87 protein-coding genes, 4 tRNA genes and 13 pseudogenes (1 of these 104 cut by a window edge) are annotated in these 114,406 nt (G+C 67.1%); 40 read left to right on the top strand and 64 right to left on the bottom strand.

The features are described from left to right. The 8 genes and pseudogenes from C7T91_RS09585 to C7T91_RS09545 all read left to right on the top strand — a co-directional run. Positions 1 to 1,454 carry the 3' portion of a peptide ABC transporter substrate-binding protein gene (locus tag C7T91_RS09585; protein ID WP_108259036.1) on the top strand. It extends 169 nt beyond the left edge of the window, so the window shows 1,454 of its 1,623 coding nt (coding positions 170-1,623); its start codon lies beyond the left edge, outside the window; it ends in the stop codon at positions 1,452 to 1,454. A gap of 48 nt (positions 1,455 to 1,502) precedes the next feature. Continuing rightward, entirely contained in the window at positions 1,503 to 2,426 is a 924-nt protein-coding gene (oppB, locus tag C7T91_RS09580) for an oligopeptide ABC transporter permease OppB (RefSeq protein ID WP_108259035.1), read from the top strand. Positions 2,427 to 2,436: 10 nt separating this feature from the next. Further along, positions 2,437 to 3,403, top strand: a pseudogene (locus tag C7T91_RS09575) (ABC transporter permease subunit). Between the two features lie 26 nt (positions 3,404 to 3,429). Next, positions 3,430 to 4,389 carry an oligopeptide/dipeptide ABC transporter ATP-binding protein gene (locus tag C7T91_RS09570; protein ID WP_108259034.1) on the top strand — a complete coding sequence of 320 codons (960 nt, stop codon included), beginning with the start codon at positions 3,430 to 3,432 and terminating at the stop codon, positions 4,387 to 4,389. Then, positions 4,386 to 5,309: pseudogene (locus C7T91_RS09565) on the top strand (ABC transporter ATP-binding protein); the annotation flags it as partial. The gene C7T91_RS09570 and the pseudogene C7T91_RS09565, both read left to right, overlap by 4 nt. A 703-nt stretch (positions 5,310 to 6,012) precedes the next feature. Beyond that, complete coding sequence (locus C7T91_RS09560; protein ID WP_108259032.1) at positions 6,013 to 7,014, top strand: ABC transporter substrate-binding protein; 1,002 nt, start codon at positions 6,013 to 6,015, stop codon at positions 7,012 to 7,014. Between the two features lie 104 nt (positions 7,015 to 7,118). Next, a pseudogene (locus C7T91_RS09555) lies at positions 7,119 to 8,030 on the top strand (fumarylacetoacetate hydrolase family protein); the annotation flags it as partial. 348 nt (positions 8,031 to 8,378) lie between these two features. Beyond that, entirely contained in the window at positions 8,379 to 8,972 is a 594-nt protein-coding gene (locus C7T91_RS09545; protein ID WP_108259031.1) for a TetR/AcrR family transcriptional regulator, read from the top strand. Between the two features lie 63 nt (positions 8,973 to 9,035). Here C7T91_RS09545 and C7T91_RS09540 read toward each other — a convergent pair. The 4 genes from C7T91_RS09540 to C7T91_RS09525 all read right to left on the bottom strand — a co-directional run bounded on the left by C7T91_RS09540 (position 9,036) and on the right by C7T91_RS09525 (position 9,685). Next, a tRNA-Gly gene (locus tag C7T91_RS09540) sits at positions 9,036 to 9,110 on the bottom strand. A gap of 20 nt (positions 9,111 to 9,130) precedes the next feature. Next, a tRNA-Gly gene (locus C7T91_RS09535) sits at positions 9,131 to 9,205 on the bottom strand. Positions 9,206 to 9,225: 20 nt separating this feature from the next. Beyond that, a tRNA-Gly gene (locus C7T91_RS09530) sits at positions 9,226 to 9,300 on the bottom strand. 121 nt (positions 9,301 to 9,421) lie between these two features. Then, complete coding sequence (locus tag C7T91_RS09525; protein ID WP_201742051.1) at positions 9,422 to 9,685, bottom strand: hypothetical protein; 264 nt, start codon at positions 9,683 to 9,685, stop codon at positions 9,422 to 9,424. Positions 9,686 to 9,693: 8 nt separating this feature from the next. On the opposite strand from C7T91_RS09525, the pseudogene C7T91_RS40370 reads away from it, so the two are divergent. Beyond that, a pseudogene (locus tag C7T91_RS40370) lies at positions 9,694 to 10,245 on the top strand (glycine-rich domain-containing protein); the annotation flags it as partial. Between the two features lie 9 nt (positions 10,246 to 10,254). Here C7T91_RS40370 and C7T91_RS09520 read toward each other — a convergent pair. The 3 genes from C7T91_RS09520 to C7T91_RS09510 form a co-directional block, all read right to left on the bottom strand. Further along, positions 10,255 to 11,391, bottom strand: a complete 1,137-nt coding sequence (locus C7T91_RS09520; protein WP_108259030.1) for a polysaccharide biosynthesis/export family protein — start codon at positions 11,389 to 11,391, stop codon at positions 10,255 to 10,257. A gap of 97 nt (positions 11,392 to 11,488) precedes the next feature. Next, entirely contained in the window at positions 11,489 to 12,163 is a 675-nt protein-coding gene (locus tag C7T91_RS09515; RefSeq protein WP_108259029.1) for an MmgE/PrpD family protein, read from the bottom strand. A 181-nt stretch (positions 12,164 to 12,344) separates the two neighbouring features. After that, positions 12,345 to 13,892, bottom strand: a complete 1,548-nt coding sequence (locus C7T91_RS09510; RefSeq protein ID WP_108259028.1) for an FAD-binding oxidoreductase — start codon at positions 13,890 to 13,892, stop codon at positions 12,345 to 12,347. A 30-nt stretch (positions 13,893 to 13,922) separates the two neighbouring features. Between C7T91_RS09510 and C7T91_RS09505 the strand changes: the two genes are divergently transcribed. Both C7T91_RS09505 and acs read left to right on the top strand, forming a co-directional pair. Beyond that, positions 13,923 to 14,639: a transcription antitermination factor NusB gene (locus C7T91_RS09505; protein ID WP_161555829.1), complete on the top strand. Its 717-nt coding sequence runs from the start codon at positions 13,923 to 13,925 to the stop codon at positions 14,637 to 14,639. Between the two features lie 386 nt (positions 14,640 to 15,025). Beyond that, entirely contained in the window at positions 15,026 to 16,978 is a 1,953-nt protein-coding gene (acs, locus tag C7T91_RS09500) for an acetate--CoA ligase (protein WP_108259027.1), read from the top strand. Between the two features lie 809 nt (positions 16,979 to 17,787). Here acs and C7T91_RS09495 read toward each other — a convergent pair. From C7T91_RS09495 to C7T91_RS09485, 3 genes and pseudogenes are all read right to left on the bottom strand, one after another. Next, positions 17,788 to 18,376, bottom strand: a pseudogene (locus C7T91_RS09495) (transposase); the annotation flags it as partial. 150 nt (positions 18,377 to 18,526) lie between these two features. Beyond that, on the bottom strand, positions 18,527 to 18,715 hold the full coding sequence (locus C7T91_RS39305; protein WP_108259026.1) for an IS3 family transposase: 189 nt from the start codon (positions 18,713 to 18,715) through the stop codon (positions 18,527 to 18,529). A gap of 1,203 nt (positions 18,716 to 19,918) precedes the next feature. Continuing rightward, positions 19,919 to 21,003: pseudogene (locus C7T91_RS09485) on the bottom strand (IS630 family transposase). A 399-nt stretch (positions 21,004 to 21,402) separates the two neighbouring features. On the opposite strand from C7T91_RS09485, the gene C7T91_RS09480 reads away from it, so the two are divergent. From C7T91_RS09480 to infB, 6 genes are all read left to right on the top strand, one after another. Continuing rightward, positions 21,403 to 22,596: a serine hydrolase domain-containing protein gene (locus tag C7T91_RS09480; protein ID WP_108259025.1), complete on the top strand. Its 1,194-nt coding sequence runs from the start codon at positions 21,403 to 21,405 to the stop codon at positions 22,594 to 22,596. Positions 22,597 to 22,675: 79 nt separating this feature from the next. Next, the gene (locus C7T91_RS09475; RefSeq protein ID WP_108259024.1) at positions 22,676 to 23,560 is read left to right on the top strand and encodes a helix-turn-helix domain-containing protein; all 885 of its coding nucleotides are present in this window, start codon (positions 22,676 to 22,678) and stop codon (positions 23,558 to 23,560) included. A gap of 449 nt (positions 23,561 to 24,009) precedes the next feature. Further along, on the top strand, positions 24,010 to 24,621 hold the full coding sequence (rimP, locus tag C7T91_RS09470) for a ribosome maturation factor RimP (RefSeq protein WP_108259023.1): 612 nt from the start codon (positions 24,010 to 24,012) through the stop codon (positions 24,619 to 24,621). Positions 24,622 to 24,626: 5 nt separating this feature from the next. Then, positions 24,627 to 26,264: a transcription termination factor NusA gene (gene nusA, locus C7T91_RS09465; RefSeq protein WP_108259022.1), complete on the top strand. Its 1,638-nt coding sequence runs from the start codon at positions 24,627 to 24,629 to the stop codon at positions 26,262 to 26,264. A gap of 23 nt (positions 26,265 to 26,287) precedes the next feature. Beyond that, on the top strand, positions 26,288 to 26,911 hold the full coding sequence (locus C7T91_RS09460) for an RNA-binding protein (RefSeq protein ID WP_108259021.1): 624 nt from the start codon (positions 26,288 to 26,290) through the stop codon (positions 26,909 to 26,911). Between the two features lie 8 nt (positions 26,912 to 26,919). Further along, positions 26,920 to 29,451, top strand: coding sequence for a translation initiation factor IF-2 (infB, locus tag C7T91_RS09455; RefSeq protein ID WP_108259020.1), 2,532 nt, complete (start codon positions 26,920 to 26,922; stop codon positions 29,449 to 29,451). Positions 29,452 to 29,626: 175 nt separating this feature from the next. Here infB and C7T91_RS37825 read toward each other — a convergent pair whose 3' ends face one another. The 4 genes from C7T91_RS37825 to C7T91_RS09440 all read right to left on the bottom strand — a co-directional run bounded on the left by C7T91_RS37825 (position 29,627) and on the right by C7T91_RS09440 (position 32,586). Further along, the gene (locus C7T91_RS37825; protein ID WP_255471568.1) at positions 29,627 to 29,749 is read right to left on the bottom strand and encodes a hypothetical protein; all 123 of its coding nucleotides are present in this window, start codon (positions 29,747 to 29,749) and stop codon (positions 29,627 to 29,629) included. Positions 29,750 to 29,997: 248 nt separating this feature from the next. Further along, on the bottom strand, positions 29,998 to 30,396 hold the full coding sequence (locus C7T91_RS09450; protein WP_108259019.1) for a (deoxy)nucleoside triphosphate pyrophosphohydrolase: 399 nt from the start codon (positions 30,394 to 30,396) through the stop codon (positions 29,998 to 30,000). After that, positions 30,393 to 31,709, bottom strand: a complete 1,317-nt coding sequence (argJ, locus tag C7T91_RS09445) for a bifunctional glutamate N-acetyltransferase/amino-acid acetyltransferase ArgJ (protein ID WP_201742050.1) — start codon at positions 31,707 to 31,709, stop codon at positions 30,393 to 30,395. The genes C7T91_RS09450 and argJ overlap by 4 nt, the downstream gene beginning before the upstream one ends. Positions 31,710 to 31,722: 13 nt before the next feature. After that, entirely contained in the window at positions 31,723 to 32,586 is an 864-nt protein-coding gene (locus C7T91_RS09440; protein WP_108259018.1) for a peptidylprolyl isomerase, read from the bottom strand. Between the two features lie 182 nt (positions 32,587 to 32,768). Here C7T91_RS09440 and secA point away from each other — a divergent pair, with 182 nt between their 5' ends. Both secA and C7T91_RS09430 read left to right on the top strand, forming a co-directional pair. Beyond that, entirely contained in the window at positions 32,769 to 35,471 is a 2,703-nt protein-coding gene (gene secA / locus C7T91_RS09435) for a preprotein translocase subunit SecA (RefSeq protein ID WP_108259017.1), read from the top strand. Continuing rightward, positions 35,450 to 36,046 carry a hypothetical protein gene (locus tag C7T91_RS09430; protein WP_108259016.1) on the top strand — a complete coding sequence of 199 codons (597 nt, stop codon included), beginning with the start codon at positions 35,450 to 35,452 and terminating at the stop codon, positions 36,044 to 36,046. Before secA ends, C7T91_RS09430 begins: the two co-directional genes overlap by 22 nt. A 195-nt stretch (positions 36,047 to 36,241) precedes the next feature. Here C7T91_RS09430 and C7T91_RS09425 read toward each other — a convergent pair whose 3' ends face one another. Then, positions 36,242 to 36,751, bottom strand: a complete 510-nt coding sequence (locus C7T91_RS09425; RefSeq protein ID WP_145962828.1) for a hypothetical protein — start codon at positions 36,749 to 36,751, stop codon at positions 36,242 to 36,244. Positions 36,752 to 37,031: 280 nt separating this feature from the next. Here C7T91_RS09425 and deoD point away from each other — a divergent pair, with 280 nt between their 5' ends. Continuing rightward, positions 37,032 to 37,736, top strand: a complete 705-nt coding sequence (deoD, locus tag C7T91_RS09420) for a purine-nucleoside phosphorylase (RefSeq protein WP_108259014.1) — start codon at positions 37,032 to 37,034, stop codon at positions 37,734 to 37,736. A 13-nt stretch (positions 37,737 to 37,749) separates the two neighbouring features. Then, positions 37,750 to 38,733, top strand: a complete 984-nt coding sequence (locus C7T91_RS09415) for an aldo/keto reductase (protein WP_108259013.1) — start codon at positions 37,750 to 37,752, stop codon at positions 38,731 to 38,733. Between the two features lie 57 nt (positions 38,734 to 38,790). Here C7T91_RS09415 and C7T91_RS09410 read toward each other — a convergent pair whose 3' ends face one another. Together C7T91_RS09410 and C7T91_RS32420 are read right to left on the bottom strand one after the other, a co-directional pair. Further along, on the bottom strand, positions 38,791 to 39,621 hold the full coding sequence (locus C7T91_RS09410; RefSeq protein WP_108259012.1) for an urea carboxylase-associated family protein: 831 nt from the start codon (positions 39,619 to 39,621) through the stop codon (positions 38,791 to 38,793). Between the two features lie 82 nt (positions 39,622 to 39,703). Then, positions 39,704 to 39,853: a hypothetical protein gene (locus tag C7T91_RS32420; protein ID WP_161555828.1), complete on the bottom strand. Its 150-nt coding sequence runs from the start codon at positions 39,851 to 39,853 to the stop codon at positions 39,704 to 39,706. Between the two features lie 312 nt (positions 39,854 to 40,165). Between C7T91_RS32420 and C7T91_RS09405 the strand changes: the two genes are divergently transcribed. Further along, the gene (locus tag C7T91_RS09405) at positions 40,166 to 40,672 is read left to right on the top strand and encodes a hypothetical protein (RefSeq protein ID WP_108259011.1); all 507 of its coding nucleotides are present in this window, start codon (positions 40,166 to 40,168) and stop codon (positions 40,670 to 40,672) included. 214 nt (positions 40,673 to 40,886) lie between these two features. Here the strand turns inward: C7T91_RS09405 and ccmI are convergent, their stop codons facing one another. Beyond that, positions 40,887 to 41,729, bottom strand: coding sequence for a c-type cytochrome biogenesis protein CcmI (gene ccmI / locus C7T91_RS09400; RefSeq protein ID WP_161555827.1), 843 nt, complete (start codon positions 41,727 to 41,729; stop codon positions 40,887 to 40,889). A 456-nt stretch (positions 41,730 to 42,185) separates the two neighbouring features. Here ccmI and C7T91_RS32415 point away from each other — a divergent pair, with 456 nt between their 5' ends. The 3 genes from C7T91_RS32415 to C7T91_RS09385 all read left to right on the top strand — a co-directional run bounded on the left by C7T91_RS32415 (position 42,186) and on the right by C7T91_RS09385 (position 44,434). After that, positions 42,186 to 42,341: a hypothetical protein gene (locus tag C7T91_RS32415; RefSeq protein ID WP_161555826.1), complete on the top strand. Its 156-nt coding sequence runs from the start codon at positions 42,186 to 42,188 to the stop codon at positions 42,339 to 42,341. 36 nt (positions 42,342 to 42,377) lie between these two features. Beyond that, positions 42,378 to 43,025 carry an FAD-dependent oxidoreductase gene (locus C7T91_RS38430; RefSeq protein ID WP_330848835.1) on the top strand — a complete coding sequence of 216 codons (648 nt, stop codon included), beginning with the start codon at positions 42,378 to 42,380 and terminating at the stop codon, positions 43,023 to 43,025. A gap of 1,133 nt (positions 43,026 to 44,158) precedes the next feature. Then, positions 44,159 to 44,434 carry a hypothetical protein gene (locus tag C7T91_RS09385; protein ID WP_108259008.1) on the top strand — a complete coding sequence of 92 codons (276 nt, stop codon included), beginning with the start codon at positions 44,159 to 44,161 and terminating at the stop codon, positions 44,432 to 44,434. 2,203 nt (positions 44,435 to 46,637) lie between these two features. On the opposite strand, the gene C7T91_RS09380 is transcribed toward C7T91_RS09385, so the two are convergent. The 3 genes and pseudogenes from C7T91_RS09380 to C7T91_RS40365 form a co-directional block, all read right to left on the bottom strand. After that, positions 46,638 to 48,527, bottom strand: a complete 1,890-nt coding sequence (locus C7T91_RS09380) for a TRAP transporter large permease (RefSeq protein ID WP_108259377.1) — start codon at positions 48,525 to 48,527, stop codon at positions 46,638 to 46,640. After that, the gene (locus C7T91_RS09375) at positions 48,520 to 48,996 is read right to left on the bottom strand and encodes a TRAP transporter small permease subunit (RefSeq protein WP_108259007.1); all 477 of its coding nucleotides are present in this window, start codon (positions 48,994 to 48,996) and stop codon (positions 48,520 to 48,522) included. Before C7T91_RS09375 ends, C7T91_RS09380 begins: the two co-directional genes overlap by 8 nt. Positions 48,997 to 49,087: 91 nt before the next feature. After that, positions 49,088 to 49,461: pseudogene (locus C7T91_RS40365) on the bottom strand (cytochrome-c peroxidase); the annotation flags it as partial. Here C7T91_RS40365 and C7T91_RS09365 point away from each other — a divergent pair. Further along, entirely contained in the window at positions 49,366 to 49,626 is a 261-nt protein-coding gene (locus tag C7T91_RS09365) for a hypothetical protein (RefSeq protein ID WP_145962827.1), read from the top strand. The pseudogene C7T91_RS40365 and the gene C7T91_RS09365 sit on opposite strands and share 96 nt — an antisense overlap. Before the next feature lie 531 nt (positions 49,627 to 50,157). Here the strand turns inward: C7T91_RS09365 and C7T91_RS09360 are convergent. From C7T91_RS09360 to C7T91_RS09345, 4 genes and pseudogenes are all read right to left on the bottom strand, one after another. Further along, entirely contained in the window at positions 50,158 to 51,369 is a 1,212-nt protein-coding gene (locus C7T91_RS09360) for an MFS transporter (protein WP_108259004.1), read from the bottom strand. Positions 51,370 to 51,516: 147 nt separating this feature from the next. Beyond that, on the bottom strand, positions 51,517 to 52,410 hold the full coding sequence (locus tag C7T91_RS09355) for a LysR family transcriptional regulator (protein WP_108259376.1): 894 nt from the start codon (positions 52,408 to 52,410) through the stop codon (positions 51,517 to 51,519). A gap of 315 nt (positions 52,411 to 52,725) precedes the next feature. Then, a pseudogene (locus C7T91_RS09350) lies at positions 52,726 to 54,081 on the bottom strand (acetyl-CoA carboxylase biotin carboxylase subunit); the annotation flags it as partial. 12 nt (positions 54,082 to 54,093) lie between these two features. Continuing rightward, positions 54,094 to 55,398: pseudogene (locus C7T91_RS09345) on the bottom strand (carboxyl transferase domain-containing protein); the annotation flags it as partial. Between C7T91_RS09345 and C7T91_RS40360 the strand changes: the two are divergent. Beyond that, positions 55,283 to 55,729: pseudogene (locus C7T91_RS40360) on the top strand (hypothetical protein); the annotation flags it as partial. The pseudogenes C7T91_RS09345 and C7T91_RS40360 sit on opposite strands and share 116 nt — an antisense overlap. On the opposite strand, the gene C7T91_RS09340 reads toward C7T91_RS40360, so the two are convergent. The 4 genes from C7T91_RS09340 to C7T91_RS09325 all read right to left on the bottom strand — a co-directional run bounded on the left by C7T91_RS09340 (position 55,713) and on the right by C7T91_RS09325 (position 73,789). After that, positions 55,713 to 56,129, bottom strand: a complete 417-nt coding sequence (locus C7T91_RS09340) for a hypothetical protein (RefSeq protein ID WP_108259003.1) — start codon at positions 56,127 to 56,129, stop codon at positions 55,713 to 55,715. The pseudogene C7T91_RS40360 and the gene C7T91_RS09340 overlap by 17 nt on opposite strands. Before the next feature lie 26 nt (positions 56,130 to 56,155). Next, positions 56,156 to 56,482 carry a DUF3467 domain-containing protein gene (locus C7T91_RS09335; protein ID WP_108259002.1) on the bottom strand — a complete coding sequence of 109 codons (327 nt, stop codon included), beginning with the start codon at positions 56,480 to 56,482 and terminating at the stop codon, positions 56,156 to 56,158. Between the two features lie 214 nt (positions 56,483 to 56,696). Beyond that, positions 56,697 to 71,657 carry a matrixin family metalloprotease gene (locus C7T91_RS09330; RefSeq protein ID WP_145962826.1) on the bottom strand — a complete coding sequence of 4,987 codons (14,961 nt, stop codon included), beginning with the start codon at positions 71,655 to 71,657 and terminating at the stop codon, positions 56,697 to 56,699. After that, positions 71,603 to 73,789 (bottom strand): LEPR-XLL domain-containing protein, encoded by a 2,187-nt coding sequence (locus C7T91_RS09325; protein ID WP_161555825.1) that lies wholly within the window; start codon positions 73,787 to 73,789, stop codon positions 71,603 to 71,605. Before C7T91_RS09325 ends, C7T91_RS09330 begins: the two co-directional genes overlap by 55 nt. A gap of 1,229 nt (positions 73,790 to 75,018) precedes the next feature. Here C7T91_RS09325 and C7T91_RS31515 point away from each other — a divergent pair. After that, entirely contained in the window at positions 75,019 to 75,327 is a 309-nt protein-coding gene (locus tag C7T91_RS31515) for a hypothetical protein (protein WP_145962825.1), read from the top strand. Here the strand turns inward: C7T91_RS31515 and C7T91_RS09320 are convergent. The 3 genes from C7T91_RS09320 to C7T91_RS09310 form a co-directional block, all read right to left on the bottom strand. Beyond that, positions 75,292 to 76,410, bottom strand: coding sequence for a GTP-binding protein (locus C7T91_RS09320; protein WP_108259375.1), 1,119 nt, complete (start codon positions 76,408 to 76,410; stop codon positions 75,292 to 75,294). The two genes, C7T91_RS31515 and C7T91_RS09320, sit on opposite strands and share 36 nt — an antisense overlap. 662 nt (positions 76,411 to 77,072) lie before the next feature. Beyond that, entirely contained in the window at positions 77,073 to 77,528 is a 456-nt protein-coding gene (locus C7T91_RS09315; protein ID WP_108258999.1) for an Lrp/AsnC family transcriptional regulator, read from the bottom strand. Beyond that, positions 77,525 to 77,983, bottom strand: a complete 459-nt coding sequence (locus C7T91_RS09310; protein ID WP_108258998.1) for an Lrp/AsnC family transcriptional regulator — start codon at positions 77,981 to 77,983, stop codon at positions 77,525 to 77,527. The genes C7T91_RS09315 and C7T91_RS09310 overlap by 4 nt, the downstream gene beginning before the upstream one ends. A gap of 136 nt (positions 77,984 to 78,119) precedes the next feature. Between C7T91_RS09310 and ilvC the strand changes: the two genes are divergently transcribed. Then, positions 78,120 to 79,142, top strand: a complete 1,023-nt coding sequence (gene ilvC, locus C7T91_RS09305; RefSeq protein WP_108258997.1) for a ketol-acid reductoisomerase — start codon at positions 78,120 to 78,122, stop codon at positions 79,140 to 79,142. A 178-nt stretch (positions 79,143 to 79,320) separates the two neighbouring features. Here ilvC and C7T91_RS09300 read toward each other — a convergent pair whose 3' ends face one another. The 4 genes and pseudogenes from C7T91_RS09300 to C7T91_RS09285 all read right to left on the bottom strand — a co-directional run. Continuing rightward, entirely contained in the window at positions 79,321 to 79,851 is a 531-nt protein-coding gene (locus C7T91_RS09300; protein ID WP_108258996.1) for a VPLPA-CTERM sorting domain-containing protein, read from the bottom strand. Positions 79,852 to 80,120: 269 nt separating this feature from the next. Beyond that, on the bottom strand, positions 80,121 to 80,531 hold the full coding sequence (locus C7T91_RS09295; protein WP_108258995.1) for a hypothetical protein: 411 nt from the start codon (positions 80,529 to 80,531) through the stop codon (positions 80,121 to 80,123). Between the two features lie 155 nt (positions 80,532 to 80,686). Beyond that, positions 80,687 to 81,889, bottom strand: coding sequence for a CaiB/BaiF CoA transferase family protein (locus C7T91_RS09290; protein ID WP_108258994.1), 1,203 nt, complete (start codon positions 81,887 to 81,889; stop codon positions 80,687 to 80,689). Continuing rightward, positions 81,873 to 82,460, bottom strand: a pseudogene (locus tag C7T91_RS09285) (thiamine pyrophosphate-dependent enzyme); the annotation flags it as partial. The gene C7T91_RS09290 and the pseudogene C7T91_RS09285, both read right to left, overlap by 17 nt. 616 nt (positions 82,461 to 83,076) lie before the next feature. Between C7T91_RS09285 and C7T91_RS09275 the strand changes: the two are divergent. Further along, positions 83,077 to 83,160: transfer RNA gene (locus C7T91_RS09275), tRNA-Leu, on the top strand. A gap of 92 nt (positions 83,161 to 83,252) precedes the next feature. Here the strand turns inward: C7T91_RS09275 and C7T91_RS09270 are convergent. The 13 genes from C7T91_RS09270 to C7T91_RS09215 form a co-directional block, all read right to left on the bottom strand. Further along, positions 83,253 to 84,320, bottom strand: a complete 1,068-nt coding sequence (locus C7T91_RS09270; RefSeq protein WP_108258992.1) for a hypothetical protein — start codon at positions 84,318 to 84,320, stop codon at positions 83,253 to 83,255. 1 nt (position 84,321) lies between these two features. After that, positions 84,322 to 84,537 (bottom strand): hypothetical protein, encoded by a 216-nt coding sequence (locus C7T91_RS09265; protein WP_236638136.1) that lies wholly within the window; start codon positions 84,535 to 84,537, stop codon positions 84,322 to 84,324. After that, positions 84,534 to 84,737, bottom strand: a complete 204-nt coding sequence (locus C7T91_RS09260) for a hypothetical protein (protein WP_108258991.1) — start codon at positions 84,735 to 84,737, stop codon at positions 84,534 to 84,536. Before C7T91_RS09260 ends, C7T91_RS09265 begins: the two co-directional genes overlap by 4 nt. After that, positions 84,737 to 85,090: a hypothetical protein gene (locus tag C7T91_RS09255; protein WP_145962824.1), complete on the bottom strand. Its 354-nt coding sequence runs from the start codon at positions 85,088 to 85,090 to the stop codon at positions 84,737 to 84,739. The genes C7T91_RS09260 and C7T91_RS09255 overlap by 1 nt, the downstream gene beginning before the upstream one ends. An 8-nt stretch (positions 85,091 to 85,098) precedes the next feature. Further along, positions 85,099 to 85,296, bottom strand: a complete 198-nt coding sequence (locus C7T91_RS09250; protein ID WP_108258989.1) for a hypothetical protein — start codon at positions 85,294 to 85,296, stop codon at positions 85,099 to 85,101. Next, entirely contained in the window at positions 85,293 to 85,928 is a 636-nt protein-coding gene (locus C7T91_RS09245; RefSeq protein WP_108258988.1) for an HNH endonuclease, read from the bottom strand. Before C7T91_RS09245 ends, C7T91_RS09250 begins: the two co-directional genes overlap by 4 nt. Further along, positions 85,925 to 86,182 (bottom strand): hypothetical protein, encoded by a 258-nt coding sequence (locus C7T91_RS09240; RefSeq protein ID WP_108258987.1) that lies wholly within the window; start codon positions 86,180 to 86,182, stop codon positions 85,925 to 85,927. Before C7T91_RS09240 ends, C7T91_RS09245 begins: the two co-directional genes overlap by 4 nt. A 210-nt stretch (positions 86,183 to 86,392) precedes the next feature. Continuing rightward, the gene (locus tag C7T91_RS09235; protein WP_108258986.1) at positions 86,393 to 87,370 is read right to left on the bottom strand and encodes a DUF2303 family protein; all 978 of its coding nucleotides are present in this window, start codon (positions 87,368 to 87,370) and stop codon (positions 86,393 to 86,395) included. A 12-nt stretch (positions 87,371 to 87,382) separates the two neighbouring features. Further along, the gene (locus tag C7T91_RS09230; RefSeq protein ID WP_108258985.1) at positions 87,383 to 87,640 is read right to left on the bottom strand and encodes an Acb2/Tad1 domain-containing protein; all 258 of its coding nucleotides are present in this window, start codon (positions 87,638 to 87,640) and stop codon (positions 87,383 to 87,385) included. Positions 87,641 to 87,656: 16 nt separating this feature from the next. After that, positions 87,657 to 88,085, bottom strand: coding sequence for a hypothetical protein (locus C7T91_RS09225; RefSeq protein WP_108258984.1), 429 nt, complete (start codon positions 88,083 to 88,085; stop codon positions 87,657 to 87,659). A 428-nt stretch (positions 88,086 to 88,513) separates the two neighbouring features. Further along, positions 88,514 to 88,819, bottom strand: a complete 306-nt coding sequence (locus C7T91_RS09220; RefSeq protein ID WP_108258983.1) for a hypothetical protein — start codon at positions 88,817 to 88,819, stop codon at positions 88,514 to 88,516. A 3-nt stretch (positions 88,820 to 88,822) separates the two neighbouring features. After that, complete coding sequence (locus tag C7T91_RS31510) at positions 88,823 to 89,068, bottom strand: hypothetical protein (protein WP_145962823.1); 246 nt, start codon at positions 89,066 to 89,068, stop codon at positions 88,823 to 88,825. Between the two features lie 138 nt (positions 89,069 to 89,206). Then, on the bottom strand, positions 89,207 to 89,542 hold the full coding sequence (locus tag C7T91_RS09215) for a helix-turn-helix domain-containing protein (protein ID WP_236638135.1): 336 nt from the start codon (positions 89,540 to 89,542) through the stop codon (positions 89,207 to 89,209). An 84-nt stretch (positions 89,543 to 89,626) separates the two neighbouring features. On the opposite strand from C7T91_RS09215, the gene C7T91_RS35260 reads away from it, so the two are divergent. Further along, positions 89,627 to 89,845: a hypothetical protein gene (locus C7T91_RS35260; protein WP_236638134.1), complete on the top strand. Its 219-nt coding sequence runs from the start codon at positions 89,627 to 89,629 to the stop codon at positions 89,843 to 89,845. Between the two features lie 380 nt (positions 89,846 to 90,225). On the opposite strand, the gene C7T91_RS09210 is transcribed toward C7T91_RS35260, so the two are convergent. Beyond that, positions 90,226 to 91,092, bottom strand: coding sequence for an exonuclease domain-containing protein (locus tag C7T91_RS09210; RefSeq protein ID WP_108258981.1), 867 nt, complete (start codon positions 91,090 to 91,092; stop codon positions 90,226 to 90,228). Positions 91,093 to 91,174: 82 nt separating this feature from the next. On the opposite strand from C7T91_RS09210, the gene C7T91_RS09205 reads away from it, so the two are divergent. Genes C7T91_RS09205 through C7T91_RS09195 form a run of 3 tightly spaced genes read left to right on the top strand, consistent with a single transcriptional unit; the run spans position 91,175 to position 92,189 of the window. Beyond that, on the top strand, positions 91,175 to 91,354 hold the full coding sequence (locus C7T91_RS09205; protein WP_108258980.1) for a hypothetical protein: 180 nt from the start codon (positions 91,175 to 91,177) through the stop codon (positions 91,352 to 91,354). Beyond that, on the top strand, positions 91,354 to 91,575 hold the full coding sequence (locus C7T91_RS09200; RefSeq protein WP_108258979.1) for a hypothetical protein: 222 nt from the start codon (positions 91,354 to 91,356) through the stop codon (positions 91,573 to 91,575). Before C7T91_RS09205 ends, C7T91_RS09200 begins: the two co-directional genes overlap by 1 nt. Beyond that, positions 91,572 to 92,189: a hypothetical protein gene (locus tag C7T91_RS09195; RefSeq protein WP_108258978.1), complete on the top strand. Its 618-nt coding sequence runs from the start codon at positions 91,572 to 91,574 to the stop codon at positions 92,187 to 92,189. The genes C7T91_RS09200 and C7T91_RS09195 overlap by 4 nt, the downstream gene beginning before the upstream one ends. 410 nt (positions 92,190 to 92,599) lie before the next feature. On the opposite strand, the gene C7T91_RS09190 is transcribed toward C7T91_RS09195, so the two are convergent. The 7 genes from C7T91_RS09190 to C7T91_RS09160 all read right to left on the bottom strand — a co-directional run bounded on the left by C7T91_RS09190 (position 92,600) and on the right by C7T91_RS09160 (position 101,196). Next, complete coding sequence (locus C7T91_RS09190) at positions 92,600 to 94,099, bottom strand: hypothetical protein (RefSeq protein ID WP_108258977.1); 1,500 nt, start codon at positions 94,097 to 94,099, stop codon at positions 92,600 to 92,602. 102 nt (positions 94,100 to 94,201) lie between these two features. Further along, positions 94,202 to 96,100: a biosynthetic arginine decarboxylase gene (speA, locus tag C7T91_RS09185; RefSeq protein ID WP_108258976.1), complete on the bottom strand. Its 1,899-nt coding sequence runs from the start codon at positions 96,098 to 96,100 to the stop codon at positions 94,202 to 94,204. 780 nt (positions 96,101 to 96,880) lie between these two features. Further along, positions 96,881 to 97,144, bottom strand: coding sequence for a hypothetical protein (locus tag C7T91_RS09180; protein ID WP_161555823.1), 264 nt, complete (start codon positions 97,142 to 97,144; stop codon positions 96,881 to 96,883). Positions 97,145 to 97,663: 519 nt separating this feature from the next. Next, the gene (locus tag C7T91_RS09175) at positions 97,664 to 98,341 is read right to left on the bottom strand and encodes an RraA family protein (RefSeq protein ID WP_108258974.1); all 678 of its coding nucleotides are present in this window, start codon (positions 98,339 to 98,341) and stop codon (positions 97,664 to 97,666) included. Between the two features lie 14 nt (positions 98,342 to 98,355). Beyond that, positions 98,356 to 99,645: a TRAP transporter large permease gene (locus C7T91_RS09170; RefSeq protein ID WP_108258973.1), complete on the bottom strand. Its 1,290-nt coding sequence runs from the start codon at positions 99,643 to 99,645 to the stop codon at positions 98,356 to 98,358. A 1-nt stretch (position 99,646) separates the two neighbouring features. Then, complete coding sequence (locus tag C7T91_RS09165) at positions 99,647 to 100,147, bottom strand: TRAP transporter small permease (RefSeq protein ID WP_236638133.1); 501 nt, start codon at positions 100,145 to 100,147, stop codon at positions 99,647 to 99,649. Positions 100,148 to 100,209: 62 nt separating this feature from the next. Continuing rightward, complete coding sequence (locus tag C7T91_RS09160) at positions 100,210 to 101,196, bottom strand: TRAP transporter substrate-binding protein (RefSeq protein ID WP_108258972.1); 987 nt, start codon at positions 101,194 to 101,196, stop codon at positions 100,210 to 100,212. A gap of 1,418 nt (positions 101,197 to 102,614) precedes the next feature. Between C7T91_RS09160 and C7T91_RS35255 the strand changes: the two are divergent. After that, a pseudogene (locus tag C7T91_RS35255) lies at positions 102,615 to 102,979 on the top strand (IS5/IS1182 family transposase); the annotation flags it as partial. A 187-nt stretch (positions 102,980 to 103,166) separates the two neighbouring features. On the opposite strand, the gene C7T91_RS09140 reads toward C7T91_RS35255, so the two are convergent. From C7T91_RS09140 to C7T91_RS09130, 4 genes are all read right to left on the bottom strand, one after another. After that, positions 103,167 to 103,976, bottom strand: coding sequence for a creatininase family protein (locus C7T91_RS09140; protein WP_108258968.1), 810 nt, complete (start codon positions 103,974 to 103,976; stop codon positions 103,167 to 103,169). A gap of 122 nt (positions 103,977 to 104,098) precedes the next feature. After that, the gene (locus tag C7T91_RS33450) at positions 104,099 to 104,275 is read right to left on the bottom strand and encodes a hypothetical protein (protein ID WP_201742049.1); all 177 of its coding nucleotides are present in this window, start codon (positions 104,273 to 104,275) and stop codon (positions 104,099 to 104,101) included. A gap of 5 nt (positions 104,276 to 104,280) precedes the next feature. Then, the gene (lhgO, locus tag C7T91_RS09135) at positions 104,281 to 105,294 is read right to left on the bottom strand and encodes an L-2-hydroxyglutarate oxidase (RefSeq protein WP_201742048.1); all 1,014 of its coding nucleotides are present in this window, start codon (positions 105,292 to 105,294) and stop codon (positions 104,281 to 104,283) included. Between the two features lie 241 nt (positions 105,295 to 105,535). Beyond that, positions 105,536 to 106,219 carry an integrase core domain-containing protein gene (locus tag C7T91_RS09130; protein WP_108258967.1) on the bottom strand — a complete coding sequence of 228 codons (684 nt, stop codon included), beginning with the start codon at positions 106,217 to 106,219 and terminating at the stop codon, positions 105,536 to 105,538. A gap of 178 nt (positions 106,220 to 106,397) precedes the next feature. Here C7T91_RS09130 and C7T91_RS09125 point away from each other — a divergent pair. The 5 genes and pseudogenes from C7T91_RS09125 to C7T91_RS09105 all read left to right on the top strand — a co-directional run. Further along, positions 106,398 to 106,583, top strand: a pseudogene (locus C7T91_RS09125) (ketopantoate reductase C-terminal domain-containing protein); the annotation flags it as partial. 13 nt (positions 106,584 to 106,596) lie between these two features. After that, a complete protein-coding gene (locus C7T91_RS09120; protein ID WP_108258965.1) occupies positions 106,597 to 107,352 on the top strand; it encodes a class II aldolase/adducin family protein in 756 nt (251 codons plus the stop codon). Positions 107,353 to 107,540: 188 nt separating this feature from the next. Beyond that, positions 107,541 to 108,554: a TRAP transporter substrate-binding protein gene (locus C7T91_RS09115; RefSeq protein ID WP_108258964.1), complete on the top strand. Its 1,014-nt coding sequence runs from the start codon at positions 107,541 to 107,543 to the stop codon at positions 108,552 to 108,554. Further along, entirely contained in the window at positions 108,551 to 109,087 is a 537-nt protein-coding gene (locus C7T91_RS09110; RefSeq protein ID WP_236638131.1) for a TRAP transporter small permease, read from the top strand. Before C7T91_RS09115 ends, C7T91_RS09110 begins: the two co-directional genes overlap by 4 nt. Before the next feature lie 3 nt (positions 109,088 to 109,090). Beyond that, positions 109,091 to 110,389 carry a TRAP transporter large permease gene (locus tag C7T91_RS09105; protein ID WP_108258963.1) on the top strand — a complete coding sequence of 433 codons (1,299 nt, stop codon included), beginning with the start codon at positions 109,091 to 109,093 and terminating at the stop codon, positions 110,387 to 110,389. Between the two features lie 330 nt (positions 110,390 to 110,719). Here the strand turns inward: C7T91_RS09105 and C7T91_RS09100 are convergent, their stop codons facing one another. The 3 genes from C7T91_RS09100 to C7T91_RS09090 all read right to left on the bottom strand — a co-directional run bounded on the left by C7T91_RS09100 (position 110,720) and on the right by C7T91_RS09090 (position 113,628). Then, the gene (locus C7T91_RS09100) at positions 110,720 to 111,163 is read right to left on the bottom strand and encodes a response regulator (protein WP_108258962.1); all 444 of its coding nucleotides are present in this window, start codon (positions 111,161 to 111,163) and stop codon (positions 110,720 to 110,722) included. A 172-nt stretch (positions 111,164 to 111,335) separates the two neighbouring features. Beyond that, on the bottom strand, positions 111,336 to 111,677 hold the full coding sequence (locus C7T91_RS09095) for a response regulator (RefSeq protein WP_161555822.1): 342 nt from the start codon (positions 111,675 to 111,677) through the stop codon (positions 111,336 to 111,338). Between the two features lie 10 nt (positions 111,678 to 111,687). Next, positions 111,688 to 113,628, bottom strand: a complete 1,941-nt coding sequence (locus tag C7T91_RS09090; RefSeq protein ID WP_108258960.1) for a PAS domain-containing protein — start codon at positions 113,626 to 113,628, stop codon at positions 111,688 to 111,690. Positions 113,629 to 114,406: the final 778 nt, after the last annotated feature.

The raw sequence follows: 114,406 nt of genomic DNA, 5'->3' as shown, positions 1-114,406 counted from the left end.
TCTCTGGCTCGAACGTGCAGCGCGACCTGTTCGAGGGGCTGATGAACCAGGATGCCGAAGGCAATCTGGTGCCGGGCGTGGCCACCGGCTACACCACCGCAGACGGCAACCGCACCTATGTCTTCACGCTGCGCGACGACGCGAAATGGTCGAACGGCGATCCGGTGACGGCGGGCGATTTCGTCTATGCCTGGCGCCGCGCGATCGATCCGGCGACCGCCTCGCCCTATGCGTGGTTCGTCGAGATGACGACGATGGCGAATGCCTCGAAGATCCTTGCCGGCGAGCTGCCGCCCGAGGAGCTGGGCGTCGAGGCGGTGGACGACCAGACGCTCAAGGTCACGCTGGAGGAGTCGATCCCGTATTTCGCGGCGATGACCACGACCTCGACGCTGTTCCCGGCGCATCGCGCGACCATCGAGGAATTCGGGTCCGAATGGACGCGGCCGGGCAACATGGTGTCGAACGGCGCCTATGTGCTGAGCGAGCACGTGCCGAACGAATACCACACGCGGACGAAGAACCCGGAATACTGGGATGCGGAGAATGTCCATATCACCGAGGTGACCGGCCTCGTCATCAACGACGTGAACCAGGCGCTGACCCGCTATCTCGCGGGCGAGCTCGACATGATCGAGCCGCTGCCCGCGGGCCAGTTCCCGGAGCTGAAGGAGAGGTATCCGGACCAGGCGACCTCGGTGCCGCGGCTGTGCACCTACTATTACAGCTTCAACATGACCGACAGCGCCAACCCCGCGCTGCAGGACGTGCGGGTGCGCCGGGCGATGAGCTATGCCATCGACCGCGACGTGATCGTCAACGCGGTTCTCAAGGGCGGGCAGTCCCCGGCCTATATCTTCACGCCGCCCTTCACCGCCAGTTTCGAGCCCCCCGCGACCGCTTATGAGGACATGACCCAGAAGGAGCGCGACGCCGAGGCGGTGCGGCTTATGGAGGAGGCGGGCTACGGCAAGGACAGCCCGCTGACGCTGCGGCTGATCTACAATACCTCCGAGAACCACCAGAAGATCGCCACCGTCATGGCGCAGATGTGGAAGCAGAAGCTCGGGGTCTCGGTCGAAATGCAGAACTTCGAGTGGAAGACCTTCCTCGAGATCCGCAAGAACCAGGAGTTCGACGTCGCCCGCGGCGCCTGGTGCGGCGACTACAACGAGGCCTCGACCTTCCTGCAGCTGATGGTGTCGGACAATTCCCAGAATGACGGCCGCTTCGCCAATGACGAGGTGGATGCGCTGATGCTGGAAACCAAGACGATGGACGATCCGAACCCGAACTACGCGCAGGTCGAGGCGATCCTCGAGCAGGAGGTGCCGGTCATTCCGGTCTACCACTATGCCAACGTCTTCATGCTGAACCCGGCGATCAAGGGCTGGCCCTACGGAAACGTGGAGAACAACTGGTACTCCAAGGATTTCTACAAGCTCGCCGAATAACCGCCACGGGCCCCGCCCGGCGCGGGGCCCCAGCTTCCGGAACGCGTGATGATTTCCTACATTCTCCGGCGGCTCCTGGTCGCCATTCCGACGATCCTGGTGCTGATCGTGCTGTCCTTCCTGATGATGCATTACGCGCCGGGCGGTCCCTGGAGCTCGGAACGCGCCTTCCCGCAGGCGGTGATCGACGCGCTGAATGCCAAATACGGGCTGGACGAGCCGCTGTGGAGGCAGATCGCCAGCTACACCTGGAATATCGTCGCGCATTTCGATTTCGGCCCGTCGCTCTACTACAAGGACCGCTCCGTCTCGGACCTGATCGCGCAGGGCTTCCCGGTGACGCTGACCTACGGCTTCTGGTCCTTCGCGGTCGCCGTGGCGGTCGGCGGGTCGCTCGGGATCGCGGCCGCCGTCTGGCACAACAGCTGGCTCGACTATCTGGCGGTCGGCATCTCGATCGGCGCGCAGGTGCTGCCGAATTTCGTGATGGCGCCGATCTTGGTGCTGGTCTTCACGCTCTGGCTCGGCTGGCTGCCGGGCGGCGGCTGGCAGGGCGGGGCGTTTCCCTATGTCGTCATGCCGGTGATCGCGCTGTCGACCAGCTTCATGGCCTCGATCGCGCGGATCACCCGCAGCTCGATGCTCGAGGTGCTGAACGCAGGCTTCATCCGCACCGCACGCGCCAAAGGGCTGCCGATGCGGCGGATCGTGCTGCGCCATGCGCTGAAGCCCGCGCTCCTGCCCGTCATCTCCTATCTCGGCCCGGCCTTCGTCGGCATGATCACCGGCTCGGTGGTGATCGACATCTATTTTTCCACCGGCGGGATCGGCCAGTATTTCGTCAATTCGGCGCTCAACCGGGACTATTTCGTCATCATGGGCGTGACGATCCTGACCGGCGCGCTGACCGTCCTGTTCAACCTCGTGGTCGACATCCTCTATGCGTGGATCGACCCGAAGATCCGCTATTGAGGGGGCAGTCATGGCCGTTCTGATCGGACGCGCACGGGCTCGCGCCATGTCGGCGGGCCGCTCGCTCTGGAGCGATGCGCGCCACCGCTTCTTCCGCAACCGCGCGGCGGTGGCGAGTCTCGTGGTGCTGGCGCTGGTGGCCTGCTTCGCCGCTTTCGGCGGGCTCTTCGCAGAGTGGTCGAACGAGGATATCGACTGGGCGGTGCTGGGCGATGTCGCCACGATGGGCCGTCCCTCGCTGTCCTCGGGGCACTGGTTCGGCACCGACGAACTCGGCCGCGATCTTTTCGCGCGCGTGGTGCAGGGCACGCAGGTCAGCCTGATGGTCGGCATCGTTGGCGCGCTGATTTCGGTGGTCGTCGGCACGGTCTACGGCGCCGTCGCCGGCTATTTCGGCGGGCGGCTCGACAGCGTGATGATGCGCATCGTCGATATCCTGATGTCGATCCCCTACATGTTCGTGCTGATCCTGCTCCTGGTGATCTTCGGCCGCTCGGTCTTCACGCTCTTCGTCGGCATCGGGCTGATCAGCTGGCTCGACATGGCGCGGATCGCCCGTGGCCAGACCCTGACCATCAAGCACCGCGAATACGTGGAGGCGGCGCTGGCCATTGGCGTCGGGCCCTTCACCATCATCCGCCGCCACATCATCCCGAACCTGCTGGGCGTCGTCATCGTCTATGCGACGCTCCTGGTGCCGAACATGATCATCTACGAAAGCTTCATCAGCTTCCTCGGCCTCGGCGTGCAGGAACCGCTGACCAGCTGGGGCGCACTGATCTCGGACGGGGCGGCGACCATGCAATACGGCACGCTCTGGCAGCTTGCCTTCCCGCTCTTATTCTTNGGCGGCGACCATGCAATACGGCACGCTCTGGCAGCCTGCCTTCCCGCCCCTCTTCCCCGTCGCGACGCTCTTCGCCTTCTTCTTCATCGGCGACGGGCTGCGCGACGCACTCGATCCGAAGGATCGGTAACCATGGCATTTCCGAAGGACCGCTGAATGCTGCTTTCCGTCAAGGACCTGCGGGTGCGCTTCGACACCCGGGACGGCGCGGTCTCGGCCGTCAACGGGGTCAGCTTCGATCTCCGCGCCGGGGAGACGCTGGCCATCGTCGGCGAGAGCGGCTCGGGCAAGAGCCAGACCGCCTTCGCCTGTCTCGGGCTTCTGGCGCGCAACGGCCGCGCCTCGGGGTCGGTGACATGGGAGGGGCGCGAGATCCTGAACATCCCCGAGCGCGAGCTGAACCGCATCCGTGCCAGCGAGATCGCGGTGATCTTCCAGGACCCGATGACCTCGCTCAATCCCTACATGACGGTCGGCGACCAGATGGCCGAGGTGCTGCAATTGCACCAGGGCGCCTCGAAGCGCGCGGCGCTGGCCGAGGCGGCGCGGATGCTCGGCGCGGTACGCATCCCCGAGGCGCGGGCGCGGCTGCGCCAGTACCCGCACGAGATGTCGGGCGGCATGCGGCAGCGGGTGATGATCGCCATGGCGCTGCTGTGCCGTCCGCGGCTGCTGATCGCGGACGAGCCGACCACGGCGCTCGACGTCACCGTGCAGGCGCAGATCATGGCGCTGCTCGCGGACATCCGCGCCGAATTCGGCACCGCGCTGATCCTGATCACCCATGACCTCGGCATCGTCGCGGGCGCCACCGAGCGGATGCTGGTCATGTATGGCGGGCAGGTGATGGAGCAGGGCACGACCGAAGCTGTTTTCGCCCGGCCGCTGCATCCCTATACTGAAGGATTGCTCGCCGCCGTGCCGCGGCTCGACCGGGTCGAGGCAGAGCTGCGCGCCATCCCGGGCGATCCGCCGAACATGGCCGATCTCGGGACGGGCTGCCCCTTCGCGCCGCGCTGCGACCGGGTCATGGATGTTTGCCGCGCCTCTATGCCGCCGCTCGAAGGGCGGGACCGGCTGCGCGCCTGCCATCTGCCGCAGGAGGTCTTCGCATGACCGGGGCCCTTCTGCGCGTCCGCGACCTGTCGGTCAGCTTCCCGGTCAAGGGCGGCGGGTTGTTCCCATGGCGCAACCGGCGGCTCCTGCGCGCGGTGCAGGGGGCAGGGTTCGACCTTGCCGCCGGAAAGACGCTGGGCATCGTCGGCGAAAGCGGCTCGGGCAAGTCGACGCTCGCGCGCGCGATCCTCGGGCTGGTGCCGCGCGCGGGCGGCGAGGTGCTCTGGGACGGCAAGCCCTTGGGCGAGGATCAGCGCCCCGAGGTCCAGATGATCTTCCAGGACCCGCTGGCGGCACTGAACCCGCGCATGACCGTGGGCGAGATCATCGCCGAACCGCTGGTCACGCACCGTCCCGAGATGCGCAAGGCCGAGCGCACCGACAGGATCGTCGCGCTGATGGAGCGGGTCGGGCTGCGCGCCGAGCTGCGCAACCGCTATCCGCACGAATTCTCCGGCGGCCAGTGCCAGCGGATCGGCATCGCCCGCGCGCTGATCTCGGGGCCGCGGCTGGTGGTCTGCGACGAACCGGTCTCGGCGCTCGACGTGTCGGTGCAGGCGCAGGTGGTGAACCTGCTGCGCGAATTGCAGGCCGAGATGGGGCTGTCGCTGATCTTCATCGCCCATGACCTGAGCGTCGTGCGGCACATCTCGGACGAGATCATGGTGATGTATCTCGGCCGGGTGATGGAGCACGCGCCTGCCGCCCGGCTGGTCGAGCGCCCGATGCATCCCTATACCCGTGCGCTGATCGCCTCGGCGCCGATCCCCGATCCGGTGGTTGAGAAGGCGCGTCCGCGCGCGGTGCTGGAGGGCGAGCTGCCCTCGCCGATCTCGCCGCCCTCGGGCTGCGTGTTCCGCACCCGCTGTCCGCTGGCGCAGGCCAGATGCGCGGGCGAGGTACCGGGGCTGGAGCGCATCGGGCCGAAATCTGCAGGGCATCAATGCAATCGGACTTGTTCAGGACGAACTGGGGCAGCGCAGCGGATGACTCGGCAGCCGCGGCCCCGGCCTGCAGCGCATCGTTCCGCCGGCACCCCGCCCCGCAAAGAACCGGTCTGCCGGGGACAGCCATGCTCCGGCCGGACCCATGAAGATTGCCGGAAAAGACCGGAGCGCCCCGTGCGGGCGCCGCTGCGGCAACCGTCCGGCGGCCCCGCGTCACGTCTCCGCTGTGCCGGAACCGCCGCAATGGCGGGCCCCCTAGCGCCCCAGGTCGCTGCGGTAGGCGCCCGGCGCCCGGCCGGTCCAGCGGCGGAACGCATTGGTGAAGCTGCTCTGCTCGGCATATCCGGCTCAGCGTCCGGTCCGACAGCATAAGCTGGGCCTTGCGGCGGCGCACCTCCTCGACCAGTTCGCGGTAGCCCAGCCCCTCCTCGGCCAACCGCCGGGTCAGGGTGCGCGCGCTCACGCCCAGCTCCTCTGCGATCGCAGCCACCGGCGGCGGGCCGCCCTCGGGCAGCCGCTGCAGCACCGCGCAGGGCCGCCACCGGGCATTGCGGCGCGCCTGGCCCTGCACCGGGTCCCGGCGCGCGCGCGATTGCCCGACAAACACGCTGACCGGGCAGGGATCCGGCAGCGCGCCCCGGCCGCACGGCCGGACCCATGCAAAGGAGGAGACACCATGCAGACCATCCTGAAACTGGCAGCCACGCTCTGGCTGGCCTGCGGCGCCACATTGGCCGGCGCCCAGGACACCTTGCGCATCGCGCATTCGACAGAAAGCTTCGCCTTCATCCCGCTGTTCACCGCGATCCAGGCGGGCGCCTTCGCCGAGGAAGGGCTCGAGACGGAAATCATCCGCACCGGCTCTGGATCCAAGACCGTGGCGGCGCTTGTCGGCCGCAGCGCCGACGTGGCGATCGGTTCGACCCCCGGCATCCTCTACGCGCGCAAGGAAGGGCTCGACCTGCAGATGGTCGCCGGGCTGGTCACCCAGTACAGCAGCTCCATCGCCTATTCGAAGGCCTGGGCCGAAAGCCGCCGCGTGACCGCCCGGAGCAGCCACGAAGAAATGCTGGCCGCGCTCAAGGGCGCGCGCATCGCCACATCCGGCCCGGGCGGCGGCGAGTCGATCATCCGCTACTTCGCGCAGGAGGCGGGCATCGACCCGGACCGCGACATGACCATCGTCTATCTCGGCCGCGACATCGGCGTCTACCAGGCGGCGCTGGAGGAAGGCCGGATCGACGGCCTCTCGCTTTCCGCCCCGGCCCCGCATATCGCCGTCCGCGAACGCGGCGCGGTCTTTGCCTTCAATACCGGCGCGGGCGAGGTCGAAAGCCTCGACGGCTTCCTCTACATCGTGGCGACGGCGCGGGCCGGCTGGATCCGGGAGAACCCGGAAAAGACCGCCGGGCTCGTCTCGGCGCTCCAGCGCGCGACCGACATCATCCGCGATCCCGAAACCACGTCCGAAGCGCGCGATGCGGTCCACGCGGCCTATTACGCGGATGTCGACAAGGGACTGTTCGACGGCATCTGGGCCGAGTTCGCCAGCGGCGCGCCGGAAAGCGTGCAGATCACCCGGGCCGAGGTCGAGCGCGTCGTCGCCTTCACCAACGAGTTCGAGAAGGACAACAAGATCGATCCGTCGGTTGTCGAGGGCTCCTATCTCGAGCAGTAGCGCCGCCGCACCGGACGGTCCGGGAGGGCCGCCGCATCCCGCGGCGGCCCTGTACCCTGGCCACCGCCCCGGCGCGCGCGTCCCGCCGCGTCTCGGGCGCGGCCGGGGCGGACGGGCTGCGGCTGCTGGCGCCCTGCGATCTCCAGGCGGTCAAGGCCTGCGGCGTGACCTTCGCCGAGTCGATGGTCGAACGCGTGATCGAGGAACAGGCGGCCGGCAATGCCGACCGCGCGCAGGAGATCCGCGCCAAGGTCGGCGCGGTGATCGGCGACAGCCTGTCGGGGATCGAGCCGGGCTCGCCCGCCGCCATGGAGGTCAAGCGCGTGCTGCAGGCCGAGGGGCTCTGGTCGCAGTATCTCGAGGTCGGCATCGGCCCCGACGCCGAGGTCTTCTCCAAGGCGCAGCCGATGAGCGCGGTGGGCTGGGGCGCCGATGTCGGGCTGCATCCGGTTTCCACCTGGAACAACCCCGAGCCCGAGATCGTGCTGGCGGTGTCGAGCCGCGGCCGCGTCCTCGGCGCGACGCTCGGCAATGACGTGAACCTGCGCGATGTCGAAGGCCGCTCGGCGCTGCTCCTCGGCAAGGCCAAGGACAACAACGCCTCCTGTTCGATCGGCCCGTTCCTGCGGCTCTTCGACGAGGGCTTTTCGATGGCCGATGTCGAGACTGCCGAGCTGGAGCTGAAGGTCGAGGGCGAGGACGGCTTCGTGCTCGACGGACGGTCCTCGATGTCGAAGATCAGCCGGAAGCCCGCCGATCTGGTGGCACAGACCATCGGGCGCCACCACCAGTATCCCGACGGGTTCTTCCTGTTTCTCGGCACGCTCTTCGCGCCGGTGCAGGACCGCGACGCGCCGGGCCAGGGCTTCACCCACAAGACCGGCGATGTTGTGACGATCACCGAGCCGAAGCTCGGCGCGCTCAGGAACACCGTGCGGCTCTCGACCGAGTGCCCGGAATGGAGCTTCGGCACGGCGGCGCTGATGCGCAACCTCGCCGGGCGGGGGCTGCTGTGAGCGCGGCGAATCTGGCGGGCCGCTCGGTCCTGGTCTCGGGCGGCGCTTCGGGAATCGGCGGGGCGATCGTGCGAGCGTTCGCGGCAGCGGGCGCCCGGACCGGCTTCCCGCCGCCACCGCGCCGAGCGACAGCGCGGCGACGGCGCAGGTTCCGGCGAGCCTGCCGAGACGGCGCAGCTGGGAGGGGCGGTCGGGGGTCGGGTCCATCGTCACGGTCTCCGGCTGCCGCGTCCCGCTTTACCGGTCCGCGATTCCATGTTAGAGCCACTTACATGATGTTAGATACCCTAACATCAATCTGAACGAAACAGTTTACTTTGTTTCGTCGCAAAAAAGCGGGACGGCGGCATGGCAGAGCGCAAATCCTATCACCACGGCGACCTGAAGCGGGTGCTCGTCGAGGCTTCGCGGGCGTTGGTGGCGGAGAAGGGTGCGGCGCAGTTCTCGGTCGCGCAGGCGGCGCGCCAGGCCGGGGTGTCCTCGGCGGCGCCCTACCGGCATTTCAAGGACCGAGAGGAAATGCTCGATGCCGTGGCGCGCGACGGGCTGGAGCGGCTCGGCGAGCGGTTCCGGATGGTCACGGATGGGCTGGAGCTGGGCTCCGCCGAGGCGATTCTGCGGATCGGCCTCGCCTATATCGACTTCGCGGTCGAGGATCCGGCGGTGTTCCGGCTTATGTTTGCTGAATTGCAGCAGAAATCCGACGGCACCTGCGAGGCGGGCGAGGCCTGCCACATGCATCTGCTATGCCATGTGGCAGCGCGGATGGGCCGCGCGGAGGTGGATGACGAGGTTTTCGCCGCTGGGCTTCCGCTCTGGACCATGGTCCACGGAATCGCGTTCCTGAAGCTCGACGGAAAATTCACCGAAGACTGCATGCCGGTCGCGCTGGAGCCGGTCCTGCGCAATGCCGTTCTGCGGTTGCTGCCTGGCAGTTCCTGAGGCGGCGGCGGGACAGCGCGCTGCGCTGTCTTCGTCATTTTCGTCTTGGGGGAAGATTGTCGCTGGAGCGGGCGAAGGGATTCGAACCCTCGACCCCAACCTTGGCAAGGTTGTGCTCTACCCCTGAGCTACACCCGCATCCGGCAACATCGCTTCTTTGGAGCGGGCGAAGGGATTCGAACCCTCGACCCCAACCTTGGCAAGGTTGTGCTCTACCCCTGAGCTACACCCGCATCCGGCAACATCGCTTCTTTGGAGCGGGCGAAGGGATTCGAACCCTCGACCCCAACCTTGGCAAGGTTGTGCTCTACCCCTGAGCTACACCCGCGTCCTAAGAAGTGAGGGGCTTCTAGCCAGTGGCGCTGACGGCTGCAAGCGGAAAATCGAACTTTTTTCTTCTGCAGTGCGGAACGTTGCGTAAGGCAGCGCCGGCGAGGGGGCATTGCCCGTCAAATGCCCTCGGGCAGGGCGGTTCCGCGGCGCTCCAGCACCGGTGCGAGCAGGGCGGCGACACATGCCGCGGCGGCGACCAGGAGAAAGGCGGCGCGCAGCGACACGATCTCGGCGGCGAATCCGATGAAGGTCGGGCCGATCAGGATCGATCCGTAGCCCAGCGTCGCCACGGCGGCGATCGCCTGTCCCGCGGCCAGATCCGGATCGGCGGCGGCGCGGCTGAAGGCCAGCGGGTAGAGCGGCGCATAGCCGAGCCCCATCAGCGCGAATCCGGCCAGGGCGAGGGGCCAGGCCGGGGTGGCAGCCGGGCGGCGGGGTCGACGGGCAGGATGGCCCCAACGGCACGGATGACGCTGCCTCGGGCGGCGGCGGCGGCGGCGGCTACAGCCGGGCGTTCCATATCCACGTCCCCGGGCAGACCTACAGCTATGCGGTCGGCGCGGGAGGGCAGGGTGCCCCCGGAAACGTGCAGGGCGGCAACGGCGGGGCCAGCACATTCTCCAGTTCCGGCGCGCTGTCGCTGGTCGCGAACGGCGGCGGCGGCGGGTTCGGCATGACCGGCACGACCACGGGCCAGCAATCCGGCGGTTCGGGGGGTACGGCATCTGGCGGCGATCTGAACGTGCGCGGCCAAGCGGGCGGCATGGGCAAGGTCAATGCCGCCACGAGGGACGCTGGCCCCAGACGGCAACGCCCCGGGCTGCTCTGGGCAGTCCGGGGCGCAGGTCGTAGCCGTTGTGCAAGAGGATCCGCCGGATGCCCGGCGCGGCAAGGAGCCCCCAGCCGAGGCAGCCGAGGGGCCCCGAGGCCGGGCCCGGCCGGGCCGGGTTCAGAAGCTTCCCGCGATCTGCTGGCTCGAAGCCACGGTGTTCAGGCTGCCGAAGAAAGTGGCCAGGGCCTTGTTGAACTGGGTCCAAGGCGCTTCGGTGACATAGATCGTGTCAGCGTTGCGGATCATGAAGTCCTTGGCGACGAACAGGCCTTCGCCCGAGGTCAGGTTCAGCACATAGGCGACCTGCTGCGGGCCGTAGAGCGCAGGGTTGCCGGTGACCACGCGGGCCACGGATTCAGGTTCGGTGCGCAGAACGAAGATGCCGGTCGGGTCGGCCGCGTTGGTCTGCAGGCCGCCGACCTGGGCCAGCGCCTCCATCGCGGTCAGCTCCTGGCTGTTGAAATTGATCCGGGTCTGCGCGCCGGTGGCGCCGAGCGAGGTGTAGGAGCGCCGGTCGGCTTCGACCAGGATGCGGTCGCCGCCGCGCAGCGCGATGTCGTTCTGCGGCGTGTCGAAGAGCGAGTTGAACCAGATCGTGCCGCGCTGGCCGCTGCGCAGGATGGTGACCTGGGCGACGTCGGATTCGATGGTCAGCCCGCCTGCGCGCGCGAGCATCGCGCTCAGCGTCCGCGTCGGGCGCTCGATCGGATAGACGCCCTGCGAGCCGACCGATCCCGCCACCGAGACCGTCGCGCCGTCGCCGGCCTGGCGCATCACCATGACCTGCGGATCGGGGGTCTGGGCCTGCAGAGACTCGGTGATCTGCATCCTGAGCTGCTCCGGGGTCAGGCCGGCGGCCCGCATCCGCCCGGCATAGGGCACGAAGATGTAGCCGTCGCCGTCGACCTGCACCGAGTTCAGCGGGGTCGGCGCGCCGCTGGCGCTGAGGATGCCCTGATCGACATTTTCCCAGATCGTCAAGCCCAGCGTGTCGCCCGCGCGGATCGTGTCGGAGCCGACCACGCCGGTGCTGCGGAAGCTGGACGAGAAACCGAGGGAGGGCGCATAGTTCGCGGCCTTGGCGACGCCGCGGCTGGCCATCACCACATGGGTCGAGCCGCTGCGCTGCACCGAGCTGTCGATCACCTCGGACTTGGTCGGTCCGGATCGCGGCAATCCGCAGCCTGCAATGGCCGTGCCGAGGGCCACGAGCAGGGCGAGGCGCAGGCCCCGCGTGGTCACTGTCCAAGCCATTCTGTGCTCTCCACCTCTTTTTCCGGACGCGCGTCGGCGTCCCGGGGGGTCCGTGCCGTTATTGTTGCCGCATGATGCGCAAAAGGTGACGCAGGGATCAAGACCTTGACTGCCTCCGGGGCGCCGGGTGCGGCTTCATGGTCATAGCCGCAGCGCCCGGCGGCGATCCGCGGCAGCAGCGCGGCGATGGCCATGCGGCGGCCGCGGGCGGTGTAGTAGCTTCCGGCGATCTGCGAGGTCCGCAGCAGGAAGCGGCTGAACCGGGCATGGGCGCCGGGAAGCGGCGGAAGCGGGGCGGCGAGGAACCGCCGCGCGTCTCCAGCGTGATCCGGGCGCAGGCTTCGGCGGGATAGCCCGCGGTGAACTCCGCCCGCGGCGCGACCTCGATGCGCCGGAGAAGGGCCAGGAGCCTGGGATCGCGGAGCCGGTCCGGCGCATAGGCTTCGGGGGGCAGGCCGCCGGTGGCCAGGACATGCCCGACGACATAGGGGATGCTGTGATCCGCGGTCTCGCGGTTGGGCGGCGCCCAGCGGCTGGGGTCGCCCGCCATCGCGGCAAAGGCAACCTCGTGGGTCTCGACATGGACGCGGGCGATCTCTTCCGGCGGCACCCTGCCCGCGAGCTGCATTGCGGCATCGACCGGCGACTGGCCGTGATAGCAGACCGGATAGGCCTTGAGATGGGTGTGCGCCAGGCGGCTGCGCAGGGCGTCGGCCCCGGCCAGGTCGAACGTCCCGACCAGCGCCTTGAAGCCCGCGGGGCCGTCGAGCACCGCGCTGGGACCGGAGAGGCCCCGGGCGCGCCGCGGCCCGCGAAGGCCAGCGCCGTGGCGCGGCCGATGCCGGTGGCCGCGCCGGTGATCAGGACGGAACTGCCGTCGAAATCCATGTAGCTGTCGCTCATTGTCGTTCTCCTTCGGAAAGCGCCCGGCCGCGGAAGGGCCGGGCGCGGTGTCAGGCCGTGATGCCGGACTTGCCCGGGGCGAGGATGCCCTTCGGGTCGAGCGCCAGCTTCAGCCGGCGGTTCAGCGCGCGCTGCGCGGGCCCGTAGGTTTCGGCAACGTCGTCCATGAAGGTGGTCGAGGTGCGGTAGATGCCGTAGCCCGCGCCGTGCAGCGCCTCGATCATCGCGAGATAGCAGCGCCGCGCGCGGTCCATCTCCTCGGCGTCGTTGCGGTCGTAGAGGATGTCGGTCAGCTGTTCGGCATGGCGCCCGCCGATCAGGAAGCCGCCGATATAGTCGAAGCCGTATTCGTCGAGCACGCCGTGCATCAGGTTGAACTGCCTGAGCGCCTCCGAGCCCTCGCAGCGCACCACCGGCGCCAGCCAGGACGAGCCGCCGCCGCCCTTGTAGTTGTAGATGGTGAATTCGGTCAGGGTCGGCTCGTTGGTCATGTTGAGGTTCCAGTGATGGAACGGGGTCTCGCGGATGCCGGGATCGCGCTCGGTCATGAACTGGCCGCCGGTGGCGGCGAAGGCCTCGCGGGCGATCTTCAGGTTGACCTCGATCTGCTCCTCGGTGCCGTAGAGCGTGGTGATGTGCCCCCAGATGCCGAGCCCCATCTCGTTGCAGATCTCCTTGACGCGCGCGCGCGGGATCGCGCCCGGCCCGTCATAGATGTCGGCGCGGCGGCGGGTCTGGGCGATATGGTACATGGTATGGCCCAGCACCGCGTTCTCGATCACCTTGTTCAGGTGCAGGTGGCGCACCACGTCGATGCCCTTGCCCATGCCCTCGTCGTCGTTCCAGCCGCAGAGGAATCCGAGGCTCATCGGCGGCTTCGGCATCAGCCAGATGCCGATCTTGGTGACGACGCCGAAATTCGACTGGCTGAAGATGCCGTCGACCCAGGGCCCGTAGCCCCAGCGATAGACGTTCCATTCGCGGCTGTTCTCGACCCCGCCCATGCCGGTGCGCAAGAGCGAGCCGTCGGCGAGCACGACCTCGAGGCCGCAGAAATTCTCGAAATGCTGGCCGTAGCGGTTGTAGCCGACGCCGCGGTCGAGCGTGTTGCCCATCGGCCCGGCCACCGGCCCCGAGGAGGGGAAGCTGATCCAGAGCGGGATGGAATTCGCCTCGAGATACTGCTTGAGCTGCATATAGGTCACGCCCGGCTCGACCAGCGCATAGCCCAGCGTCTCATCGACCTCGAGGATGCGGTTCATCCGCTTGAGGTCCAGCACCACCTGGCCGGGCGTCGCGGGCGCGGCATCGCCATAGCCGAGGTTCTTGCCGGTGGAGATGGTCCAGAGCGGGATGCCGTAGCGCTCGGCCACCTTCACCACCGCCTGCACTTCCTCGACCGAGGCGGGCGCCACGAAGCCCGCCGGACGGTGGCGCGCGGCAGGCACCGGCAGCATCACCTTGGAATAGGAGGCCAGCCGGTCGGGATCGGCGGAGACGAATTCCGCGCCGGCGATGCTGCGCCATTCGGCGAGGGCGGCGGCGAAATCGGCTTGCGAGACGCCGGGCGGAAGGAAGGCAAGATCGTCATTGGCCATGGGAAGCTCCTTCAGAGATCGGCGATCAGGGTGGCGAAGGCGTCGGGCGCGCCGGGCCAGTGCAGGACGGGCGGCCGGGTGCGGCCAGCATGGGCGAGCAGCCGCGCCAGCGTCACGGCCTGCCAGCCGGGGCAGCGGCTCGCCGCCCAGGCGCTGCGCCACGCCCAGCGGATCGACAAGGCGCTGGGACCCTATCTGGAGAAGGCCCCGCCCGCGCGGATCCGCATGGTGCTGCATCTGGCCGTCGTGGAACTCTGCGAGGACCGCGCCGCCGCGCATGGCGTGGTGAACGGCTGGGTGACGCTGGTGCGCAACCATCCCAAGACGCGCCACATGGCCGGGCTCGTCAATGCCGTGCTGCGCCGCGCTTCCGAAGAGCTGGTGCCGGGCTGGGACCAGCTGCCGCCGTCGCGCCTGCCGGACTGGCTGCGCAAGCCCTTGCGCAAGGCCTATGGCGGCGACGCGGTCGCGGCGATGGAGGCGGTCTTCGCCCGCCACCGCGGCGGCGCAGACCATGGCGCCGATGGAAAGCGCCGGCCGCTTCCGGCGATTGCCGGCCTTCGCCTGTCGGCACCCGGCCGATGTCCGGGCGGTTGCCCGGCAGATCGGCCATGGAGGCGATGCGCAGGGTGCCGCAGACCCTGCCGTCGGCGCCGAGGCTCGTCTGTCACTCGGACCACGGAGTCCAGTCCGCGGGCGGCCACCGGCGCCTTGGAAAGCCGCGGCCTCGATGAACGGAAAGGATGATTGCCGCGAGTCCGAGCTGGGCCGCGCCAGCGGACCGAGCGGTCGGCTCGAAGGCACAGGACGCGCGGCGACGCCAAGGCAGCCCCGCTCCAGTGCATCGCGATCCGGGCATAGCAGGCCGCACGCCGGAGCAAGCGAGGATCGGCATGGCTGCCATGGTGGCCGCATGGCGAATATCGCCCAGGTCCGGGACCCCGTGGGAAAGATCGCCTGCCGGCGAGTGTGCAAAGGCGACCGGAGCCTTGCCGGACCCGGCCGGAACGGGTGTGCCCCAGTCCGGTCCGTGCCGGCGGAGGCCGCCGGCTGGCGAGGTGCGGCCCGCTTGCCACTTCCCCTGCGGAAGACCTAGGCTCGGAGCACTGCGATCACGGGAGGAGGAGCTTGTGATGACCGCCAGGATATACCCGCCAGAAGATGAATTCGCGGCCAATGCCCATGTCGATGCGAAGGGCTACGCCGCGATGTACAAGGCCTCAGTAGAGGCGCCCGAGGCGTTCTGGGGAGAGGAAGCGCGCAGGAGGCTGGACTGGATCGAACCCTTCACCAAGGTCAAGGACACCGATTTCACCCTCGGCCAGGTGAAGATCAAGTGGTTCGAGGATGGCGTGATCAACGTCGCCCAGAACTGCATCGACCGGCATCTGCGCACCCGCGGCAGCCAGACCGCGATCATCTTCGAACCCGACAACCCCGAGGATCCGGCACAGCACATTTCCTATAGCGAGCTGCACGGAAAGGTCTGCCGGATGGCCAATGTGCTGCTGGCCCAAGGCGTGATGCGCGGCGACCGCGTCGTGATCTACATGCCGATGATCCCCGAGGCGGCGATCGCCATGCTGGCCTGTGCACGGATCGGGGCGATCCATTCCGTGGTCTTTGCCGGGTTCTCTCCCGATGCGCTGGCCAACCGGATCAACGACTGCCAGGCCAAGGTCGTGGTCACCGCCGACACCGCGCCGCGCGGCGGCCGCCGCACGCCGCTGAAGTCCAACGCCGATGCCGCCCTGCTGCATTGTTCGGACAAGGTCCGCTGCCTGGTGGTGAAGCACACCGGCGACCAGACCAGCTGGATCGAGGATCGCGACGTTGACGTGAAGGCGATGATGGAGCAGGTCGCCCCCGATTGCCCCATCCGCCCGATGAACGCCGAGGATCCGCTGTTCATCCTCTACACCTCCGGCTCCACCGGCAAGCCCAAGGGCGTGGTCCACAGCTCCGGCGGGTATCTGCTCTATGCCGCCATGACCCAGCAACTGACCTTCGATTGCCACGAAGGCGACATCTTCTGGTGTTCGGCCGATGTGGGCTGGGTCACCGGCCACAGCTACATCGTCTACGGCCCCCTGGCCAATGGCGGCACCACGCTGATGTTCGAAGGGGTGCCCACCTGGCCCGATGCGAGCCGGTTCTGGCGGGTCTGCGAAAAGCATGGCGTGACCCAGTTCTACACCGCCCCCACGGCCATCCGCGCCCTGATGGGGCAAGGCGATGCCTTCGTGGAGGGGATCGACCTGTCGGCGCTGAAGGTGCTGGGCACCGTTGGCGAACCGATCAACCCCGCGGCCTGGGACTGGTACCACGGCAGGATCGGCAAGGGAAAGCTGCCCATCGTCGACACCTGGTGGCAGACGGAAACCGGCGGCCACATGATCACCCCGCTGCCCGGTGCCACGCCGACGAAGCCCGGATCGGCCACCACGCCCTTCTTCGGCGTGCAGCCCGTCGTGCTGGACCCCGCCGACGGCACGGTCATCGCGGAGCCCCGATGCGAAGGCGTCCTGGCGATCGCCGACAGCTGGCCCGGGCAGATGCGCACCGTCTGGGGCGATCACGAGCGGTTCGAGAAGACCTATTTCAGCGACTATGCGGGCTTCTACTTCACCGGGGACGGCTGCCGCCGCGACGCCGATGGCTACTACTGGATCACCGGGCGGGTGGATGACGTCATCAACGTCTCCGGCCACCGCATGGGCACGGCCGAGGTCGAGTCGGCGCTCGTCGCCCATGCCAAGGTCGCCGAGGCCGCCGTGGTCGGCTACCCCCACAGCGTGAAGGGCCAGGGCATCTATGCCTATGTCACCCTGATGACCGGCCAGGAGCCGTCTGACGCGCTCCGCAGGGAACTGGAGGCCTGGGTCCGCACCGAGATCGGACCGATCGCGAAACCCGACCTGATCCAGTGGGCCCCCGGCCTTCCCAAGACCCGGTCGGGGAAGATCATGCGCCGGATCCTGCGCAAGATCGCGGAAAACGACTATGGCGCGCTTGGCGACACCTCGACCCTGGCCGATCCTTCGGTGGTGGATGACCTGATCGAGAACCGGATGCAGCGCGGCTGACCTCCTGGCGCGCGGCATTGTCCGGCGGTCCCCGCGCCGTGTGCCGGGAGCACTTCCACGCTGCCGGTTGCACGAGGCGGCGGCCGCCCGGTTTCAAGCCGGACCGCGGAGACCTGTCCCGGATCAGAAGCTTCCGCGTCCGGCGGAGCGTCACCGGTCATGCCGCATGGGCTTGCCACCGCTGCCTCCAGAGCCTGCGGGACGTTGAAGGCGAGGCACTCGGAGTGCGGCCGTGCGAGCGTCCGCGAGATCATCGGCAAGAGGCGCTCATAATGCCCGATCCGGAGTTCACCGCGGCATGTCCCGGCATCGACGGGCCGTTTCCGGACAATGTCGTTCAATCAGCTGTTGCGAATCCAGATGCTGGCCTGGTGGCTTTCTTCGCTTTTCTCGAAGATATGGTGCGGCCTGTTCATGCGCATGGGGCTCTTCTAGGCACTGTTGTGGAGAGAGAAAATAAGCGGTGCCTCCGTTCCCCGGATCCGAAGTTGGCGCCTTTCGGCATTGCTTCAAGATCCGGCGTTGCCGGGCTGCGGTGTGGCGGTCGCCATGCGGCGGTGGCGATCCGCCCGGTCCCAGGCATGGAACAGGACGACGCAAGCGACGGGCAAAACAGTCCGGGGCTTCACCGTGACGCGCAGCAAGGGCGGCTGCAACATCTGGCCGCCGGAGCTGAAACGCGAGGCTGCCCGAAGGATGCTGGACGACAGCCTGCCTCCCGCAGACATCGCCCGGGAAATCGGCGCCAATGACTGGGCGCTGTTGCGTGAATCAGCTGATGACCGCAGTTCCCCTTTCCCTGGGCACACTTATCCTGCGGCCGCGGTGACCGGGATTCCAAGGGCCGTGAAGCGGTTCAGGATCGCCACCCGGACCTGGACCTCGGCGACCTGGCGGTCGACGGTGAGGCATCGCGCCGCCATTGGTCCGAGCAACGATGGCGACGGCGAGCCTTTCGTTTCGAGCCGCCATGCTTGCGCGCGGGCCGTGCTGCGCGCTTTCGCGGCCACGGCGGGGCCACCGACGCTCCGCACCCTTCGCCTTCCACCTTGATGCCCGTGTTGTCCGCTGCCCGGGAGGGGACGCGCAGGTGAAGCGTCCCCTTGGAGCCGCGATCTGGGATGGTGACGTCCAAGGTTCGACGGGCTTTCGCGGCGCCACGGTCCCGTCTCGCTCTGCCGCCGGGACAGGGTGCTGAAGTCCGGAACGGCCCAGCCGAGCCCGGACAGCTCCAGCAGGCGCGCCACGTACCCGGCAGCTTTCCGGAGCGGCAGCCCGAGCAGGATCTTGAGGGTCAGGCAGGCCCGGATCGCATTCGTCGGGGGAATTGATCCCCCGGATCAATTCCTGATCCTCCTTGCCGCAGTCCGCCTGCTGGCGGCCGCGACGCCCGGACGGCGCCGCGTCCCGTTGCACCGAGGGATCGAACCGCACGGTCAGCATGCCGTGCTGCTTCAGCGGCTCGCTAGCCATGCCACTTGATGCTCTTGTAATTGGTCTTCGCCGGTCTGCTCATGGCCCCCGGCTCCTGGACTGGGGCGATATTCACTATGCAGCCATCGCGGCGGTCATGTCGGCCCTCGCCTGTTCGGGCGTCCGGTAGCCGATGCTCGAATGGCGTCGCCGCCGGTTCCAGAAAATGGCGATGTACCCGAACAGGGCCGCTTTGGCCTCGCGGCGCGACCGGAACTTGGTTCGATGGACCAGGCGTTGTTGCGCAAATCTAGAGGGATTCATCTTGTGAATCCAGCATGCTAGCCGTGCGGCATGAGCAGACCGCGCGCGCTTCGGCGAGCTGCCATCGCATACCCGCGCCCGCGCCCGCTAGGCGCCTATGCGCCCGTTCCTCCCGCAGCCGCGCCCTCGGAGGCCGCGCCAAGGGCGTCCGGTGCATGCCCTTGGCGCGGCCTTGTTGCCGACGCTCCGAGGATCGGGAGTCAGCCGTGGATCCCGTGGGTTGAGACCCTGCCATGACGCAGTCCGTACCTGCTTGCGACCGCGAGGCGAACTTGACGTTCCGTAGTGGTCCGTTGCCGCGTCCTTGATGCGAGCGCAACGGCGAACGCGCAGAAGCGGCGCGGCTGACCCTCAAGGTCCTTCCCGGGCAGCCTTTCCGCCAGGGTGATGCGGCGAGGCGCCAGCGGTTCGTGCCGTTGGCGAACGGCTTTATGGCGCGCCTGCTCGACCTGTCCGGGCTGGGCTGGCCCGTGCCGGACTTCGGCACCCTTTCGCCGCGAAAGCCCGATGAATGAATGGCTGGCCGGGACGCGCGGTCCCGCCGCCGCCAGTACCGCGAGGTCCATCCGGCGATGGACACGGCCCCCGGCGGCATCCGGGCAGTGAAAGTCACGTCCAGCCGCGAGGGTGACTGCCCTGTCATGCCCCGACGCCTGGACCTGATCGCGGGGGGCGAGGAGATCGGCACCGTCGCCGGCGAGTTGCCAGCGGATGCGCCGTTGTCCATCGGGCCCGGACTGCCGGCGCTGCGATGGGCAACTCCGGGCACCGCTGGCGATGCCTTCGACACGTGCAGGTGCCGCTTCGGCCTTCTTGGCCCGCTGCGACGTCCTGCGGGCAACCCGGCGCCTCGGCCGCGTTCGCCGGACTTGCGCGGCGCCACTGGCGCCACGGTTCCGGCTCGCTTTGCAAGCGATGGCCGGGCGACCATGTCCGCAGCCGGATCGGGGCCGGTATGCGGTGCTTGATAGCCTTCGGCGAATGGATCGCTCCGAGGCCCCGGCGGCCGGACAGCCGAAATCCGCATTCGCGCCATTCGCGGCTGCGCTCGGACCGAGGATGCTTGCCGCCCAGTCTTGAAGCGCTTCGACGCCCTCGGCACCGCCGCGATCGAGCGCGTGGCCTGGCCTCAGCTGGGGAAAGGGGCATCACGTCCGGAAACCGACGTCTGCAACAATGCGCCTGGGCGCTAGTCACCTGAATCTAAAGTCCCTGACATAGGGTCTTTTGGCAGAAGCGCTTCACTGGGGCGAGAATTCCGTTTGCGGACTTGTGCCAGCGATAGGGCCTGGGTTCCTCGTTGCGGGCTTCGATGAAGGCGATGATGTCAGCCTCGAGTTCGGCAACCGAGCGATGTACGCCACGCTGGATCTGCTTGCGGGTCAGCTCGGCAAACCACCTTTCCACCTGGTTCAGCCAGCTGGCCGAGGTCGGGGTGAAATGCACGTGCCAATGCGGACGGCGGGCCAGCCACGCCTTTGCCCGCGGCGTCTTGTGCGTGGCGTAGGTATCCATGGCCAGATGCACGTCCTGCCCTTCGGGCATCCGCCGGTCGAGCTCCTTGAGGAAATCCAGGAATTCCTCGCACGATGGCGCTTGCAGCATTTGCCGATCACGGCACCAGTGGCCACGTCCAGCGCGGCGAACAGGGAGGTCGTGCCGTTGCGGGCGCAGGCATGGGGCCGCCGCTCCGCCACGCCCGGCGCCACGGGCAGCACCGGCTGTCCGCGATCCAGAGCCTGGATCCGGGATTTCCCGTCAGCGCACAACACGATGGCCCGGGTTGGCGGCGGCATGTAGAGCGCGACGACGTCATGGACCTTGTCGACGAACAGCGGATCGGTGGAGAGCTTGAAGGTCTCGCAGCGATGCGGCTGCAGGCCGAACGCGTTCCAGATCCGGCGGACCGTGGTGTGCGACAGCCCGGTCTGCGCAGCCATCGACCGGATCGACCAGTGCGTCGCGTCCCGGGGCGTGCTTTCCAGCGTCCTTTTGATGACCTCCGCCACCTGTTCGTCCGAGACCGTGCGCGGACGGCCTTCACGGCATTCACCGGAAAGCCCCTCGAGCCTCTGCTCCGCAAAGCGGCGGCGCCATTTGCCCACCGTGTGCTGGCTGTGGCCGGGTGAGACGGCGATCTCCTTGTTGGACATCCCTTCGGCGCATCGCGGGACGATGCGGCAGCGGTCCGAAAGTGATCGGGCCGCCTTTTGCCTGCGAAGCTGGGCTTCGAGGAATGAGCGTTCCTCGTCGCTGAGATCAATTGGAACAGCAACACGGCCACCCATCACATCCTCCAGCATCAGGCAGAATAATGATGCAAACTTTAGTTCCAGGTGACTAGGCTGCCGCCGGACATGCGGGAATCCGTCCCGGGGGGGGCGGACATGAATGCTGGCATGCCGGAGGGATAGCCGGGCCAGCCTTTGACCGTCGCGCGGAAGGGCGGCCGGGGAAGATCCGGCGGGGCGGGCCCACGGGCAGCGCTCTTCCGGCCGGGGACCGTCCGCCGAAACGCTGCACCGTGCCCCTGCCGCCGCGGCCGGTCCGGTCCTGGCGCAGCCCCGTGCCGCTGGCGGATGTTTGCTTCCGGTTGCGGACAGGCGCTGCCGCTCGCGGACAGACCGGATCTGCGGCCCGCGCTAGCCTTCTCCGAAAAGACAAGGGAAAGACCAAGGGAGGACGACATGACGGATATGACACAGGCGCTCGACGCCATTCTCGGGGGCGTGACGGCAGGCAGCCCGCGCGTGCCGGGCGTGGTCGCGATGGTCACCGACCGGCGCGGCGACATCTATGCGGGCGCGGCCGGGGAGCAGCGGCTCGGCGGAGACCCGATGGCGCTCGACACCGTCTTCGCGATCTTCTCCACCACCAAGGCCATCGCCGGAACCACGGCGCTGCAATGCGTGGAGGAGGGGCTCCTGGATCTCGACGCGCCCGCGAAGGACTATGCCCCGGAGATCGGCAAGCTGCAGGTGATCGAGGGCTTCGATGCCGATGGCCATCCGCGGCTGCGCGCGCCGAAATCGGATGTCACCACGCGGCAGCTGATGCTGCATACCGGCGGCTTCGGCTATGATTTCTTCAGCGAGACCTACAAGCGGCTCGCCGAAGAGCATGGCCAGCCCTCGGTGGTCACCGGCACCCGCGCCGCGATCGAGACGCCGCTCTTGTTCGATCCGGGCGAGCGCTGGGAATACGGCACCAATATCGACTGGGTCGGGCAGGTCGTCGAAGGCATCCGCGGCAAGTCGCTGGGCCAGGTGATGCGGGAGCGGGTCTTCGATCCGCTGGGCATGGACGAGATCGCCTTCACCCGCAGCGATGCCATGAAGGCGCGCACTGCGACGATCCATGCCCGCGGCGGGGATGGCGGGCTCGAGCCGATGGACGGCTTCGCGCTGCCGGACAACCCCGAGGTGGAGATGGGCGGCCACGGGCTCTACGCCACAATCCCGGAATACATGAAATTCATCCGCATGTGGCTGAATGACGGGGCGGGGCCGAAGGGCCGCGTGCTGCGCCCCGAGACGGTCGACTGGGCGGTGAAGGGCGCGCTGGTGCCGCCGCAGAAGGTCACCATGCTGCCCGGCGTGATCCCGTCGCTGTCGAACGATGCCGAGATGTTCCCCGGCACGGCGAAGGACTGGAGCTACACCTTCATGGTCAATTCCGAGACTGCCCCGACCGGCCGTCCGGCGGGCGCGATCGGCTGGGCGGGGCTGGCGAACTGCTTCTACTGGATCGACCGGGCGGGCGGTTTCGGCGGCTACTGGGCGACGCAGATCCTGCCCTTCGGCGATCCGGTCTCCTTTACCGGCTATCTCGAGTTCGAATCCGCCGTCTACCGGGCGATGCAGGCCGCCCGCGCCGCCTGAGCGCGCCGGCCCGTGCGACAGGGCAGGTGGCGGGGGCGGCAGCTGGACCCGCCTCCTGCCGTTCAGGGAGGAGAAAACAATGAGCGACCTGATCGCCTATCCGGACCTGCCGGATTTCGTGCCGGGCAAGGTCCTGCTGGCCAGCGACGGGCTGGGCTGGAAGAACGTGGCGCTGCGGTCCTACCATTACCGCAGCCAGGACGTGATCGTGCCGGCGATGCGGGATTTCACGCTGGTCGGCTACCGCAGCGGCGTGACCCCGATGCAGCGCCGCTTCGGCACGCGGTGGACCCGCGACACGCTGGGACCCGGGGCGGTGTCGCTGCTGACCCGGGCGCAGCGGGCGCACTGGACCTGGGACGAACCGATCGACGTCGCCCATGTCTATCTGTCCGGCGATCTGGTGGCCGAGGTGGCGAGCGAGGCGATGGACTGCGCGGTCTCGCAGGTGACGCTGGACGACGTGCTGCGCGCCGACGATCCGGTGATGGCCCATGCGATGGAGGCGATCGCCGCCGAGGCGCAGAGCGAGGGCCTCGGCGGCGCGCTCTATGTCGATGCGGTGGCGCGCGGGCTGATTGTCCACCTGCTGCGCCGCTATGCGTCGGTGAAGATGCCGGGGCTGCGCCGCGAGGGAGCGCTGTCGGCCGTGCAGGAGCGCGGGATCTGCGAGTTCATCGAGGAGAACCTGGGCGCGGCTCTGGATCTGGCGGCGATGGCGGCCGTGCTGGGCATGGCGCCCTGCCGGTTCTCGCGGGCATTCCGGCGCAGCTTCGGGCGGCCGCCCTATGCGTTCGTCACCGCGCGGCGGCTGCAACGGGCAAAGCGGCTTCTGGCGTGCAGCGCCTTGCCGATCAAGGCGGTGGCGGCGGATTGCGGGTTCGCCGACCAGGCGCATCTGACACGGATGTTCTCCGCCGCCTTCGGCGAGACGCCTGCCGTCTTCCGGCGGCGGATGCAGTAGCGCGGAGCGGGTCCGCATCGATCCGGCGAGTTCCGTCTCCCGGGCCGGAGGAGGCCGGCCCGGACGCCATGTCCCATGCCAGGCAGGCCAGCCCGCGCCAAGCCCGACTCGGCGGCGGGTGGTCCATCGTCCCGAGGTCGGCCGGGTCGGGCCTTCCTGCCGCTCCCGCGCCGCCGCGGCAGGCTGCGGCCGAGCCGGAGCAGCGGGCCGCGGTCAATGCGCCGGCTCCGGCCTCGCCGTCCGTCGGATATGACGATGGCGGCTGGGAGGACTTCTGACCGCGCCGCCGGGCTGCGGCGCAAGGCAGAATCAGCTTGCGTCGGGGGCCGCAAACAAGTAATAGCTCCGCCAGCGGCGCGCTGTTCTCAACCGGTCAGCGTTCCACCGAAATTCGCAACGGGCCGCTGGCCCGTTTTTTTGTGCTTCTTGAAACCCCTTGGAGTCCTGTCGTGTCGGATCTGATCGCGAAAGCCCCTATCGACCGCCGGATGGCGGAGATTGTCGAGCCGGTGATTGCCGATCTCGGCTACGAGCTTGTCCGAATCCGCCTGATGGGGGGCAAGACGCATACGCTGCAGATCATGGCCGATCGTCCCGAGGGCGGGATCGAGGTCGATGACTGCGCGAAGATTTCCACGGCGGTTTCCGCGGCGCTCGATGTCGAGGACCCGCTGGAAGAGGCTTATACGCTCGAAGTGTCCAGCCCCGGCATCGACCGGCCGCTGACCCGGCTGAAGGATTTCGATGCTTGGGCGGGCTACGAGGTCAAGATCGAGACAACCGAGCTGATCGACGGCCGCCGCCGCTTCCGCGGCGAGCTGGCAGGTGTCGAAGAGGACGAGGTCCTGCTGACGCTTCCGCCGCAATCTTCGGGGAGCGAGCCGGTCACGATCGGCCTGAAATTCGACTGGCTCAGCGATGCCAAGCTGGTGCTGACCGACGACCTGATCACAGAGATGCTGCGCCAGCGCAAAGCGGCGGGCATCGTCAACGAAGACGAATTCGACGAGATCGTCACCGACAATGCCGGCGATCCGGCAGCCGTGACCGAGGAGGACTGATCCCCATGGCGATTACTGCAGCGAACCAGCTGGAGCTTCTCCAGACCGCCGAGGCGGTGGCCCGCGAGAAGATGATCGATCCGGATCTCGTGATCGAGGCCATGGAAGAGAGCCTCGCGCGCGCCGCCAAGTCGCGCTACGGCTCGGAAATGGACATCCGCGTGGCCATCGACCGCCGCACCGGCGTCGCGACCTTCACCCGTGTCCGCACGGTGGTCGAAGACGAGGAGCTGGAGAACTACCAGGCCGAACTGACCGTCGCGCAGGCGAAGCAGTACAAGGCCGATCCGCAGGTCGGCGACGAGATCGTCGACGAGGTTCCCCCGGTCGAGCTGGGCCGGATCGCCGCGCAATCCGCGAAGCAGGTCATCCTGCAGAAGGTCCGCGAGGCCGAGCGCGACCGCCAGTACGACGAATTCAAGGACCGCGCGGGCACGATCATCAATGGCATCGTCCGCCGCGAGGAATACGGCAACATCATCGTCGATATCGGCCGCGGCGAAGCCGTGCTGCGCCGCAACGAGAAGATCGGCCGCGAAAGCTACCGCCCGAACGACCGCATCCGCGTCTTCATCAAGGACGTGCGCCGCGAGCCGCGCGGCCCGCAGATCTTCCTCAGCCGCACCGCGCCGGAATTCATGGCCGAGCTGTTCAAGATGGAAGTGCCGGAAATCTATGACGGCATCATCGAGATCAAGGCCGTGGCCCGCGATCCGGGATCCCGCGCCAAGATCGCGGTCATTTCCTATGACAGCTCGATCGACCCGGTCGGCGCCTGCGTCGGCATGCGCGGCTCGCGCGTGCAGGCCGTGGTGAACGAGCTGCAGGGCGAGAAGATCGACATCATTCCGTGGAACGAGGACCAGCCGACCTTCCTCGTCAACGCGCTGCAGCCGGCCGAAGTGTCGAAAGTGGTGCTCGACGAAGAGGCCGAGCGCATCGAGGTCGTCGTGCCGGATGACCAGCTGAGCCTGGCCATCGGCCGCCGCGGCCAGAACGTGCGCCTCGCCAGCCAGCTGACCGGTCTCGACATCGACATCATGACCGAAAGCCAGGAGAGCGAGCGCCGCCAGGCCGAGTTCGCCGTGCGCACCAAGCTGTTCATGGACACGCTGGATGTGGACGAGTTCTTCGCCCAGCTGCTGGTCTCGGAAGGCTTCACCAATCTCGAGGAGGTCGCCTATGTCGATCTCGACGAGCTTCTGGTGATCGACGGGGTCGACGAAAGCACCGCCGAGGAGCTGCAGGCACGGGCCCGCGACCATATCGAGGAGCTCAACCGCAAGGCGCTGGAAAACGCCCGGGCACTCGGCGTGGAGGACAGCCTGGTTGACTTCGAGGGCCTGACACCCCAGATGATCGAGGCATTGGCAAAGGACGGCGTGAAGTCCCTCGAGGATTTCGCCACCTGCGCCGATTGGGAACTTGCCGGCGGCTGGACCACGGTGGACGGCAAGCGCGTCAAGGACGAGGGGCTTCTCGAGCCCTACGAAGTCAGCCTCGAGGAAGCACAGTCCCTGGTGATGAACGCCCGCGTGCAGCTGGGCTGGGTCGATCCGGCCGAGCTGGAAGCCGCGGAAGAGGACGATGCCGAGGATGAGCTGGCCGACGAGGCCGAGGTCGCCGAGGAGGACGAGGCCTGAGCGCGGGCCCGGAGGCAGCAGCCATGAGCCGGGGCGGAGCAAAGGTCGAGAAGGACGGTCCGGAGCGCCGTTGCCTGGCAACGGGGGAAACCGGACCCAAGACGGGACTCATCCGCTTCGTCGTCGGTCCCGGCGACGAGGTGGTGCCGGACCTGGCGGAGAAACTGCCGGGACGGGGCATGTGGGTCGCCTCCGACAGGGCGGCGATCGAGCTGGCGGCGAAGAAAAAGCTGTTCAGCCGCGCCGCGAAGCGGCAGGTGCACCCGCCCGAAGGCTTGGCCGACCTGATCGAGGCCAGCCTTGCCAACCGTCTGGTCACGCTGGTGGCGCTCGCGCGCAAGGCGGGCGGGGCGGTCGCCGGCTACGAAAAGGTCAAGGCCTGGCTGGATAACGGCGAGGCCGTGTTGCTGCTCCAGGCTTGCGACGGCTCGGAGCGGGGGAAATCGAAGCTCCGGCCGCCTGGCGGTCCGGAGACCTTGATAACCGTGCTTTCGGGTGCGGAGCTTGGTCTGGCGTTTGGCCGGGAAAATGTCGTGCACGGTGCGCTTGCCGCTGGTGGACTCGCCCGCCGTGTTGTAGAGGAAGCGTCACGTTTGGCGGGTCTGCGCCCGCAGGACGGGGGCAATTCGGCCCCCGGGAAGGATTGATCGGCTTTATGAGCGATAGCGACGGTAAGAAAACTCTGGGTGTCCGCGGTGGAGGTCCTCGTTCGGGTCAGGTGAAGCAGAGCTTCAGCCACGGCCGGACGAAGAATGTCGTGGTCGAAACCAAGCGCAAGCGCGTGGTGGTCCCGAAGCCCGGGGGCAGCAAGTCCGGTGGCGGAGCCGCCGGTGGCGACCCGTCCCGACGTCCTGCCGGGATCTCCGATGCGGAGATGGAGCGCCGCCTGCGGGCCCTGCAGGCCGCAAAGGCCCGCGAGGCCGATGACGCGCGCGAGCGCGCCGAGGAAGAAAAGCGCCGCGCGGATGAGCGCGAGCGCCGCCGGGCGGAAATCGAGGCCAAGGAGCGCGAAGAGCGCGAGCGCGAGGAAGCGCTGAAGGCCAAGGCGGAAGAGGACGCGCGCAAGAAGCGCGAGGCCGAAGAAGCCGCGAAGAAAGCCAAGGAAGACGCTGCTGCAGCGCGCCGCGCCGAAAAGGCCGCGCCTGCCGCTGCTGCCGAGGCTGCACCTGCCGAAGCGCGCTCCGAGCGGGCAACCCCGACCAAGTCGGGCGTTCCGACGCCGCGCAAGGGCAAGTCCGACGGCGATCGTGACAATGCCGGCAAGAAGCGTGGCCGCGACGACAACCGCCGCTCCGGCAAGCTGACGGTCAACCAGGCCCTGAACGGCGGCGGCGAGAACCGCGGCCGGTCGCTGGCCGCGATGCGCCGCAAGCAGGAACGCGAGCGCCGCAAGCAGGTCGGCATGGGCGACAGCCGCGAGAAGATCGTGCGCGACGTCCAGCTGCCCGAGACCATCGTGGTCCAAGAGCTGGCGAACCGCATGGCGGAACGCGTGGCCGACGTGGTCAAGGCGCTGATGCAGAACGGCATCATGGCGACGCAGAACCAGTCGATCGATGCGGATACCGCGGAGCTGCTGATCGAGGAATTCGGCCACAAGGTGGTCCGCGTTTCCGATTCGGATGTCGAGGACGTGATCCACACGGTCGACGACAAGGAAGAAGACCTGCAGCCGCGTGCGCCGGTCGTGACCATCATGGGCCACGTCGACCACGGCAAGACCTCGCTGCTCGATGCGATCCGCAACGCGAAGGTCGTGGCGGGCGAGGCCGGCGGGATCACGCAGCACATCGGCGCCTATCAGGTGAAGACCGATGGCGGCCAGCTGATCACCTTCCTCGATACGCCCGGCCACGCGGCCTTCACCTCGATGCGGGCCCGTGGCGCGCAGGTGACGGATATCGTGGTTCTGGTCGTCGCGGCGGATGACGCGGTCATGCCGCAGACGGTCGAGGCCATCGCCCATGCCAAGGCAGCGGGCGTGCCGATGATCGTGGCGATCAACAAGATCGACAAGCCGGATGCCGACCCGATGAAGGTGCGGACCGACCTGCTGCAGCACGAGGTGGTCGTCGAGGCCATGTCGGGCGACGTGCAGGACGTCGAAGTCTCGGCCAAGAACGGCCTGGGCCTGGACGAGCTGCTCGACGCGATCGCGCTGCAGTCCGAGATCCTGGAACTGAAGGCCAACCCCGACCGGGCGGCCAACGGTGCCGTGATCGAGGCGCAGCTGGATGTCGGACGCGGTCCGGTCGCGACCGTGCTGGTGCAGAACGGCACGCTGAAGCAGGGCGACATCTTCGTCGTCGGCGAACAGTGGGGCAAGGTCCGCGCGCTGATCAACGACAAGGGCGAGCGGGTCAAATCCGCAGGTCCGTCCGAGCCGGTCGAGGTCCTTGGCCTGAACGGCACGCCAGAAGCGGGCGACGTGCTGAACGTCGTCGAGACCGAGGCGCAGGCCCGCGAGATCGCCGACTACCGCGAGCAGGCGGCGAAGGACAAGCGCGCCGCAGCCGGTGCCGCGACCACGCTCGAGCAGCTGATGGCGAAAGCCAAGGCGGACGAGAACGTGGCCGAGCTGCCGATCCTGGTGAAGGCCGACGTGCAGGGGTCTGCCGAGGCGATCGTCCAGGCGATGGAGAAGATCGGCAACGACGAAGTCCGCGTGCGCGTGCTGCATTCGGGCGTCGGCGCGATCACCGAATCGGATATCGGCCTGGCGGAAGCCTCCGGTGCGCCGGTCTTCGGCTTCAACGTCCGTGCCAACGCACCGGCGCGGAATGCTGCGAACCAGAAGGGCGTGGAGATCCGCTACTACTCGGTGATCTACGACCTCGTGGACGACGTGAAGGCGGCGGCTTCCGGCCTGCTGTCGAACGAAATCCGCGAGAACTTCATCGGCTACGCGGAGATCCGCCAGGTCTTCAAGGTCACGGGCATCGGCAAGGTCGCCGGCTGTCTGGTCACTGAGGGCATCGCCCGCCGCTCTGCAGGCGTCCGCCTGCTGCGCGACAACGTGGTGATCCACGAAGGCACGCTGAAGACGCTGAAGCGCTTCAAGGACGAGGTCTCCGAGGTCCAGTCGGGCCAGGAATGCGGCATGGCCTTCGAAGCTTACGACGATGTGCGCGAAGGCGACGTCATCGAGATCTTCGAGCGCGAAGAAGTTACCCGCACCCTCGCCTGAGGAGAGCGGAACACGGACACGGAAGCGGGCGCCCTTGGGCGCCCGTTCTGCTTTTGGGGGCCTGTGCCGCGGCACCCCGCGGGGGCGGCATGTCCGCGCATGCGCAAAAGAAAAGAGCCGAGCGCTGGACGCTCGGCTCTGCCGGTACGTGGTCTGAAAACAGTGTGGCTGGTGGTCAGACCGGCGTGCCTTCGAAGGTCCGCGGACCGACGCGCACGATGATGCGTCCGTTCGCAAGGGCCTTCACGAAAGTGCCCTGGACAGAGATGTGGCTGCCGACAGTGATGGTCTTGAGCATGGCTTCATTCCCCGAAAGTCATGGTGTGTTGGTGTCCTGCTCCCAAATTTAGTTAATCCTTCTTGGGAATTCATTAAGAAAAGCGTCATCCAGTTGTCATGTTAGCCTAATTGACGAGCAAATTAGGTAGAAATGTTATGCAAGAGTCGGAGACCGCTTGCTTGGATTAACCAATCTTAGGGAAATCTACTTGATTTTGCAGATGCAGCATGACCGCCAGCGCTAACACTGGCGAATCACGCCAGGCCTCAGACCCAGTCGCGGATCACCGGGATCAGGGGCAGGTCTGCCTCGGGCATCGGCAGCTCGCGCAGCTGCGCCGGGCGGACCCATTTCAGCGCCTGTCCCTCGCGGCCTTCGACGGTGCCTTTCCAGCGGCGGCAGATGAAGGTCGGCATCAGGAGGTGGAAGCTCTCGTAGCTGTGGCTGGCGAAGGTGAGGGGGGCCAGGCAGGAGGCTTCGGTGTCGATCCCGAGCTCCTCGCGGAGCTCGCGGATCAGCGCATGTTCAGGGGTTTCCCCGGGCTCGACCTTGCCGCCGGGGAACTCCCACAGCCCCGCCATCGCCTTGCCTTCCGGTCGCTGGGCAACGAGCACGCGCCCGTCGGCATCGACCAGGACGACGGCGGAAACCAGAACCATCTTCACGAGCGGTAATCCGCGTTGATCGAGATGTAGCGGTGGGTGAGGTCGCAGGTCCAGACGGTGGAGCTGCCGCCGCCAAGGCCCAGATCGGTGGTGACCACCAGCTCGTCCTGCTTCATGTAGGCGGCCCCCGCCTCTTCGGTATAGCTCGGCGCGACCCAGCCCTTTTCGGCCACCAGGATGTCGCCGAAGCTGATCGACAGCAGGTCGCGGTCTGCCCTGGCGCCGGACTTGCCGACGGCCATGACGAATCGGCCCCAGTTGGGATCCTCGCCCGCGACGGCGGTCTTCACCAGCGGCGAGTTCGCGATGGCCAGAGCCACCTTGCGGGCATCCGCGTCGCTTTCGGCGCCCGTGACGCGCACCTCGAGCAGCTTGGTGGCGCCTTCGCCGTCCCGCACCACCTGCAGCGCCAGGTCGCCCATCACCGCGCCGAGCGCCGCCTCGAAGGCCGCCTCGTCCGCTCCGGTGACCTCGGGGCCCTGTCCGGTCGCGCCGACCAGCAGCGTGTCCGAGGTGGAGGTGTCGCTGTCGACCGTGATGCTGTTGAAGCTGCGGTCGGTCAGGCGGCGCAGCATCGCGGTCAGCGCCGGCTGGGAAATCTTCGCATCGGTGAAGATGTAGACCAGCATCGTGCCCATGTCGGGCGCGATCATGCCGGAGCCCTTGGCGAAGCCTGCCACGGTCACCGTGCCGCCCGCCAGCTCGGCGGTCTCCGCCGAGCCCTTGGGGAAGGTGTCGGTGGTCATGATGGCGCGCGCCGCGCCGGTCCAGCCCTCGGGCGAGAGGCCGCCGGAGAGCTGCCCCAGCGCCGCGATGATGCGGTCATGGGGCAGGGGCTGGCCGATCACCCCGGTCGAGGAGGTAAAGATGCGCGACTGCGGCAGGCCGAGCGTTTCCGAGGCCGCCTTGGTGACTGCCTCGACGGATTCGATGCCGCGTCCGCCGGTGAAGGCGTTGGAATTCCCGGCATTCACCAGGAAGGCCGCGCCCGCCTCGGGATCGGCGCCTGCCGCCAGCTTGGCCTCGCAATCGAGAACCGGCGCGGACCGCGTGGTCGAGCGGGTGGTCACCCCGGCCACGACCGAGCCAGGCGCGAGCCGGGCCAGCATGACATCGGGGCGTCCCTTGTACTTGACGCCGGCCGCCACCGAGGACAGCTCCAGCCCGGCGATGGCGGGCAGTGCGGGGAACCCGCCTGCCGGGGCCAGCGGCGAGACCAGCGGAGCCGCGGGTTTCGCAGCCTTTTCGGCCGCCCGGCGAACGGCAAGCCGCTCCCGGGCGATGGCGTTCATGTTGCGCCGGATCTTCGGCATCGTCATCCTTGGGTCACTCTTCGATGAAGGAGGGGTCGGACATGAAGCTTGCGTCGATTTCCTGCGAGCTCTTGCGGGTCACGTCGCCGACATCGATCAGGCTGTTGATCTTTTCCTCGACGGCGCGGCGCTGCAGCGTCTGGGCCAGCTCGCCGCGGACCTCGTCGAGCGACGGCGCTTCGCTGAGCCGGCTTTCCTCGAGCTTGATCACGTGCCAGCCGAACTGGGTCTGCACCGGCTCGGAAATCGCGCCGGTCTCCAGCGCCATCACCGCCTGCTCGAATTCCGGGACCATCATGCCGGCGCCGAACCAGCCGAGATCGCCGCCATTGGGGCCCGAGGGACCGGTCGAGCGTTTCTGCGCCAGTTCCGCGAAATCGGCGCCGCCATTCAGCTCGTCGATGATTTCCCGGGCTTCTTCCTCGGTCTCCACGAGAATATGCGCGGCGTGGTATTCGCGGCTCGGCTCGGCGGAAGAATAGGTTTCGTCATAGAGCGCCTGCAGCGCCTCGTCGGTCACCGCGGCCTCGGCGGCCTCGGACAGCACCATGCCCGAGAGCAGCGTGCGCTCTTCGTTGGCGATGGCGGCATCGACCAGCGGCGGGCGCTCGGTGGTTTCGGCGGCCAGAAGCTGCTGGTTGACCATCTGCTCGAGCAGCGTGTCGAACAGGTCGCCGTCGGGCATCTGCTGGTATTGCTGCGGCAGGCGCGAGCGCATCAGCACGACCTCGCCGGCGGTGATGTCGGTTCCGTTGACGGTGGCGACGACCGTGCCGAAATCGGCCTTTTCCAGCTCCGGGGCCTCCTGCGCGGCGACCGCGGAGGCAAGCCCGATGGCGGCGGCAGTTGTCAGGAGAAAGCGGGAGTTGAGCTTCACGGGGCGTTCCTTCCAGGATTGTCCGCGTCCGGCGGCGTTGACACTCTCAGACCTGCCCCTTACATCGCTGGAGACCCAGACGACGGGGCTGCATCTGACCGCTTCATAGGATGTGCTGCCGGGGGCGGCAAGGCGCCGCCGTTCAAGAACGGGTCAGGACGCGCAAGCGAGCGGAGAGACACGTGCTGGGCATTGGAACGATTGCGAAGAAGGTCTTCGGGACCCCGAACGACCGGAAAGTCAAGGCAACCCGTCCCCTCGTGGCGAAAATCAACGCGCTGGAGCCGGAATTCGAGAAGCTCGATGATGCCGGGCTGATCGCCAAGACCGCCGAATTCAAGGATCGCGTCGCCAAGGGCGAGAGCCTCGACGCGCTGCTGCCCGAAGCCTTTGCCAACTGCCGCGAGGCCGCGCGCCGCGCGCTTGGTCTGCGGGCCTTCGACACGCAGCTGCTGGGCGGGATTTTCCTGCACCAGGGCAACATCGCCGAGATGAAGACCGGCGAGGGCAAGACCCTGGTCGCGACCTTCCCGGCCTATCTGAACGCGCTGACCGGCAAGCCGGTGCATATCGTGACGGTGAACGACTATCTCGCCCGCCGCGACGCGGAGTGGATGTCCAAGGTCTATGCGCAGCTCGGGATGACCACCGGGGTGGTCTATCCGCAGCAGCCCGAGCCCGAGAAGAAAGAGGCCTACAAGGCCGACATCACCTACGCGACCAACAACGAGCTGGGCTTCGACTACCTGCGCGACAACATGAAGTCGTCGCTCGATCAGATGGCGCAGCGCGGCCATTATTTTGCCGTCGTCGACGAGGTCGACTCGATCCTGATCGACGAGGCGCGCACGCCGCTGATCATCTCGGGTCCCGCACAGGACCGCTCCGAGCTCTACCGCTCGATCGACGTGTTCATCCCCGAGCTGACGGAAGAGCACTATTCGCTGGACGAGAAGCAGCGCAACGTCACATTCACCGAAGAAGGCAACGATTTCATCGAGCGCCGCCTGCAGGCAGCGGGCCTGCTGCCCGAGGGGCAGACGCTCTATGATCCCGAATCCTCCACGCTGGTCCATCACGTCACCCAAGGTTTGAAGGCGCATGTGCTCTTCACCAAGGACAAGGACTACATCGTCCGCGACAACCAGGTGGTGCTGATCGACGAATTCACCGGCCGGATGATGGTCGGCCGCCGCCTGTCGGACGGCCTGCACCAGGCGATCGAAGCCAAGGAAGAGGTGCAGATCCAGCCCGAGAACACGACGCTGGCCTCGGTCACCTTCCAGAACTACTTCCGCCTCTATGACCGGCTCTCCGGCATGACCGGCACCGCGGCCACCGAGGCCGACGAATTCGACGAGATCTACAAGCTCGGCGTCGTCGAGGTTCCAACCAACCGTCCGATCGCCCGGATCGACGATCACGACCAGGTGTTCCGCACCGGCCGCGAGAAATACGCGGCCATCGTCGAGGAGATCAAGAAGGCGCATGAAAAGGGCCAGCCGGTCCTGGTCGGCACCACGTCGATCGAGAAATCCGAATTCCTCAGCCAATTCCTCGGCTCGGAAGGCATCCAGCACAACGTCCTGAACGCGCGCCAGCACGAGCAGGAAGCGCAGATCGTCGCCGATGCCGGCAAGCTCGGCGCCGTGACCATCGCGACGAACATGGCGGGCCGCGGCACCGACATCAAGCTGGGCGGCAATGTCGAATTCAAGATCATGCAGGCGATCGAGGCCGATCCCGACCGCCACCCGGACGAGATCCGCGGCTCGATCGAGGAGCAGCACAAGGCCGACGAGGAAGCGGTGAAGCAGGCCGGCGGCCTCTTCGTCCTGGCCACCGAGCGGCATGAAAGCCGCCGCATCGACAACCAGCTGCGCGGCCGTTCGGGCCGCCAGGGCGACCCGGGGCGCTCGGCCTTCTTCCTGTCGCTGGAAGACGACCTGATGCGCATCTTCGGCGGCGACCGGCTGGACAAGATGCTGCAGCGGCTGGGCATGAAGGAGGGCGAGGCGATCGTCCACCCGATGGTCAACAAGTCGCTCGAGCGGGCGCAGGCGAAGGTCGAGGCGCGCAACTTCGACATCCGCAAGCAGCTGCTGAAATTCGACGACGTGATGAACGACCAGCGCAAGGTGATCTTCAGCCAGCGCCGCGAGATCATGGAAACGCAGGACGTCTCCGAGATCACCCGCGACATGCGCCATGACGTGGTCGAGGATCTGGTGGATACCTACATCCCGCCGAAGACCTATCACGACCAGTGGAATGGCGAGGGGCTCTATGCCGCTGCCATCGAGAAGCTGGGCGTCGATGCGCCGGTCATGGCCTGGGTCGACGAAGACGGCGTCGATGCGGAAGTGATCCGCGAGCGGCTTGAAGCGGCCTCGGACGAGCTGATGGCCAAGAAAGCCGTCGATTTCGGTCCCGAGCAGATGCGCAACATCGAGAAGCAGGTCCTGCTGCAGACCATCGACGGCAAGTGGCGCGAACACCTGCTGACGCTGGACCACCTGCGCTCGGTCGTCGGCTTCCGCGGCTACGCGCAGCGCGATCCGCTCAACGAGTACAAGAACGAGGCGTTCCAGCTCTTCGAAGGGCTCCTCGACAGCCTGCGCGCAGAAGTGACGATGAAGCTGGGCCAGGTGCGTCCGCTGAGCCAGGAAGAGCAGCAGGCGATGCTGCAGCAGTTCCTTGCGCAGCAGGGGCTGAAGGCGCCCGCCGCACAGCAGCCGGAGGCCGAGGCCGCCGAGCCTGCCGCCGCTGCGGCGCCGGGCTTCGATGAGGCCGATCCTTCGACCTGGGGCGAGCCCGGGCGCAACGATCCGTGCCCCTGCGGCTCCGGCAAGAAGTTCAAGCATTGCCACGGCAGCCTAGCCTGATCCGGGCTGCCGCGGCAGCGGTCCTGGCGCTCTGTGCGGCGCCGGCCGCCGCCCTGTCCTGCGACCCGATGATCGAGGCGGATGCCGGGAACGGCGTTCTTGACCTGCATCTGCGCTTTCCCTGCGGTGCCTACCAGCCGCTGGACGTCCGCTACGGCCCCCTGCACCTGTCCGAGGAAACCGGGGCCAGCGGCGCGGTGCGGCTTTCCCTGCCGATCCTGCCTCGGGACGTGCCTCTGACGGTAGCGGCCGGCGGCGAGACGCTGGAGATCGGCCTTCCCTTCGACGCGGTGCCGGGCGGCTTCCTCTGGATCGAGCCGGGCGAGCTTCAGCCGGGCCTCCTGCCGGTGGCGGGCTTCCCGGCCCCGGACGGGCCGCTGCCGGAGCTTGCCGCCTTCCCTGCGGGGCAGGGGCCGGAGCATCTCGACCTCGAGGTCACCGAGGCCAATTGCGGCCGCATCCTGTCCTTCGGCCTGCTGCGCAGCGGCTGGGACGCGCCGCTGCCCGTCTCGCTGGAGCTGCCCGGCTGCGGCATGGTCGGCACCGTGCTCCGCCTGCCGGTTCCGCAGGAGTGAGCATCCGTCATTCGCAAGCGGCTTTTGGGGTCCGCGGCCTGCCGGCTTTCGCCAGCGCGCTGGCTGCGAGCAGGAGCTAGCGCGGCGATGGCAACCTTTGCGGGTGTCCCGGCCTCGCCGGAGCTGGGCGTGCCTGGCCTTGAGGTCAGGGTGCAGCGCATCGCGACGGCGGCAGGCAGGCCCCGCCCGGCCGGCTCAGACTGCCAGGCGCGCGCGCAGCTCGGCCTTGCAGGCCGGGCAGACGCAATGCGACGCGGGCACGAAGACGCGCTCCGGCGCGGCGACCGGATCGATCCACGCCTGCCCGGCATGGAAGCGGCAGCAAACCGAACAGCGCGGAACCGAAAGCGCCCCGTCTCCCGGCAAATCCGGACCGACATCGCGGATGATGCCGTGCCACGTCATGCGGTGCGTCAGCAGCAGGCCGCCGCTGCTTGTTTCGACCCGCATGGCAAAGCGCCGCGCCCGGTACGGGCTGTCGCAGCGGTAGCTGCTCTCGAACGGCCTGACTTCGCGGCGGACATGGAAGAAGATGGCACCCAGATAGGAACTCATGTCGATCCCGTCGACGAAGTCCCAGATCATCCGGCCCTGCACCGCGCGGGCCATGGACCGCGAGCTGCCGTTGTCCAGCGCGAACCGGTCCCAATCGCCGCGGCATTCGGCAATCCGGTCCCGCTCGTCCAAGCGATAGAAGCTCTGCAATCATCCGCCCCCTGTCAAATGCGCACGCACGCGAAGCCGGATCTGATGCTTCCCCCCGAAAGCAGCCCAAGCGGCAAAACCGGAAATCAGCGTGCCACGGAAGGCGAATCCCGCAAACATGGATTTGCATTGCATGTTTGTTTTCCCGGCCGTCGGCGGGTCTCCGCCCGGCGCGGCGCTGGCCCGGACGCGGATGCCGCCTTGCATGCCCTGCCCCCGGGCGGCACTCTGCCGCGAAGGAGCCCGCCCCGGGCCGGACCAATCGGATGAAGGAGACCCCATGTCCATCCATATCGGCGCCAAGCCCGGCGAGATCGCCGAAACCGTCCTGATGCCCGGCGATCCGCTGCGCGCGAAATGGGCCGCCGAAACCTTCCTCGACGACCCGGTCTGCATCAACGAGGTGCGCGGCATGCTGGGCTTCACCGGCACCTGGAAGGGCCGCCGGGTGACCATCCAGGGCTCGGGCATGGGGATGCCGTCGCTGTCGATCTATGCCAACGAGCTGATCCGCGACTACGGCGCGAAGACGCTGATCCGCATCGGCTCCTGCGGCGCGATGCAGGAGAGCGTCGCCTTGCGCGACATCGTCATCGGCATGGCCTGCACCGCGATGTCGACTCCGTCGCTGGGCTTCTTCAAGGAGCTGAGCTTCGCGCCCTGCGCCGATTACGGGCTGTTGCGCGCCGCGGCGGATGCCGCCGCCGCCCGCGGCACGCCGACCCATGTCGGCAACATCTACTCGGCCGACGTCTTCTATGACGAGCGCCCCGACCTGAACGAGCAGATGACCCGCCACGGCGTGCTGGCCGTCGAGATGGAGGCGGCCGAACTCTATACCGTCGCGGCGCGCTTCGGCTGCCGCGCCCTTGCCATCCTGACCGTCAGCGATCACCTTTTGCGCGGGGAGGCCCTGCCCTCGGCGGACCGCCAGACCAGCTTCGGCGACATGGTCGAGATCGCGCTCGAGGCCGCATTTTCTTAAGAGGTAAGACCACATGCAGAAACGCAAGCTGGGGGCCTCGGGCCCCGAAGTCGGGGCGATCGGCCTCGGCTGCATGAGCTTTGCCGGATTTTTCGGAACCGCAGATGACGAGGTCTCGCTGGCCTGCCTCGATGCCGCGGTCGAGGCAGGCATCGACTTCTGGGACACGTCGAACATCTACGGCATGGGCCGTTCGGAACGGGTGATCGGCCGCTATCTGGCGGAGAAGAAGCCCGATGTCGTGCTGGCCTCGAAGGTCGGCATCGTCCCCGGCCCGCCGCGCAGCTTCAACAATGCCGAAGACCATATCCGCGCGGAACTCGACGCATCGCTGAAGCGGCTGGGCCGGTCCAAGCTGGAACTCTACTACATCCACCGCCGCGAGGCGGAGCGCCCGGTGGAAGAGGTCGCCGAGACCATGGGCCGGCTGATCGAGGAAGGGCTGATCGACGCCTGGGGGCTCAGCGAGGTCGCGCCCTCGACGCTGCGCCGCGCCCATGCGGTGGTTCCGGTGACCGCGGTGCAGAACGAATATTCGCTCTGGACCCGCCAGCCCGAGCTGGGGCTGATCCAGGCCTGCGCCGAGCTGGGCGTCGCCTTCGTCCCGTTCTCGCCGCTGGCGCGCGGCATGTTCGGCCAGGCGCCGGTGGCGCCCGGGACCTTCGCCGACACGGATTTCCGCAAGTCGAACCCGCGCTTCACCCAGCCGAATTTCGGCGCGAACGAGGCGCATGTCGCGGAGTTCCGCAGCTATTGCGCGGCGAAGGGCTGGACGGTCTCGGCTGCGGCGCTGGCCTGGGTGCTGGAGAAGGGCGAGCACCTGATCCCGATCCCCGGCACCCGCACGGCGGCGCATCTGCGCGAATGGCTGGGTGCGCTCGACATCGCCTTCACCGCGGAGGACCGCGCCGAGATCGACCGCATCCTGCCCGCGGGCTTCGCCCATGGCGACCGCTACGGCGACCACCAGATCCTCGGCGTCGAGCGCTATTGCTGAGCCGGGAAGTGGAGAACCCAGGGTTCTCCACGCCTCTCCTGCGCCCCTGCCCCGGACTCAGAGCCCGTGGCTGCGGTCATAGCCGCTGGCCGGGCTTTCCGGCCAGTCGGCGCCTGGGCCCCAGATTTCCACCTTGAGCGGATGGCAATCTGCGGCGTCGGAGGAATGCCCGGCCCCGCAATCACCGCCCGGACAGGCGCTGAGCGCGCCGAGCAGATCCATCTCGGCGAAGAATTCCAGGAAGTCGCCCGGCCGCACCGGCGAGGCCTTCATGAAATACTGGCCGGTATCGCGGGTGAAGCCGGTGCACATGAAGACATTGAGCACGTCATGCACGAAGGGTTCGGCCTCGGCTGGACTCATGCCGGTTTGCGCGGCCAGCGCCCGGGTCAGGTTGGAATGGCAGCAATTGTGGTACTGCCCGCCCGACAGGAGATTGTGGGTATAGGGGTCGCAGCGCGTGCCGATCACGTCATGGACCGAACCGCCATCGGCATCGATCCCGTACCAGTCCAGCGTGTCGGACAGGATCGTGGCCAGAGGGCGGAGCGCCGGAAAGCTCGACCACATCCGGTCGCCGGTGGTCAGATGCGTGCCGTGCAGCGCGCGGGTCTTGCCGGAATAGAACCGCTCGGACAGGTCATGGGCGTTCCACAGGTTGAAATCGCCGACCTGCGGTCCCCCGACCGAGACGATGCGGAACACCTGGCCCCGGGCAACGCGGAAACACGCCGCTTCGCGCGGCGGGACGGTCACCTCGTCCAGAAGCTGCATCCGGTCCCGCGCCGCGCGCATCGCGGCGAGATCGGGACGGGGCAGCGTGTCATCGGGATAGCAGATCACCGCGGGGCGCGCGCGGCGCAGGGCGGCATCTTCGGGCTCGGTCATGCGGGGTCCCTCGAGTCATAAACGCGCCCGTGAGTACGGACGCGGACAAGGGGGCCGTCAAGCCCGGTTCCGCGCCGCCCGATCAGGCAGCTTCGGAATACTCGACCAGGGTCTCGTCGGAGGCGGTCGCGGCTTCGAGGACGTCTTCGGGCATGTAGTAGGAGACGGAGTCTTCGAAGATGGCGATGGCGTCGTCGGCGTCGAACTGGCGGAATTGTGCAACTTCAGTCATGGAACCTCTCCAGGGGCTAAGTGGATCAACCTCCCGTGACGCTCCATGTAGTGCATCCCGCAGGGCGGGACCTCCGTCAATATTGCAAGATCGCCATGCATTTGCTGCACCGCAGCAGAAACTATCTTTCACGCTTGAAATGGCGCCCGCCGGGCCGCCGCCGCGCCCGTTCCGGCGCGACCAGCGCGAGGAACTCCGCCTCGCCGATCACCGCGATCCGGGCCCCGGCAGCCATCAGCTGCAGCGCCTTGCGGTAGCGCGGATCCGGCCGCGGCCGAAGCGGTCGTTCCGGCCGAGTCCGCCGATGGCCCGATGCTGGCCGAGGAAGCCGAAGCCGCAACCGGTCCCGAGGCCGATGTCGCGGCCGAAGCGGACACGCTGTCGGTCGAGCCCTCTGCCGGGGAAGCCGGTGCCGAGCCGACCGCCGAAGAGCAGATCGTCGCAACCGATGCCGCGCCGGAAGCGGCTGCGGAAGAGGCCGGCGAAACCGTGACCGAGGTGTTCTACACCTTTGCCTGGGCGCCGCGCCGCCGTGGCGGCGACCGTCCGGGCGGGCGCAAGAACTTCCGCGGCCAGGGCGGCAACAATGCCGAGGGCGGCAAGCGCGACGGAGCGGCTCCGCCGTCCGCCCCTCGACGCCTCCCGGGCAGAGTGGCCGCTGCCGGACTCCCCGGACCGCCATCCCATCCGGAGCATGCGGACAGGAGGTGTCCCAGCTTGCCGCCGTTCGGGGCGGGCCGGGCCAAATCGCGGGCCCGCTGGAGCAGCAGCGCTCCGCGGCGCTTGAGGGCGGCGCTGAAAGATGTCCCGTTGGCCTAGCGGCAGCAGGCGGAGTCCGGCATCCCCGGGCCAGGGGCCCGATCATCCGGATGCACCCAGAGGCCCCCGCACCGCCGACACCTGCCGCAACAGGGAAACGCACATCCGGATCCGGGACGGAAGCTGCCCGCAGCAGCGCAGGGTCCGGACTCCGGCCCGGCTGGCCGGGCTGGGAGGGGCAGAGGCGGAACCGCCGGAAGCCAAGCGCCGCGGGTCAAGGCAATGTCCGGCCGCCGCTCCGGCCTCCCCCCAGATCCGGCCGGCCGGTCTGGCTGTACATCACCGCCATGTAATAGCGCGCCAGCGGGTTGTTGCCGTCGCGCGCCAGCGCTTCGGCCAGCGCGGCCTCGGCCTCGGGGCTGACATAGCCGCCGGCGGCCAGGATATAGAGTTCGCCGAGCTCCGCCCAGCCATCGGCGGGCGCGCCGTCGCCGGTCAGCTCCAGCAGCCTGCGCTGCGCGGCATAGGCGGCCTTGAAGTTGCCGAGATTGGCCTCGTTCTGCGCCAGAAGCTGGTAGCCGCGCGGATCTTCGCTTCGCTCGGCGACAGTGGCGCGCAGCTTTTCGACCAGTTCCATGTATTGCGGATCGGCCTCCGGGCGCGGCTGCTGCGGCAGCTCGGCCTCGGCCTTTTCCTGCGTCGGGCGGGTCTCGCGCAGCTTGTCCGACATGGCGATGCGCTCTTTCAGCGGCAGATCGCCATAGCCGGGCGCGCCCAGCTGCGCATAGAGCGCGAGCGAACCGCCGACCAGCAGGGCGGCACCCACGGCGATGGCCAGCGCGGTTGCAGCCTTCGGCGCGGCACCGGCCTTGAGGCCCTTGCGGCTGCGGTCGGCCTCCAGGATGCGGCGGGAGATCTCCAGCCGGGTGCGCTCGGCGGTGTCGGGCGAGATCACGCCGCGCTCCAGGTCGCGCTCCACGTCGCCCAGCTGTTCGCGGTAGACCGCGATGTCGAAATCTGCGGCGGCGCGGGCGGCGCCGCTCTGCCGGGCGAGGGCGATGACCAGCGGTACCACCACGATCAGCGCCATCAGGAGGGAAAGGATCCAGAAGCTCATGCGTCTCACATAAGCGGTTCCGCATTCGCGCAAAACCCGGATTCGCCCTCGGGCGCGGTCAATTCCCCGCAAGTCGCAATTCCGCGGTTGCGCTTTCCTGTGGCCCGGCAAGGCGAATCCCGGCAAGACTGGTCGGGCAACCGGCCGGCGCATGTTGTCGGTTGCACATGAAGACCGTCTGGCAAGGTATTGTTATTGCTTGATTGGTTAAGGCAGGTCTGAACCTGCGTGTCCCGCTGTTGCGTTGCGTTTCCCGGTGTCGCGCCGTTTGAAGTTCTGGCTGTAAGTCTCAGATTTTAAAGGAGGGCGGAGCGGATTGCCGAAGAGGGAGATCATCCCGGGCCGGTGCGCCGGCGGCGGAAACCCGCCTGCCGGTAGCGGCGGCAACCCTGCCGGGAACTTTGCGGCGGGCCCCGATGTTGGTTCGCCGACGGAAACGGAAACGGAGCAGTCCCGATGGAACGCAAATCCCCCAATGCCACCCTTACCTTCATCCTCGGCGTGTGTATCGCTGCGCTGGTCGGCGTGGTCGCCTATGTCTACACGGGCGGGGATTTCGGCGGCGAGAACGAGGCGGAAATCCAGATCGACCTGCCCGGCGACAACGGCTGACGCCGCTGCCGCAGGCCCGGCGGCAGGAGGCGGCGCTTGAGCTTCCGCCTGCCCGAAGGCGGGCGGATGATCGACCGCAGCCGGGGGCTCCGCTTCTTTTTCGGCGGGCGGCCGCTGCAGGGCTTCGAAGGCGACACGGTCGCCTCAGCCCTTCTTTCCGGCGGCCAGGCGGCCCCCGGCTTCGGCTGCGGAGCCCTTCTGGAAATCACCGGCCGGGACGGCGTTCTGCGGGATTGCGATCCTGCGGCGACACCTCTCGAAGACGGCCTGCGGGTGTCCCGGCCCGCCAGCGCGGCCGAAAGCCTGCGCCAAGCTCTCCGGAGCCTCTTCGCGGCGCCGCAGCCGCTTCCCGTGCCGCGATCCTGCGGGGAGGAGGACGAGGCGCTCCACTATTTCACGGACATCCTGGTGATCGGCGGCGGCATTGCCGGCCTTCAGGCTGCGCTGGTTGCGGGCGGGGCCGGGGCCAAGGTGCTGCTGCTGGAACAGTCGCCGCGTCATGGCGGCCGGGCCGTCACCGACGGCGTGCATCTTGCGGGCCGTCCGGCAGCGGAATGGGTCGCGGCCTCCGGGCAGATCGACAGCGGCGGCAGCGCGTCCAGCATGCCGCCGCCGAGATCGGGCGCGAGCGCGGCAGCCAGCGCTTCGGCGGGCTCGGCGGGATCGAGGGCGGGCCCCCAATAGATCGCCTCGGCCATCCGCGCCTCGCGGATCCGCAGCAGGAGCGTCTGTGAGGGCGTGTCCAGTCGGTGGAATTCGGTCATCTTTGCGGGTGTCCTGCGGGTACGGGGTCAGTCGTGGAAAGGCGCGGCCGCGATGCGGCGGCCGATATGGAAGGCGTCTGCGACATGGCGCAGCGGCTCGGCATCGAGTTCGGAGGCCCCGGACCGGATCAGCCCGGCAAAGCGGCGGTAGAGCGCCGGATATTCGTCCACGCCGTCCGTGCTCAGGGGCTGGCCGCCGATGCTTGCGGTTGCGCCGCCGCCATCGAGCCGGAGCGTGCCGCCCCCGCAGTCGATTTCGATCTGCCAGAGCTCGGGGCCGTCATGGCGCCAGTCGAACTGGGCGTCTGCGCGCAGCCCCTCCGGACTGGCAAGCGCCAGCTCGGCGGCGANGGCCGTCACGCGGAGCTGCTCCGGGAAAAGCGCGGTCAGGATGGACAGCGCATTGATCCCGCTGTCGAACACGCCGAGACCGCCGGGCTGCCAGATCCAGCTCTGGCCGGGATGCCATTTGCGGACATCCTCCAGCCAGTCGATCCGGATGCCGCGCGGCTGCCGCCCGGCCAGCCAGCGGCGCGCCGGGCCGCGCGGATCCCGTCAGCGAGGGGCCGGCTCGCCCGCCGCACCGGCGCGCAGCGGGGGCCGGTTGATCCGTCGAAGGCTTCTGGCTGCATGTGGCCCCCGGAGGGATTTCCGTAGTGCCCAAGACGCCGGAAGACCGAGCGGCCAAGCCGGTCGACAAGGGCCGGATGTGCCGCGGCCAAACCTTCGGACCTGAAAAAGGCGACTGCGGGATGGCCCTCTCTGCCGGGCCGGATGTCCTCGAAGCATCAGCCATCGGACCCGCAGGGGCGGCAGGGGCGGCACATCCCGGCGCAGCGACGGCTCCCCGCAGGCGCGGCCACGCAACTGTCCGGGGCCACCTGTTCCTCGGCCGCCGCGGAGAAAACGCCCGTGATCCCTGCGCCGCGACGTGCTACACTCTACCTTAACGGGAGTTTGGCAAGAACTCCGCCCTGCAACGGAGCCGCGGCGAGGTCTCCCGCAAGGCGCAGGAGCAACAACAGGCAGAGGCAAAGGCAGAGGAAGTCCGCAATGAAGATCGGCTGGACGAACAGGATCGCGGCAGCTTTGGCGATCGCAGTCACATCGGGGCTGGCGGGGTTCGGCCTTTCCAGCCTCGCTCCGGACCGGACGCGCGAACGCACGGCCACCGAGCTGCCGCAGAAAACGCGCGGCCTCGGAGAAAGCCTGATAAGCCAGTCGACCGGCACGATTTGCTCGACCCCGCGTGGCGAATGCGTCGTCCCGCAGGGCCCGATCAACTCCTTCTGCACCTGCGGCGGAACGCCGGGCCGGATCGTCCGCTAGGCGTCGGAAACCTGCAGCTCCGCCCGGGCCCCTTTCCGGTCACCCGCGTCAGTTGTCTCCTTGGGCTCCGCCGGCCGGGCAAAGCGTGATATCGACGTGGTCCTTCCCTTCGCTGGTCCAGACGGTCAGGGACCGGGTTGCCTCCAGGTCATTCATCGCGGCCAGATACACCGGATTGACGAACCGCTTGCCATCGGCGCTGCGCTGCGCGGAAAAGACGGCGAGGATGCCGTGCATGTCGGGCATTACCTCGATCCGGTCGGCCTTCAGCCCGTCAAGTGTCACCACGGTCGACCGCCAGAGCCGGTCGCCGATGACCGCGACGGAGAAATCGCCGTCCTCGGACACGGAGCGGCATTTTTCCTCGTCCGCCTCCTTCACCGCATCACCGCCGATGTCCATGTCCGTGCGCTTGATCCGCGGACCGCTGAGCAGCTCGTTGCCGACGATAATGCCGTCGAGCGCGGAGTAATCGGCCGGCACACGCAGCCGCATGACGACGGGCGGGTTGTCTTCCTCGAAGGAGACCGGGCCGGAGCGGAACAGCGTGCCGGGATCGTCGCGGTCGGACAGGATGTCGATATCGGGACGGTCGTCGATATCGGTGAAGCCGCGCCAGAGATGCAGCTCGATCTCCTCCAGATAGGCCGGCACCGAGAGCAGCACCACCTGCGAGGCCAGCATCGGCTTCTTGCGGCCGTCCTTGACGATCGCCCAACCGAAATCGAAGGCCTTGTTGCCGCCGCCGCCGGTGGCGAAATTGACGATGCCCGGCCGGGCCTCGACCGCGCGGCTTGCGGCCTCGGCTGCAACCGAGCCGCCGAGCGGCAGCCCCGCAGTGCCGCCGACTGGCAGGGACAGGCCCAGATCGCCCCTGGTCTCGGTCTCGCTGACGACGCCGGTAACATCGCCGCGGGGAAAGGCGGCATAGGTATAGCTCTCGTTGGCTGCGACCCGCTGCAGGAAGCGGTAGGCGCCCAGCCGCATCTGCACCACCCAGCCGCGGACGCAGGCAAACTGGCTGAAATAGGGCCGCTCGCCTTCGGGAATGCCGGTATCGCCGTAATGCCACCACGGCGCAGCCCGGACCGGCGATCCGGCGTCGAACCTGGCCCTCGCAAATTGCTGTTCCAGGCCGGGAGACCGGCCCGGGCATATGCCTTCTTCCGGCGCCAGCCCGAGCGCCCGGAAGATTGCCTCCCAGCCTGTCGCTCCGCGGAACGGCACGTCCGGGCGGGTATCGCGGATCAGCGTCTCCAGAGTCGCCGCATCGAACGGGTTCTCGCGCAGCGTGTCGCCGATCCCGTCGTCGCGCGAAATGAACACGCTGACGCCGCCGTCCGGGCCGCAGGACGCCGAGGCGCAGCTGATCACGTCCCAGCCAGCGGATTGCATGACCTGCCCGAACCGGGCCCCGTCTCCGCCCTCGACGATCATTACGCCGACCTCCTGCTCCTGCAGGCGGATGTCGACCGGCAGGCCGAGGCACATCGGATCGGGCTGGGGGCGGAGCTGCAAGCTGATTCCGAACAGGTTGCCCCAGGGAAACGGCAGGCGTGCCGGCGGCGGCGCCTTGGCTTGCTGCGATGAGGCATGCCACTGGACAAAGCTGCCGACATTGCGCGGCTTGTCGTTGACGAAAGCCGCGGTTTCCGGATCGCGCAGCTCCCCTGCCGGGAAGTCGTCCTGAAAATACCCGTCTTCGTTGCTCGTGGTGCTGCTGGTGGGAAAGAAATAGTGCCGCTTGCTCCAGTCGTTGAAGAACTCGGGTTTCAGCGCCGTGTTGAAACTGCTGCAGATCTCCTTGGCGTCGTCCTGCATGTGTCTCAACAAGGTGTTGCCGTAGTCCGCGCGGCTATGCGGCACCCTGAGCTCCGACTCTACGGCGGCCTTCAGACGGCCAGGTTCCGGCAGCATGGCCGGCAGCAGCTGATCGACGACATACTTGCTCACGCGGACATCGAAGGCGGATTGCCCGCTTCCGACCACGGAACAGAGCGGCACGGTGCCGAGCCACCGCGCATAGGAGGCCGGACCGTCCGCGACCGGGCAAGCGGGCAGGCCCTCTGCACCGCACAGGTTCCACGCCTTCAGGTCACCGGCCATCCTCTCGACCCTGGAGGCCCGCGCCTCGGGGCCATGGGGCGTTTTGCCCGGGTCTTCCTGCGGGTCTGGCCGGCTGCAGGCCTGATCCTGCAGCACGTCATAGGCGTTGAGCCGCCCTTCGAGATTGCGGCGCCAGCGGTCGAAATGATGGTTGACGCCAAGCACTTCCTTCTGGCCGGCACCCGCCGCGAACCGACCGAAATCGCTCTCCTTCGTGCGCGTGTAGAGCGTCGCCACCTCCGCCGTCCGCCCGCGCAGGAGATCCACGTCGGTATCGGCGATCTTGACCACCACGGTCGGCGTCTTCCAGGTGTTGCGCCCGGGCAGCACGGCCGTGTCGAATTTCAGGCCGAAGACGGTGTTGCCCGCCAGGTCGTGGCGGTCGTCGAGCGAGTTTTCCAGGATGCGCTGGCGGATCTTGTCGCGCAGCGAGGACTGCATGTCGAATTTCGGACCGAAGGGCAGGCCGCCGGGCCCGTCTGCCCGTCCGCCGGAGAACTCGGCAGAAGGCATCGCCGCCGGCGATGTGCCGAAGGCGATGGCCGCGGAGAGCGCACGCCGCTCGCTGCGCTCGACCAGAACCGCATCGTCGATCTCCTCGAGCTTGCCGCGCAGCCAGGCGTCCTGCTCGTAGCGGTCGTTGACCAGCCGCTGGCGGGTATAGACCTCCGGGCTTTCGACGAAGATCAGCCCGCCGGTCTGGAACAGGCCGCGGGACAGCCCGCGCATGACGCCGGGCGCGGCCAGCCAGACGAAAAGACCCGCCGCCGCAACCGCCGCGGCGGAAATGGCCGTGATCGTGATGCTCCGGGCCGATGGTCTGAACATGGCCCAGAGTTGCATGACGCAACGTCAAAGTCGAGTCCCGCCTTGGCCACCATCCCCCTCTGCCCGCTGCCCTTTCCGCAGCCAAGAGATGAGCAGCGCCAGCGCGGCGCCCGGTTCGGCGGAAGCGGGCCAGACCAGCCGGTACATCGCCGCCGGATCGCCGCCCGCAGCGCCTGCCGCCGCCAGCCGCGAAGGCCACCACCGCCGTCACCGACATGGCGATGCGCAGCCAGGCCGGCGTCAGCCGCGCGGTCAGCGCCTCCTCGGACACGACGCCCGGCAGGACTTCTTCGTCTCCCGCGGCGCGGACCCGTGCGGCGGTGATCAGGATGGTGCCTGCGACGCCGATCGCCGCCGCTTCGGTGGGCGTGGCGACCCCGGCCAGCACCGAGCCCAGCACTGCCAGGATCAGCAGGATCGGCGGCACGATCTCGCGCAGCACATCCGAGAGCTTCGACTCGGGCGCGGGCTCGGAGCGGGCCGACGCCTCGTGCTTCCACAGCAGGCCGACGACGTAGAGGCCGTAGAGCGCGACCAGCACGAGGCCGGGGATCAGCGCGCCGGCGAAGAGGTCGCCGATCGTCACCGCATCCGGCGCGAAATTGCCCGCGCGCTGCTGCGCGTCGAGATAGGCATTGGCCACCTGGTCGCCGAGCAGGATCAGCACGATCGAGGGCGGGATGATCTGGCCGAGCGTGCCGGCCGCGCAGATCAGGCCGCTCGCCGTGCCGTCGGGCACGCCGACCCGCCGCATGGCCGGCAGCGAGATCAGCCCCAGCATGACGATGGTCGCGCCGATGATGCCGGTCGAGGCCGCGATCAGCGTCGAAATCAGCAGGACCGCGGCGACCAGCGCCCGCGGCGAGCCGCCCAGCAGGCGGCCGACCTGCATCAGCATGCGCTCGGCGACGCGGGATTTCTCCAGCAGGATCCCCATCAGCACGAAGAGCGGCACCGCCAGCAGCAGCGAGTTCGACATCACGCCGAAGGCGCGCTGCGGATAGGCCTGCAGATAGCCCAGGTCGAAGCCGCCGAAGGGCGCGGCGATGAAGGCCAGCAGGACCGGAACGCCCGCCAGCACCAGCATCACCGGGATGCCCGAGAGGATGCCGCCCAGAAGCGAGAGGCCGAAGACGATCAGCCAGGCATGTTCAATCATGGCGCACCGCCAGGGCCGCGAGGCCTTGCAGGATCATCAGGACGCAGGCGACCGGCAGCATGGTCTTCACCAGGAAGAAGCCCGGGAGTCCCCCGGTCTCCTTCGAGCCCTCGAGGATCGACCAAGAAAACGCCACGTCCGGCCAGACCCACCAGAAGGTGAGCCCGAAGAACGGCACCAGCAGCGCCACGATCCCCGCCATGTCGAAGCGCTGCTGCCAGCGCGGCGACTGGCCGGCACGGAACACGTCGACGCGGACATGGCCGTCCTCGGCAAAGGCGACCGGCAGGCCGAGCACGACCAGCGCGGCGAAGGAATAGGCGACGGCATCCTGCAGCTCGATGAAGCCGATGCCGAAGACATAGCGGAGGATCACCACCGCGAGCTGTCCCAGCACGATCAGTATCAGCAGGCCCTGGCAGAGCAGACCGGTCACCCGGTGCAGGCTCAGGGCAATCCGGTTCACCATCTCGCCATTCCTCTTGAAGTCATGGCGCCTCCTGCCGAAAAAAGCGCTGTTTCGCAAGGCTGACCCGCCGGTCCGCGCAATTTCCGGACTTTCAGCGTGGCACGGGAAGCCCGCTCGGCACCGTCTCCGGCACGCCGAGCCGCCCCGCCAGCGCGGCCGGATCGGTCAGGGCGGCGAGGAAAGCGAGGATCCGCGACACCTCCTCATCGCCGAGCGGGACCGGCGCCAGCTCGTTCGCCGCCGCGATCCGGGCCATCTCGGGCGGATCGGCCAGCACCCGGTGNCCAACGACAGGTCATAGTTTTGCAGCGCGGCCACGGGATCCAGATGATGGCGCACCACCGCCTCCAGCGAGGCATAGGCGCCGTCATGGCCATAGGGCGCGGTCTCGGTCACGTTGCGCAGGCTGGGCGTGCGGAAGCGGTAGGCATCCTCCGCCGCGCCGGTCACCCGCTGGCGGCCCTCCCGGACCGGGGCGGCGCGCGGAACCCGGACCGCTTCGCCGGCGGTCTCTCGGGCTATGCCATGGGCTTTGCCGAGGCCGCGGCACCGGAAGGGACGGCCATCGCCCTGATGCCCGGCGCACGGCTCGCCGATGGCCCGAACCTGTCGCTGAGCCTCGCACAATGAGCGGATACCTGACCTTCGGCGGGACGGAGATCGCCCTCGGCAGCGGCGCCGGGGCGGCCAGCGCCTATGCCGACGACCTCTCCTGGGGGCTGCTCTCCGGCGAGGGAAGCGCGCTCGCTCTGGCCAGCGCCGATCCCGTGGCCGCGGAGCTGCGCGGCCAGTTCGCCGACAGCCGTTGGACATTGAGGTCTGCATTCCGTCGAGGCGGAGCCGCAAGCCGGNTGAGCCTGGGTCCTTCGCCGAACGGAGCGCCTCGAAGACCCCGGCCGCCAGAGCGCCGAAATCCGCATCCGGGTCATTCGCGGTTGCGTTCGGACCGACGGGGCTTGCCGCACAGTCTTGAACCGCTTCGACGCCCTCGGCGCCGCCGAGATCGAGCGCGTGGCCTGATCTCAGCTGGGGAAAGGGGCATCACGTCCTGACGCCGGCTTCTGCCACATGCCCCGTCGACGGGTTCTGCAACATTGCCGTTGCGATGCCCGGCAGGTTTGGCCCGCGGCACCGTGTGCCGAAGGCCGGCCTGCGGCGGGATCAGGCCGCCGTGCGGCCGCTCTGCGCCCCGGTGCAGCGCTTGGCGAGCATTGCGATGCCGCCTGACAGCACCAGGAGCGCGATGGCGGCGGCGAAGGCCGGAACGTGGCCGCCGGCGTCGTAGAGGAGCCCGCCGAGGCTTGCCCCGAGAGTGATGGACAGCTGCACGATCGCGACCATCAGGCCGCCGCCCGCCTCGGCATTGTCGGGCAGCGTGCGCGCCAGCCATGTCCAGTAGCCGACCGGCGCGGACGTCGCGAAGAAGCCCCATCCGATCATCAGCGCCGCCGTGCCGGGCAAGCTGTGGCCGAACGCGATCAGGCCCAGCCCCATGGCGGCCAGAAGCAAGGGCCAGACGATCAGCACCGGGTAGAGCGCCCGCTCCAGCGGCTTGCCGATCACCGCCGTCCCGGCAAAGCCCGCCAGGCCCAGCATCAGCAGCATTGCCGTGAGGTTCGTCACCGCGACGCCCGTCACGTTTTCCAGGAAGGGGCGCAGATAAGTGAAGAGCGTGAACTGCCCCATGAAGAACAGTGCCGTCGCCAGCAGCCCCAGCGCGACGACCGGGCGCCTCAGCAGGGCGAACAGGTTGCCGCTTCCGCTGCGCGCGGCCGGCGCCATGCGCGGCAGGCTGGCCCAGAGCCACAGGAACACGATGCCCGCGACGGGGATCAGGCACAGGAAGGCCATGCGCCAGCCGAACATGCCGCCCAGCAGGCTGCCCATCGGGGCCGCGACGACCGTGGCCAGCGCATTTCCGCCGTTGAAGATCGCGAGCGCCCGCGGCACCGAAGCCTCGGGAACGAGCCGCATGGCGATGGCGGCCGACATCGACCAGAAGCCGCCGATGGCCACGCCGATCAGGGCGCGCCCCGCGAGGAAGATGCCGAAATTGGGCGCGAGCGCCGCGAGCGTGCCGGAGGCCAGCATCAGCGCGACCAGCGCCAGGAGCACATGCTTGCGGTCCATGCCGCGGGTCAGGGCGGCCAGGCTCAGGCTGGTCAGCACGGCAAAGGCGCCCGAGACCGAGATCGCCTGGCCGGCCTGGCCTTCGGTGATGGCGAGGTCGGACGCGATCGGCGTCAGGATGCTGACCGGCATGAATTCGGACGCGACGAGGGCGAAAGTGCCCAGCGAGAGGGCGACGACCGCGCCCCAATGGGCCGGGCTGTCGGCGGGCGCCCCGATGGGCGCGGCGGTGGCGGAAGTCATGGAATCTCCACGGTCAGGAGCCCCGCACCGGCGGGGCGGGGCGGGGCAGGGGGCAAGGGGGCCTCGCTCGGGAGGCTCGGTCCGCAGGTATCGGCAATCAGTTTAGGCGATCAGGGGCGGAAATGGCATGGATGCCATGAATCATTCTCATCCCTTGTGGCGCAGCCTGTCGATCAGCAGCCGCAAGGCCGAGCTTTGGTTGCGCCTGCCCATGTAGCACAGGTGGTAGCCGTCGAAGGGCGGACAGAACGGCGCCAGCACCCGCGTCAGCCGACCGCTGGCGAGATCGGCCCGGACTTCGGGCAGCGGCAGATAGGCCAGCCCGTGCCCGGCCCGCGCGGCGTCCAGCACCAGCCGCGGGTCGTTGAGGATGAACGGTCCGCCGAGCTTCCGGACCACTTCCGTCCCGTCGATCTCGAACTCCCAGTCATAGACCGGCCCGTCGGCGCGGTGCCGCATCAGGATGCAGTCATGCGCCTCCAGATCGTCCGGGTGGCGGGGCGTGCCGCGCGCGGCGAGATAGTCCGGCGAAGCGACGGCGGCCATTTCCAGCTGCGGGCCGACCGGGACGGCGACCATGTCCGGGCTCAGATGCTCGCCCAGCCGGACCGCGCAGTCGAAGCGGTCCTCGGCGAGATCCGACAGCCGCCCTTCGCTGCTGATCTCGACCCGGACCTCCGGATAGTCGCGCACCAGCTGCGACACCACCGGCCAGAGGATGTCCTGCGCCGCCGGGACGCTGGCCGTGATGCGCACGAGGCCGGAGGGCCGTTCGCCGAGGGTCCGGATTTCCTCGATCCGGTTGCCGAGGGCGGCGAAGCTGGGCCGGAGGGCCGAGAGGAGCTGTTCGCCCGCATCCGTGGGCGTCACCTTGCGGGCGCCGCGGTTCAGCAGCCGCAGCCCGATCCTGTCCTCCAGCCGCCGGATGGTGTGGCTGACGGCGGATTGCGACACGCCCAGCCGGTGCCCGGCCCGGGTGAAATTGCCTTCTTCGGCCACGGCGAGAAGGGTCGAGAGGTCGCCGAGAAGTTCGCGGTCCATGAGCTGGCTCCAGTGGTTCGGACCTCCCAGCCATGACGCAAAGCGGCTCCCCATGCAAAGGGGCAGCGGCAAGTTACATGAATTGGGTTCATGCCCGCGATAAGCCGGAAGGACCTTATCCGCGGCGCGGCACGGCCCCAGATTGCAAGGCGGAACCCAGACAAGGACCGGAGACGCCGATATGAGCGACACGACGACCGACCCGCAGAACCCCGCCCGCCGCGATCTGCTGACCCGGGGCAGCCTCGGCGCAGCCGCGCTCGGCATGGCATCGCTGAGCCCCGAGACCGTCTTGGGCCAGGCAACGGCCGAATGGATCAGCCCGGTATCGACTTCGCCCNCGGCAGAAGCCCTGATGGCGGGCCAGAGCGCCGAGGAACTCCAGGTTGGTCACGGAGCCCGCCACATGGCAGTCGGTCAGCGCCTGGTCCAGAAGGGCCAGGGCCGCGTCGCGNGTCGGGACCGTGGACGATGACCTTGGCGATCATCGGATCGTACCAAGGGCTGATCGTGTCGCCTTCTCGGACGCCGCTGTCGATGCGCAGCGGACCTTGGGTAAACTCCGCGCCCTCGGGAAAGCGCAGGTGGCCGAGCGTCCCGGTTGCGGGCAGGAAACCCTTCGGCACGTCCTCGGCATAGACCCGCGCCTCGAAAGCCCAGCCGCCGATCGCCAGTTCTTCCTGCCGCAACGGCAGCGGCTCGCCCGCCGCCACGCGCAGCTGCAGTTCCACGAAATCGAGGCCCGTGATCGCCTCGGAGACCGGATGCTCGACCTGCAGGCGGGTGTTCATCTCCATGAACCAGAAGCCGTCCTCGCGCAGCGGGCCCGAGCCGTCCGCGATGAACTCGACCGTCCCGGCGCCCCGATAGCCGATTGCGCGGGCTGCCTCGATCGCTGCACGTCCCATCGCCGCACGGACGCTTTCGGGCATGCCGGGGGCCGGGGCCTCTTCGATCACCTTCTGGTGGCGGCGCTGCAGCGAGCAGTCGCGCTCGAACAGGTGGATGACATTGCCATGGGCGTCGCCGAAGACCTGGATCTCGATGTGGCGGGGCCGGGTGATGTATTTCTCGATCAGGCAGCGTGGATCGCCGAAGCTCGACTGGCCCTCGCGCTGCGCGCTTTCCAGCGCCTCGACGAAGCGGGCGGGTTCCTCGACCAGCCGCATCCCCTTGCCGCCGCCGCCTGCCCGCGCCTTGATCAGCACCGGATAGCCGATGCGGTCGGCCTCTGCGGCGAGGAAGGCCGGATCCTGGCTCTCGCCATGATAGCCGGGCACGACCGGAACGCCGGCGGTCTCCATCAGCGCCTTGGCGGCGTCCTTCAGCCCCATCGCGCCGATCGCCTCTGCGGTCGGGCCGATGAAGACCAGTCCGGCCGCCTCGACGGCCGCGACGAAATCCGGGTTCTCGGAGAGGAAGCCATAGCCGGGATGGATCGCTTCGGCGCCGGTTTCCAGCGCGGCGGCAATGATCCGGTCTCCGCGTAGATAGCTTTCGGACACTTCGGGCGGCCCGATGCGGACGGCCTCGTCGGCCATTGCAACGTGCCGGGCGTTGCGNGTCGGCATCGGAATGCACCGCCACGGTCCGCAGGCCCATCCGCCGCGCGGTCGCGATGACGCGGCAGGCGATCTCGCCCCGGTTCGCGATCAGGATCTTCTTGAACATCTGTNGCCTCCNTCACATCCGGAAGACGCCGAAGCGCGTCGGCTCGGCAGGGGCGTTGAGTGTCGCGGAGAGCGACAGCGCGAGCACCTCACGGGTGCGGCACGGATCGACGATGCCGTCGTCCCAGAGCCGGGCCGAAGCATAAAGCGGATGCGCCTGGCGCTCGAACTGCTCGATGACCGGCTTGCGGAAGGCGGCCTCCTCCTCGGCGGTCCAGCTGTCGCCCCTGGCCTCGATGCCCTCGCGCCGCACGGTGGCCAGCACGCCGGCCGCCTGCTCGCCGCCCATCACCGAGATGCGGCTGTTGGGCCAGGTCCAGAGGAACCGCGGCCCGTAGGCCCGTCCGCACATGCCGTAATTGCCTGCGCCGAAGGAGCCGCCGACCAGCAGGGTGACCTTCGGCACCCGCGCGGTCGCGACGGCGGTGACCAGCTTGGCGCCGTCCTTGGCAATGCCGCGGTTCTCGTAGCTGCGCCCGACCATGAAGCCCGAGATGTTCTGCAGGAAGACCAGCGGGATGCCGCGCTGCGCGCAGAGCTCGACGAAATGCGCGCCCTTGACGGCGGATTCCGAGAAGATCACGCCATTGTTGCCGAGAATGCCGACCGGGATGCCCATGACATGGGCGAAGCCGCAGACCAGCGTGGTGCCGTAGCGCGGCTTGAACTCGTCGAAGCGCGACCCGTCCACGGTGCGGGCGATTACCTCGCGGATGTCGTAGGGGGTCTTCAGTTCGGCAGGGACCACGCCGGGAAGCTCGGCCGGGTCGTAGAGCGGCGGCTCGGGGGGCTCCAGCGCCACGGAGGGCTGCTTGCGGCGGTTCAGGCTGGCTACCGCCTGGCGCGCCAGTTCCAGCGCATGGGCATCGGACTCGGCCAGCTGGTCGGCCACCCCCGAAAGCCGGGTATGGACGTCGCCGCCGCCCAGATCCTCCGCCGAGACCACCTCGCCGGTGGCGGCCTTCACCAGGGGCGGGCCGGCGAGATAGATCGTGCCCTGGTTCCGTACGATGATCGTCACGTCCGACATGGCCGGCACATAGGCGCCGCCCGCGGTGCAGGAGCCCATGACCACGGCGATCTGCGGGATGCCCTTCGCCGACATGTTGGCCTGGTTGAAGAAAATTCGGCCGAAATGGTCGCGGTCGGGGAAGACCTCGTCCTGGTTCGGCAGGTTGGCGCCGCCGCTGTCGACCAGGTAGATGCAGGGCAGGTGGTTTTCCTCCGCGATCTCCTGGGCGCGCAGGTGCTTCTTGACGGTCATCGGGAAATACGTCCCGCCCTTCACGGTGGCGTCGTTGCAGACGATCATGACCTCCGCGCGCGACCTCGCCGCGCTGATCGCTGAACCTGAAGCCTGCCCGCGTCTCGATGCGCTGGCCGCCCTGACGGCGCTGGACCTGCTCGCCCCCCGGTCCGATCCCGACCCCTGGGGCAGCCTGCCCGGCTGGTGCCAGTGGTCCCATGCCGAGCGTTTTGTCACGCTCCTGCGCGGCGGCGTGCCGACCGAGTTCAGGGTGACGATCTTCGGCCCCGGCCATTTCTCCGTCTCCGGCGGTGGCGCCGCTGCCGAATTGCGGGTTGCCCCGCTGGACAGCGGCAGCTTCCGGGTCGAGAGCGGCGGCCGGACCTTCACGGCCTCGGTGGCCTGCCCCGGCGACGGCATCTCGGTTTTCGGACCCGGCCAACGGGCCGCCTTACGGCGCCCGCCGCCGCTGGCCGACCCTCGCCGGCGCCGCCTGCGCGCGGGGTGCGCGCGACCCCCCGGTTCTCCCGCAGCGCCGTCTCCGCTGCCGCCGAAAGGCCCTTGGTTGCCGCCCGGCCCTTCGGCCAGTACGCGACCGGTTCGAGCTGGCCATGCAGATCGGATTTCAGCAGCAGGACCGAACGGGAAACCCCGCCGATGCGCTGGCACAGCAGCGCCAGCCAAGCCGCCCCGAACTCCGCGAAGTCCTCGCTCGATTCAAGCTGGCTCCACAAAGCCTGGTCAAGGACGGCGACATCCTGATCGGCCTCGGCGCTGCTGTCAGGGCGGGTGGTTTCGGCCATGTCGCGGTGCCCCCGGCGCCATCAGGTCACGGGTTCGTCGCGGACGGATCGCGCAGATCGAGATCAAGCGGACCATACCGCTTTTCATATTGCGCGAGGACGCCCGAAAGCAGCATGACCAGCCGCTTGGCCGCGAAGGGATTGACGACGATCCTGTCGGTCAGAGCGACGTGGAACTCCTTTTCGGAGGCGTTCCAGGTCTTGTTCACGCCGAAGAACAGCGTGACCTCCTCGCGCGTGCTCGTGGCATTCACGACATTGGCATAGGACATCCGCATGTTGCTGTCGTCCCACACGACCTTCGGCGTCTGGGACTCTCCAGCTGCGTTCGGGTGCGGATAATCGTCTGGCATCGCAAGCATCCTTTCAGGGCAATCGGTTTCCGGCTTTCAAGGCCAGCGGCACACACGCTGCGCCGCCTTGGAGAAGAGTAACAAACCCCCTTAAAAGTTCAAGTATCTCAAATAATTAGAGCATTTTGCCAGACTTTCGGAAACAGCTCGCAGCGCCGTAGAAACAGGTCTGCGGCCATGGTCGGAACGGTCATGCGGCGCGCGTGTGCGACGGTTAGAGCCTCACCTCCAGGATGCGGCCCATGCGGTCGATTTCTGCGGCCTCCATTGTCATTTCCTCCGGCACCTCGGGGGCGCGCTCGCGGCTTTCGGTCAGGGCGAACCGGGCCCGGTGCAGCGGCGAGACGTCCACGGAGGCCAGATCGTCCTCGGTCAGCAGGTCGATATAGTCTCCGTCATCGGCAGAGATGGCCTGCTCGAAGCGGTCGAGATAGGTGAACCCGCCATCTGCCGTGTCGAAGAGCAGGATGTCATGCCGGTCAGTGTCCTGGGCCAGGCCGAAAGGCTTCAGCGGCAGACGGGTGTCCGGAGCCAGATGCGACTGCATGATGCCGTCTTCGCTGTGCTCCATTCCCAGCGCATGGCCGATTTCATGTTCCAGCACATGGGCGAGGTCGACGGCATCCCAGCCGAAGCCCGCGGCGGTTCCGTCCACGAGGATCGTGCCGTTGCGCATGTGCAGCGCCAGAGTATCGCCCGGAATGTCGGCGATCACAAAGCGCGACGGATCGATCTCCGCGAGCCGCCGGGCATCCACCCCCGCAGCTTCCCAGTGCAGCCTGGAATCCTTCGCAGCTGCAGCCAGAGCATCACCGCCGAGAACTTCATCGATGCCGACGGCATCCTGCGGCAGCGATGCCGCGGTCAGCGCTTCGCCGCCCGCATATTGCGGATCGTCGGTCTTCAGGACGGCGTCATCGAACTCCGCCGCGTCGAGCGCGAACAGGCCGGCCGCGCCATCGGTGACGATCGAGGCGAAGGCATGGGCCAAGGCCACCTGGCCGTCGACCTCGACGCTGACGCTGCCGCCATGCAGCGACACTTCGAATGCGTGCCCGGCCGGGGACAGGTCGCGGGCGATCGACGCGTCGATCACCGCCTTTCCACCCTGGACATGGCCGATCAGAACCTGGTCACCGGCCACGTCCAGCGCCGCGAACTTGAAGTGCGACGCATCGGTGACGTCGAATGCCAGGCCTGCCGTGCCGCCGGTTGCGATCTGCGCCTCCATCCAGAGCCGCGCGAAAACCTGCACCTCCAGCGATTGCGTCGCGACGGCGTAGCTGTCCTCCCCGGGATCGCCGGCAAGGCTGCCGCCGCCGAGCGTCCAGGTCCCCGACTGTCCCTCGTACCCGGACTCCGACTCGAAATCGTCGCTGACGGTCATGGTGATGACGGGCGGCAGTTTCTGCACCTGCCAGTCGTCGAACTTCGCCTTGGCGTTGTCCGTGCCAAGCCCCAGCAGGCCGGTATTGAGCGCCTCGTTGAACGAGAACGAGGTCGCGTTGCCGCCATCGACATAGATCGTCGCGACCCCGCCATGCAGGACCAGCGTCAGCTCGTACTCCGTGCCGTCGCGCAGCTGCATATTTCTCTGGGTGTCCACGATCCAGCCCGCCTCGGTGCGGTGGCCGATGCGGATCTTGTCAAGCCCGGCATCGATTCCGGCAAATTTGAAGTCGGTCGCGCTCTGGTAGTCGAAGACGATGTAGGCATCCGAGTTGTAGCCCTGCTTGTCCTTCTCCGCCCAGGCGCTGACCAAGATCTCGACGTAGTTCGGGATCGTCTTGTCGAGGTAGTGGATCGACACCGCCTCGCCGCCCACGGCGTCGGGCGCTGCGGCATAGGCCCCCGACTGCACGCTCCAAGTGCCGACATCGGCCGCGAAGGTGATAGCGTTCGGATTGCCGCCGCCGCCGCCATTGCCGCCGCCGGGTCCGGTCGTGTCGTCGATGAACAGTTCGCGCCGCATGATTTCGCGCTGCCCCTGCAAGTTGCCGGGCTGCGGATCGGACGGGGCGCCGGTCTGGTCCTGCCAGTCGCGGTCGGGCTGCAGGACAAGGCCGAGTTCGCCGAACGGTTCATAGTTGCGCGCCGGGTCCGGATTGTCGGTGCGGCTGTCGAACAGCTTCTGGTCGACATAGAGCTCTGCATCGGGAACCGAGGGCTGGATGATGCCGGCCGGATCCGTCCGGGCAAGCACGTCCGCCCCGTCGCTGTCGGACAGCGCATAGAGGAACTCGGGCAGCTGCGGCTGGACCGTCCGGCTGATGTGGAACGCGCCGAAGGGCGAGAACGGCACGAGATAGGAATTGAACTCGCCGACCCAGTCGATGGCCCGGTCCGCGCCGGTGTTCAGGATCAGCACGTCGCGCCCGGCCCCGCCATAGGCGATGTCCGCATAGGCCTGGTATTCGTCCGACTGGGTGTTGTCGAGCGCGTCGGGCTCGGGCTGGTGCGGATGGGTGCCGCCTTGGCCGCTGTCATGGTCATCGTCCATGTTCAGCATGTCGTCGCCGCGGCCGCCCCACATGTGGTCGCGCCCCGTGCCGCCGACGATCCAGTCATTCCCGAGATCCCCGAAGACGCGGTCGTCGCCATCGGTCGGCAGTGCTGCATCGTCATCGATGAAATCGTAGCCGAACGGTCCCTCCGCCGGGTCGAAGTTCATGAGGAAGTTGATGACCTCGCCGTTCCAGTCGTTCGACTGGTCTCCGCCATAGCCGTCGATGGCCTCGATGACCGTCGGGCCGGCACCGGCCAGGTCGGTGACGTCGAGCATGATCTTCCGGCGCGGATGGAATTCGTCATAGAGGGCAAACTCGCTGACATTGCCGCGGTCCTCGAAGCGCAGGATGTCGCCGGGATTGAACGGCGCGAAGCCCGCGGAGAGCCCGTCATCGACGAACCAGAACGGCCGGTCCGCCACGTCCGAGAAGCCTGCAGGACCCGTGGGCGCATCGACATTGGTGTTTTCCTGCTGCGCAACCAGCACGTCATTGACCATCTCGAAACCGAAATTGCCGCCGTCGTAGTATGTCGGCAACGCCTCGGCGCCCGAGACCGCGTCATCGCCGTCGCCGGAATGGATGAAGTCCTGTCCAAGGCCGCCGAAGATGATGTCGTTGAAGCGCCAGCCCTTGCCGAAGCTGTCGGCTTCGGACAGTTCCACGTCGTCGGTGCGGAAGGCAAAGACCTGGGCCGACTTGTTCAGTTCGCCTTCGACATTGATCACCGCGCGCTGGATCGTTCCGGGCGTCTCGATGATCGCGTTGATGGCCCGGGTGTCGACCTCCTCGTTCGGCTTCAGGGGGCCCTGGTCCGGGTTGAGCGGATCGACGCCGTGCAGTGCCTCGCCCAGCCCCGCAATGTTGCGGCTGGTCAGGATCAGCCCGTCATCGCCGAGAATGCCGTCGCGGCCGGTGCCGCCCAGCAGGTAATCCACGCCGATGCCGCCGACCAGGTCGTCATCCTCGGAATTGCCGAAGATCACGTCGTTGCCGGTCATCCCCCAGAGGATGTCGTCGCCGGTCTCGCCGTAGATCAGATCTCCGGCCCCGCGGGCCGAAGGCAGGAACCGCAGGAAGTCGTTGCGCTCGAACTGGGCCGCACCTTCGGTGACGTATTCATAGCCGTAATCCAGCAGGTTGAAGCTGCGCACGCGGATCGTCTCGCCCAGCGGCGCATAGCCGGTATCCTCGGCGGTCGTGCCCCAGCCGGTCGCAACAACGGCCTCGTAGTCGTAGACCGCCGGCGTATCGGGTGCCGTGACGATCTGGTAGATCTCGGCATTGTCGCCGAAGATCGCGTCCGCATCGCGCGCATGGCGGATGCTTTCGGTCACGACGGTGTCGAGCCCGTCGAAGGACACTTCCGCCCCAGTCTCGATATCGCCGTCCATGCCTCCGCCGAACTCGCCGTTGCGCAGCAGCACGTTCGGATTGCCCGCCCCGCCATAGATCAGGTCCGCGCCGTCGGGGCGGTCCGTCTCGAGCGTTGCGCCGTGGAAGAACAGGGTCGAGCTGCCGCCCGTGATGTCGTCCTGGCCAAGGCCGCCATAGATCCGGTCGGAGCCGCCATTGCCCTCGATGTAGTCGTTGCCGTCGCCGAGATGCTCGAACACGTTGAATTCGAGCGAGACGTTCAGCGTGTCGATGACGGCGGTCTTCACCCCGAAGCTGGGATCCGCGTCCTGGGCCGGGTCATAGGGCGGCAGGGCAGCGGCCGGGAAGACAATGTCCAGCGCGCCGTCGCCCTGGATGACGTCATCGCCCAGCTGGCCCCACATCTCGTCATCGTCGAGCCCGCCGACCATGACGTCGTTGCCGAAGCGCCGGCCATCCGCATCCGTATCGAACACGTCGCGCTCCAGCGCATCGGTCATCGTCGCTTCGTCATGGTCAAGCAGATAGACCGTGCGCACGAGATCCATGTCGAGATGCTGCGACTCTGCGCCGATATTGGCATGGAAGCCGTAATCGGCATAGGCCAGCCCTTCCAGCAGGTAGCTGTCGAGGATGTGCAGCGGCGCGCCGGCATCGCCCAGCATCCGGAAGCGCTGGCTCAGGTCATCCACCTGGCGGATGATGACGGCATTGTCGCCGGCCATCACGTCGTCATCGACGCCGCCATCCATCAGGTCGTTGAATTCCTTGTTCACCGCCGGGTTCAGGTGGCTGAGGACCGCGCCCGGGAAGGCGGCGATGCCGAACTGGGCCTCGATCCCGATCCGGGTGGCGGCATCCATCGGATCGAGATCGTCATCGCCGAGCGCCACGTTGTGGCCGCCGATCATGTCGTCGTCGCCGTCATTGCCCCACATCAGGTCATCGCCCTGGCCGCCGATCATGATGTCGTCCGCGCCGTTGCCGAACATGACGTCGCCAAGCCCGTCATGCATTTCGAGGGTGAAAATCGAGAAGAAGAAGTTGTTGACGAAGACTGGCTGCGCCGCCGTGTCGATATTCGGGAAGATCTTGGCGTGGTCGCCGAAGATCAGGTCGTTGCCGTCGGCCCCGTCGGTTTCCGCGTCGGTCTCGTCGACGGAGGAGACGGCCCCGTATTCCTGGTCGGGAGAGTCGCCGTAGATCAAGTCGGCAAATGTGCCGCCCAGGATGATGTCGGCCGCGCCGTTGCCCTCGATCCGGTCATAGCCGCCGAGGTTCGGATCGATCGTCGTGATCCGGTCGAGATCGTGATCGTCCACCCCGTCGTCATCCAGCTCGACCTCGCTGACATCGGGGCGGTTGCCGATCGTGTCGGAACCGAGGATCCAGCTCAGCTCGCCATTGTCGCCCAGGATGATGTCCTCGCCCGCCGCAGCGGCCCCTGCCCCGGTCGCCATGACCGGCAGGTGATGGTCGGATTCGCCGAAGAGCGTGTCGTCGTTGAAGCCGCCGATGATGATGTCGCCGGCCTCGTTGCCCTCGATGACATCGAGACCGCCCTGCCCGGTCTCGGCCGAGGTCAGAAGGGTCACGGTGTCGCCGTTGAGCACGCCGTTGAACACCTCGAACCCGTCGAAGCGCATGTCGCCGCCGTCGCCCATCAGGGAATCGACACCCGGCAGGGAGCCGGGGTTGTCGCTGTCGACAAGCATGGTGAGCGTGCCATCGCCGTAATAGAGATCGCCCCAGATCCGGTCGCCCGCCGTGCCGCCCATCGCCACGTCGTCGCCGCCATTGCCGAAGATCAAGTCCTCGCCGCCGAGATATCCGCCGCCCGTGACGGTCCCGGTCTTGAAGGTCTGGATCCGGTCGAGTGTCGCGTTGCTGGCATCGCCCGCTCCGGGGATGCTCTCGGCAAGGGCCACGTCGAACCGCAGGATGCCTTCGTCGCCGAGGATGATGTCCTCACCCGCCGTGCCGACATGCCCCGGCAGCTTGGCCTCGCCGAAGAGCAGGTCCGGGTTGGCCGCCCCTGCCCCGTTGACGCCGCCGACGATGATGTCGGCCAGGTCGTTGCCGTGGATTTCGTCGCCGTCGCCGGAGGTCTCGGCATCGTCGATGGTCTCGATCCGGGTGATGTTGCCCGCGAAGCTTTCGGCCGCGTCGTACAGCGCCACCCGGCCCTGGTCGCCGATCAGGATGTCCTGGCCGGCCTCGGCCGAAAGCACGTCATAGGTGCCGGGAACGCCGCCTTCCTCGTTGTCGCCCAGCATCACGTCGGCGCCGGTGCCGCCGATGGCGATATCGTCGTTCTCGTTGCCGTAAATCGTGTCGTTGCCGCCGATGCCGAAGGCCTTGGTGATGGCGAAATCAAGGCTGAACGGATCGTCGTCGAGCGCCGGCGCAGCATAGCCGAACTGCATTTCGGCCATGCTCGGCGAGCCAAGCAGGCCATGGCTGCCGTCGAAGTCGCTGTAGACTAGGATGCCCTCGTCGCCGAGGATGATGTCGTCATCCGCGTTGCCGCGCAGGATGTCGCCCTCGCCGCCGCCCAGGACCACGTCGATGGCCTCGTTGCCCTCGATGGTGTCCTGGCCCGCATTCGGGTTCGGGAAGAGGACCGCGTCGTCGTCGGTCGTCTCGATCCGCACGATCAGCGGCAGCGGCGTGATCCCTTCGGGGATGAGGAAGCCGCCTTCGTTCTCCGGGTCCTCGACCAGATCGTCCGGATCGAACAGCGCGTCGTTGAACAGGACCTCGGCCTGGTCGCCGATCAGCACGTCTTCGTCCGGGTTCAGGTCCGACTGGCCGAGCAGGTTGTTGTCCCCGCGGATCAGATCGGCAAAGGACCCGCCGATGACGATGTCCCTGTCGCCGCCGCCGGACACGGTGTCCATGCCGCCCACGTCGCCGTCAAGCGAGCGCACGTAGTCCAGCCCCGGGCGCGCCGGGTCGCTGCCGACCGCGTCGCCGTAATCCACCTCGCCATTGTCGCCGACGATCACGTCGCTGGCATCGTTGCCGGTGATCTCGTCGCCAACGGCACCGCCGAAGATGATGTCGTTGCTTTCGTCGCCGCTCATCGTGTCCGAGCCGCCGGTGGCGTTCGACGCATCGGTGGTCGCGATCCGCTGGATCCGCGAGACGGTCGGGTCGGCCAGTTCGTCCACCGGGTTTTCCAGCAGGAACTCGATCTGCCCGTTGTCGCCGATCATCACGTCTTCGTCGGACACCGCGCTGTCTTCGCCGAGCGGCCCGCCGTCATAGTCGCCGCGGCCGAACATCTCGTCCGCGCCGCGTCCGCCGATCAGGATGTCGGAGCCCCTGTTGCCGCTGATGGCATCGTCATAGCTGTAATTGTCGTCCCCCGCGGCATCCGAGGCGATGAACTGGCGCAGGCGATAGGCGAACTGCACCCGGCCCGCATCGCCGATGAGGATGTCCTCGTCGGCCGGGATCGGACCGGAGGGCGGGTCGGCCGGGTCGAAATCGCCGAACATCGTGTCGTTGCCCGCGCCGCCGAAACCCAGGTCGTCGCCCTCGCCGCCCACGACATAGTCGTTGCCGTCGGTATTCCGGAACACGGTCAGGGCAAGGTCGAGCGTGCGCGGATTTCCGTCTTCTGCGGCAAAGGGTTCGGTGACCGGCAGCGCGACATCGCCGATCAGCCGGTGGCCATTGCCGTCGATCTCGTGCCCGGTGCGGCTGACGAAGCTTGCCGCCGTCGGCAGGGAGCTGAAGCCGAAATAGGCGATCAGCCCGTCATCGCCGAAGATCATGTCATTGCCGGCGCCGCCTTCGGCCGTGTCGTTGTCGGCACCGCCGAAGATGAAGTCCGGTCCGGCCTGGCCGTAGATCCGGTCGTCATCCTCGTCGCCGAAGATGATATCGGCCCCGCGCCCGCCCTCGATCGTGTCGTTGCCCGGGTTGCCGCGGATGAAGTCGTTGTTGTCCTCGCCATAGATGACATCCGCGCCGTCGCTGCCGACATCGGCGCCATAGCCCGGTGCGGTGTCTTCGCGGAAGCCGTAGATGGTATCGTCCTGGTCGCCGCCATGGATCGTGTCCGCATCGGCACCGCCCCAGATCTGGTCGAAGCCGCCCTGGCCGTAGATCAGGTCGTCATCCTCGCCGCCGTCGATGGAATCGTCGCCGCCGCCGCCATAGACGGTATCGTCGCCGCCATGCGCATGGATCGTGTCCGGCGAGTCGTTGAGATTGTCGGTCGAGCGTATCTCGATCAGTTCGAAACCGTTCTCCTCGGCAAACAGAAGCCGTGCGAGATCGCCGAAAATCAGGTCCGCGCCGGTGCCGTCATCGAGCGATCCGAAGGCGCCGTCGCCGCCGATATGGTCACGTCCGCCGCCGCCGAAGATCACGTCGCCATCGGCGCCGCCCTGGATCGTGTCGTCGCCGTCCTTGTCCGAGAAGGACGCACTGATCCTGCGATAGGTCATCGCCTCGTCGGCTTCGAGCTTGCCGAACGCCGCCTTGTAGCCGAACATGGTCGAGGCCGCCCCGGTCCCCGGCATCAGGGTGATGCTTGCCAGATCGCCGAAGATCAGGTCGCGCGCGCCGCCGCCATCGATGAAATCATTGCCCTCGCCGCCTTCGAGCAGCTCGCGGCCCGGTCCGCCCTGGATCGAATCCGCACCGTCATTGCCGCGCAGGATGCCGCCGGCGGCCGAGGCGCTCTCCACCGTGTCGGCACCGCTGCCGCCCTCGAAGAAGACGGGCATGCCGATATCGTTCTGGACGATCAGCTTGTCATCGTATTCGCCGCCATAGCCGATGATGAAACCGCCGTCGTAATGCTGCGCCGCGCTTTCGGTGACGTTGAGCGCATCGGACCAGATCAGCACGCCGTTGCCGTCGTCCTTGATCTCGAAGAACTCGGCAATGTCATTGGTGTTGCCGTGCAGGCGTGCAGCCGCATTCGGCCCCATGTGCAGCAGGATCCCGCCATCGCCACGCTCCGTGGCAAGGATGGGCTCGCGGTCGAATTCGATGGAGAATTCGAACAGCGTGATTTTCGGGGTGATGTCGAAGGTGAACTTGGCCAGCAGGATCTTCAGGTAGGCGCGGATCTGGAAGGCCAGCTCGGCCGATATGTCGAAGATCGCCACCGGCGCCAGCAGCGGGTCGCCGTAGTTCAGCTCGTAGAGAAAGTTGCCGAGGATCTCGTTGATCCGCACCCGTCCGTCGCCATCCGGATCGTTGAGGTCGAAATTCGCGGTGAAGATGATGGCGGCCTCGATGCCCGCGCTGGCCACGCCTGCGTTCAGCTCGGCGCCCAGGGAGAATTCGCCGACCAGCTGCAGTTCCGGAACATCCGGGCCCGAACCATCCGGATTCGCGGTGTCGGAGATGTAGAATCCCGCCACCAGATCCAGCGGGTTTTCGAAGCTGCCCTCGGCGAAGCGCTGCACGCCCAGCGTGTCGTAGCCGAAGGCGAAATCCGCCATGAAGCCGATGCCCACCCCGATCTTGCCCCAGAGGGGCCCGTAGATCATGAAGCTCTGCTCCCAGGTGAACTCCACCTTGAATGGCGCGAGGTCATAGGTGATCAGGACCATGGGCCGGCCCATCAGCGCGCCGAAGATCTGCGTCGGGTCCTTCAGGAACGGGAAGTCGAACCCGTACTCGCCCGTGTCGTAGTCACCGTTGAGCACGCCCTCGGCGGCATCGGCAGTTCCCCCGAGCCCATCGCCGATATTGGCGACAAGATCGCCGGCGGCGTTGAAGACTTCCGTCGCACCGCTCGGGAAGATGTCCGGGTTCGACAGCATGCCGGAGAACGTCTCGAACAGGTCGCCGCCCTCGGAGGTCGCTTGGCTGAAGTCGAAGGTCGGGTCCGTCAGCTGCTCGCTCGACAGCAGGCCCGAGCCGAAGATCGTGAAGCTGCCCAGCGGAAGCTTGATCTCGCCGGCCTCCGGGTCGGCCGGGATCGAGTTCACGAAGCTGATGATGTCGGCGATGGCGTAGATCAGGCTCGGGTCGAACTCGCCGAACTCGGCCGCGATATCCACCAGCGCGATGGGCCGCCCGGCCAGGTCCGACACGCCCGGGATCGGCGCGGTCAGGATGTCGATGATCGGCTGCAGCGGCTCGGTGTATTCTTGGATCTGCCCGACGATCGGGCCCAGGAACTCGCCGATGAACGATCCGAGATCAAGCGCCACATCGTCGATCCGAAGGTGGTCCCGCCCGTGCTCCAGCCCGAAATCGAACCCGTCTTCCAGCAGGTTCATTGCCTCCGGGTCCCAATGGAACACGAGGTTTCCTTCCAGCGCGGGCATGATGCCCGCAACCACCGGCGGCAGCAGGTCGGTGTTGAACCCGAGGTTCAGCATGATGTTGAGGTCGGCCGACGGATTGAAGCTGACATCCACGTCCAGATCGCCCAGCTCGTAGAAGCTCAGCCGCCCGTTCTCGCCGTCGTCGAGGTTGATGACGAACTCGGCGGTGACGATGTTGCCGTCATCGATGCCGTCGCCGTTTCCGTCGGCGCCTCCGGTGGCGTCGAACGCCAGGAAGCCCAGGGCGCCGTGCAGGTTGGCCCCGGGCGAGAACCCGGCCTTGGCGCTGAACAGCAGGTCGTCAACGGCGGAAAGGTCGACATAGGCGCCGTCGTCGTAGCTGATGCCGACGCCGAAGCTGAATTCGTAGTGGAACTCGGCCACCAAGTCGCCGTCGAAGCTCAGTCCCAGCGCCGGGATCAGACTGAGATCGAAATCCAGGTTGATGTCGGGCTTGAAGGTGTCTTCGAAAGAGAAATCCCATTGCAGGGAATCCACGTCGCCGAAATCCGTCAGCGTCGGGATCTCAAGCCCGTTCTCGTCGAAGAAGGTCAGCGGCAGCAGAGCCTTCAGCGCGTCGAAATTCGATACACCCGCGCCGAACAGGCCCAGCCCGGTCTGTATCACGGGGAAGTTCAGGGCATTCAGCGCGTCCTCGATGAAATCGGGCATGGACGGCAGGTCGATATTGTCCAGCCCCGGCCCGAGCAGGCTGATGAACAGTCCTTGGATCAGTTCCGCCAGCGCCTCCTCGGTCAGCGAGGAATTCTCGATCAGGTCGAAGAACGGGTCGATCAGGTTCACCCGCATGTCCTCGACGAAATCCACGCTGCCTTGCAGGCTGTCGCCGATGATCGGCAGCTTGACGCCCAGGACCTCGCCGGACATCACGCCCTGCAGCGTGTCCAGAAGCAGGTCGATGGCCTCGATCAGAAGGTTCGCCGACGACAGCAGGTCGAAGTTCAGGAAGACGCTCGGATCGATCTCCGGCATCGTGAACTCGTAGTCGGGCGCCGCCGTGTCGAACGAGAAATCGCTTGGATCCAGCGAGGCATGCATGCGGATGTCGCCGAGATAGTCAGACTGCGTCGGGAAGAAGACCGGGAAGGTCAGGTCGAAGTTTGCCGGTCCGAGTTCCAGGTCGAAGGCGGCGAGTGCCAGACCGATGTCGGACAGGCTGACGCGCGTATCCACGGCGTCGTCGCTGGACAGATCCAGGCCCAGCTCGATCGCCGCGTCACCGTCGATGATCGCAACCCCGAGCGGCCCCAGCGAGGCGTTGAAGAACAGGTTCACCGCCGAGGCGTCGAGCGACAGCTTCAGGTGCGTGTCGTCCTCATGGGTGAAAACGAAGGCCTCGCCCAGGATATCTCCGGCGCCGTCGTCGTCGAGGTCGATGCCCACGGTCAGGATCGCGTCCACCGTGCCGGCCACGTTGAGATCGGCATTGGCCACCAGCGACAGGCCGGGCAGCGGGTTGTCGGTGATGTCATCGAGCGACAGGTCGACATCGAGAGGCTCGCTCAGCGCGCGGCTGAGGTTCAGGGCGATCTGCAGCATGTCGCTGGCATCGCCGTCGCCGCCGCCGCCGCCGTCATTGTCGTCCACCAGGTTCAGGTCGATGATCGACGGCCCTTCCGGGAGTCCGAAGCTCTCGCGGATCTTCTGGGTCAGGGCCTGCAGGTTCGGCGGCGGGTTGTTGACGATGTCGTCAACCGCATCGGCGAAGGTGGTCGCCACGCCGATCAGGTCATCGAAGGTGACGCCGATGATCGGAATCTCGCGCTGCAGGATTTCGTTGCCGGCATATTCCAGAAGGAAGTCCTTGAGCGCCACCAGCGCCCCCAGGACGTTGTCGAAGGTGATGTCCCGGAACTGCGCCAGCGCGTCGAGATTGGAGTAGGAGACATCGATGACCGGCGCCACCGGACCGTAGAACATGTGCGCCGTTCCGGCTCCCGGCGCGAGATCGAGGTAGAGTTCCCCTTCAAGCGCGGATTCCGATGCCGCCAGCTGGATGTGGTCGTTGTCGACCTTGTGGACGTAGTAGCGGTTGCCGTCGGTCAGCCCGGCGATCGCGGCCCCGCCCCCGGCATCGTAGGTCACGTGGCTGCCTTCGAGGAAGCCATGCCCGGCGATGTTGATGGTGTCGGAGGCCACCGCCCCGGCAGCATCGAACGTGCCCGAGAAATTGAACGGATTTCCCGGATCGACCAGGGTCAGCACGATCTCGGCCGAGCCGCCCAGGCTGAGCCCGCCGGGCAGGGTCCCGCCGCCGGCCAGTGCCACCGAGAAGGTCAGGGCATCGTCGGGGTCGGAATCGGCATCGTCACCGTCGACGATCGCCAGCTCCGGGAACTGCAGCACCTCGGCAAGGTCGAACACGTCGATCTCGCCATCGCCGTTCACATCGGTGCTCAGCGCGTTGAAGAATTCGGCGAGACTGGCCCGCCCGTTGGCCAGGTCCAGGCCAAGCTGCAGCGAGAGCGTGCCGCTGCCGGCCAGTTCGATGCCGACAAAGCCGAAATTGGCCGCGATCGTCGATCCGTCCGCATCGTTGAAATCAGGCGACACGGTCAGGTTGACCGCGAAAACCGGGTCGGCGCCGTCGTGTTCGAGGAACAGGCGGTCCTCGAAATCGAGCTTGCCGATCTCGTCGCCCATGATGATGCCGTCGAGCAGGTTGAAGTCCGCCCCGGACCCGGTCTGGTCCACCTGCGCGATGCGCTGCACGTCAGCGGCATGCAGGCCAAGCCCGTAGACCGCCTTCGACCCGTTCACGCTGTCGATCTGGAACAGGTAGCCGCCGTCGAAGCTGCCGTCTTCGACCGAAAGCCCGGTGCGGGTGGTGTTGTAGCCCACGGTCAGGCCGGAGCCGCCGCCCTGGATGGAGCTGACGACATCGGCCAGGTCGACATCGCCGCTCAGGTCTATGCCCAGGATCGTGCCGTCGCTCTTGTGGACCAGCAGGTCGTTGCCATTCGCCGTGACCGTGTGGTTGCCGCCGGGAATGGAATCGTCGTCCAGTTGATCGACATGCGTGGCGACATAGAGCTTCAGGTCGTCGATCGCCGCGGTATTGCCGGTCGTGTGCACCTCGAACGACTGCACGGACGGATCCGCGGCGCGGATCACCAGCCGGCCGCCGTCGAAAGTGGCCCCGAACAGGTCGCGGCTGAATCCGTCATCTTCCAGTGCTTCGTTGATCGCCCGGTCCACGTCATTCACCAGCTGGAAGACGAAGCTGTTGTCGCGCGCCTCGTATTCGGACAGCGAAACGGTCACGGTTTCGTTCCCGCCTCCGATGTCGAAGACCAGATCGAACGTGGTGTCCTCGGCCGGTCCGTAGAACCCGGGCGCGAAACTGGCGGCCGTGGAATGCAGCACCGGTTCGGCAGAGCTCCCGGCGGTCAGTCCGAGTGTTGCCGATCCGTCCAGCCCGATTTCGATCCGGGTGATATCGGGCGCGATGGCCCGCAGCGCGATCTGCCCGAGGCCGACCTGCTCGGCGACAAGGCTGTCATCGAGGTTGGCGGCCGCGAGCGCCGAATTGACGTCATCGACCAGATCGGCAATCGACGTGTTGTCCTCGGTGCCGTCGGATCCGACCGTGACGAGCGTATAGAGACCCGATCCGTTGACGCGGACCGTGAAGGTCTCGGGCGAACTCAGCCGCCCGAAGCGCAGCTCGATATCGTCCGGGTTGGCCTCGAGGAAGTCGTCGCCGACCAGGGAAATGCCCGCGGTCGTCTCGTTCGAGGGCAGGCCCAGCTTGCCGTCGCCGGAATCCACGGTGATCGAGGCGACCGATGCATCGATGCCGGCAAAGGCGATGGATTGTCCCGAGCGGAAGGCAACCACCAGCCCTTCGAGAACCGAACCCGATATCTCTCCGTTGATGCGGTCGACGAGAACGTTGACGCTGTTGGCGCCGGAAATGTCGAGACCCGTGACATTCAGGGTCTGGCCGGCTGCGGAAATGTCGAAGGACGTGGTTCCCAACAGGCCGGACGGATCGAAGGCCTCGCCGGCGAACATGACCGTGGCGGCGGTGGAATCGCGCAGGCCCATTTCGGAATAGGCCGGATCGCCGAACCCGCCGAGGCCGGAAATGGATGCCGGGGTAACGTACAGGTTGAACGTGTCGACACCGGCCGCGTCGATGGCCCGGAGGACGATGCGCCCGCTGGCCTCCGCCGCCTCTATCTGGGTCGCGAGCGTGGCGCTTGCCTCGGCAATCGCGTCATTGATGTCGCCGATCAGATCGGCCGTCTCGGTATTGTCGTCCGTGACGTCGTCATTCGGATCCAGGCCGTCCCTGTCCGCGTTTATGGTCACCAGATGGACGGCGCCGCCATTTACCTGCACCGCAAAATGCGCGTCGTCCGACAGCCGTCCCTCGATCCGGGCGACAGGTGACGCGCCCGTCACGGCAAGCTCGTCGGTGATGCCCACATCGTCGCCGCCGTTCAGCTTGCTCAGCAGGAACAGCGGCGGTTCGGATGCCGGTTCGGTCAGCGAGATCTCGCTGGAGCTCGACAGGTCGAACCCAAGGTTCAGCTTGAGCGAAACAGTGGAGCCGATGCCGATCCCGGCCTCGACCGAGACGTCGCCGATCGGTCCGAGATCCAGATCGAAATCCGCGGCGGGCAGCTGTTCGGACAGGTCCAGTTCGAGCTCGGCACTGACCGCGTAGACCAGCTCCTCGTCGTCATAGCGGTAGGTCGGGTCCTCGGACGCCAGGCCAAGATCCTGCAGCCGCTCGCCCAGTTCCTGCACGGAGCCGAAGGTCGGCAGCACCACCGCCCCGGCATCCGGATCGTCGAACCGCCGAAGCAGCCGGTTCTCGGAGGGCAGGAAAGTTTCGTCGTCCCCGTCGTCGTTGTAGATGAACTTTTCGGAAATCAGCCGGGCGAAATCGATGTTCTCGCCGATCACCGAGTCGACATAGGGAATGTCGAATCCGCCCAGCATGTCGGTTGTGGGCAACCGGTCGGCAAGGCCGCCAGTTGGCTGACCATGTTGATCACTTCAGCCGGGCCGAGCACCGCGAAATTGAGGAACTTGCCCTCCTCCCCGGGATCGTCGAGGGCGGTTATCGCCGTCTGGGCCTCCAGGTCGAGCCGATCCACTCCGGCGAAGTCCGTGACTTTGACGAAATCGGCAAACAGGTCATAGCCGCCCGACCCGTCAGACTGCACCATGTCCCCGGCGACCACGATTTCCAGATTGTCGAGGCTGCCGCCATCCACGTTCAGGCCAGGCTTGGAGTCGAGCGCCAGCGTGATCGAGAAATCGTCGTTCGCCGGGTTGATGTCGACATCGAAGAGCTTGGCGAAACTGTTGTCCGCAGCGTCGACCAGTTCGCCGGCGGTGATCTGGTAATCCGCCGCGAGCGTCAGAGTGCGGGTGATTTCGAGCGGCTCGCTGCCAGTGGCAAGCGACAGATGCCCCGCCAGGTCCAGGGTCGCCGACACGTCGCCAAGTCCCGCGGAGACCAGCGCGGAATTCACGTCCGCCAGGAATGCCGCGCGGCGCTCCAATTCCGCGAGCCCGGCATTGGCATTGGCCGACGCGCCCGATGCGTTGATGTGGACACGCGCAACCGTTCCGCCGTCATAGACGAGGATCAGGTAGGTATCGACGGAAATGTCGGACGTGAAATCAAGCGCATTCGCGGCCTGCAGCGTCCCCGAAGCGCTGAACTGGTTCTGCGTGGCGAACCCAAGCGGCGCGGAATCCGAAGGGGCCAGGGTCAGCGTCAGCTCTCCCGAGCTGAAGCCCACATCCACCAGCCCGCTGCCCGGCAGCTCGGCGTCAAGCTCAGCCTGCAGTGCGGTGTCCAGACCGCTCTGGTCGGCATAGTCGTCGGCATCCAGCGTGATCGCGAAGGGATCGGGCGCGCCTGATCCGGTGCCTGCGCCGATGATGATGTCGAACATCACGTCGTAGAGGAGATTGAAATCGGTCAGCTCCTCTTCCGCCGTGAGCGTGCCCGAGGAACTTGATATCTCCCCGTCGCCGCCAGCTGCGAAGCTGCCGTCGGTGAAGCCCAGATGCTCGGGGCTCGACGGGTCGATCAGCGCCGCCGAGATCGGCAGCTCGAGCACGAACTCGCTGCCGGACTGCGCCTCCATCCCGAGGAAGCCGACATGCACCGTCGTTCCTGTCAGGTCCTGCGCGGCGCTGACGGAAAAGCCAAGATCGGCGGTCGGCAGGAAAACGAAGCTCGACGCCGAGGTGGTCGCCGAGACCTGGAAGGACATGTCGAAATCGGCCGAAACCAAGACATCCGGGAAGGGCGCATAGCTGGATTGCGAGAACAGGCTTTCCAGCGGCGCAGAGATCTCCAGCTTTTCCGCATGGTAGCCCAGGTCCAGGAGCCAGTTGTTCGCGAAGTCCAGATTCATGTTCGTCGAGAACGCGAAATCGTTGCTGGGATGGCCGACATGGGAAGTGCCGGAAAAGTCGACGTCGATATATCCGCTGACGCCGAACGGCTCGCTCAGATTGTTGAGGAAGCTGATGAACCCGGTACTGCTGGTCGTGACGCTGACATAGCCGTGGAAAAGCTGCTCCATGGTCGTCGGGACATTGTTCGCGCCGTCGAAATATTCGCTCGGGAACTCCTGGAGGAAGTCCACGATCGGCGCGGTGACAAGGATGTCGGCAGCTTCGCCGAACGACACCTGCCCGTCCCCGTCCATGTCCATCAGCGCGGCGGCGTTCTGGGGGCCGAGAAAGAAGGTCGTCAGCGCGTCATAGATCTCGCTGGCCTCGTTGGCGGAACCGGGCACGATGTTCACGTTCGCGCTGAAATTGACTGCTGAAATCTCGGCCGTGCGGTCCGGCACCACGCCGTCATTGTCGATGTCCACGTTCATCGCGAACAGTTCGTGCACCATCGGGTTCAGCACGCCGTCCACCGGCGAGGTGTAGCGCAGGCCCGGCACCAGCGGCGCGAAGTTCTCGTCGTGCTCCATCAGATAGGTCAGCGCGTCGATGATGCCGTCATCATCCGCGACCGTCCCCGACATCCCGTCCTGGATCGCGGCAATGCTGACCAGATGGTCCGCGCTGAGCAGAAGCCGGGGCTCGATCGGCTCCAGCGGACGGCGCAATGCAGGCGCAGTTTTCCGGCGCCGAAGCGGCAGCGTCCCGAGCCGCGTCTGCGTTCGAGGCGGCGCCCAGAGAATTTCCGTGGTCAAGTCATCGGCGGAACGTTTTTGAAACGGATAAGCCATCAGGCGCCCCCAGATTTCATTCCGCTCGCGGTTTGAGCGGAGCAAAGTTCTCCAGAACGCCATAGGCAAGGCCAAGCCCCCATATTTTACGGAGTTTTTGCGCAGCCTTTGGATATTTTCAAAGGATCAACCGATTGCCATGCCGTCCGATTTGCTCGATGGGAATTGGGAAAAAATCACACTGGCCCTCTACAACCTAGGGTAACATGGAACTTTCATTTCAACCATGATATCTTAATGCTTGCAAACATAGGGTTAGGATAATGCCTGAAGGTTCAAATGCCTTCGCAGCCGTTAGAATCTCTGCTTTGATCGCCGCACTGAGCTTGGCTGGGGCAGCCCACCCGGAATCCCAAAGTTTTTCAGCGACGGCCAAGGTTCCCGCTGGAGCCTACCGAGCAGTGCGCCTCACGGGGGTGCCTGAAACGTCCGAGGTGCGGATCTCCGTGCAAACAGGCGCGTTCCTTGAAGTCAGTCTCATGACCGAAGCGGAAGCGGCACGATTTCCAGTAGAACATCGTCCAATCGCAGCAGTGGCGACCGAAGGCGCACACGTCCTAACAGTGAGAGCACCGTTCGCCGGACGATACATCGTCATACTCGACAACCGGACGGGAACGGTCTCTGAGCAGGTGGCCGTTCATATAGAGGTGTCGATTGATTAGCCAAAATGGCGGCAACCGGATCATTCCCGGCCACCCGAAGTTAACTTCGGCCATGCCCTAGCTGGTTTCGGGTCTGCCGGATAGCCATATCTCCAAACTAGCCGATGCCGCGGCACGAACTCTCCAAACTCGGAGCGTATTCTGTGAAGACGCTCCTCTTCGGTACGGCTCCCGTCAAGCCAAATTCTACCTATGGCGCGATCTTGCGCCTCATCACACGGACGAAACTTGGCCGGGCGCCCCGGCCCTCTGCGCGCGTTTGGATCGGAAGAAAACAGTTCTTCCACTGTCGCCCCAAGTGCTTCTATCCTTTCGCGCCACAGCCGGTCGTCTCGAGCCGTCCCCCCCAAGTCACGCATGAAACACACAAGAACTACGTCTCCAGAGTGGATTGCACTCCTTACAATCTCAGCCCGTTCAAGCCGCCGGGAGCATAGAAGGATGCTGAAAAGCGCTTTTCCGCAAGCTTTTCCCGCGCTGGCACATGTCCTGGTGACCGGCAAACTCGGTTCCTGCGCCGCGGCGAAAGCCGAAATCGCGCCGGGCGTCGAACGCCGCAGGCACAAGGGGCTGAACAACCGCGTCGCCATCGTGCGGATGCGGGGCCACGAGAAAACTAGGGACTATGCAGAATGCCGGACGAAGGAGGGAAAATCTCGACGTGAAATCGTTCGCTGCATAAAGTGGTACATTGTCCGTGAGATATGCCGCCATCTATGTGTGCCGCAGGAGCGCGTCGGCACCAATTGAAAGACATGGGAGCTTCAAAGCCGCTTGGGGGCCGGGAGGCGCCGGATCAAGTCCGGCGCGGGACGCGATATAGCCCTGCGCGGCCTCCGTCTCCGGCCAGCGCTCGCGCGGCACGGCGGCCCACCAGGTGCCGAGCGGCCGCACCGAGCTGAGCGCGCCGGCCAGGGAATATTCCGCCACCCAGTCGGGCCGCGTCGCGATCCAGAAATGCCCCTTGGCGCGGATCACGCCGGGCAGCACGCCGTTCAGAACCTCGTGGATCGCCTGCGGATCGAAGGGCCGCCGCGCCCGGTAGACATGGCTCGAGACGCCGTATTCCTCGGTTTCGGGCACATGCTCGGCGAAGCCGTAAAGCTCCTTGGCCCACATCGGATGCTCATGCGCCTTGTCGAAATCGAACAGCCCGGTCTCGAGGATCGCGCTGACCGGCACGTCGGACTGGCTGGTCTCGAGGATCCGCGCATCGGCATTGAGCGACCGGATGATCTTCAGCGCGGCGTCGCGCTGCTCCGGCGCGGCATCGGCCACCTTGTTCAGCACGACCACGTCGGCGAACTCGATCTGGTCGGTCAGGAGATCGACCAGCGTCCGGTCGTCGCCCTCCCCCGAGGTCTCGCCGCGATCCGACAGGAAGTCGTGGCTGGAAAAATCGCCGAGCAGGTTCACCGCATCGACCACCGTGACCATCGTGTCGAGCCGGGCGACATCCGACAGGCTGTTGCCCGCCTCGTCGCGGAACTCGAAGGTGGCGGCGACCGGCAGCGGTTCGGAAATGCCGGTGGACTCGATCAAGAGCGCGTCGAACCGGCCCGCCTCGGCCAGGCGGCGCACCTCGGCCAGCAGGTCATCGCGCAGCGTGCAGCAGATGCAGCCGTTCGACATCTCGACCAGGGTTTCCTCGGTGCGGTTCAGCGAGCCCTCGGCGCGCACCAGGTCGGCATCGATATTCACCTCGGACATGTCGTTGACGATGACCGCGACGCGGCGGCCCTCGCGGTTGGCGAGCACGCGGTTCAGCAGCGTCGTCTTGCCGGCCCCGAGAAAGCCGGACAGGACGGTGACGGGGAGCCTTCGCTCTGGGATCATGGCAGCAAGCCTCCGGTCCCGGCAGGCGCCCTGCCGGGTCAGGTTGGGGTGTCTGGAAACGGACCGCGGCCAATCGCGGCCCGTTAGATTTGTTATAGTATAACATTACCGTCCGCAAGCCGGGATCGGCCGCCCTGTCGGGTTTCCGCCAAACCTGTCGGCTTCGCGACTTGCCGCGCCGCGCGAAGCCCTGCCGAGGCTGCACCGCGGACCTGGCACGCGCCCTGCTCGGGACCGTCATGCAGCCCGGCTTCACAACGCCCGGGCGGACCGGAGGCAGGATGACCGACCCCCATTTGACGGCGGCGCTCTTTCTCGGGCGCGGCGGCGCCGCCCGCGTCGGGCAGGACCGGATCTGAAGACGCTGCAGGCGGCGGATGCCCGGCTGATGGCGCACGGGGGGACAGGCCGCCACCGGCATCGCCGTTCCATCGAGGCCCGCAACAGCTGCCGCCTGCCCTGCGCCCCGGACCATCTCGTCCCCGCCCGCGCCGAGCACCGCCACGCCCCATGCCCAGGGCCGCCGGCTGGCAAACCCCGACAGAACCCGCGCAACCCGCCCTTGTCGCGGCGATTGCCTGCATGTCCGAAATTCCGTGGCCGACAGGGGAACGCGACCCGGTTGCCGGGACACGCAAGACATTGCCGCCCCTGAAGGGCTAGACCGGCCCCGGCCGCCGCTCCTGGCTGAGCAGGACATTCGCCTCCACTTCGCCCACCGAGGGCAGCACCATGATCCGCCGCCTGAGCACCCGTTCGAAATCCGGCAGGTCCCGGGCGGTGACGATCAGCCGGTAGTCGAAGCGCCCGAGCACATGGTGCACCGCCTGCACCTCCGGAATGGCGGAGATCGCGCGCTCGAAATCCTCCAGCCCGTGGCGCCCCTTGGCGGCAAGCTTGATGCCGAGGAAGACCGTCACGCCGAAGCCCAGCTTCTCGCGGTCGAGATCGATCGCCCGGCCCGCGATCACGCCCGCATCCTCCAGCCGCCGGATCCGCCGCCAGGCCGCGGGCTGGCTGAGCCCCAGCCGCCGCCCCAGCGCCCCCGCCCCCTCGGTCGCATCCTCCGCAAGCGCGCGCAGCAGCGCCCGGTCGGTCTCGTCGAGCTCGATCACAAGGGCAGGCTTTCGCGTTCGAAGATCGTGGCGACCCGCACCAGCGCCTCGATGTCGGCCATGTGCGGCAGCGCCAGGATGCGGTCGCGGTAGAGCCGCTGGTAATCCGCCATGTCGCGCGCCCGCACCGAGAGCCGCAGGTCGACCCGCCCGAGGAAGGTCTGGATCTCGGTCACCTCCGGGATCTTGCGCGCCTCCTCGAGGAAGACGTCGAAGGCCCCCGGCACGGTCTTGTCGATGGCGATCCTGAGCGACACCTCCACCCGGTAGCCGAGCGCGCCCCAGTCGATCACCGCCCGCGGCCCGCGGAACAGGCCTGCCTCGCGCATCCGGTCGAGCCGCCGCCGCGCCGTCGCGGCAGAAACATTGGCGCGCTCCGCCAGATCGGCAATGGCAGCCTCGGGGGCGGCCTGGAGCTGGCGCAGGAGGCGCCGGTCGGTGTCATCCGTGTACATGAATGCATCGTATCAGCCGTCATTGGCGAATGAAAGGATCAAACGTTCCGGCATTTCTGCGAAAATTGCAGCCCATATTCCGGTGCGATGACTATTCTGCCCGGACACGTGACAGCGACAAACCGGAGGAATACCGATGCGCGTCTACTACGATCGCGACTGCGATGTGAACCTGATCAAGGACCTGAACGTTGCCATCCTCGGCTACGGCTCCCAGGGCCACGCCCACGCGCTGAACCTGCGCGACTCCGGTGCCAAGAACGTCGTCGTCGCCCTGCGCGACGGCTCCCCGTCGGCGAAGAAGGCCGAAGCCGAAGGCCTGAAGGTCATGGGCATCGCCGAAGCCGCAGCATGGTGCGACGTCATCATGTTCACCATGCCCGACGAGCTGCAGGCCGAGACCTACAAGAAATACGTCCATGACAACCTGAAGGAAGGCGCCGCCATCGCCTTCGCGCACGGCCTGAACGTGCATTTCGGCCTGATCGAGCCGAAGCCGGGCGTCGACGTGATCATGATGGCGCCGAAGGGCCCGGGCCACACCGTGCGCGGCGAATACGTCAAGGGCGGCGGCGTGCCCTGCCTCGTGGCGGTCCACCAGAACGCCACCGGCCGCGCGCTGGAAATCGGCCTGTCCTACTGCTCCGCCATCGGCGGCGGCCGCTCGGGCGTCATCGAGACCAACTTCCGCGAAGAGTGCGAAACCGACCTGTTCGGCGAGCAGGCGGTCCTCTGCGGCGGCCTCGTCGAGCTGATCCGCTGCGGCTTCGAGACCCTGGTCGAGGCGGGCTACGCCCCCGAGATGGCCTATTTCGAGTGCCTGCACGAAGTGAAGCTGATCGTCGACCTGATCTATGAAGGCGGCATCGCCAACATGGACTACTCGATCTCCAACACCGCCGAATACGGCCAGTATGTCACCGGCCCGCGGATCCTGCCCTACGAGCAGACCAAGAAGGCGATGAAAGAGGTCCTGACCGACATCCAGCAGGGCAAGTTCGTCCGCGACTTCATGCTGGAAAACCAGGTTGGCCAGCCGTTCCTGAAAGCCTCGCGCCGTGCCAATGACGAGCACCTGATCGAGGAAACCGGTGCCAAGCTGCGCGGCATGATGCCGTGGATCTCGGCCGGCAAGATGGTCGACAAGTCGAAGAACTGATCCGGCACCGCCGGACCGTCCGGGAGCCTGCTCCCGCGCCACAGGGGCCCCGCAGAAAATGCGGGGCCTTTTGCGTTGCCGCCCGCGGGACGGGCCGCAGGACCGGCCGCAGGATGGGCCGCGCAAAAAAAGGGCCGGTCCCGCCGGACCGTCCCTTCCATGGCTTGCAGCGGCAGGATCAGCCGCGCTTGCGCGCACGCGCCGCACCGAGGCCGGCAAGGCCCGCGCCGAGCAGCATCACCGATGCCGGCAGCGGCACGGCAGCGGGCGGCGCCGGAGGGGTGGCACCCGCCGAGTCCGACGGCGAGGTGAACACGCCGGAGAACAGGACCTCGAGCTGCAGCTGGTCTTCGGGGGCATCGAAGAAGCTGACCGAATAGGTCTCGCCGGTCTGCAGCGCTTCGCCTTCGAAACGCAGCGTGAAGGCGCCGACCGAGCCGCTCACGGCTCCGGTCAGTTCCTGTGCCGCACCGCCGTTCACCGAGTAGGACAGCCGGTTGACGCTCTGCGTCTGCCCGTTGATCGTGAAGCTCACGTCGAAGGTCAGGTCCTCGAGCGCGGTGAAGTTCCAGGTCGACACTTCGCCTGCGGACAGCCGGTCGAAGCCGCCCTGATAGTCATCGGCCGCGACGTCGAAGTTGACGACAGCTGCCGAAGCCGCCAGGGGAGCGGCAACTGCGAGCGTCGCGGCGAGGAGGAAAGATTTCATTTTAGTCCAAACCTTTATTCACGGCCGTCCGGCCTCAATCGACCGGCGGCGCCGCGCGGTCTAACGTCCGGAAAATGGTTTTTGAATGAAAGCTTGCATGCATACATCGATATTTAACAAAGCAACTCCACCGGCCCGCGAATGCAGAGCCGGCGCGGAGCGCGGCCGCACCGTCCCTTCCGCCCGATGCCATGGGCGGCGCCGATATATTTGCCTAGGCAACAAATGCCTTCGGCCGCCTGACCCGTTCGGCGCGCCGCAGGCCGCTGTCAACCTGCGGGGGAAACCGGCGGCCAACGGCACAGGGCGCGGCATTCCGCCACATGCGGCGGAAATCCCGTCCTGCCCCGCCGTTGCGGGCCGGTGGCGGTCAGCGCCCCGCCCGCAGCGCCTGCGCCATCACCCGGTCGCCGGTCGACCGGGCCCGCCGACAGCGCGGCATGGGCCGCCGACAGCGCGTCGCGCGCGGTCTCGGCCATCTCGCGGCGGCCGAGCAGCATGCAGAACAGCCCCTTCACCGCATGGCCGAGGGCGAATCCCGGATCGGCCTCCAGAACCTTGGCCAGATGGACCGGGGTTTCGGTGCCATGGGCCAGGAACGCCAGGCAGGTCGCGTTCCACTCCCTCAGGGCAGCGGCGGAGGACAGGGCGGCGGGGCTGCCGAAAAGGTCGTGTCGCATGGGATGGCTCCGGTTTCGGGTCTTGTCCTGCCGAGCATACGCCCGGGAAGGTTACCCGTCGCTGTTTGAGTGATCACTCAACGCAACCGTGAGCCGGCGTCATCCCCCAGGACCGTTTCCGGTCCGGATCGGTAGGGAATACCGGACCGTTGGCGTTAACATCCCGCCGGGCCGGACGTTTCCGCCGCGATTTCCGCGAGAATTGTTTCACTGTCCTCGCCGCAGGAGGGCGGCGCCTTGGCATACCGCACCGGCGTCCGCGAGAATTTCAGCGGGTTGCCGATCAGCCGGACCGGGCCGTGGCGGCTCTCCATCTCCACCACCATGCCGCGCGCCTGCGCCTGGTCCGAAGCAAAGACCTGCGCCATGTCGTGGATCGGCCCCGCGGGGACTTTGCGCGCCTCGAGCCGCGCGACGATTTCGGCGGCGGGAACCTTGGCCAGCACCGGCGCGATCCGCGCCAGCAGCGCCCCGCGGTTGGCGATGCGCGCCGGGTTGGTGGCGTAATCCGGGTCGGTTTCCAGCCCGGCCAGCCCGAAGGCGTCGCAGAACCGGGCGAACTGCCCGTCATTGCCGACCGCCACGATGGCATGGCCGTCCGCCGCCTCGAACACGCCGTAGGGGACGATGTTCGGATGCTGGTTGCCGCGCCGTTCGGGGACCTTGCCGCTGGCGAGGTAGTTGGTGCCCTCGTTGATCGTCCAGGCCATCTGGCTGTCGACCAGCGCCAGGTCGACATGCTGGCCCTCGCCGGTGCGGTCGCGGTGGCGAAGCGCGGCGAGGATGCCGATCGTCGCGTACATCCCGCACATCACGTCGGCGATGCCGACGCCGACCTTCATCGGTTCGCCGTCGGGCGCGCCGGTCAGGCTCATGATCCCGCCATACCCTTGGGCCATCAGGTCATAGCCCGGCTTGTCGCGGTTCGGCCCGGTCTGGCCGTAGCCGGAGATCGAGCAATAGACGAGGCCGGGATGCCGCTTGCACAGCGTAGCGTGGTCGAGCCCGTATTTCGCCAGGCTCCCGGGCTTCCAGTTCTCGATGACGATGTCGGCGCGGGCGGCGAGCGCGGCGGCGATGCGCTGGCCCTCGGGCGTGGCGAGGTCGAGCGCGATCGAGGATTTGTTGCGGTTGGCGCAGAGGTAATAGGCGCTCAGATCGGTCTTGCGGCCTTCGGCATCGCCGACGAAGGGCGGCCCCCAGGCGCGGGTGTCGTCGCCGCCGGTGGCCGGGTTCTCGACCTTCCAGACCGTGGCGCCCAGATCGCCCAGCAATTGCGTGCAGGTGGGCCCGGCGAGGATCCGGCTGAGGTCCAGAACGGTGACGCCGTCGAGCGCCCCCCTAGATGCGTCCGTCATAGCTCCCCCCCGGAATGACAGCGGAAATCACGGTGAACCGGTCGGCCGCCTGCGCCTGCGCCAGCGCTGCGGCCAGCCCGTCGCGGTCCGTCACGGTGTGGCCCTCGCCGCCGAAGGCGCGGGCGATGGCGGCAAAGTCATGCCGCGCGAAGGCGACCCCGGCAGTCGGCAGCTGCCGCTGGCGCTGCTTCAGCTCGATCAGCGCCAGCTGCGCATCGGCGAAGACAACGAAGATCGGTGCCAGCCCGCGCTCTGCGGCGGTGGCCAGCTCGCCCGCCACCATCAGGAAGCCGGCATCGCCCATGAAGCCGACGACCGTCCGCTCCGGTTCGGCCAGCTTGGTGCCGATCGCCAGCGGCAGGGCGCAGCCCATCGTGCAGAAGCCGGTCGACTGCACCAGCCCCTTCGGCTCGGAACAGTCCCACATCTGCGACAGCAGGATGCGGTGCGCGCCCGAATCCACCGTGGCCAGCGTGTCTTCGGGCAGCAGGCGGCGGCAGGTGTCGACCACCGCCGCCGGTCCCCAGTCCTCGGTCCGCGGAAAGGCGGCGGCCAGCGCGGCGCGGGCGGCTGGTGCCCGGGGACGCCGGAGGCGAACCGGGGCCCGCGGCTCTCCGGCGCCCGGGCGTGCCTGGACAAGGCCGCGGATTCTGGCCCGGGTGCCGGAACGGAGGGGACGGGCCACGGTCGGACGGAGACCCGGACGGCCGTGGCCGTTCCGGCCAAGGGACTGGCGGAGCATCATGACTTCCCCGGGCTCAAGGCCTTCGGCCAGATCGAGGCCACGCGCGCCGCCGACGGCAGAACCACCTCGGAGACCCGGATTTCCGCGCTGTCCTGGCTGCCCGGGCCCGGGGTCCTGATGGACACCGTGCGCGCATTGGGCGATCGAGAACGCGCTGCACTGGCAGCCCGAGTTGTCCTTCGGGGAGGACACAGCCCGCAACCGCACGGGTAACGGTCCGGCCGGCATTGCCGTCCTGCGCCGCCGCGTGCTGGACATGTGCGGAGGGACACCTCGAAGGGATCGCTCTCCGTCAAGCCGAAGCGGGCGGGCTGGGTCGACGACTTCCTCCACGGACTTCTCAGGATTTCCAGAAAGTTACGGAAAGCCCAAAGCCAAATGCGAGGGCCCTGCGGATGCCAGTTGACCGCGCGCAGTGCCCGTCGTATTTGCGGAGAACTGGGCCCGAGTGGCGGAATGGTAGACGCAGGGGATTCAAAATCCCCCGGCTTAGGTCATGTCGGTTCGAGTCCGACCTCGGGTACCAGCCCTTTTCAAGGACTTACAGGATATTCCGCGGCGCCTCAGAGGTCGCGAACTCACTGTGTGTAACGCTTGTGTCTAACGTACCTGTTCCGTTCATGTTCTGTCCAAACCGCGCTCTCGCCGAATCTGGGCATTGCGTGACATGACCTTCCGGTCGGCCATTGTCCGATAGTAGGCAATGGTCTCGGGCGTCTGGTTCGTGATGGCCTGGATCTCTGCGTCGGTCGCGCCGCTCTCGGCGAGCTGCACGATGGCCAGCTTGCGGAGCCCGTGCAAGACGTAGCCCTTGGCCTTGGGGCCGAGCTTCGCGCGCCAGGTTCTGAACTCTTTCTCCACGGCGGAATAGCCGCGCGGCTCTGTCAGGTTCTTCGGCAGGATGTAGGCTCCGCGCCGCGGAACGCCGTCGAGATACGAGGCGAGCCCGGCTGGGCAATAGACCTCATAGGTGTGATCCATCTTCTCGTCGGTGACGGTCATCCAGTCGCCGCTGAACGCATCCCAGCGCGCCAGGACCGCCGCGCCGGGCCGCTCGCCGCGGCCGAGGATCAGGCGCGCTAGGGTCCGCACATCAGCTGGGGCATCGTCCAGCGCGTCGACCATCCATTGCGGCCATGGGTTGAACGGGCTCGACACGCCGAACAGGTCAAGGCCTTCCGCCGGATTGTCGCCCAGCGGCCAGTCCTTTTTCCGCTTCGCATAGTTCCAGAGCTTCGACACCATCTGCACGCGCCAGTCGGCTTTCCGCGGGGTCTCGCTCAGGGCGCTGTGGACAGCGCGCAGGTCGGCGCGGGTCAGCGCGGCGACGGGCTTGTCCGCGTTCTTGGCGAGGATGTAGCCCATCTCGCGCTGGTAGCTGCGGAGCGTCCCGGCGGATAGCCGCTTCTGCTCGCGCGGGTCGGCCTGCCAGAGCTTCACGAGGTCGCCCCATGTGCGCCGCGCGATGTCGCCGCGGACCTGCTGCGGATGCGTGCCGGTCTCGGCAAGCCAATAGAGCCGGTCCAGTTCGGCGGGGTCGTTGCCCCATTTCAGCGTGATCTGCCGCCTCTTCTGCTTTCCGCCTTCCCACCATGTCACGAGGTGGGTCGGGTACTCGATGACGGTGCCGTCAGACAGGCGGCGCGTCCTCCAAACCAGATGCTTGCGCTCGATCCGCTTCACCATATCAGACCTCGAACTTGCTCTCCGGAGGCTTGGCCGCTTCCCCGGTTGCGATGACGCGGATCTCTTCGGCGACCCACCGCTTGAACCCGCCTAGGTCTCGCGGTCTCGGCATGATGCCCATGGCCACGAGGCGCCGGAACTCAACTGGCTTCAATGACAGTGCCCGCGCCGCGGCGCCCTCGTCCAGCATGAATACGGGTTGGGGCCGGGCGCTCATTCCAGCTCCCTCCCCATCATCTCGAACGGATAGCCGTCGGCTGTGCAGACGTCTGGCTGGTCGATCTCAATCGTAACCGTCATGTCATTGTGCCTGCCGACGACGCGCGACCTGGTGTTGTGCGCCATCGTCCAGAGCCGGTCGCAGAACTCCGGAAATGCCTCTCCTGGCATGGCGTAGGTAGGCTCTTGCTCAGTCATCAGATCAGCCCTCCCATCTTCAGCGCCTGGATGTCCTTGCGGATCGACAGGAGGGGTTGACCGAGCGCGGCGGCCACCTCTTCGGCCGCGGCTTCTGGGTTTGTCCGCAGCGCTTCCAGCACTGCCGAGCGGCGCGCCTTAAGCTCCGGAGAACTATCGCCCATGGCGCGGCGGATCACGTCGCTGGTTGGCGGCCCGCCTACCGTGCGGCCGCAGCGCCGGTCGTGCTCCTCGATCAGGCGGCGCTGGGTCTGCTGCGGCGACTCGTGGATCAGCGGGTTCTCCGGTTCCGGCCGGCGGTGGTGGATGAAGGTCTCCTCGAGCTGGTCGAGGTACTCCCGGATCGGCTGCATGTGCCCCATCAGACCAGCCCTTTCTCGATCGCCATGTCCTCGCTGATCGTCAGGATCGCGAGGCTGCCGCCGGTCTTCTCGATGCGGACCGAGCTGCGCGGCAGCTTGACGGCGTCGCGCAGGTCTCCGGTGGTGCTGACCAAGATCGCGCCCTGCTCGCGCTGGTGGATCTGGACCTCGATCTCAATGATGTCGGTGGTGGTCATCTCGTTCCCTTCTTCGCTTCACGTGCGGCATGTTCGAGCTTGGCCGTGGCAAGGATGAGCGGTCTCAACTCCACGGGGGCTTGGTCGAATGCCCTGCCGAAGCGCCCGTTCAGGCGCGGCAGGATTGCGCGCGGAATGCAGGCCCAGTTCTCCGGCGCGGTGTTGAGCTTGTCGCCGTCCAGGCACTTCAGCGCGTGGCCCTCGGGAAGGGGACCGTTGCGCTCTTCCCAGCGGATCAGGTGCACGGCGCGCCAGCGGCGCTGCAGCGGCAGGTCGTCGTTGATCTTGCGCTCCAGATAGCCGTCGCGCGTGACGCGCTCGGTGCCGATGGGCTTGTATAGCCGTGTCGCCACGCCTTGGCGGACGCCGGGCTTGAACCATCCCTTTTCGCTTCCCGCGTGATGGATGCCCGTCTTGCCCTTGTTGTGACTCGGCTGGCCTTTCCGGAACTGGCCCGTGCGGCCGGTCTTCCAGCCGCGGCGCGTGCAGAGCGCCTTGATGTGGTCGACGGTGACATCGGTGCGGCAGAACCTCTCCACGAAGTGCGCGTGCAGCTCTCTCCTGGTCATGGCGGCATGCTCCTCGATCCAGGCGAGTTCGGCGGCGCTGTAGCTGATCCAGTGCCCTTTCATTCCGATCCTCCGGATGTCTTCGCGTTGCCGATCTGCGGCAGCAGCGGCAGCACGTTCTCGCCGTGGTCGGCGAAGAGCTTGGCAGCCTTCAGCTGCAGATCGGCCGTGCTGATGATCTGGTCGGAGATCGCGACGATGGACTCGGCGCGCTTGGCCTCAAGCTCCAGCTTGTCGGCATCGATGTCCTCGTCCGTCAGCCGCTCAAGCTGCATGAACAGGTGGTCGGTCAGGTTGGTGAGCTTGTTCTTGGTCATGATCAGACCGCCATCAGGACGGCGGCGAGGGCCAGCAGGGCTAGGAGGATCAGCGGCAGGCGGAATGTGAGCGTGCAGGCGGTCATGAAATGTCTCCTGGGGAAAGGGCCCCGAGGCTGATCCCCGGGGCAGGTGCCGGCGCCTTGGTCCCGCCAGGCAGGATCGCAGCAGATCGAGCAGGGCGGCGCCTGGTGCTCTTTCAGCGGACGGTCACGCCTCGGGCGTGCCGCGGAAGCAGGGCAGGCCGGTGGCCTCGGTGGCGGTGTTCACGGCCTCGTCGAAAGCGGCCTCGAAGACCTTCTCCGGATTGTAGATCGTCATGATGAACTTCACCGCTGCTCCGGCCTTGCGGTAGCGGAAGCGGACCGGCATCCGGTAGGGCGCGCCGCCGAGGAAGACCGGGATCGTGATGATGATGAGGTTCGGGATGTTGAGGGGCTTTCCCTCGGCATCCTTGTGCTCGTTCAGGAACTGGATCTCGGCCTCGCCGGTATCGCGGTTGGTCTGCACCTTCAGGTCGGAGGTCTCGAAGACCTGGAAGCGCTTCGACATGGCGAGCAGCTGGTGCAGTTGGCCGAAGCGGCCCTCGATCTGCTGGGCGGTGCGGATCAGCCGGTTTTCCCAGGGCTGGTTCGTGTCCTTCTCCGCCATGGCGATGATCGCGGGCGTCGGGTCCATGATGTCCTTGGCGTTGGCCTCGATGAACTCGCCCAGCTCGTCCTTGTCCTGGGACTGGCCGGAAATCTTCATCCACGCCTTCCATTCCTCGGACAGCGGAAAGTCGTAGACGGCGCGGTGGTGGCAGTGGCGGGCCGTCGGGTCGGCCGCTACTGCTGCCCCGGGGCCCTCGGCATGGTAGTCGGCGATGCAGGTCAGCTTGGGCGCGCTCATCGCCGGGCTTGCGTAGAGCACGGATTCCTCGGCCTTGAAGCGGTTCGCCCAGAGGATCAGGCTGTCGAGGTCCTTCAGTTGGGCTGTGCCCTTGCGGCGCAGCGGCTTGAAGAACTCCAGCGCCTCGCGGTGCTTCTGCGTCAGGTCTTCGATCGTGCGCCCTTTCGGCAGCGTCACGAGGTGCGGTCCCGTTCCGCCGTCGAGACCTGCAACGGTCTCGAATTCGCCGAGCTGCTTCATCAGCTCGGCCACGGTCTGGGCGGTATTCTCGCCCGCGGTCAGTTCGATCTCGTTCATGATGTCCTCGGTTCAGGCGGTGATGTGGCGGACGGCGCGCATCACGGCGTCCTCGATGTGGGTGTTCGCCAGCGACAGATCGCGGGAAAAGAAGCGGTCGCCGTCGTAGGGCGTGCCGCCGATCTCGTGCAGCTTGCGGATCAGCGCGGCGCCCATGTCCTTGATCTCAGCCATCTGGGCCTTCTCTGTGTCGCTGAGGATGCGGTATTGATGGCGCACGGCGTTGTTCGCGGTGCGCGCGTCGGACGTGCTGTCGACGGTCTCGGGCATTGTCGTCTCCTGGTGGTCAGTCGATGTCGCGGATCTCGCCCGTCTCCGGGTCGTAGTTCGTGCCGGTCACGTCGCGGACCGGCTCGTGCATGCGCTTCATGAACGGGCTGTAGAGGGTCAGCTCGCCCTGATCGTTGATGAAGGCTGCGGCGGAGCTCGGCGGCTTCTTCGGTCCCTTGAAGGCGACATTGGCGCCCATGGCCACGTCTCCGGACTTGCCGAGCGCATAGCTGACCTGGATCGTCATCGTGCCCTGGCAGCCCTTGGTGCCGTGCTCTGCCTTGTGTTCCATAAGGTCGATTTGCAGGTCGCGATGACCGTCCATGACCTTTTCCAGGAAGTCGCCGCTGTCGAAGAGAGCGAGGATCTGCTCGAGCGATGTCAGCTTGTACGGGTCGCGCGGCTCTGCGGGGCGGGGCAGCCCGGGCCCCTTGGGTTTCGTCATCACGGCTGTCTCCATGGTTGGGGCGTCTCGGGTGCGTGGCCGGGCTGGCGAAATGCCCTGCGGCCCTGCGCTGGCCGTCCCGTCGATAACCGGCCACGCGCCGGAGATGTCCTGATCGCTCTGGTGGGGGCCCGACGCTTGGTGGTTGAGCGTCATACGGGGTTTGTGCGGGTGCATCGGGCCCCCGCCGGAGCGGTCATCTCGGCCCAGCCGCCTGGGGGAGAGAGCGGCTGGGCCTGTCCCGGGCCAGGGTGTGGCTGGTGGCGGCCGGGTGTCTGGCGCGCATGCGGCGGGTTTAACGTCGCCAGCCTCTCAGCCGCATGCGCTCCGGGCTTGTGGTCGCCCGGTATCTTGTCGCGCGCCCCGGCCAGGGAGGAGGAAGACCGGGGCACGCCATCCGCGGCTGGCCCATCAGCCGCGGAGTTCCGTCAGGCGGGCTCGCCCACCGTCATCAGCCCGGCGCGCAGCCGGTCCAGGCGGGCCTGGCCGACCTGGTCAGTGCTCAGGGTGTGAGAGGCGATCCAGTCGATAGCGGAGGCACGGACCAGCGCGGGCTGGCGCGCATCGCAGGCCATGGTCAGGTGCCCGGCATAGTTCAGGCGCGTGAGGCGCGGATCATGGTCCCAGAGGGTCTGCAGGGCTTCGTCATGGACCTTGGCGGGGTGGTCGCCATTGATGATCAGGCGGGCGCGGCGCAGCGCGAAGGCGCGTTCATGGGCGGGGATGGTCGCCATCGCTCAGCGCCTCCCGAAGGTGGTGCCGTCGCCGATGTGGATGACGGTCTCCGGACCCGGTGCTGCGATGTGGATGCCGCGGAATGCATGGACGCCAGTCTCCGGGATGGCCTCGCCAGCGGCGCGCGCGGCGGAAACAGTCAGGGATTCCATGCCTGACGTGGGGTCCGTATCGAATTCGGTATGTTTGATTGACCTATCGCAAGGGTTGCGAAGATCGCCTCCGGTAATCGCGTCGGGCTGTTGCATCATGTCCTCCTGTGTTAGGGGGACAGTATTAGGCCATTTGGCTTAATGCAAGAGAAAGTTAGGCCAAATGGCTAAACGCAAATTCTGTATTGCCCCGGCGCCCGGGAGATTGGTCGTGAATGACTCGAAAGGACATCCTCAGGTTGGCGTCTCTTCCCGATGTTGAGATGCCACTACTCCTGTCACTTGCCGCAGGATTAATTCTGCTTCGCTATCGGATAGCTTCTTGGCTTCGGCGGCTAGCTTCTCCTGGGGGCTAGATATCGCGGTTCCCGAAATAAAATCTTTAATTTCAACACCGAAATAGTCGCATATTGCCATGGCGTCGGAGAGCCTGATGCTTGCTCGATTACCTGTAAGGAATTTCGACAGAACGGACTGACTGACGCCGCAACCCTTTGAGAGTGCGAGCGCGGACAGGTTCCGGCGTGTTAATTCGGCGCGAAGCGCTTCGCGAAACTGCTCATCGGACATGCCGAATGGTATTTCGCCACTTGGCCTAACTCTACTAGCCATTTGGCCATTGCTAGGGTAGGCCAAATGGCCTAGCGTGCCGATATGACCAAGCCCGATGTCCATCAAGTGCTCCAGCAGGTGAAATCATATGCGGATGCCCGCGGTATCTCTGTGTCGACTGTTTGCCAGTATGCGCTGGGAAGCTGGAGGCAAGCAGAGAGGCTCCCGCGAAAACAGGAAGAGATCGACCGGGCGGTCGAGAAATTGCGCGCCTTCATGAAAGATAACCCAGCGCAGAGCGATGGGATCGTCGCCGAATGACGGGCTTCTGTAGCATCGCGAGCTTGCACGGCGGCTCCTCAACTCTGGACGGGGACGCGCCCGGCCGGATCAGCCCCGGGCCGCACAAGGCTACGCCTGCCGCGGATCCACGCCGAGTCAGGAAATCCGGAATCCTCCGGAAGGGGCGCTGCGGCCGCATGGACGAGCCGCAGCGCGGTCCGGCCGTCCGGTCTTGGGGAGAGGGCTGCCGGGTGCCTCGGAGAAAGGCGCAGGTCAATCAGACCACATGTCGGGTTCGCAAGTCGAGTTCCGAGATCCTGAATGCACCTTTTGACGCATGGTCAAGAGCGCGCGGCCGCCGGGATGCGGAGCGGCAGTTCCGCCTCGCGCGGTCGGTTGGGCCGCGCGGGGTGTTTGCGTCAGTCCTGGCTGACCAGCTGCAGGAAGTCTGCCTCGGTCAGGATCTTCAGATCGTGTCCGGCAGCGATCAACTCTTCGGCCTTGCGGTGCTTGGAGCTCTTGCTCTGGCCGGGCGCCATAAGCTTCGCATCCTGATTGCCGACCACGATGAAGCCGACCTTCTTGCTGACGCTTCCCTTGATCTCGAACCCGACTTCTGCAGCCTTTTCCATGGCGTCGCCCCTTGGAAGGCTCAGGGCGCCGGTGAAGACCATGAGATTGCCAAAGAAGGTTCCGTCAGGATTCGGCGGATGATCCTTGCCGGAAGCAGTTTCGAACCGGGGCCGGATGCTGCGCTTCATGCGCGCGGGCCAGTCAGCGAGCGCAATGCCGGTGTCCTCGATTGCTCGGAGCATGATCAGTGCGGCGACGCGGGCATCCTCACCAGCGTCGTGGTGGTCGAAGGTGATGCCGAAGGTCTTCGCGATGTTGCTGAGGCCATAGCCGGATATGCCGAACTGATCCGGCCAGGCGCGCCGTGCGATGCGCATCGTGTCGATCCAAGTGATCGGCGGCAGGGTCAGGCCGTGCGCTTCGGCGGCGCGCGTCAGAGCGGTGCGGTCAAACGGCGAATGGCTCACGACATGGTTGCCGGAGAGGGTCTCAAGCAGTTCCGGAAGGACGATGCCCAGCTTGGGTGCGCCTTCGACGTGATGGGCTTCGATCCCGTGGATGAACGTGTTGTACGGGTCGAAATGCGTTTGCGGGTCCACGAGCTCGGACGTTGCGGAGATGACCGCTCCGGCGTCGACCTTGGCGAGGCCGATTTGGCAGATCGACGACTGGTCCGGGTTCGCGGTTTCAAAGTCGATCGAGAAAAAATCCATCCCTTTACTTTCCTTAACAGATTCCGGTTGCCGCACCTGAGCACATCAGCGCGCCGGGAGTCGACTGCGACAGGAGGCGCCCATGCAGCGGCATGACGACGACACCCTCGGCCATATGGGCCAGACATCAAGCGGCGGCAGCCCGTTTCTGGGGCTCGCCGCGGTCGCGGTGTTCTGGGCCTTCGTGATCCTGCTGGTTCAGTTCGCATGGGTCGTCCGCGGCCTCGATTGGACTGCCTGGCTCGGCATGGTGCTGCTCTGATGGCCCGGGCGGTTCAGGTGACGGAAATCAGCCGCGCGCAGGATGATGCGGATCTGGCGATCCTCGACATGGTGCGGTGTGGTTGGAGCTTCGGGCAGATCGCCACGGCAACCGGCAAGACCCGTAACGCGGTCTCCGGGATCGTCTGCGGGGTCCGGCGGCAGGACCTGAAGTTCTCGGGCGAGCCGCGGGATGCAGTGCTGGCGGGGTATCGGGCATGAGCGCACGGACGCTGAGCGCGGTGCCGACCGCGGTCGATGACATCCCGGAATATCCGATCGAGAAGGGCGAGCGGCTGGAAAGCCATTCCTTCTTCCAGTTCCACCACAACCGCTACCTGAACAGCGACTTCTTCAGCCTGGCCGATTGGGAAGTGCAGGGCGTCGCCCTGGCGCTGTGGTCCCTGTCGCGGCTGCAGGACCCGGTCGGCACGCTGCCGACCTCGCCGAAGCTGCTGATCGCCAAGCTGCCCAGGATGACGCTGGAGGCGTGGGAGGGGCTGATGCGGCGCGATCCGAACCCGCTGCACGGCTGGGTTCAGTGCCGGGTCGGGTCCGAGATCCGGCTGATGCACAGCGTGGTCACCGAGGTCACCCTGGAAGGGCTCGCCCGGCATACGGCCAATGACGACAAGAAGAAGGCCGATGCCGAGCGCAAGCGCATGGACCGGCTCAAGGCGACGGTGGCCAAGCTCGGCCATGCGAAGCTGGCCGCGAACGAGATGTTCGTCCTGCAGCTCGACGAGCTCCTGAGGGAGACCTACCCCTCGGAGAGCCGGACCGCGGGACGGGTCAAGGAGGCGATGGAACGCCTCGGAGTTGCCAACCTCATCTGAAGACGGACGCGTCCGAAACTGTCCGCCGGACAGAATTGGACGTCCTCGGACGGAAAAAACTGTCCGCTCTATGACAAGACAGGAGACGAAAGGAAATGACACGACACTACACCATGTCGCGCCGACCTTGCCGTCCTGACCTGTGGATAAGTGGAACTTGCTGAGAGAAGGGCCGAGCATGGAACGACAGGACCAGGAAGCAGGCGAGAAGCGGGTGAAGGCGGTGCTGATCGACCCGCTGGTGCGGCGCGGGCTCAAGCGGCCCGGCGGCGAAAAGGTGGCCGTCTTCGAGGACGGGCTGCGGGAGATGTGCCAGCGCCTGGCCTACATGTCCGAACTGAACCTCGCCGGGCTGGCCGAGGAGATCTCGGCGCGGCCGGGCGGCCGGAACGGCGACCAGTTCTGGCAGATCAACCGGATCCTGAACCGGGCCGCCGAGATCGAGCCGCCCGCTGACAGCGCCTCGCCGCTCTTGCGCGCGGTGTTCTCCAACGAGCTCGGGCAGGGCGCGCTGCGCGACGGCTGGGCGCCGGAGCTGCGCAAGGTGGTGCGCGAAGCCGCCGCAGACCGGCAAGCCCGCCCAGCCCGCCGGCCAGCAGCAGGACCGGCGCCGGCAGCGGCACCGGCGGCATGTCGGGCACGAAGACGGTGACCGGCGTCTGGGTGATGGTGACATTGGCGGCCAGCGGGTCGAAGTCGGTCAGCGAGATCCCGGTCACGAAGGCGGTGGCATCCGACGGATCGAGCATTAGCGCGACGTCGATGCCGCTCAGCGCGAAGCTGCCGACCGGGGCGGAGAAGACATGGGTCGCGCCCGCCAGCAGGACATAGTCGTTGCCGCCATAGCTCAGAACATAGCTGCCGTCGCCGTCGGGAACGGCCACGAGGCTCGGCGCGGTGACCGAATGGAACGCGGCGCCGGTGACCTCGTAGGTATAGCCCACGGCGATGTCGGGATCGATGAAGAAGGTCTCCATCGGCACCAGCTCGACGACCGGGATCACGAAGTCGAAGGCCGGAACCTCGTCGCCCGAGGTGGCGCTCGGCAGGATCGGGTTCGATTCCGAATCCCCCGCGACCGGCGGCTCGCCATTGCCGAAGATCGTGGTGGTCACGAAGCTGCCGGAGCCGCCTGCCGCCAGCTGGTAGCTGGTCCCCAGCGACACGGTCACGTCGTAGGTTTCGTCGGTCACGCCGTCGCCGTCCAGATCCTCGGCAACGGTGTTGCCCAGCGGCAGGTTCAGATCGCAGCAATGGTCGACCGCATAGCTGATGCCCTGTGCCCCCTCGCCGGAGAGGGTGATGCCGATGAAGGTATCCTCGGCGGTCTGCCCGTCGAGCACGTCGGTCTGGTAGACGACGATATTGCCGGCCATCGAGGTCACGCCGCCGCCATCGGCCAGCGACTGGTCAGTCAGGTAGAGATCGCCATCGAGATAGCGGTACATCTCGAAGGAATTCGCCACGTCGGCGGTGTTCTCGATGACGAAGCTCTGGGTCAGGACCGAGCCGGTCTGCACGCCGTCCTCGATCGCATCGGCGACGGTCTGGGTCAGCGTGAAGGCGAGGTTGTTGACCGAGAAGGTCGAGACCATGGAATTCGCCGTCACGGACAGGGTGCTGGCCCCGGAGGCGACACCCGAAATGCCGTAATTGGCCTGATAGGGCGACACGGTGGTGAAGCTGTCGTAGATCACCGAGCCCGATCCGATGCTGCCAGCCGGATCGAAATAGGCGCTCGCGATGAAGCCCATCGCATCCACCTCGACGGAGACGTCGCCGTCGCCGCTGCCGTTCGACAAGGTGTAGTAGCCCAGCGGGATCTCGGCCGTCACCGCGAAAGCGGCGCCGGGCAGGACCACCCCGGCGAGCAGGAGGGCAACCTGGCGGCTGCCGGAGAAATCAAGCATCTCTGAATTCCTTGGGTTGAAAAGCTGCCCCAAGGTTAATATTAAACTTCTCCGGCAGGGATCAGGGAAAACCCGACTTGATTTCGCCGAGTTTCCCTTTGGTCACTCGAAATAGGTATAGCCGCCCAAGCTGTCCTTGTAGGCCGCGATCAGCGCCTTGCGCTCGGCCGAATTCACCGTGCCGCGGGCGACGGCGCGTTCCACCGTCTTGCGGAAATCGGCCAGGATGTCGGCGGGATCGTATTCGACATAGCTCAGCACCTCGGCGATGGTGTCGCCCTCGGTCTCGTGCTCGATGTTGAATCCGCCGTCGCCGGTCAGGCTGATCGTCACCACGTTCGCGTCGCCGAACAGGTTGTGCAGGTCGCCCAGCGTCTCCTGGTAGGCGCCGACGAAGAACACGCCGATATGGTAGGGCTTGTCCTCTTCGAGGTCGTGGACGGGAAGCGACTTGTGGATGCCGTCGCCGAGGATGAAGCTGTCGATCTTGCCGTCGCTGTCGCAGGTGATGTCGGTCAGCACGGCGCGGCGCGTCGGCGTTTCGTCCAGCCGCTGCAGCGGCATGATCGGATGCAGCTGGTCGATCGCCCAGACATCCGGCAGCGACTGGAACAGCGAGAAGTTGCAGTGGTAGTAGTCGACGATGCTTTCCATCGCTTCCGACAGAGCCTCGCCCGCGCCGTTTTCCTGGATCACGGTGTGGATGCGCTTGACGATGTAGAGGAAGCAGCGCTCGGCGGTGGCGAGCTGGCCGATGTCCAGCTGGCCGCGGCGGAACAGGGCGCGCACCTCGTCGCGGTAATAGACCGCGTCGTTGAAGCATTCCTGCAGCCGGCCCGGCTTCACGTAGTCCTCGATCGCGACCATGTCGGGCAGGAAGTGATGCTCGTCGCCGGTCAGGTCCGGGCGCTGCGGCACGCCGTAGAGCGTTGCGTCGAGCACGTCGAAGATCAGCATCGAGCTGAGCGCGACGACATAGCGGCCCGACTCGGTGACCAGCGTCGGATGCGGGTGGCCGGCCTCGTCGAGCGCATAGCCCACGGTTTCCACGATCGCCGCGGCGTATTCGTCCACCGTGTAGTTGACCGAGTTCTCGCTGGCGCGCTTCTCGCCGGTATAGTCGACGCCGAGCCCGCCGCCCATGTCGAGGAAGGCGAGCGGCGCGCCGAGGCGGCGCAGTTCGGTGTAGAAGCGGCAGGCCTCGGTCACGGTGCGGCGCACGTCGATCACGTTCGGCACCTGCGAGCCGAGGTGGTTGTGCTGCAGCACCAGGCAGTCGAGGAAGCCGGTCTCGCGCAGCCGGTCGACCAGCGTCACGATCTGGTCGGCGCCGATGCCGAAGGACGACCGGTCGCCCGAGGAGGACGCCCATTTGCCGGTGACGACCTGGGTCAGCTTGACCCGCACGCCGAGCATCGGCTTGATGCCCAGCTCTTCCGAGACGCGCTTGACGATCTCGAATTCCTTCAGGCTTTCCAGCACGATCACCGTGCGGAAGCCGAGCTTCAGGCTGAGGATCGCCAGCCGGACGAATTCGTCGTCCTTGATGCCGTTGCAGATGATCAGGCTCTCGTAGCCCAGCGGCTGCGCCAGCGCGACGATCAGCTCGGGCTTCGAGCCCGCCTCGAGCCCGTAATTGTAGGGCTGGCCGGCCTGGACCAGGCGGTTGACCACCTCGGCCTGCTGGTTGACCTTGATCGGGAAGACGCCGCGGTACTCGCCCTTGTAGCCGTTCGCGGCGATCGCGCCGTGGAAGGCCTCGTTCAGGCGGCGCAGGCCGATATTGAGGAAGGACTCGACGCGCAGGAGGATCGGCGTGGCGATGCCGCGCTCGTTCAGCCCTTCGATGATCGAGGGCAGCGAGACCGGCACGGCCTGGCCTTCCGGGGCCGGATCGGCAACGGCAACGTCCCCGTTCGGCAGCACATGCACCAGACCCTGGCCCCAGGCGCTGACGCCGTAGAGGTCGGTTGCGGTCGAAGCGGTCTGATTGTCTTCCATGCGAGACTCCCCGATGCCTGAGAACTTGGCGCACGCCATACTTCATTCTCGGGACAACACAAGGGAAGGTTAAGGGTTTCAGGCAATTCGTCCCGCGCGGCGAAAAGCCGGGAGGCCGCGGCAGAATTGGCCAGCTTCCTGGCCAATTTTCCGAAAAAATCGCAACCGTCCCGGCTGTCGGCGGATATCAGCGCCCGCGCTGCAGCACCCGGACCTGGCATTCGGAGAGCAGCCGCGCCGTGTCTTCGGCGGTGCAGAGCCGGGTCGCCGGCGTCATCACCGCCGCGCAGGCCGCGGCCGTGCCGTGATGCAGCGCCGCCTCCAGCGTGCTCGGCCTGCGCATCGATTTCGCCGCGGGCCTGCGCCAGGGTTTGCTCCAGAGCGTCCTGCTCGGATTGCAGCGCCGCCTCGCGCGCGGCGGCGTCCTGCAGGTCCTGCGACTGGCTTTCGGTTTCGGCGCGCAGATTGGCCAGCAGCGTCTCGCGCGCCCGCGCCTCGTTGCCGGCCTCTTCCAGATCGGCATCCAGCCGCGCGACGTCATTCGACAGGTCGGCGCTGCGCGCGCGTTCCAGCCCCAGCGCCTCGGACAGCGTTTCGAGCTCCGCGCCGAGCTGGTCGAGCTCGCTTTCCTGCCCCGAGATTTCCTCGGACAGGAGCGACTGCATCACCATGAAGATGGTCAGAACGAAGAACAGGACCAGCAGCAGCCCGGTCATCGCATCGACGAATCCCGGCCAGATCGAGGCCTGGAAGCGGTTGCTGCGGCGGCTCAGCGCCATCTCAGCGCGGTCCTTCGGCGCCGGTTGCCTGCTCGATCACCCGGATCAGCCGTGTCAGGTCATGGCGCAGCTCGGACACGCTTTCCTGCCGTCCGGCATTGATGTCCTCCATCAGCCGCAGCAGCTGCACGTCGATGCTGCGCAGGCGCATCCGGGTCTCGGCATCGGGGCCGTCCTCCTCGGCCTCGCGCTGCGCGGCAAGCGATTCCAGCACGGCGGTCAGGCGCTCCTGCCCTTCGGCGACGCGGTCCATGGTGGCGGCCATCCGGGCTTCGCCCTCCATCCGCGCGGCCAGCCTGTCGAGCGCGGCGCCGAGCCGGGACGGGAGTCCGGGATGCCGATGGCATGATCCGCCATCTTCGCCANGGCGCAAGCACGCGCAGCCCCTCCCGCGGCGTTGCAGGCCCATGGTGAAGACGGCGGCCGCTCCTGCTCACTCGCGGTCCGGTCGAGCTGGGCAGACACGATCCGGCCGCCGCCGTCTGTTGCCCGCCGTGCATGGCGGGCAACAGACGGCCCCGAACAGGAACGACGGACCCGGAAACTCATGAGACAAGGGCATGAACGTGAATGCTCCGAGCGAATGCGCGAATGGCCGGTTCGGCGCGCCGCGTGCCATCATCGCCGGCAAGCTGCGCAGCCATGCCAACCCGTCTCGCGGATCGGCGCCCGGGGGCAGAGCACCGGGCGCATGACGGCCCGAAGGCATGGGTCCGCGGAGCCGGGCATGGGTCCGCGGGCGCCCTTCCCCGGCCCGGCGCAGGGCGCCGCGCCGGGACCAGGTTCACTTTGCGCGCTTCGCCTCGACCATCTTCGTCGCGCCGGAGAGCTGGCCCAGATGGGTGCCCGCGGTGACCTTCGGCTCGTTGACCTTGCTGGCCGCGGTCTTCTGCTCGCCGATCTCGAGCACCTCGTCGAGATCCTCGGGCGCGATGAAGAGGATGCCAGTGTCATCGGCCAGCACCGCATAGCCCGGAAGGGCCGCCGCGCCGCCGATCGAGACCGGAACGTTGAAGCCGCCGCCGGTGTCGTAGAGGCGGGTGGTGACCGGCGAGGCGCCGCGCGACCACATCGGGAACTGCTGCTCCTCGATTTCCAGCGTGTCGGTATGCGGACCGTCGACGCAGCCGCCGTCGAGCCCGATCATCGCCGCCATCCGGGTCACGCCGCCGCCCCAGCAGGCGTATTTGGTGTCGCCCAGACGGTCGACCGCCAGGAAATAGCCCGGGCCGCACTCGCTGAGGCAATGGTGCAGCAGCGTGGAGTCGAGCCCCGGGATCGCCAGCGTGGCCAGGGTCGAGGCGACGGTCTTGCCGCGAAGCACCGGCTGGATCGCCGGAGTGGCGAAGCCGAAATGGTAGAAATGGCCGATCGTCGCGGTTTCGAGCTTGGCCAGCCGGTCGAGCTTCTCCTGCGGAATCTTCGGCGGCATCGGGTTGAGCTTGTAGACAAGGTTGCTCACGGGGAACTCCGTTCTCAGTTGGATTGCGGACCGAGGATCAGGTCCGGCAGGAAGGTGACCACGCCGGGGACGTAGGTCAGCAGGATCAGCACCGCGAAGAGCGGCAGCAGGAAGGGAAGCACCGCCATCGTCACCTTCTCGAAGCGGACGCGGCCGACCTCGGAGACGATGTAGAGCCCGATGCCCATCGGCGGGGTGGCGATGCCGATCAGCAGGCCGAGCTGCATGATGATGCCGAAATGCACCCGGTCGATGCCGTAGGCGTCGATCACCGGAAGCAGCGTCGGCACCAGGATCAGCTTGGCGGGCACGCCCTCGACGACGCAGCCGACGAGGATGATGAAGACCAGCAGAAGCCCGAGGAAGACGTTCTTGCTGTCGGTCAGGGCAAAGGTCGCATCGGCCAGCTTCTGCGGCGCCTGATCGATGGCCAGGAGCCAGCCCATCGCGATCGAGAAGGCGATGATGATCATGATCACGGCGGTCATCATGGCGCTGTCGGACAGGGCGTCGAGGAACTTGCGCAACGTCAGCTCCTTGTACCAGATGCCGAGCCCGATGCAGTAGATGCAGGCGAGGACGCCCGCTTCGGTCGCGGTGACGAAGCCGAACATGATCGACCCGAGGATGATCGCCGGTGCGAAGAGCGCCAGGAAGCCGTGCCGCGCGCTGCCCGCAACCTGGCGCACGGTGGCGCGCGGCTGGGTCGGGAAGTCGCGGAACTGCGCCACGAAGCGCACATAGAGCATCAGTGCCAGACCGACGATGATGCCCGGCACCAGCCCGGCGAGGAACATCCGTTCGATCGACTGCTGGGCGAGGAAGGCATAGAGCACCAGTCCGATAGACGGCGGGATCAGCGGGCCGATCACCGAGGAGGCGACGGTGACGGCGGCGGCGAAATCGCCCTTGTAGCCCGCCGCGCGCATCGCCTTGATCTCGATCGCGCCGAGCCCCGCGCAGTCGGCGACGGCGGCGCCCGAGATGCCGGCGAAGATCATGGAACTCAGGATGTTCACCTGCGCCAGACCGGCGCGCAGATGGCCGACCAGCGCATTGGCGAAGGCGAAGATGCGCTCGGTCACGCCGGTGACGTTCATCAGGTTGCCGGCCATGATGAAGAAGGGCACGGCGGTCAGCGAGGCCTTGTTGACGCCTTCGAGCATCTGCTGCGGGATGATCTGCAGCACGCCGGAGAAATCCGAGGTCAGGAAGGTCACCAGCGTCGAGACGCCGATGGCGATGGAGATCGGCACGCGCAGCAGGATCAGCGCGAGGAAGGAGCCGAAGAGGATATAGGCCATGTCAGGTCTCCGGGTGATGCTCGGTGAGGTTTTCCGGCAGGCCCGCGGCCATCTTGCCGATGTCGATCAGCGCGGAGATGCAGATCAGGAAGGCGGAGACGAAGAGCGGGATCGACAGCGCCTGGCGCGGCAGTTCCTCTCCGCCCGGGAAGATCGCGCCGTCGACCACGCCCGAAGAGGTGGCCAGCACCGTCGGAAAGAGCTTCAGGAGCACCACGCAGAGGATCAGCGCGCAGAGATCCGACAGGAGCCGGGTCGCCGGATAGCCGTATGGCCCGAGATGGTTCGCCAGGAAGTCGATGCGCACGTCCTTGAGCCGCGCGACGACGGCGAAGAAGCCGAAGAAGCTGAGCCAGACGAAGAACACCATCGTCCAGGGCCAGATCCAGTAGGCCGAGAACCCGAAGGGACGGCCGATGATCGTGACCGTCGTGAGGCCGAGCATGACGATCAGGCAGGCATTCGACAGCCACATGAACGCGCCGCCCAGGCCCCAGTTCATCCGGTCTGCAAGAAGGAGGACTGCTTGCAGCCCTCCTTTCGGGGATACCTCGCGGAAGGCGATCATTCGGTGCGCGCCGCCTCGACTGCATCCATGTAGCCCTCGGGAAGCTCGCCGGAGGCCGCCATCTCGTCGTAGAAGCTTTTCATCGCCTCGACGAAGGGCGCGGTGTCGAGCTCGACATAGGTGGCGCCGCCTTCGACCATGCGTTCGATGCTCTCGTCGGCGACCTGGAACATGACCTCCTGGCTGTATTCGCCGGCCTCGTCATAGGCCTTCAGCAGCCCGGCCTTCACGTCCTCATCGAGCGCGTCATAGGCCTTGAGGTTCATCATGAAGCCGATCGACTGCCAGTATTCGTCATGGCGCGAGATATAGGGAGCGACCTCGTTGAAGCGCATCGACTCGACCAGCGCGATCGGCGAGTTCACCGCCTGCACGATGTCCTTCTGGACGGACTGGTAGACCTCGGTCCAGGGCAGCGTGATCACCTCGGCGCCCAGATGGTCCCAGGAGGCGATGGCCAGCTTGTCGGGATGCATCCTGAGCTTCAGCCCGTCGATGTCCCCGAGCCCGTCGACCGGAGAATTCGACACGATGACGCGGAACGGACCGCGCAGCACGGCGGTCGGATCGCCGAGCGGCCCCACGCCGGAAATGCCGGCGGCCTTGTCGAACCAGCCCTTGACCAGGTCCGAACCCATGAAGCGCTGCCAGTGGGCATAGTCGTCGAAGACGAAGGCCGGGGAGATCCAGCTCAGCTCGGGCGCCCATTTGCGCATGTAGCCGAAGCCCTCGGCATAGATGTTGACCACGCCCGCCTGCATCTGCTCGAGGATCGCGTCTTCCTTGCCGAGCTGCTCGTTCGGGAAGACCTGGATGGTCAGTTCGCCGCCGGTATATTCCTCGGTCAGCTCTGCGAATTTCGCGAAGACCTGGCCCTCGGGGCTGTCGACCGGCATCTTGGTGGCCATGCGCCAGGTCTCGGCGGAGGCGCTGCCGGCGGCGAGCACGAGGGCGAGGGCGGTCAGGTTGCGGAAGATGTTCATTCAGGGCTCCTTGTTGGCGGCGGCGGGTCTGGCGCTGCCCGCTTTCCGGAAAGTCTGGGCTTGCGGAGCCGATCAGGGCAAATCGAAAGAATTTTCGCCCCGATCAGCGGAATTTTGGCCGGGGCCGCCCGAAGCCCCCGCCGCGGCCATCCGGCGCGGGCGCCCTCGATGGCCATCTCCGCGCGGAAGAGCTGCACCGCTTCGCCAACGGAGGCCGTCTCCAGCCCGGAACAGGTGGTTCCCTCCGCGCCGGGCGCTCTGTCGGCTCTTCGCTGAAGGTGTCGGCCTCTGCATGGACGCGCATCCGCCCGGCCTCCACGTCCTCGCCGAGCGCGATATCGGGCACAATCACGTTGAAGAGCACCGCCTCCCCCAAGGTGCCCGGCGGGAGCGCGGCCTCGGCGATGCTCTGCCGGACCGGCTGCCAGGGCTCGGTCCAGAGCAGCGTGACGGCCTCGGCCCCAAAGGCGACCGGGACGCGATGGCCAGTTTGCCTCCGCAGCGTCAGCCCGTGCATGTCTCCGGGCCCGTTCGCCGGGCGGGTCGACACCATGGCGGGAGACGGGCCGCGCGGCACGGCGCCCGAGACTTCGGCGGCCTGCCGAACCGGCCCACCACCGGCTCCGAATCCATGACGCACCGCCAGCGGTCGCGGCCGACGCAGAGGCCGCAGAACGAGATACAGCCCAGCTCCGGCGCCGGTTTGCGCATGCCGCCGAAGTCCCCGGCACAGATGTTGACCACGCCTGCCTGGATTTGCTCTAGGACGGCGCCCTCCTTGCCGAGCGGCGCGTTCGCGGAGACCTCGAGGGTCGGCACGCCGCCTGTGCATTCCCCGGACAGCCCGGCGGCCATCCGCCAAAGCTCGGCCGGAGCATTGGGCATTGTTGCAGAACGCGTCGGTTCCCGGGATTCACGGTTTGAAGCCGCTGGGTTAAGGCCCGCCATGACGAACTGGATGTCCGGCAGCGAGCCGTTGCTGCGCCATTGGCCCGAACGCAACGGCGAACGCCCTGAGGCGGCGCAGGTCGCTTCTGGTCTGGCCGGACCGGGACATGACCTGGCTCACGCCAAGAGGCGGCAAGCCGGGGCGCCCGCCCGTCTGTTCCGACTGAGGAGGATCAGCAGACGGTCCGAGGGAGCCCGGGCCGGCCCCGCCAGCGGCAAATTCTCCGGCGGAGGGGTTGAGCCCGGACGGGCGGCCCCTGGCCGACGAATGAGCGGCTGGCCCAAGCGCGACCCCGCCGCCGCCAATGCTGCGAGGTCCACCTGCAACGGACACACCTCCAGCCGCGAGGGCGGCAGCCCCATTCGCCGGAGAAACGCCCCCGGGATCGTTCCCTGATCCTCCTCAGCCCCGCACCTTCGCGGCCAGATCCCGGAGGAAAGAAGATCGGCACCGTCACCGGCGAGTTGCCATCGGTCCGGACACGGCTGGCGGCGCCTTTGACGCCCGTCGGTGCCATTCAGCGATGCCGACGCGCTGCGGCTCGGGGATCATCCCCACCAGGAAGACCGGAGGCCTCTGGAAGGACGGCTGCCCGGCTGTGCCGGCGCGCAACGACATCCTGCGGGCGACCAGCCGACTGGCGCCGATGATCCGGAGGCGGTGGTCCGGCGACCACGTCCGGATCCCGATCGAGGCAGGGATGGGACACCTCAAGTCGTTCGGCGAACGGATCGCCTCGGGGGGGGCGACCGGCAGACAGCCGAAATCCGCATCGTTCGCGGCTGCGCTCGGAGCGCTGGCGCTTGCGGTTCAATCATGAACCGCGTCAACGCCGGGCGCGAACGCGTGGCCTGTCCCCAATCCGGGGATAGGGGGCATCACGTCCCGAAGATGGCTTCGGCCGCAATGCCGGGGCGATGCCCCGGCGAAAATCGGGCGGCCTGGCCCGGGATACGGAAAAATGCCATCGCTCCCCTGACGTGGCGCCGGACCGCCCTGCGGACCGTCCGGCGCTGCAGGATCAGGCCACGAAGCCCTTGGAGACGTGGTCGCGGATCAGCCCGGCGCCGACCTCGGCGAGACGTGCCGAGAGCTTGGCGCCGGTATCGGCCGAGCTGTTCTTCGGATGGCCGCCGCGGATGCCGTGCGGCGCTGCTTCGGCGGCTTCGATCGGCATCTGGATCGGCACGCCCTCATAGGAGGTCTCGGCGAAGCCCGCGACCTGCATGCCCATGAAGGTCAGGTCGGCGGGGGCCGGGTCGGTCATCAGGTCGAGGCGCAGGATCTCGGGGTAGTAGTGCAGGCCGATCGAGGTCAGCGGGTCGCCGCCATGGCCCGAGCTCGCCGCCGCGCCTTCGGGGCCGAGAATGTCCTTGAGGATGCCGTAGGCGGCCTTCCACAGGTAGAAGGCGGGCAGGATCACGCCCTTGTCGCGCCAGCGCAGCGCCACCTCGTTCAAGGGCGCGACATTGCCGCCATGGCCGTTGACGAAGAGGATCTTGGTCAGCCCCTGCCGGGTCAGCGACCAGATCATGTCGTCGAGCACCGCGCAGAGCGTGCCGTGGCTGAGGCTCATGCCGCCATGGGCCGACTGGAAGGCGTCGCGGCCGCCGAAGGGGATCGGCGGGGTGACGAAGGTCGGCACGCCGAGCTCGCGGGCCTTGCGGGCGATGTCATGGGCGACGCATTCGGCGCCCAGATAGTCGCCCATCGGCGCATGGACGCCCTGGTCCTCCAGCGAGCCCATCGGGATCAGGATCACCGCCTCGTCGGTGAGAAACTCCTTGGCTTCGGCAGAGGTCAGCTCGGCCAGCTTGATCTTGTCGGTCATTGCACTTCCTTTCGGCCGCCGCGGCGGCGGTCTTTCCCTGGATGCAAGATGGCCGGCAGGCCCCCGGTCCTGTCCAATCGAATTAATTTCTCCCGCGGATAAATTTCTTCATGGCAAGAGGCTCAGGCCGCTGTTCCGAAGAGCTTTCCCGCGATCATGTCGCCGATCGGCAGGGCCGAGGTGGCGGCCGGCGAGGGCGCGTTGAGCACATGCAGCATCCTTGCCGTCTCGCCGAAGAGGAAGTCATGCTGCATCGTGCCGTCGGCCATCACTGCCTGGGCGCGGATGCCGCACTCCATCGGCGTCAGGTCGGCCAGCTCCAGGCCGGGACAGTAGCGGCGGCAGCCTCGAGATAGCGGCGGCGGAACACCGAGTTGCCGATCTCGTCCAGCCCGGGCCGGATGTTCCGCGCGATGGATTTCCAGAAGCCCGCAAAGCGGAAGGTCTCCGCCATGTCCCTGAAATCGAGCGACCATTTGGCATAGCCCTCGCGGGCGAAGCCCAGCATCGCGTTCGGGCCCACCGAGACCGAGCCGTCGATCATCGGCGTCAGGTGCACGCCGAGAAAGGGCAACCCGGGTTCGGGCACCGGGTAGATCATCGCGCTGACAATGTCCGAGCGGCGCGGCGCCAGCCGGTAGTATTCTCCGCGGAACGGCACGATGCGGTGGCTGATCTGCAGCCCCGCCATCTTCGCCACCCGGTCGGATTGCAGCCCGGCGCAGGCGACAAGGCGGCGGGCCCTCAGAAGCTCGCTGCCGGTGTCGATCTCGACATGGCTGCCGGTCTCGCGGATCGCCTGCGGCGCGGCGCCAAAGCGGATCTCGGCCCCCTGCCCGCGCAGCTCGGCCGCCAGCGCCCCGAGCACCGCCGTATAGCTGACGATGGCGGCGGCGGGCACCCAGATCGCCGCCAGCCCGGTGATTTCAGGTTCGCGCGCGCCGATCTCTTCGGCGCCGATCATCTCGGTCTCGATGGCGTTTTCCTTCGAGCGCACATGGAGCGCCTCGAGCCGCGGCAGTTCCTCGTCGCGGGTGGCGACGATCAGCTTGCCGCGGTTCTCGAAGGGGATGCCATGCTCGGCGCAGAATTCCTTGGTCCGTGCCGCGCCCTCGCGGCAAAGCTGCGCCTTCAGGCTGCCCGGCGCGTAGTAGATGCCGGAATGGATCACGCCGGAATTGTGCCCGGTCTGGTGGCGGCCCAGCCGGTCCTCCTTTTCCAGGAGGAGCAGAGAGGCGCCGGGACGTGCGGCCAGGATCGCCCTGGCCGTTGCCAGCCCGACGATGCCGCCGCCGATGATGCAGAAGTCATAGGTCATGGCACCATTCACGCCGCCCGGGCTCGCGGACGCAAGAAAATAGTCGCCCCCCGGACCAAGGGCCCGGCGTCCCGCGCGTTCCTGACTTGCAGCCTGACGGGGAGACTGCCATGGTCCGCTTTCTGCCCGCCGCCCTGCTTGGGCGCTGTTGCGAAAATCGGCTGATGGCCGCAGTTCCCCTTTCCCGGACACTTATCCTGCGGCCACCGTCGGTGTTTTTCAAGTTTGTTGTCACCGATGTCTATTTTCCGGCTGCGCACTCTCCCGTCCCGGCCATGGGGCCGCCGCCGACTGCTTCCGTGTCGAGCGCGTCGGCGGCCCCATGGCCTCGCGGCATCTCGTCAGGCCGGTCCGGGTTGAGCCAGACGGAGCCGATCGCGGTCCAGAGCCGCGTGCCGCCTGACCAGCGCTCTGGCCGCGCCGCCCGGGCCATCTCGCAGACCTGGCGGCGCTTTTCCAGCAGAGCCCGGTGCTCGCCACAGTGACGCTGCTCGGGCGTGACGAAGCGGATGGCGCTGTGGCGGTGCGCGCGGTTGTGCCAGCCGACGAATCCCTGGACCCAATCCCGCGCCGCCCCGATGCTGGCAAAGCCGCGCGGCGGCCAGCCGGGCCGGTACTTGCAGGTCCGGAACGGCGCCTCGGAGAAGGGATTGTCATTGCCCACCCGCGGCCAGCCGTAGGACGCGGTGATGCCGAGCCGCTCCATCGTTGCCTTCATGGTCGCGCCTTTCATGCGTTGCCCGGCAGGGCATCGCCCGGCAATGCCCGAGAGAGGACTTCCATTGTCCGCATGCAAAACCAGCGGGTTGGTGACGCATTTCTCTGCCCAGACGGCCCGCTCGAGCAGTGCGGCCGCATTCTCCGAGGACTCGCGCTCGTGGACCTCCCAGCCGGTGACCTTCCGGCTCCAGAGGTCGGTGATCATGCAGAGAAGCGTTGTTGCACAAAGATGCTCCGGGATTCACTTCGTGAATCCAATGTAGTAGCGGGCTTGCATGAGCAGACCGCCTAAGCTGACCGACAAGACCACCAACTGGCCCGCATAGCGAGCCGGTGAGGCGCTCGCCGCCGCCTGGGGCGCGCGGGTCTCGGTCTCGGACAGGCTCGGCGCCAAGCTGGCCAAGGCCGGCGATTTCCGCACCTCGATGCTGCAGGATGCCGAGGCCGGCCGTCCGCTGGAGCTGGCCCCGATCGTCCATGCGCCCCTGGAGCTGGCCGAGGCCCGCAACATTTCCATGCCCGAAACCCGGCGCCTGCTGGCCGACCTGACCGCCCGCCGCGCCGCCTGATCCGGAGACCCGCATGACCGTCCAGACCCCCGACCTGATCAAGGACAAGACCGAGGCGGAGCTGCGCGTCCAGCTCGCCGATTTCTACCACCTGGTCAGCTATCTCGGCTGGACCGAGCTGATCTTCAACCACATTTCGGTGCGGGTGCCGGGCGAAGGCCATGCCTATCTGGTGAACCCGTTCGGGCTGCATTACGACGAGGTCACGCCCGAGAACCTGATCAAGGTCGGCGTCGACGGCCGCAAGATCGAGGACAGCCCTTATGACGCGAACCCCGCGGGCTTCGCGCTGCACGGCGTGATCCACGAGCACCGCGCCGATGTCGGCTGCGTCGCCCATACCCACACCACCCCGATCAGCGCGATCACGCTGAAGGAGGGCGGCTTCGAGCATGACAGCTTCTACGGCGCGCAACTGACCGGGCGGGTCGGCTACCACACCTTCGAAGGCATCACGCTTTACGACGAAGAACGTGCGCGGATGCTGGCAAGCTTGGGCGACAAGCATGTGCTGGTGCTGCGCAACCATGGCATCGCGGTCTGCGAGGCGGACATTCCGCGGACCTTCATGCTGCTCTGGACCGTGCAGCGCGCCGCCGAGATCCAATGCGCGGCCAATGCCCTCCCGGGCGCCAACACGCCGCTGCCGGTCGAGACCCAGATGAAATGCGCCATCGACGCCAAGCGGCTGATCGACGGCGCGCGCTTTGCCGAGCTGCTGTTCGACGCGATGGTCCGCAAGATGAAGCGCGACCAGGGCCGCGGCTGATCTGACCGGGCGGGCTTCGCGGCCCGCCTTTTTTGCGGGCGAGCTGCCTTCCATGCGGCAGGCGCGGCCCGATCCCGAGCGGTCCGGAACGAAGACCGCCGGGGAAACCGTGCGGCGCGGGCGGAAAGGGCGGAAAGCTCTGCCGTCGGCGCCAGACGACAGTTTCGACGAATGAACAGGGAAACCCGATGATGATCACCCGCCTGGCCGGAACGGCCCTCGCCCTTGCCCTCTCGCTTCCCGCCCACGCGGAAACCAAGCTGACCGTCGCGAACTGGCTGCCGCCGTCGCATCCGCTGGTCTCCGAGGTGATCGTGCCGATGACCGAGCAGATCAAGGAGGCCACCGCCGGCAATGTCGCGCCGATGATCCTGCCCGCGCCGCTGGGTCCGCCGCCCGCGCATTTCGACTTTGCCGTCAACGGCGTCGCCGACATCACCTTTGGCGTGCAAGGCTATTCCCCAGGCCGGTTCAAGACCACCAACCTCGCGGAGTTGCCCTTCCTCGGCGACAGCGCCGAGGCCATGTCGGTCGCTTATTGGCGCACCTTCGAGGCGATGCTGCAGGAGGCGGGCGAATATGACCAGGTCAAGGTGCTGGCGGTCTTCACCCATGGCCCGGGCGAGATCTTCATCCGCGACGGCGACGTCGCTTCGGCCGACGTTCTGACCGGCACCAAGCTGCGCGTCGGCGGCGGCATCGTCCACGAGGTCGCCACCACGCTCGGCGCCGTTCCGGTCGAGGGCCCGTCCTCCAAAGCCTATGAACTGCTGAGCCAAGGCGTCGCCGACGGCATCCTCTTCCCCTACGAGTCGGTCAATTTCTTCGGCCTGATCCCGCAGCTGAAGCAAGGCATCTCGGTGCCGGGGGGGCTCTACAACACCTCCTTCTACATCGTCATGAACAAGGCGAAATGGGACAGCCTCAGCCCCGAGGACCAGGCGGCGATCGACGGCGTGACCGGCGAGGCGCTGGCGCGCATGGCCGGCCAGATGTGGGACCGTGCCGATGCCAAGGGGCTCGCGGCGATGGAGGGCAAGCTGACGGTGACGCCCGCCACCGACGCGCAGATCGACGCCTGGCAAACGGCGCTGCAGCCGGTGATCGACGTCAAGCTGGCGGAAGTTGCCGAGACCGGCATCGACGCAGACGCCGCGCTCGCCATGTTCCGCGGCGAGATCGCCAAGGCGGCCGCCGAATGAAGCACAGCCCCGCCGACACGATGGCGCGGGGGCCCGAGGCGGCGATGTCGCCCGGGCCGGGCCATGCGCTCTGGCCGCGGCGGCTCCTGGCAGGGCTCTGCGGCGCGATTCTCCTGGCGATGATGGGGCTGACCGTGGTGGACGTGGCCGGGCGCTACCTGTTCAACAGCCCGCTCAACGGCGCCACCGAGCTGACCGAGCTTCTCCTGGTCTCGGTCATCTTCCTCGGCCTGCCCGCCGTCTGCCTCGATGACGAGCAGGTGACCGTCGACCTGCTGGTCTCGCGCCTGCCCGCGCGGATCCAGCCCTGGCGCAAGGCGGCGCTGGCGCTGGTCTCGGCCGCCGTGCTCGGCGTGGTGGCCTGGCGGCTCTGGCTGCACGGCGATCAGATCGCCGGCTACAACGCGGTGACGAACTCGCTGCGCATCCCGGTCGCGCCCTTTGCCTGGGGCACGGCGCTATGCACCGCCGCCTCGGTGCCGGTGACCCTCTATGTCGCCTTCCGCGACCTCGCCCAGAGCCTCAGGAGCTGATCCATGGACCTCCTCGCTTCCTGGCCCGCCGGCATGGGCGTGTTCTTCCTGCTCGTCCTCCTCGGCATGCCGATCGCCTTCGCGCTCTGCGCCATCGGCGTGATCGGCACCGCCGCGGTCATCGGCTGGACGCCGGCGCTGTCGCTCCTGTCGACGACCTTCTTCGAGCAGGGCCGCGCCTACAACCTGTCGGTGCTGCCGCTCTTCCTGATGATGGGCAATTTCGTCGTCCAGTCGGGCATCGCCCGCGATCTCTACGACGCCGCCCATGCCTGGCTGCGCCACCGCAAGGGCGGGCTCGCGATGGCCACGGTGATCGCCTGCGGCGGCTTCTCCTCGGTCTGCGGCTCGTCGATGGCGACGGCGGCGACCATGTCGAAGATCGCCCTGCCCTCGATGCGCCGCTTCGGCTATCCGGACGATCTGTCGACCGCCTCGATCGCGGCCGGAGGCACGCTCGGCATCCTGATCCCGCCTTCGGTGATCCTGGTCTTCTACGGGATCATGACCCAGCAGGACATCGGCAAGCTGTTCCTCGCGGGCATCATCCCCGGCATCATCGGCGTCGCGGGCTATGCCGCCGCCGTCGCCATCTCGGTGCGCTGGCGCGGCATCGATCTCGCCACCGAGCCGAAGCTGCCGCTCGGCGACCGGCTGCGCGCGCTGAAAGGCACTGCCGGGGCGATGATCCTCTTCGTCTTCGTGATGGGCGGCATCTATCTGGGCGTCTTCACCCCGACCGAGAGCGCGGGCATGGGCGCGGCCGGGGCGCTGCTGCTGACGCTGATCTCGGGCAAGTTCACCCTCCGTGGCGCTTTTGCAACGCTCTTCGACACGGCGAAGACCACGGCGATGATGTTCCTGATCCTGTTCGGCGCGCTGACCTTCACCAATTACGTCAATCTCTCGGGCATGACCGCCGACATGCAGGCGCTGGTGACGGTGTTCGGCGACAATCCCCTGGCGGTGATCCTGACGATCCTGGCGATCTACCTGGTGCTCGGCTGCGTGCTCGAGGGGCTGAGCATGATCATGCTGACCGTGCCGATCTTCTATCCGGTGGTGGCGGCGCAGGGCTTCGACCTGATCTGGTTCGGCATCTTCGTCGTGGTGATCACCGAGATCAGCTACATCACGCCGCCGGTCGGCATGAATGCCTTCGTGCTGCGCTCGGTGGTCAAGGATGTCGATCTGCGCACCATCTTCCGCGGGCTCGGCCCGTTCGTGGCGATGGACGTGCTGCGCGTGGCGCTCCTGTTGGCGGTGCCGGGGATCGTGCTGCTGCTGCCCTCGCAGATGTAGCCCTGCCCCCCCGCAAATGCAGCTCCGGGGCTGCCATCTTCCGGGATGGCAGCCCTGCCTTCATTGCATGGCCAAAATGCGCCAGACGCGGCGCTGCGCACCGTCGCGCGCGGTTGTGCAGATATCGGGGATGCAGAAAAAAAGAAGCGCGGTGACCCAGGGAGGAGGAGGGGCCACCGCGCAATTCCAAGGCTCAGGGAGGAGGAGGAGCCTTTGGAAACTGGTCCGGACGTTGCCGTCCGATGACCTTCATATGCGTGTGCAGCCGCAGAATCGCAAGACACGGTTCATCACAGCCGCGTTGCACTGAGTGCATGGCTTGCCCGCGGGTCAGATGCGGCCGAGTTCTTCGCGCTCGCGGTCGAGCATCAGGTTGATCGCTTCGGGGCTGAACGGCTTCATCAGGCTGGGCCCCACCGACAGGTCGCGGGCGCGGGCCATCAAGCTGGCGGTGACCACATGGGCCCCGTTGACGCCGGTCGCAAAGCGCAGCCGCATCGGCCGGTCGAAGGCGGCAATCGCGGAAAGCGCCCCGCTGCAATCCATGTGGATCAGATCGGCATCGATCAGCAGAAGCACCGGCTCGGGGCCGTCGCAGAGCGCGCCGGTCAGCGCGCCGTCATCGCGGTAGACGCAGCATTTCCAGCCATGGGCCTCGCCGAAAGCCACCAGCACCTCGGCAATTCCGGCATCCGGCTCGAGGATGACGAGCCGCGGCGGCTCTGCGCTCCTGGCCTTGCCCGACGCATCGGAAAAGTCCTGTTCTTGCGTCAACGTGCCCAAAGCATCAGCTTTCCCAATCAAGGGCCGCCCAAATTTGCAGTTTCCGGGCCCCGCTGGAGCCGAAGCTACCACCCGAGGCGCCGTAGCGTCAACTTTGTTTGATTTTCGCACGCATACGAAACCTTTCGGAAACGATCCGAAACGATTCGCAGGCGCAAGGGGCTCAGCAGAGCCGGTCAAGCGCGGCGGTCAGGGCCTTCTCGTGGATCGGCTTCGACAGGATCGTGTTGCCGCGGAACTCCGGCGGAAGCTGCGCCGCCCCGTAGCCGCTGGCGAAGACGACGATGCCGCCGGCCTGTTCGACCCGGCGGGCGATCTCGAAGCTGGTCTCGCCATGTCCCAGATTGACGTCCAGTATTGCCAGCCCGACCTCTTTCTTCGAAAGCAAATCGGCCGCCGAGCGGATGGTGAAGGCGGTGGACACATCGGTATAGCCGTTATCCGCCAGCATGTCGGCCATGTCGATCGCGACGAGCACTTCGTCGTCGAGGCACAGGACCGGCATGGTTTTCAGGTCAGATCGGGCTTGGGGCAATCCGTGTGGCATTGTCGTATGGCATCTCGATGGTACAGGTAAGTCCTTTGGCATGCCAGTCGAACGCAAGTCGACCCTCCAAGGTTCCCTCGATCATGGCATGAATCAGCGTGGTGCCGAACCCCTTCCCTTCGGGCGGCGCGACACCGCCCCGGGTCGTCTCGGTCCAGATCAGCCGCAACAGGTCGCCCTCGCCCTCGTCGACCCGCATCCAGCGGATGTCGAGATGCTCGCCCTCGGGCGAAAGCGCGCCGTATTTCGCGGCATTGGTGGCCAGCTCGTGCACGGTCAGCCCGACCGCGAGGCTCGCCCGCGCGTTCAGCCGCAGCTCCGGCCCATGGGTGGTGATCAGCTCGGGGCCGTAGACGTCGTGCAGCTCGGGGCGCAGCAGGTCGGTGATCTTGGTGGATTGCCAGTTCTCGGCGGTCAGCAGCCCATGGGTGCGCGCCATCGAGTCGATCCGCTCCGACAGGGTGCGCAGCACCAGATGCGGCTCGCGCGGGTCGCGCTTGGCACGGTTGACCAGCGCCTTGACGTTGGCCAGCATGTTCTTCACCCGGTGCTGCAGCTCCAGCATGATCCGGCGCAGCTGCTCCTCGGTGGTGCGCTGTTCGGTGATGTCGCGCACGTTGCAGCCGATCGCGGTGACCGTGCCGTTGCCGCCGAGCGGGTAGAAATCGACGATCCAGGCCCGGTCCCCGTCCGGGAAGGCCGGGGTGGAGGCGGCGACTTCGAGCCCGACCACCTGCTCGCCGGTCGCCGCGACGCGGTCCATGGCGTCGAGCACCTCGCGCGGGACGGAGGGAAACAGCACCTCGACCCGGCGGCCGATATGGGCTTCGGCCGGCATCCCGTTCAGCTCGGCCAGCGTCGCGTTCACCTTCTGGAAGCGGCGGTCGAGATCGAACTGCGCCATGCCGATCGGGCTGGCGCTGTAGAGTTCCTCGACCTCGCGCAGCCGCCGCTGGGCCTCCTCGCGCGAGGCTTCCGCCTCGGAGGCATAGCGGCGCAGGTCGGTGACGTCGACCAGGGTGAAGACCACGCCCGCGGCGGTGCCGGTCTCGTGGCGGCTCGGCGCGATGCGGGCGATCAGGCTGCGCTCCCCATCCTGGGTCGGCAGCTCCATCTCGTCGAGCTGCCCCGAGATCAGCGCGGCGCGGCAGCCTTCGACCAGGTCCTCGACCGGGATCACCCCGGCGATGTCCTCCAGCGGACGGCCGATATCGGTCTCGGCGAAGCGGAAATATTCCAGCGCCCGCGGCGTGAAGCGGCGCAGGTGCAGGGCATCGTCGAGGAAAACCGTCGCCAGCCCGGTCGACTCGACGAAGCCCGACAGGTCGCCGTTCACCGCGTTGAGCTGGGCGATGTTGGTCTGCAGCTCCTCGTTGATGGTCGAGAGCTCCTCGTTCGAGGATTGCAGCTCCTCGTTCATCGACATCATTTCCTCGTTGGAGCTCTTCAGCTCCTCGTTCGAGGTCTCCAGCTCCTCCACGGTCGAGCGGATGGTCTGGCGGGCATCGTCGAGCTCGTTCTCCAGCTCGCGCACATAGGCGTCGTCGCGCGCCGCGCTCGCGGTCAGCATCAGCGCCTCGGGGTCGCCGTCGCCCAGATGCTCGAACAGCACGTATTTCTCGCCCGAGGCCAGCCGCTGCGAAGTCAGCCGCATGTGGCGCGGGACGCCGCGGATCTCGGCGGTCACCTCGGCCGCGACCGGCCCGGCCCCCTCCGCCTCCTGGTGGTTCAGCAGACGCCGCACGGTGCCGACCAGCGGCTCGACAGCCAGCGACACCAGATCGTAGCGCTGGTCGCCCGAGGGCACGCGCAGGTAGTCCTCGGCACCGGGCGCGGCATAGCTGACCGCGTTCGACGGCGTCAGCACCACATAGGGCGGCACATGGCGTTCGAGGATCGCGCGCTCCACCTGGGCGCGCGCCGCCGCCGGTCGTCCGCTGGCCGGTCCGCCCGGATGCCTCCCTGCGCGCCTTGGCCATGCCCGGATGCCGGTTCGCGGTCCGGCCCGCGCCGGTCTGGCATCGGGTGGAGACCGTATGGCGGAGGGATTTCCGGCGCGGCGTCCGTGTCCCCCGGTGCTCCAGACAGCTCCGCTCCGGTTCAAGGCGGAGGCAGGCCCGTGGGGCCGGCCTGCGGTCGCGAAATCACGCAGCCTTTCCCGGCATTGGCGCCATGCAGCCGGGCCGGTGCGCTGCTTGCGCAAACCCGATGACCGGCTTCGGCGGCCAATTGGATTGGTTCCGCTCGGAGGTCTCCCCGCCTCAGGTCCCGTCCGAGCGGGTGAGCCGGGCAGGCTTGTTGGTCCGCGGGGCGGGGCATCGGTTGGCCGGACTAGGCGCCGGAAATCTTCAAGAGGACAGGGTTCGGCCGGGAACAGGCGCGGCTCTGGCCGGATGGCAATCTGTGTTCGGCTGGACCTGCGCTCGGCGTCCCGCCTGTTGTGCCGGGGCGATGCCGGCTCACGGGCAAAGCGCCGTCCGTCCTCGCGTCAACTGCTGCGGCAGGGGGGGGCGGCGCCGCCTGTTCCTCCATCCCATCGGACAATTCAGGGGGGCGTTGCCGGAACATGCCGGGTCCGGCCCCCTCCCGGGACGGGCCATCGCGATCTGCTGCCGGTCAGCGGGCGGCACCGCTCCCGGCGCCGGACTGCGGTGTCCGCATGGACCGGCGCCCAGGGTCGGGTCCGG

This window comes from Mangrovicoccus ximenensis, assembly GCF_003056725.1.
Taxonomy (GTDB): Bacteria; Pseudomonadota; Alphaproteobacteria; order Rhodobacterales; family Rhodobacteraceae; genus Mangrovicoccus; species Mangrovicoccus ximenensis.
The sequence above is the reverse complement of the archived record's forward strand: the minus strand, read 5'-3'. Positions and strand labels throughout refer to the sequence as shown.

What these genes read in the sequence shown, in the direction of transcription:
- oppB (WP_108259035.1), top strand. Translation starts at nt 1,503, where the DNA reads ATGATTTCCTACATTCTCCGGCGGCTCCTGGTCGCCATTCCGACGATC.
- C7T91_RS09570 (WP_108259034.1), top strand. Translation starts at nt 3,430, where the DNA reads ATGCTGCTTTCCGTCAAGGACCTGCGGGTGCGCTTCGACACCCGGGAC.
- C7T91_RS09560 (WP_108259032.1), top strand. Translation starts at nt 6,013, where the DNA reads ATGCAGACCATCCTGAAACTGGCAGCCACGCTCTGGCTGGCCTGCGGC.
- C7T91_RS09545 (WP_108259031.1), top strand. Translation starts at nt 8,379, where the DNA reads ATGGCAGAGCGCAAATCCTATCACCACGGCGACCTGAAGCGGGTGCTC.
- C7T91_RS09525 (WP_201742051.1), bottom strand. Translation starts at nt 9,685, where the DNA reads ATGGGGCTCGGCTATGCGCCGCTCTACCCGCTGGCCTTCAGCCGCGCC.
- C7T91_RS09520 (WP_108259030.1), bottom strand. Translation starts at nt 11,391, where the DNA reads ATGGCTTGGACAGTGACCACGCGGGGCCTGCGCCTCGCCCTGCTCGTG.
- C7T91_RS09510 (WP_108259028.1), bottom strand. Translation starts at nt 13,892, where the DNA reads ATGGCCAATGACGATCTTGCCTTCCTTCCGCCCGGCGTCTCGCAAGCC.
- acs (WP_108259027.1), top strand. Translation starts at nt 15,026, where the DNA reads ATGACCGCCAGGATATACCCGCCAGAAGATGAATTCGCGGCCAATGCC.
- C7T91_RS39305 (WP_108259026.1), bottom strand. Translation starts at nt 18,715, where the DNA reads ATGAATCCCTCTAGATTTGCGCAACAACGCCTGGTCCATCGAACCAAG.
- C7T91_RS09480 (WP_108259025.1), top strand. Translation starts at nt 21,403, where the DNA reads ATGACGGATATGACACAGGCGCTCGACGCCATTCTCGGGGGCGTGACG.
- C7T91_RS09475 (WP_108259024.1), top strand. Translation starts at nt 22,676, where the DNA reads ATGAGCGACCTGATCGCCTATCCGGACCTGCCGGATTTCGTGCCGGGC.
- nusA (WP_108259022.1), top strand. Translation starts at nt 24,627, where the DNA reads ATGGCGATTACTGCAGCGAACCAGCTGGAGCTTCTCCAGACCGCCGAG.
- C7T91_RS09460 (WP_108259021.1), top strand. Translation starts at nt 26,288, where the DNA reads ATGAGCCGGGGCGGAGCAAAGGTCGAGAAGGACGGTCCGGAGCGCCGT.
- infB (WP_108259020.1), top strand. Translation starts at nt 26,920, where the DNA reads ATGAGCGATAGCGACGGTAAGAAAACTCTGGGTGTCCGCGGTGGAGGT.
- C7T91_RS37825 (WP_255471568.1), bottom strand. Translation starts at nt 29,749, where the DNA reads ATGCTCAAGACCATCACTGTCGGCAGCCACATCTCTGTCCAGGGCACT.
- argJ (WP_201742050.1), bottom strand. Translation starts at nt 31,709, where the DNA reads ATGCCGAAGATCCGGCGCAACATGAACGCCATCGCCCGGGAGCGGCTT.
- deoD (WP_108259014.1), top strand. Translation starts at nt 37,032, where the DNA reads ATGTCCATCCATATCGGCGCCAAGCCCGGCGAGATCGCCGAAACCGTC.
- C7T91_RS09415 (WP_108259013.1), top strand. Translation starts at nt 37,750, where the DNA reads ATGCAGAAACGCAAGCTGGGGGCCTCGGGCCCCGAAGTCGGGGCGATC.
- C7T91_RS09410 (WP_108259012.1), bottom strand. Translation starts at nt 39,621, where the DNA reads ATGACCGAGCCCGAAGATGCCGCCCTGCGCCGCGCGCGCCCCGCGGTG.
- C7T91_RS32420 (WP_161555828.1), bottom strand. Translation starts at nt 39,853, where the DNA reads ATGACTGAAGTTGCACAATTCCGCCAGTTCGACGCCGACGACGCCATC.
- C7T91_RS09405 (WP_108259011.1), top strand. Translation starts at nt 40,166, where the DNA reads ATGCTGGCCGAGGAAGCCGAAGCCGCAACCGGTCCCGAGGCCGATGTC.
- ccmI (WP_161555827.1), bottom strand. Translation starts at nt 41,729, where the DNA reads ATGAGCTTCTGGATCCTTTCCCTCCTGATGGCGCTGATCGTGGTGGTA.
- C7T91_RS32415 (WP_161555826.1), top strand. Translation starts at nt 42,186, where the DNA reads ATGGAACGCAAATCCCCCAATGCCACCCTTACCTTCATCCTCGGCGTG.
- C7T91_RS09385 (WP_108259008.1), top strand. Translation starts at nt 44,159, where the DNA reads ATGAAGATCGGCTGGACGAACAGGATCGCGGCAGCTTTGGCGATCGCA.
- C7T91_RS09380 (WP_108259377.1), bottom strand. Translation starts at nt 48,527, where the DNA reads ATGATTGAACATGCCTGGCTGATCGTCTTCGGCCTCTCGCTTCTGGGC.
- C7T91_RS09375 (WP_108259007.1), bottom strand. Translation starts at nt 48,996, where the DNA reads ATGGTGAACCGGATTGCCCTGAGCCTGCACCGGGTGACCGGTCTGCTC.
- C7T91_RS09365 (WP_145962827.1), top strand. Translation starts at nt 49,366, where the DNA reads ATGGCCATAGGGCGCGGTCTCGGTCACGTTGCGCAGGCTGGGCGTGCG.
- C7T91_RS09360 (WP_108259004.1), bottom strand. Translation starts at nt 51,369, where the DNA reads ATGACTTCCGCCACCGCCGCGCCCATCGGGGCGCCCGCCGACAGCCCG.
- C7T91_RS09355 (WP_108259376.1), bottom strand. Translation starts at nt 52,410, where the DNA reads ATGGACCGCGAACTTCTCGGCGACCTCTCGACCCTTCTCGCCGTGGCC.
- C7T91_RS09340 (WP_108259003.1), bottom strand. Translation starts at nt 56,129, where the DNA reads ATGGCCGAAACCACCCGCCCTGACAGCAGCGCCGAGGCCGATCAGGAT.
- C7T91_RS09335 (WP_108259002.1), bottom strand. Translation starts at nt 56,482, where the DNA reads ATGCCAGACGATTATCCGCACCCGAACGCAGCTGGAGAGTCCCAGACG.
- C7T91_RS31515 (WP_145962825.1), top strand. Translation starts at nt 75,019, where the DNA reads ATGCTGAAAAGCGCTTTTCCGCAAGCTTTTCCCGCGCTGGCACATGTC.
- C7T91_RS09310 (WP_108258998.1), bottom strand. Translation starts at nt 77,983, where the DNA reads ATGTACACGGATGACACCGACCGGCGCCTCCTGCGCCAGCTCCAGGCC.
- ilvC (WP_108258997.1), top strand. Translation starts at nt 78,120, where the DNA reads ATGCGCGTCTACTACGATCGCGACTGCGATGTGAACCTGATCAAGGAC.
- C7T91_RS09300 (WP_108258996.1), bottom strand. Translation starts at nt 79,851, where the DNA reads ATGAAATCTTTCCTCCTCGCCGCGACGCTCGCAGTTGCCGCTCCCCTG.
- C7T91_RS09295 (WP_108258995.1), bottom strand. Translation starts at nt 80,531, where the DNA reads ATGCGACACGACCTTTTCGGCAGCCCCGCCGCCCTGTCCTCCGCCGCT.
- C7T91_RS09290 (WP_108258994.1), bottom strand. Translation starts at nt 81,889, where the DNA reads ATGACGGACGCATCTAGGGGGGCGCTCGACGGCGTCACCGTTCTGGAC.
- C7T91_RS09270 (WP_108258992.1), bottom strand. Translation starts at nt 84,320, where the DNA reads ATGGTGAAGCGGATCGAGCGCAAGCATCTGGTTTGGAGGACGCGCCGC.
- C7T91_RS09265 (WP_236638136.1), bottom strand. Translation starts at nt 84,537, where the DNA reads ATGAGCGCCCGGCCCCAACCCGTATTCATGCTGGACGAGGGCGCCGCG.
- C7T91_RS09260 (WP_108258991.1), bottom strand. Translation starts at nt 84,737, where the DNA reads ATGACTGAGCAAGAGCCTACCTACGCCATGCCAGGAGAGGCATTTCCG.
- C7T91_RS09255 (WP_145962824.1), bottom strand. Translation starts at nt 85,090, where the DNA reads ATGCAGCCGATCCGGGAGTACCTCGACCAGCTCGAGGAGACCTTCATC.
- C7T91_RS09250 (WP_108258989.1), bottom strand. Translation starts at nt 85,296, where the DNA reads ATGACCACCACCGACATCATTGAGATCGAGGTCCAGATCCACCAGCGC.
- C7T91_RS09245 (WP_108258988.1), bottom strand. Translation starts at nt 85,928, where the DNA reads ATGAAAGGGCACTGGATCAGCTACAGCGCCGCCGAACTCGCCTGGATC.
- C7T91_RS09240 (WP_108258987.1), bottom strand. Translation starts at nt 86,182, where the DNA reads ATGACCAAGAACAAGCTCACCAACCTGACCGACCACCTGTTCATGCAG.
- C7T91_RS09235 (WP_108258986.1), bottom strand. Translation starts at nt 87,370, where the DNA reads ATGAACGAGATCGAACTGACCGCGGGCGAGAATACCGCCCAGACCGTG.
- C7T91_RS09230 (WP_108258985.1), bottom strand. Translation starts at nt 87,640, where the DNA reads ATGCCCGAGACCGTCGACAGCACGTCCGACGCGCGCACCGCGAACAAC.
- C7T91_RS09225 (WP_108258984.1), bottom strand. Translation starts at nt 88,085, where the DNA reads ATGACGAAACCCAAGGGGCCCGGGCTGCCCCGCCCCGCAGAGCCGCGC.
- C7T91_RS09220 (WP_108258983.1), bottom strand. Translation starts at nt 88,819, where the DNA reads ATGGCGACCATCCCCGCCCATGAACGCGCCTTCGCGCTGCGCCGCGCC.
- C7T91_RS31510 (WP_145962823.1), bottom strand. Translation starts at nt 89,068, where the DNA reads ATGCAACAGCCCGACGCGATTACCGGAGGCGATCTTCGCAACCCTTGC.
- C7T91_RS09215 (WP_236638135.1), bottom strand. Translation starts at nt 89,542, where the DNA reads ATGTCCGATGAGCAGTTTCGCGAAGCGCTTCGCGCCGAATTAACACGC.
- C7T91_RS35260 (WP_236638134.1), top strand. Translation starts at nt 89,627, where the DNA reads ATGACCAAGCCCGATGTCCATCAAGTGCTCCAGCAGGTGAAATCATAT.
- C7T91_RS09210 (WP_108258981.1), bottom strand. Translation starts at nt 91,092, where the DNA reads ATGGATTTTTTCTCGATCGACTTTGAAACCGCGAACCCGGACCAGTCG.
- C7T91_RS09205 (WP_108258980.1), top strand. Translation starts at nt 91,175, where the DNA reads ATGCAGCGGCATGACGACGACACCCTCGGCCATATGGGCCAGACATCA.
- C7T91_RS09200 (WP_108258979.1), top strand. Translation starts at nt 91,354, where the DNA reads ATGGCCCGGGCGGTTCAGGTGACGGAAATCAGCCGCGCGCAGGATGAT.
- C7T91_RS09195 (WP_108258978.1), top strand. Translation starts at nt 91,572, where the DNA reads ATGAGCGCACGGACGCTGAGCGCGGTGCCGACCGCGGTCGATGACATC.
- C7T91_RS09190 (WP_108258977.1), bottom strand. Translation starts at nt 94,099, where the DNA reads ATGCTTGATTTCTCCGGCAGCCGCCAGGTTGCCCTCCTGCTCGCCGGG.
- speA (WP_108258976.1), bottom strand. Translation starts at nt 96,100, where the DNA reads ATGGAAGACAATCAGACCGCTTCGACCGCAACCGACCTCTACGGCGTC.
- C7T91_RS09180 (WP_161555823.1), bottom strand. Translation starts at nt 97,144, where the DNA reads ATGGCCGCCACCATGGACCGCGTCGCCGAAGGGCAGGAGCGCCTGACC.
- C7T91_RS09170 (WP_108258973.1), bottom strand. Translation starts at nt 99,645, where the DNA reads ATGGCCTATATCCTCTTCGGCTCCTTCCTCGCGCTGATCCTGCTGCGC.
- C7T91_RS09165 (WP_236638133.1), bottom strand. Translation starts at nt 100,147, where the DNA reads ATGAACTGGGGCCTGGGCGGCGCGTTCATGTGGCTGTCGAATGCCTGC.
- C7T91_RS09160 (WP_108258972.1), bottom strand. Translation starts at nt 101,196, where the DNA reads ATGAACATCTTCCGCAACCTGACCGCCCTCGCCCTCGTGCTCGCCGCC.
- C7T91_RS09140 (WP_108258968.1), bottom strand. Translation starts at nt 103,976, where the DNA reads ATGACCGACAAGATCAAGCTGGCCGAGCTGACCTCTGCCGAAGCCAAG.
- C7T91_RS33450 (WP_201742049.1), bottom strand. Translation starts at nt 104,275, where the DNA reads ATGGAGTGCGGCATCCGCGCCCAGGCAGTGATGGCCGACGGCACGATG.
- lhgO (WP_201742048.1), bottom strand. Translation starts at nt 105,294, where the DNA reads ATGACCTATGACTTCTGCATCATCGGCGGCGGCATCGTCGGGCTGGCA.
- C7T91_RS09130 (WP_108258967.1), bottom strand. Translation starts at nt 106,219, where the DNA reads ATGATCACCGACCTCTGGAGCCGGAAGGTCACCGGCTGGGAGGTCCAC.
- C7T91_RS09120 (WP_108258965.1), top strand. Translation starts at nt 106,597, where the DNA reads ATGACCGTCCAGACCCCCGACCTGATCAAGGACAAGACCGAGGCGGAG.
- C7T91_RS09115 (WP_108258964.1), top strand. Translation starts at nt 107,541, where the DNA reads ATGATGATCACCCGCCTGGCCGGAACGGCCCTCGCCCTTGCCCTCTCG.
- C7T91_RS09110 (WP_236638131.1), top strand. Translation starts at nt 108,551, where the DNA reads ATGAAGCACAGCCCCGCCGACACGATGGCGCGGGGGCCCGAGGCGGCG.
- C7T91_RS09105 (WP_108258963.1), top strand. Translation starts at nt 109,091, where the DNA reads ATGGACCTCCTCGCTTCCTGGCCCGCCGGCATGGGCGTGTTCTTCCTG.
- C7T91_RS09095 (WP_161555822.1), bottom strand. Translation starts at nt 111,677, where the DNA reads ATGCCGGTCCTGTGCCTCGACGACGAAGTGCTCGTCGCGATCGACATG.